The following is a 115,343-nucleotide window of genomic DNA, read 5'->3' as shown; positions in this document are numbered from 1 at the left end:
TCGGCTTCCACCAAAATTGCGTTGTAGACCCCGTGAATGCTGGCTAAGGGATGCGATTGAGGTATGAGAGTGGGGTGAACGCGGACGGAGAGCAGAGGGGCTGAGGGAGCTGAGGAAGCTGAGGGAGCTGAAGGAGTTTCTCTTTGGGCGATCGCGAGTAATTTGATTGTAAAACCGAGTTTGTGGGCGTAAGCAATATCTGTTTGGCTGACTTGACGAATGCCTTCACAGTAAACATCGGGTAGCTTGATCCTGCCACCGTAAGCTAAGGAAGCGAGAATAGCGATTTTATCGCCAGCATCTAAACCGTCTACATCGGCAGTAGGGTCAGCTTCAGCATATCCGAGTTTTTGTGCGTCTGCCAGTACGTCATCAAAACTACTGCCTTCCGCTTGCATCCGCGTCAGAATATAGTTTGTCGTCCCGTTGACAATGCCAGTAATAGCATGAATCCGATTCACACCTAGAGTTTGTTTCAGGGGTTGAATGACTGGAATGCCTCCCCCAACAGCCGCCTCTAGCATGACGTAAACTCCAGCAGCGTTGGCAGCATCAAAAATTTCATTGCCGTAACGGGCGATAACAGCCTTATTCGCCGTGACGACGTGCTTGTGATGAGCGATCGCCTCCATAATCAGCGATCGCGCTGGTTCCAGTCCTCCCAATACCTCAACGACAATCTCTACTTCTGGATCGCTGACAATCGCCTGTAAATCTGTCGTCAATATTCCATCTGGTAGGTTGACCGCACGGGGCTTATCGAGCGATCGGACTCCAACTCGATAAATTTCCAACTCCTGCATTAGAGAATGCCGTCCAGCCCTATCCTGCAATAGCTGAACCGTCCCCGTTCCTACCGTACCTAATCCTAGTAAACCAACCTTAAAAGCCACAACTTTCCCACTTAGTTCGCCAAAAACAATTGTAGGGTGGGCATTGCCCACCCTACTAGCCACTAACCACTAACCACTAACCACTAATAGGTTTCAACGTGCCAGCGTCCGGCTTTCTTCATCTCTTTCTGATAGTCCGACCACTTGATACCAGATTTAGCAGCCTCCGCTGCTAGTGCTTCGTCGATCCCGCCTTCCATACCTTTTAAACCGCAAATGTAAGTGTGGGTATTTTCTTGCTGGATCAGCTTCCACAGTTCTGCTGCTTGTTCGGCTACTCGGTCTTGGATGTACATTTTGCCACCTTGAGCGTTTTTCTGCTCGCGGCTAATGGCATAAGTGAGACGGAAGTTATCGGGATACTGCGCTTGTAACTCTTCTAGTTCCTGTTTGTAAAGGATATTGGGAGTTTGAGGAATACCGAAGATCAACCAAGCAAAACCCTTAAATTGATACTCAGGGTTGGCAGCTTTTTCTTCATCCTTAAACATCCGCCACAGGTAAGCTCTAAATGGAGCAATACCCGTACCCGTTGCCAACATGATAACGTTGGCATTGGGGTCTTCTGGCAGCAACATTTCCTTCCCGACGGGTCCGGTGATCTTCACGTCTGCCCCTGCTTCTAAGTGACAGAGGTAAGTCGAGCAAACACCGTAGACAGTCTCGCCTGTTTCAGGGTGCTTGTACTCCAATTGACGCACGCATAGAGAAACGGTTTTGTCATCCATTTTGTCCCCGTGACGGGTGGAAGCAATGGAGTATAGCCGTAGCTTTTCCGGCTTACCGTTTTTATCTGTCCCGGGTGGGATGATGCCGATACTCTGACCTTCTAGGTAACGAAGATTGCTACCGGAAAGATCGAAAATTAAGTGACGAACAGTACCAATTCCGCCTTCACCAACCAATTCTTCATTGGAAAGACACTTCCCAACAAAAGGAGCATTGGGACGATAGGTATTGACGGGGACATCTGCGTGTTTGGCTTTCTCAGGCTTTGGCTGTGCTTGAGTCATGGGCTTGCCTTTATTTTCTGCTTTTTTCTGCTCTTGTGGTGCAGCTTTTGCTGCTTCTTGTTTTGGAGCCACAGCAGGGGCTTTGCCGTTACCGTTGCCATCAACTGTCAGAAGTTGAATATTGACAATTTTGCCTCCCATACGGGCGATCCGCCGCATTTCTTGGTTCATGCGGTTGTAAGGCACTCTCATATATACGCTGCCACTTTGACGAATCGGGTAGCCCATTTGGTCAGTTGTTTCATTCTGACGTAAGCCCACCACTTCGTATACAAAGACGCGGCTACCAGCTTCGGTGTTGGCGGCTGCATCAGCGGCGTTGGAATTGTACATCGATTAACTCTCTCCGAACCCTACATCACTACTGAAAACTGAAAATTGGTGTTCTAAAACAGCTCTCTTAAGAGAGAGATTTCTGCTTCTGCAAAAAAGAGTCGCAAGAAATACTTCCAAAAAGTAGCTGTGATGAACTTTTATTATTCTCACCCGTAAAGGAGCGCCTGGGATGGCAAATTCCTTGCTTAACTCCTCTACCAGACTACAAATTTAGTCACTTGCAGAATGTTAAGAGCGATCGAGTTTTGTTTTTTTTAATAAAAATGTGCAACAAAACCTTAGCATAAGTACTAAGCCACTAGACGATATAGCCCAAAAGTAGCCTTGTAAGGGCGATCCCCTTCTGGTAGGATCTACTATAACAGTAGGACTAAATACTTAGCAGCTCTCAGGCGATTTCTTCCATCGGGAAGCGCGATCGCAACAGCTGAAGCTTGGAGGCAACCCAAGCAATACAAGTTAAGACTACCAGATTAAGTTCCAGGCTACCAAGTAAGCCAAACAAACAACATACAAAAACAGCCCATCTTGTCAGTTAGAGGAAACCTATGATCAGTAAGCCGGATCGCGTGGTTTTGATTGGCGTAGCCGGAGATTCCGGTTGCGGTAAATCCACGTTTTTGCGCCGTTTAACAGATTTGTTTGGAGAAGAGTTAGTCACCGTTATTTGCTTAGATGACTATCACAGCCTGGATCGCAAACAGCGCAAAGAAACAGGAATCACTGCCCTCAATCCCAAGGCAAATAATTTTGACCTCATGTACGAGCAAATCAAAGCTCTGAAAAACGGTCAATCAATTGAAAAGCCGATTTACAACCACGAAACCGGATGCATTGACCCACCGGAACATATCGAGCCAAATCATATCATTGTAGTTGAGGGCTTGCATCCGCTGTATGACGAACGGGTGCGATCGCTACTTGATTTCAGCGTTTATCTTGACATCAGCAATGAAGTCAAGATCGCTTGGAAAATTCAACGCGACATGGCAGAACGCGGTCATCGCTATGAAGACGTGGTTGCGGCAATTAACTCTCGCAAACCCGATTTTGACGCTTACATCGAGCCGCAAAGAGAATTTGCCGATGTTGTGATTCAGGTGTTGCCAACTAACCTGATCAAAGAAGACAAAGAGCGGAAAGTGTTGCGCGTGCGGATGCTGCAAAAAGAAGACGTACACGGCATGACACCAACCTACCTATTCGACGAAGGCTCTACGATTCAGTGGACACCTTGCGGACGTAAACTGACCTGTTCCTACCCAGGAATGCAAATGTTCTACGGGTCGGACGTTTACTACGGTCAATACGTCTCCGTATTAGAAGTAGACGGACAATTTGACAACCTAGAGGAAGTTGCTTACATCGAAACTCACCTGAGCAACACCTTTACCAAATACCAAGGTGAAATGACTCATTTGTTGCTCCAGCACCGCGAATACCCTGGTTCCAACAACGGCACGGGTTTATTCCAAGTCCTAACAGGCTTGAAGATGCGAGCAGTCTACGAAAGCCTCACTGCCAAAGAAATCAAATTGGCAGTCTCGGCAAAAGCCTAAAAGAGAGCTGAGGGAGCGATCGGGAGCGATCGGGAGCTGAGGGAGAAAAATAACTTTTGAATTCTTCCTTGTCCCCCTTGTCCTCCTTATCTCCCTTGTCCCTCTTCTATTCCCTACCCCCTATTCCCTGCTCCCTACTCCCTTTAAAATAAAGGTTGCTCAAAAATTTGCGGGGACTAACTGGTTCATGTATACAGAAAAGGAGCTACTGAGTGAGGCGTGGACGAGATTAGAAGCATCGGTTTTAAAGTTTGAGAATGAACCAATTGGTACAGTAGCTGCTGCAATTGATAAAAGCACTCAACAATTCAATTACGGGCATTGCTTTATTCGCGATTTTGTGCCTTCAGCCCTAGCATTTTTAACTAGAGGTCAGGGTGAAATTGTCGCCAATTTTTTACGACAAACCCTGAAGTTACAGATTAACGACAAAAATATCGATGAAGTTAGGGCGCATATGGATGGCGTAAGACCAGGTATGGGTCTAATGCCAGCAAGTTTTGAGATAGTCGAAGAAGAAGGAAAACAAGCTGTCAGAGCCGATTTTGGCGAACGGGCAATCGGTAGAGTGACACCTGTAGATTCTTGTTTGTGGTGGCTGATTTTACTACGGATTTATCAAAGAGCTACAGGCGACCAAGAGTTAGTTCAAGAAGCAGGATTTCAGCGGGGAATTAGGTTAATTCTCAATCTCTACATGCTGAAGCAATTCGATATGTACCCGACGCTGTTAGTTCCCGAAGGGGCATTTATGATTGACCGTCGCATGGGAGTGTACGAGCGTCCGCTAGAAATTCAAGCTCTATTTTACGCGGCTTTGCTAGCAGCAGATGAATTGCTGTTACCCAAAAATAAACAGGACATTCATACAGAAATCGAGCAGCGACTGGCAAGATTGAAAACGCACATTCGCGAACATTATTGGCTCGATTTAGAAAAAGTGAATGAAATTCATCGCTACGAAAACGAGCAATTTGGAGAAGAAATTTGCAACAAATTCAATATATATCCAGAGTCTTTGGAAGCCTGGGCGATTGATTGGGTTCCCAAAGAAGGAGGCTATCTCGCTGGGAATCTGGGACCAGGGCGGATGGATTTTCGCTTCTTTGCAATTGGGAATTTGATGTCAGTTATTTGCTCGTTAGCAGATGAAGCGCAATCTCAAAAGATCATGAATCTGATCGGTAAACGATGGATCGATCTAGTTGGAAATATGCCAATGAAGCTTTGTTTTCCTGCTATAGAAGACAAGGAATGGGAATTAATTACAGGTTGCGACCCAAAAAATGTGAGTTGGTCTTATCATAATGGAGGAAGTTGGCCCGTTCTGTTATGGTTTTTAGTCGCGGCAGCTTTAAAAGTGGGGAGAAAAAGTATTGCCGAACGGGGAATTAGAATTGCCGAAAAACGTTGGTGCGAGTATAAAGATAAAGATCGTTGGCCCGAATACTACGATGGCAGAAAAGGCAATTTAGTCGGCAAAAAGGCAATGCGCTATCAAACCTGGACGATCGCCGCTTATATCGTCGCCAAAGACTTAATGGAGAACCCGCAGCATTTAGAATGGATTACATTTCAGTGAACAGCGGACAGTTATCAGTGGTAATTGGTAATCGATCGCTGGTCACTGATAACTGGTCGCTGATTTCAGCCTGTACGAAACTCGCCACCTCCTTGAATCAAATCTTCTGGTCTAATGTTGGAGAGAAACTCTCGAAAAGCTTTCAGCTCAGCTTCATCTGCTTCGCGATCGACGGGAATTGAAGCATCAGCTACCACTTCCTCCATCACCCAGATCGGGCTATTCAGGCGTAGGGCGATCGCGATCGCATCGCTGGGACGAGCATCAATTTCTTTTTTGACCTCACCCTGGCGGGCGCACAAAACTGCGTAAAACGTCCCATCCTGAATTGAATGAATGACGACTTTTTCCAAGGTCATACCCCAGACCTCTAGAATATTTACTATGAGGTCGTGAGTTAGAGGTCTGGGCGGTTTTTGATTTTCCAAAGCGCCAATAATCGCCTTTGCCTGATCTTGATTGATGTAGATGGGTAATGCTCTACGCTCTTTACCGTCTTTCAACAGCACGATTGGACTGCGGTTGACCGCATCTAAAGCAATGCCAGCGACTTTCATTTCGATCATTTGCGTAGCCTCTAAAACTCTCTAGGCAAAGGGTAATTGGTAGATGGGGTTGAAGGTGTTTGATTCTGTATAGCAAAAATAAACATACTTTATAGCCTTACATAACAACTTTTCCGATCTGCTGTCAGCAAAGACAGAGAATTGCCCTTAGTTCTTTGCTGTACGATAGCCTATCCTAAGTATGCCCTGATTGTAAGCTGAATTTATGGATTTAGCGTGAGTAAATTTTGCCAGAATCAGTTGTCTAAATTGCATCCAAGACCGCTCGGATGAGACAAACTAGCTAAACTGGGCAAAATTATCGATTTTTGGGAGAAAAACTGTGTTTACGGGATTAGTACAAGCTTTGGGTCAAATTCGAGCGCTAGACAACTATTATTATCAAATTACTTGCTCTAGCGACCAGAAAAATTTAATTTTGCCAGATCTCGCGCTCGGGGATAGCGTTGCGGTGGATGGAGTTTGCCTCACGGTCATGGAGATTCTACCCCAAGGATTTATCGCTGCAGCCTCGCCGGAAACCCTCCGCCGTACTACCCTGGGACAGCGCGAAGCTGATGCAGGATATGTCAATCTAGAAACCTCTTTGCGTGTCGGTGGTAAAGTGGGAGGTCATTTTGTCATGGGACACGTAGATGGAACGGGGTGCTTGGAAACGGTAGAAGAAACAGCTACCTCATGGGAAATGAGCTTTACTGCAACAGAAGCGATCGCCCGCTACATCGTTCCCAAGGGCAGTATTGCCATCAATGGTGTTAGCCTTACCATTGCCGATCTCGACCCTACCAGAAATTGGTTTAAAGTCGCCGTCATTCCCCATACCTACGATTGCACTAATTTACGCGATCTCCGCCCTGGTAGTCTAGTTAATTTAGAAGCTGATATTTTAGGCAAATATGTCGAAAAACTGCTGAATTACAACTCTCCTCATCAAGCCAGAGAAGAGTTATCGCCAGCATTTTTAGTAGAACACGGGTATCTATGAGGGGCGAGGAGCGAGGGAATAAGAGAGTGATGCCTGGTGCGTGAAATACCTACGTCTTAAAACTTACGGCTTCTCCCTTGTCTTTTCCCTAACCCCTCACTCCTAACTCCTCGCTCTTACTTACAGCGTTGCGATCGCCACGAAGTGCATTAACTAGCTGGACTACGGCAGATTCTAATTCTGCACCAGGATCGCGGGCAACTAAGCTATCCAAATCGACTTGCTTAATTTCAAAGTTGAATTGAGTACTGCTGGCGCTGGCGACGATCGCTTCGCGAACAGTGGCGGGCATCGCCGTTTCGTGACGATCTGGTTGGGAGTTGGCTAAGCGGATAGCTTTATCTAATCGTGCTAGCCCAGTCTTCAAGTATGCTTCAGGGTTGGCAACAATCCAACCGTTGGCAGTTAACTGTCGGGTCTCGAAGTGGAGGTGAGGACCTGTGGAATTACCCGTACTGCCAACCCGCCCGATAACAGTTCCCTGCGGAATTGTTTCTCCTGGGGAGACAAAAATTTCAGATAAATGACCGTAAAGAGTTTGGAGCGTATTTTTGTTGTGGTTGAGAACGACAGTTAAACCGTAGCCACCGACATAATCGGCAACTTCTACCGTACCTGGATAAGCCGCTAACACTGGCGTTCCCAGGGGCGCACCTATATCTGTACCAGAGTGAAAGCTGAAATCACCAAACAGAGGATGGACGCGCCAGCCAAAAACTGAGGTGACGGGAGAGGGAACTGTTAGTGGAAACATGAAATTGCCCTGTCCTTTGGCTTCGGGATCGCGGTATTGATAGCTGAGAACGCTACGCTGGGTTTTCAAGTTGGTCGCCACGCGAAAGCCTTCAGCAGTGATATCGATCGGTCCCAGCTGAATTGGTCTGATGCCGTTGGCAACCGAGTGGCGATCGAGCGGGGCGACGCTTCTACCAAAGTTTCTAGAACGAGCTAGTTGTCTCATCCGCTGTTGGCGGAGGCTGGGACGACAAAGGCTACTCAAACCAGGTCTAGCAACAGCCCGACAACCGGAGATTCTGGATTTTAATACTATTGAGCTTGGTGCTTCGTAGCCAGTGGTAGCACCGAGGCTGTATCCTGTGGGGTCGATGTACGCACCACTAGGATCTGGAGCAGGACGATCGGGCAAGTTAGCCGATCGCCTGACAGGTGAAGTGTCTAGCTGTTGTCTCAGTTTTTGCCATCTCTCCGGTTTTACCGATTTTGAATTGACTTGTAGGCTGGGGCTGGGAGAGGCATCCAATGAATTGTCGATCGCGGCTTCTGACTGAGCTAAGACTAAGTTGCCACCAAGCAAGCTAGAAATACTAATAAAACCGATCAGAAATATATGTTTGGAGTTAGTAGGCATAATAACTGGTAATTAGTAGTTAGTCATTTGTTATTTGTCATTTGTTATTTGTCATTGGTAAGTTGTAAGTTCCTTCTTACTCCCTACTCCCTTGCTCCGCCAATATACTGACAACTGACGATCGCTGCTCCCTGCTCGTCCCTGCTATTTCCTTACGATACAAACGAAATATTTATGCTTTGTCAAACAATTAGCCATCATAACCCAGACTCACAGCACCAGGGGGGAGACAAATTTCTGAATTGGGGCTGAAATTGTATGATTGAGAGTCAAGCCTGACTCGTAGTTCGCCGCGATCGCTAATACCAACTACAACGCCGTTTTGTCCTTCTACGGTGAGGCGCTGTCCCATATTTATAAATAGTTTGTGGTAAGACGGCAGAAGAGTATCGATTCCCCCTGGGGAGCAAAACTTGTAACCTGAAATTGTGCCTTGTAGTGTCACAGCCGCTAATGTTTCTAAGCAGTCAATTGCAGCCAAAGGTTGTTGAGATAAGAAAGATTGCAAACCGATCCCTGTAGCTGGGACAGGGTTAGCCCAGTTAATCCCGACTCCGACTACAGCATGAATAATTTTTTCATGTCGCACTTTTGTTTCTGTCAGAATCCCACCCAGTTTACGTCCTAGCAAAATTAGGTCGTTGTGCCATTTCAATTTTACCGGAACACCGAGATCGCCCAAAGCCGTTGCAATGCCCCAAGCAGTTGCTAAAGTCAACTGATAGCCGCAGTTGACTGGTAAGTTTGGCTCTAGGACTACAGATAAATATAAACCTCCTGCTGGCGAAGCCCACTGTCGTCCCCATTGTCCTCGTCCAGCTGTTTGTCGTTCGGCAATGATGACCGTTCCTGGTTTTGCCCCCTGCGCGATCGCATTCCAGGCTTTCTGGTTGGTCGAGGGTAGACTCTCGTAAACTTCTACAGCAAAATCCGCTTCTGCTACCATTGGAGCAAGAATTGCTAATAGCTTTTGTCGGTCTAGTGTCACGCTGGCAAGTGCAAACTGTGTCAATTAAGTTAGCATTAATTTGCTGAAAATAAACCTGTCATGCTGTGCTTTTACATTAGATGGCAGCTTGGCTAATTTAGTTTCATTTTGTTGGTTAATTGTTTGCTAATTTTTAGATTTAATCCATGCATACTTGGGATTGGCGCGGTTGCGAAGGTTTTCTCTATCTATCCTGTAGCTTGTTAGAAGCATTTCCCCACGGTTTTTTTACGCGACATTTTCATCCTCATGCTCCCCATGACTTGACCTCAGCTTTACACCCAGAAGCCGAGGCTTATCGCGTCAAGCAGGTACATGGGAATGTTGTCGTCACTCCATCTGAAGTGAGGAGCGAGGAGCGAGGAGCGAGGAGCGAGGGGAAGAAGAGAGCTAAGGGGGTTGAGGGAGCCAAGGAAGAATTTTCAATCCAAAATCCAAAATCCAAAATCCAAAATTCTGCCTCACTCCTCGCTCCTCACTCCTCGCTCCTAGTTGAGGCAGATGGATTGCTCACAGAACAGCCGCTACAGGCAGTTTGGGTAGCGAGTGCCGATTGTACGCCTGTATTAATTGCCGATCGCCATACCGGACAAGTTGCAGCCGTTCATGCAGGCTGGCGGGGAACGGCGATGAAAATTGTGCCGCAAGCGATTGCGCGTTTGCAAGCACAAGGTAGCAAAATTCAAGATTTGCGCGTCGCTTTGGGTCCTGCGATCGCGGGTAGTGTCTATCAGGTTTCCCGACAGGTAGCAGCTGAAGTTGGAGCTAGCATTACTGCAACTGATGCCACAACCGAAATTCTCGACTGTTTAGCTGAAATACCCAACTCTCCTCTATTCCCCGATTCTCACCCAGAAAGAGTCCGGTTGGATATCCGGCGGGTTATTACCTTGCAATTAGAGCAATTGGGTATTAGTCCCGAACAAGTGGCGATCGCTCCTCACTGTACCTACCAAGAACCAGAACGTTTCTTTTCCTATCGTCGCGACAAACAGAAAAAAGTTCAATGGTCGGGAATTATTAGTCAATAAACATTGGTAATGGGTAGTTGGTAATTGGTAATGGGTAATTGGTAATGGATGTTAATTGTTGGGTATTAGTTGTTAACTTAGCTACTATAGCAATCCTAGATGAATCGTGAAATTAATTGCTCGTGTAGAGACGTTACATGTAACGTCTCTACACTGGACACGTTTACAAATCAACTTGAATTGCTATATTCACTACTCACTTTAATAAGCTAATCCACGATATTTTAATTGTTGAGTAGGTTGTGGGGCGATCGCTTGTGTGGTTGGACGAGAACCGAAGCTGACACCTCGATATTTTCCTGCTACTTGCTTAGTCACTACTTGAGCTGATTGATTAGATTTGGTGTAAGCTAAACCACGATAAGAAAGCTGCATTTGTTGTTTCTCCTTTAGGTAATATGTGTTTGATGAACGTGTAAATAAAATAAATTTGAACGTGGTAGATTCCTTACTAAAGTTAATTTCCAGAAAGATTCTGAACGCGATATAAATACTGAGGAATTGCAAGACATTCAGTGAAAAGAATTACCGTTGTCTTACTCTTAACTACCTCTCGATAATTCTGAATTTCGGATTTGGAATTCTGAATTTTTGTGACTAGCTGCAAGTTGAAAGCGCCAATTCATTGCCCGTGGCTACACGTACTCTGGGAAAGGTTGCAGCGTGGGTTCAAACTTTTTGTCCAGGAGGATGAAACCGCCAGTTTAGAGCGTGGGGTTTGATCTAGGGTTGGATAGCAGCAGGTGTATAATTGTTGATTTGAGCGCGGTAGATGAGAAACACTCTGTTACCGATTTCTATCTCTTACGCGCAGCTTGATGTTTATCCTCGGGTTTGTCAGCAGATAGCCTGCCTGTATTTCATGCAGTCCGACACGAGAGATCTGCTGAGGAATGTCACGAATTACGCTCCACAAAACCGTTACATTGGTCAATAGCTGCGAATTCTATTTGCCTGCTGCAAGCTCTAGCACTGCATAAGGTGTTACTGGCATTACTGCATTACGTGTCAATGGTGGCACTGCATTATGTGGCAAAATTAAAGACGGTGTTAAGAAAAAACTTTAATAGGTAATCCCGTGACAACTGCTACCGCTGCTCGTCGTGTCGTGTTTCCTTTCACCGCTATTGTGGGTCAGGACGAAATGAAACTCGCCCTTTTACTCAACATTATTGACCCGAAAATTGGCGGAGTAATGATCATGGGCGATCGCGGTACTGGCAAATCCACCACGATCCGCGCTTTAGCTGACTTATTACCAGAGATTGAAGTTGTAGCGGACGATCCGTTCAACAGCCATCCTAGCGATCCCGATCTGATGGGCGATGCAGCACGGCAACTGTTAGAACAAGGTGCAGAAATTCCCATCGCCAAGAAAAAAATTACTATGGTCGATCTGCCCCTGGGAGCCACAGAAGACCGAGTTTGCGGCACGATTGACATTGAAAAAGCCTTATCTGAAGGTGTCAAAGCTTTTGAACCAGGACTGCTGGCAAAGGCAAATCGCGGTATCCTCTACGTCGATGAAGTTAACCTACTTGACGATCACCTTGTAGACGTATTGCTAGACTCCGCCGCCAGTGGTTGGAATACTGTAGAACGGGAAGGCATTTCGATCCGTCACCCCGCCCGTTTCGTTCTCGTTGGTTCTGGCAACCCAGAAGAAGGTGAATTGCGCCCCCAACTGCTCGATCGCTTCGGAATGCACGCAGAAATTCATACTGTAAAAGAACCAGCCTTGCGGGTACAAATTGTGGAACAAAGGTCGGATTTCGACCAAAACCCACTGCAATTTTCTGACAAATATCAGCCACAGCAACAAGCTTTACAACAACAGCTGATTAAGGCTCAAGAGTTGTTACCTTCAGTACAAATGGATTACGATCTGCGGGTAAAAATTTCTGAAGTTTGCTCCGAACTTGATGTTGATGGCTTGCGGGGTGACATTGTAACCAACCGCGCAGCTAAAGCGATCGCGGCGTTTGAAGGTCGTACTGAAGTCACAGTAGATGATATTCGTCGTGTCATTACTCTATGCCTGCGTCACAGACTGCGGAAAGACCCCTTAGAGGCGATCGATTCTGGATACAAAGTAGACAAGGCATTTAGCCGCGTGTTTGGCATTGAACCAGCGACGGATGAAATGTCAGAGAAAACAGCGCAAGCTAATGGTATTGGACAAGCAGGCGGACGCTATCGCTAGCCTTAAATTCCCCACGATCAAATATTTTAATTTGTGTACGGGCGGCTTTATCAAATAGATTAACAGCTTTAGCTGTAATTTTTAGTCAAAATCCGCCCCTACAAGTTTTGACTTTTAACTTTTGACTTTTGACTTGCCTATGAGAATTTGGCTAATTTGGTGGAACACTCTAGTTTTTTCTTGTCAGCACAATCCACCCCAGCTGATCGAAATGCTGATGTTATTGTTGGCAACGATGTTATTGGGGACTTGGCTAATTTCACCCCATTGGTCTTATCAAGCATTAGCCTGGAGTTACTTAATCGGGGTATCGGCTTCCATGTGGATACGAGAGGCGATCGCCCCTACCTACCAAGCGCGTCCCACCCAAGTTATTGCCGTACTGTTATTTATCCTCAGCCTCTACGGTTTTGCTGACTTGTTTCAATATTTGTAGAAGTGAGTAGTCAAGTCTGCCTACACAATCTCTGACTCAGCTGGTACGATTTTCGGCAGGGGCAAGGTAGAAGTTTCTGTTGCGATCGCATCTTTACCCAATTGCCAAGTACCCACCTTTTCTGCACCCGCTTGTTGTAGTGTTTTTAATAAATCGGCGCTAGAAATTATCAATTCATCAACATCAATCCCGCTATAAGCACTAGGATACCTGTCTAGCCGCTTAATGCCTTCTCCTAATAAAATGACTGCCCCATGCCAATTCTTATTACCTAGATGATAAAGCCCCACAGCAACTTGCAAAACTCCCTGATAGAAAGTTTTTTCCGGTTCAGTTGCTTCCATCCATAAGGCTTCTAAGGTATCGTGACAGGCATAGAACTGCCCTTGATTGAACTGTTCTACACCCTGCCAAAACTCCTCTGGTTCCTCTTGATTCAAGATTTTATACCTCACACGCAATTGTTAAATAGGGGCGGGTTTGTCTACTTTTTCTAATGGAAGTAGAGATTTTTGGTGAACCCACCCCTACAATTCCGAATTCCGAATTCCGAATTCCGAATTCTCTATCCCATGCTTTCTCGCACGGTTTTGATGTATTCTAAATCGATGTCCTGTTGTTCTCCAGCAAAGTCGTTGTCTGGAGTTAAGAACAGCATACAATGGCACTCTTTACGTTCGCGCATTGGTACACAAGGGCAATTCCAGAAAGTTGCGTGTACTTCTGCTTCCTTGTCTTCATAATGGCGACAGGGACATAAAGGCGCACCAAGATCGTCTTTGTGTTTGGCAAGCCCTTCTACCACTACAGCTGTCACGGAAGGATCGGCGCAAAAATATGTTCCCGTGCGCTTGGCATAAGTCTGGGAGAACTGCCACATTGCCTCTAGGCTTTTCTCAGTCGATAGAGCGTTGTTTTCTGTTGTGTTCATAACCTTTCTTGACGAATCGTTAAGTTTTGTTTACAAGATTTGAAGCATTGTTTCTAGCATTTTAACAACATAGATGTTGCAAAAGTGAATATAAGTCGTAAGTCGTAAGTTAAGAAGCTGCTAGTCACTAGTCACCAGCCACCAGTCACTATTCACCTGCTGATTACAGTTTTGCTTTGGACAACTCATCGTGTAACGCCCGTAAAGTAGGGTATTGAGAGCGCAGTTGCGTGATGCCCGTCCAATCAGATTGAGTGTTGCACGATTCACAGACAGCCTTGATTCGTTGTAAATGTTGGACGGCTTCTCGATAGGCAGAGCGATTTTTTTGCTCGATCGCCTGCGTAGCTAATTGTTTGTAAAGCGCGATCGCCATTTGGGGATGGGTAGTTTCGATTGCCTTGGCTAGGGCTTGGCGAAATCTAGACTGCTCCCACTCTTTGAGCTGGGGAAATAATTCTAGCACCCGCTCGATATTTTTCTCGTAAAAGGCAATATGTGTCAGCAAGAGCAGCTGTTTGTTCTGCTGGAGTTTTTGTAGTACGTTATCTCGCAGTTGCCGTATAGTGGTTTGAGCGAGTATAATTCGCGACTACACAAACAAAGTCCGCCTGCGCGGACTGAAACATATTCAATCTCTTAATCTGCTTAAGCAGATTTTGTCTATATAGCTGCGAATTTTATTCGCCAAACTTCCTAGAAACAAATTTTACTACAAACTATTTTTTGCTTCTTGAGATACAGCTTCAGCTTCATCTTTTGCTAACTGCTCGATCAGAGTCCGGGCTTGTTCGCCGCCCAATTTAGCTAAAGCTTGCACGACGCGATAGCGAATTTGCCAATCGGGGTTGGTAGCAAAAGGAACTAGTAATTCTATTGCTTGCGGATTGCCTAAATCTCCCAGAGAGCTAATTGCCGCAGTTTTATCTAACTCGCTACCCGATTCCAATGCTTCTTTTAATAAGTCAAAAGAGCGCGGATCGCCCAATTCGCCTAGAGTTGCAATAATACTAAACCGCACTAACCACTCGGGCGTACTGTGATAGACTTGCGCTAAATCTGCAAACGCATCAGTTAACTTCAGCGCTCCCAGACAGTCAGCCGCAGCAGCTTGTACGTCTGGTTCGGGGTCGTTGAGTAGGCGATCGCGCAATACATTTAAACTAGTATTTAAATCTTGTCCTCCCAAAGTGTCCAACTGACTCACTGCCGAGTAGCGCACTCTGGCGTTGGGGTCATCAATTGCCTTGAGCGCCAACTCTAGCGCAACTCCTTTATCTTCCAATTCGCGAACTTGATTCATCGCCCGCAAGCGATCGCCCAAATCCTGCGAATCGAGTAATTGCTTTACCGATTCTGGACTAACAGCCATTTTGAATTTGTTATTTGTATTTGGTAATTTGTATTTACTCTTACCATTTTTTAGGGGCAAGAAGTCAAAGTTAAAAGTCAAAAGTTAAAAGTCAAAAGTCAAAATCTAGAAGACGAGAAGTAATTTTCCCTGCTCCCTGCCCTACTCTCTAATGACTTTCTTCACTGACTACTTTGTAGAAACGTTACATGTAACGTCTCTACGCTGATAAGTGATAACTGATAACTGACTCCTACTCGCTGGCTGCTAAGTCGCGCACGATATCGCCACGAGTCAAAATTCCGATCACCTTACCGCTAGGATCGACGACTGGCAAACGCGGGATCTTGCGATCGTGCATCAGTTGTGCTGCATCTCGCAATGGTTTATCAGGAGCTACGGTAATCAAATCTTGACTCATTACCTCTCCCACCGTCTGCCCCAACGCTTTATGCAAGTCTCGTTCGTATTGAGCCGGATTTTTCAGGAAAATCACGCTATCAAGAAACATGATGTAAGCCGGGGGAGTAACTCCTGTTTCTTGCCACATCAGATCTGTCTCTGAAATTGTACCGATTAACTTGCCTGCATCGTCTACCACGGGTAAACCACTAATACGCTTTTCTGCCAAAAGCTTGATTGCATCATGCAGTGAGGTTTCTGGACGCACCACAATTGGGTCGCGGGTCATGACATCGGCAACAGTCTTAGGCATTTACAGACAGCTCTCTTTTGCAATATCCTCTAAATTTATTTTAAAGGGTGAGGTGCGCTCCGCGCAGGGTGTAGTGAGTGTTGTGTGGCTCGTGGTGCGCTCAGGCGTGGTGCGCTCAGGCGTGAAACACTTGTGAATTATGACTTGTGACTTGCCTTGCTTCCTCAGCTCCTCCGCTCTCTTCTCTCCTGCTCCCAAGTCCCCCTTGTCCTCCTTGTCTCCCTTGTCCCAATTTTGAATGCGCGAATGCGTCAATTTTGCCTCCGACTGACGACTCCCGACTCCCGACTCCCAAATTATTCTGTCCTACTGCCAATTAACCAAACTAATCTTCCTACCAACCAACCAAGAATTGCGTAAGCTGCAATTGCCACGATCGCGTTAATTTCAAACACCTGGGAATTACCAAACTTTGGTGTACCGAATAGGTTAGCAACTGGAGCGTAAAAAGGCTCGGAGAGATTATAGATAAATTGAGCGAATGTATTATCTGGATTCGCCCCAAACAGCCGCAAAATCATTCGTAACAACAGCAGCATCCCCAGCGCTCCGGCGAGGAAGTAAATAATTTGTACCAGCTTGCTGACAGTAGCATTACGGCTAGCCAGCGTCACTCGCCGTTCTGCTTCACGTAGCCGAATTTCTTCATGCCGCTGTCGGTCGTCATCCCTCATTTGCTCCTACCTGTACCTTGCGATCGCGATTTTCTCTGTTAGTTAATTTTAATTTTAAAAAAATTATCCAAGTCTCAAGGGTGAAACAAATCCATATTTTTCAAATCTTCATCGAATTCTTCATTGTACGCATACCTAAATTACTCTTGCTTAAGTCACGATAAAAGCACGACTGTCAAAAATTTAGTTATTTTTTTCTATTCTCAAAGTTAACTGCTAATAGCTAGCTAATCATAGCTATTTCCTGCAATGGTCGATATAAATCAGAGATCTTCTATTTTAATTGTTGACGACAGCCCGCTCAATGTTAAAGGTTTGTTTAAAATCTTACACCACTCTGGGTTTATAGTTTCTGTTGCAAACAGCGGTGAAAATGCTTTATTGGAAATCAAAAATACATTACCAGATCTAATTTTATTAGACGTAGTAATGGTAGGAATGAATGGCTTTGAAACTTGTCGTCATCTCAAAGCCGATCCAGCAACTCAAGATATTCCAGTGATTTTTATTAGTGCTTTAGATGAAGCAACCAATAAAGCCGAATGCTTTGCAGTTGGCGGAGTTGATTACATTACCAAGCCCTTTGCAGCCGAGGAAGTGTTAGCGCGAGTCAGACATCAATTGGCATTACGTGCAGCCAAAATAGAAATCGAACGGCTTAACCAAGAACTAGAAGCAAGAGTTCGCCTGCGAACGCTGCAACTAGAGGCAGTCAACCGACAGTTGCAACAAGAAATTAGCGATCGCCATCAAGTACAAGAGCAATTAGTCTACAGTGCTTTGCACGATGCCTTAACCCATCTCCCTAACCGTACTCTATTGATGGAACGCTTGGAAATGGCGTTACAACGGGTAAAACGATATCCAGACCATTTATTTGCCGTTTTATTTATCGACTTAGACCGTTTCAAAACGATCAACGACAGTTTAGGGCATCAGGTAGGCGATCGATTGCTATTGGCGATCGCCCATCAGCTACAACAACTCGTCCGCTCCACAGATACAGTGGCTCGCTTAGGCGGAGATGAGTTTATCATTCTCCTCGACCCCATTCAAGATATTAATGATGCGATTCGAGTTGCCGAGCGAATTCACACCCAATTGCGATCGCCACTGCAACTGGCAAGCAGAGAAGTATTTATCGGTGCTAGTATCGGTATCGCTGCGAGTGCAACTCACTATCAGCAAGGCTCAGAGCTGCTGAGAGATGCAGATATAGCCATGTACCGTGCTAAGGAGCAAGGTAAAGCGCGGTATGAAATTTTTGACCGAGCTATGTATGCTGAAGCAATCCAAAAGCTGCAAATCGAAAACGATCTGCGTCAAGCAGCAGTCGGACAAGAGTTTCACCTCAATTACCAGCCAATCGTCTCTTTAGATACAGGTAAAATTATCGGTTTTGAAGCGCTACTACGCTGGCTGCATCCCGAACGGGGTTTGATTTCTCCGTCCCAGTTTATCCCGATTGCTGAAGAAACTGGATTAGTTGTTCCGATTGGTGAATGGGTACTTTTCACAGCTTGCAGCCAAATGAAACAATGGCAAACTAAATTTTCTCATCCACCCGCCAAAATCAGCGTTAACCTCTCGCTGAAACAATTGCGAGAACCCGATTTTCTGGAGAAGATAGATCGCATATTAACCGAAACGGAAATTGCCGGCGAGAGTCTCAACCTAGAACTGACCGAAAGTATGCTCATGGACAACGTGGAAGAACTGATCTTCGTTCTCGGACAACTGCGTGCGAGAAATATTCGCCTGAGTATTGACGACTTCGGTACGGGTTATTCTTCTCTCAGCTATTTACATCGTTTTCCAATTGATTATTTAAAAGTAGACCGAGCTTTTATCAGTGAATTGGCTCTGGTGGCAAATCTCGTCAGATTGCAGCCACAATTATTTCCCTAGCTCACCAGTTAGGAATTAAAGCGATCGCTGAAGGCGTGGAAACTCCAACTCATTTACAACACTTACATGCATTAGATTGTGAAGAAGCACAGGGATATTTATTTTCTAAACCCCTAGATTTAGCAGCCGCAGAGTCTTTAATTTTGACCAATCCTCAGTGGTGAGTTAACAGAGTGGCGATCGCTTCACGTCCGATGCACCATTTTTTGCTTGAGTATGTAAAAATCCGATCGCTTTGCTAGCAAGCTTGGGGGTCGAACCTTTAACACGAGCGGATAGCAAGCCAAGACAAATAGGAGTCGGACTACGGTTGAACAGAGTAAAGCCCAACCCGCACCTTGCAATCCCAACCGAGGCACGAGTAATAACAGGAAGGGAACGCTCAGCCCCAAGCCAATTGTTTGCAGAAGTGTCACCGTTCCAGGTCTTCCTAATGCCATAAATGCCTGTGCCAGTATCCAGACGCTACCGTCAACCACAGTCATCACTACCAGAATGCGAAATACAGGGACAGCTCCCATAAACTCAGCACCGTAAAGCAAGTTGAGCAGCATCGGTCCTACTATAAATAAAATCGCAGCTGCCATAGTAGTTAGAGCCGTGCTGATACGCGCTGCCATCCCAGTTACAGCAACAACTTCTGCTATGGGACGAGCTGCTGTTTTAGGTAACAGCACTGTGACGATCGAATGCTGAAACAGATTCAGCATCCGGGATAAGCTCAGAGAAATCACATATTTTCCCATAGCTTCGGGTGCTAACAAATTGATCACTAGCGCTTGATCGACTTGTACTGATAGCGTACCGATTAGATCGATACCGTATGCCCTCAAACCATAACTCACCAGACGTTGGTAAGATTTTCTCAACCCGTCCAAACGGGGACGAAAGCGTTGCCATACGCAACGCGATAGCCAAAAAAATATCGGGAGACTGGGAAATGCATAAGCAATGACAGCAGTAAAAGGAGTGAGGTTGCCTGAAACTGCTAGTCCGGTCAAGATAGCTAACGTTGTTAGCGGTTGCAGATATTGTGCTTGATTGGCAGTTTTGAAATTGTAATCTGCTTCCAGTGCTGCGGTATAAATAGTTGTCAGCATGATTATGGGCGACAGCACCATAAACCATTGAGCGTAGCGGATGACTTCTGGCGAATACTGAGTTAACCACTGCGGGATGAAAAGTATACCTGCGATCGCTGCCACTATACCTAATATCGTACCCAGGACGAGGGTAGCAGAAAAAATCTCTGATTCCTGCTCTGGATTGCGTTTGAGATAATAGCGTAAAGCAATTGGCAGTCCCAAAGTCATAGTAAAGGCTAAAAATTGGGGCCACAGAGCGATCGCTGCTTGTTCGCCTCGCCCATCAGGTCCCAAAATACGTGCTGTAATCGCACCCGTACATGTATTAGCAGCTAAAATCAATATCTTCGTCAGCAGTGTTTGCAAGGTAGCAGCAGTCGCGCCACGTCCCGCTAGTACCCAACGAACACTAGCACCTACAGTTTTCATCCATTCAACTCCAGTCTCATCAAAGCTCGAATTCTGTTTTTCTACTAATTCCTCTCAATATCGGGAATAAATAGTTAAAAAATGTCTGATTTGTGCTACGTCAAGACTAATTCTCCATCCGGCGAAAAATAGCTATTAATGGTTTCTGTTTGTCCATTGATGGCTACTTCAAAACATATTTTCAAAGGGTCTTGCCTCGACAACGGCATTTGTTAACGCTAATGGAGTAAGGGAACATTGTAAATTTAACCATAGATAGATGCAAAGAAATGTAAATGAGGAAAATAGTTTCTTCACAGTTTGGTCAGCACTGATTCTCATGGGTTAATTTATACATGCCTCGATCGCTAGGCTATTCCATTAGCATCTGTTACTGTGAAAAAAATAGTCTCTATTGCTACTTCACTCGCTAACATTATGTAGAGGTATTACATACAATGCCCGAGTCTCTTGTGGGCAGTGAGATTGAAGTATGGAAACAACGATCGAGAGTGATAATAGTCACAAGTTTTCCAACTTCAGACAGAGTGTGACGATAGAAGCAATTATGGCAGGACACAGTAAATGGGCGAACATTAAACGTCAAAAAGCAAGGGTTGATGCCGTCAAGGGGAAAACATTTACGCAATTGTCGCGGGCAATTATTGTGGCGGCGAGAAATGGCGTACCCGATCCGGCAGGAAATTTTCAGTTGCGAACAGCGATAGAGAAAGCCAAAGCAGCAGGCATTCCAAATGAAAATATCGAGCGAGCGATCGCTAAAGGCGCGGGTACGTATGAAGACTCTGCCAATTTAGAAGAAATCCGCTATGAAGGTTACGGTCCTGGTGGCGTGGCGATTTTGATTGAGGCTTTGACTGACAACCGCAACCGTACTGCTGCCGACTTGAGAGCTGCCTTTAGTAAAAATGGGGGAAATTTAGGTGAAACAGGCTGCGTTAGTTGGATGTTCGAGCGCAAAGGAGTCGCGCTGGTTTCTGGCAAAGTAGATGAAGACGAACTTTTAGAAGCATCTCTAGAAGGTGGCGCGCAATCCTATGAAATTAACGAGGATGAGCATGGGCGCTCGGCTGATGTGATGACAGAGATCGGCAATTTGGAAGCTCTAACTCAGAAGCTGAAAGAAAAAAGTTTTGTTGTAGACGAAGTAGAATTGCGTTGGATTCCCAGTAATACAATAGAAATTACTGACCCAGAACAGGCGCGATCGCTTTTGAAGTTAATCGATGCTTTAGAATCTTTGGATGACGTGCAGAACGCTACCGCTAACTTTGACATGAGCGATCGGTTAATTGCCATGAGCTTTGCTTAGTCTATAGCAGGGAGCGTACGAGCAGAGAGCTGAGCTTCTGAGCAGATGAAAAAGTTACACCACGAGCGCGACTTGCAGTCAAGAGACTTGCTGATAAAGAAAATTAATCGGGACGCACGGCTGCGCGTTCCGATTGAGTATGTATTTCACGTGTATCTCATTTAGCTAAAAGAGTCTATCAATCTTTCTGCACCTATACGGTAATGATTAATTAGTCAAGTGCCGCTTTGAGCGATTTTAGTGATAAGTCGTAAATCGTAAAAGCCTTTTTCAGATAAAAATATTGGCGATCGCTCTATCAATAGAGACGAGATCTATTTGGATCTAAAATATTTTCGCTACTTTGACAGATCCAAAGATTATAGTATTATTTTATACGCAAGTTCATTTCTTTCCATTTTAATCGTACGCCTAATGCTCAAGGAGATTGGATATAAGGTTTGGCAATTAAAAACTGAATTCATTTACAGACTAGCGTTAAAAAGATATGCCAAGTCACTGCCCGCACTTTCTCTAGCCGATCGACAAATTGTCGATCGGTTGCAGCAAGAGGGAGTTTACGTGACTTCTTTAGAAAAGTTGGGATTTGCTTCCACTCCACAGATGGTTGATGCTTGCAGCGAAGTTCTGTCTTGTACCGAACCCGAACGCGATCGGAGTGCGGCAAAATCTCCGCTTCAAATCTACACCCTATCAGAATTAACAGATTTCTCTTTATGGGGAAACGAACGGCGACTGCTTGACATCGTTCAAAACTATATCGGTCTACCAATTAAATTTCAAGGTATCCAGTTGCGACGAGAATTCAGTCACCCACAGCAGTTTGGCGCGATGCTATGGCATAAGGATGGAGACGATCGCCGCAGTATCAAAGTCATCATATATTTGAGTGATGTTGACCGAGAGCATGGACCTTTTGAATACATTCCTAAATCCGTCACTGCCGCTGCTTGGCTAAGATTTCGGATCGATTATCAGATTTTCCGCACGGGTTTTTCCGGTCTGAAAAATGAAAAGATGGAGCAATTCGTCCCTAGATCTGCATGGAAATCATGTGTTGGAGCTGCGGGTACAGTGATACTGGTCGATACTCACAGCGTTTTTCATCATGGTAGCCTACGTACAGCAGAGCGCTCGGCTCTGTTTTTTGTTTATACGGCTCGAAACCCAAAACGTCCAGATCTTTGCCGTCGGTATAGCCATCACTCCCATCCCAGACTGAATTTATCGCGCAACTCTCAAAACCTAAAACAACAGTAAGCCCCGAAGTTTAACACTATCAAGCTTGCGTCCTCCGATCGTAGCTAACTGCTGACTTCTAACTGCATCATGACTTGCTTACCCTGCGGATTCGCGGCAAAATGAAGATAAGTAAATATTCTTAATCAACTCGATATACTTTGTTAGACATGGCGTTCGAGCAACTTTCGCAATCAGTTTCACCTCCGCAAGCGATCGCACCCAATAACGGTTTTGACTACGACTTGGCGATCGTCGGTGGTGGAATTGTGGGCTTAACCCTTGCCTGTGCCTTGAAAAATTCGGGGTTGAGGGTGGCACTCATTGAAGCAAAGCCATACTCCGTAGCAGCGATGAAGGGGCAAGCATACGCCGTTCACATGTCTTCGCGACTAATTTTATCGGCAATCGGTGTCTGGGATAAAATTCTGCCTGGAATTGAAACGTTTCACCATGTCAAACTTTCCGATGCCGATCGACCCAACGTGGTAGAGTTCCATCCAAAAGATTTGGGGACAGAGGTTATCGGTTACGTTGCCGAACACCAAGCTTTATTAACGCCGCTACAGGAATTTTTGCACGAATGCTCCAACGTGGAGTATCTATGTCCGGTAGAGGTGGTGCGAACTGAGTTTCAATCGCATGGAGTCGAGCTGACACTCAATGTCTCAGGGAAGTCACGGCAGATCTGCACGCGGTTGTTAGTCGCAGCGGATGGGGCGCGATCGCGGATTCGCCAAAATGCGGGAATTAAAACCTGGGGCTGGCAGTACTGGCAGTCTTGTATTGTCGCTTTTGTCAAGCCTGAAAAACCCCACAACAACACAGCTTATGAAAAATTCTGGTCGAGTGGACCCTTTGCCATTCTACCTCTGCCAGGAAATCGCTGTCGTATTGTTTGGACTGCTCCTCATGCCGAAGCAAAAGCTTTATTGGAATTGGATGACGAGCGGTTTCTCGCCGAACTCACCCGCAGGTATGGCACTCAAATGGGAGAACTGCAACTAGAAGGCGATCGCTTTATGTTTCCGGTGCAGTTGATGCAAAGCGATCGGTATGTGTTGCCGCGTCTGGCACTGGTGGGCGATGCCGCTCACTGCTGTCATCCCGTGGGCGGACAAGGCTTGAATTTAGGAATTCGCGATGCTGCGGCTTTAGCTGAAGTGCTACAAACAGCCACTCGTCAAGGAGAAGATCTCGGCAGCTTGCAGGTACTCAAACGCTACGAACGCTGGCGCAAGCGAGAAAATTCAGTGGTTTTGGGTTTTACCGATTTATTAGATCGGACGTTCTCGAATAATTATTTACCCGTGGCGATCGCTCGTCAATTCGGCTTGTGGGTTTTGCGGCGCGTACCTATTGTCAAGCGATCTGCCTTACAACTCATGACTGGTTTAGGAGGACGTTTGCCTCAAGTAACAGTTATCAGTGACCAGTGAACAGTTATCAATTAGATAACTGAATTTTTACCACTTTTTATATGGTAAAAATTTTCCCGACATGATCACTTTGACGCGATCGCCTTTGGGGTCTTCTTCTTTCTCTACATCTAAAGTAAAGTCAATTGCGCTCATAATGCCATCGCCAAATTTTTCATGAATCACGCTTTTGAGTGGCATTCCATACACTTGCATGATTTCATAGAAGCGATATATGAGCGGATCTGTCGGTACGACTGGACCTAAACCTTTGAGCGGGCATTCTGTTAGTTCTGGTGCTAATGTCGTCGGTAGCCCAATCGCCGATAAAATCTTTTCTGCCTCTGCCTGAGAAGCACTAGCTTGACGGTAAAAGACTGCGGCAATCCAAACTTCATCCCTACCGACTGCTTTTTCTAAATCGACAAAGGACATCCCTTTTTCTTGTTTTGCTGCTAAGAGTTTTTGCGTAATTTCAGGCAGCATTTGTTTACCTCTTAATTGCTCGTTTGATGTAATTGTATCGATTGTTCTATTTGGTTTTTGTGATGAATTTTACTGAAAAATACAGGGATTGTGAAGCAAAAGTCAAAAAGAAAAGAACAGAGTTTTGATAGTTTTGCTCTCGACTACAAGGTAATCGCCCCTCTAAATCTTCCTAAATTGATTTCTGAAGTCATCTCGATCGCGATTCGATTTTCTAGCTGCCGCACTGCTTAATTTATGGTTTTGCACTTCAATTGCGATTTCTATTGCCTTAAATCACAGTGAAAAGTACAGCTAGAATTTACACGCCTTAATTACCGTAAATTACCGGATAGATTGAACTATTGTCTTTACAATATCTTATGATTTGTACCTGGAGCATTGGATTTATTTAAAAAGATCGTAAAGTTATCGGTATAGCTATTATTATTTTTTAGTAGTCTTTTATACTTACAGTGTTAGTCGTTTAACATTACTTATTGCTCATTTAACCCCGATTCTCATTGAGTAGGACGAAATTTCAGCGGCGGGATGTGTAGCCATAAATTAACACCTGACTCCGAATCTCCATCAAGCTAATATTTCCAAACAATTCAGGAATGTCTGGGTTGGCACAACAACCTCATTTTGGTTCAATTTCATTGTGTTATGTTGCGTCACCTCTAAGCTAGATCGTACCGCTCAGAAGTAGTAGCAACAGGCAATCGTATTCTCTTGCCATGCAGTTCTTAGAAGATCGTAGGGAATTCACGAAAATAAATGATTTCACTAATTAATTCTCAAAAACTATGGCTGAAGTTGCAACGAAGGTTTTTACAATACTCGGCAATCTCGCTCAAGCAGCCGCAGTGGTTGCTGATGTTTGCATTTAGCCGCATTCAGATTATTCGTTTTTTGGTGTTGCACTTAACTAAAAAACCTATAAAAATTGATTTTCTTAAAGAAAATTCTGTTTTTACAGATCTCGATCCAGATCGGGCGGTTAAAGCTTTAAACAGCGATGGTTTGCATTTGGGGATTACGATCCCACCACATATACTCAAAGAGATTCTAGATTTTGCCAGAACAGCGACATACTACGGAAATGGAGACTTACAATTTCCGTTCTCGCTGGCGAATCGAAGAGTGCAAGAAATGAAATCTAGCAAAAGTTTTAGGATCGGCTACAATTTTGAGCCTACATCTCAATGTATGGCAATTAGGAAATTAGCAGAAGATCGGAAGCTGTGGGAAATTGCGGCAAAATATTTTGGCAGTCAACCAATGCTTGCCTGCACTCAGCTATGGTGGACTTTTGTGAACGATGCACCCGCTGAGGGTCGCGCTCAAGGTTTTTATCAGTTTCACTACGATCTGGAAGATTACACCTGTGTGAAATTCATGTTCTATCTCACAGATGTCGATTTGTTCGGTGGTCCCCACGTTTGTGTGAAAGGCAGTCATAGAAATAAAAAGCTAAGTCACCAGTTTTCGCTACTGAGAGAAAGAGAAGATAGTGAAATTAAAGAATATTACGGTGACAAAAATATCGCGACAATTTGCGATCGCGCTGGGGTTGGTTTTGCCGAAGACCCCTCCTGCTTCCATAAAGGAATTCTGCCTCAAAAGAGCGATCGCCTGATTCTGGAGTTTAAATTTACTCTCAATAACTACGGCATAATTTTGTAACCGTAGGGTGGGCATTGCCCACCAGATTTTTCAATCGCTCCGGCATAATTGTGTCACAGTAGGGTGGGCATTGCCTACCGTATTTAGGGAGTCTCCAACTTCGATTCAATCTGCTCTAAGTTCAGGTTAAATTTAGTCGCGATCGCCTGAATTATCCGGTCTTCTTCAGGTGTTTTGCGTTCGTCCAAGCGAGCGATGCGGCAGCACTGAGCCAATAAGGGAATCGCAAAGTCGCGGTTGAGCTGCTCTAAAAGCACCTCTAAAGGTTGGGGTGACTGAATATTTCTGGAGATTGCCTCTAAGGAAGAAGGACTGAGATTTAACTGCTTTAACTGTGGTTGGATTTCCGACCAAGTTTTTTCTGGGTGACTGGCGAGAATCATGTGGACTAAGATTCGATCCATTACCGCTTCTTGGGCGATCGCCGTTTCCAGATACTTTTTGCTTTGCTGTTCGAGTTGAGCAATTCCTGTTTTGGAGTTAAGGGTTTCTGGCGACTTCAATTTGGCTTCATAGAAGCGACACGCGGCGTATCCCAAGGAGTAAAGCATAGCAGCGTTAGAACTCGCGCCAATAAACGCTCCAGCAAAAGGGACGTTACGTAATACCCCTAAACCCGCTAGCCTTAGTAACCGACCGCCTCCCAGTCCCAAGCCAAAAATTGTTAATACCTCTCCTTTGCGGCTAGGGTCTCTTAAACTGAGTCCGTAGGCAGCAGCAATTTGATGCACCATTTCCGCTTGCAGTTGGGTGGTTGCAGCTAAATCGACTGCTAAAAGTGCCAGTGCTACCCCTGGCAAGAAACTGGTAGCAAGTCCTATACCCCCAGCACGGGTAGCTTTTTCCACCATAATTCGGTGAGCGATTTGTTCGGGAGACTCTTCGGGATGCTCTTGCTGTAGTTTTTTGACGGCTGCTTCTGCTTTGGCTAAATCTACACTGTCGGTTGCCCCAATCAACCAATTGAGGTTGAGGAAGCGACTAATCCGTCGCACGAACCAGTTATTCCCTACCCACTCGATCGCTTCTCCAGCTTTTGTCGTCGCTGGAGAGAGCCAATCGTGGACTTGTTGTAAAGCTGCTTCTGGCAGTTGGGCGATCGCTCCTACTGCTTGACCTAATGTCTTAGAAAAGGACGACAATTCACCAGCCGCTTTTTCTCTGGAAGCTGAGACTGGCTGCGCCTCCATTGCCTGATTGTTTTGAGAAGGCGTGACTTGCACTTTAACTTCTTCAACTGAGGCTGGCGATCGAGCTGGCTGTCGCGAATTATCGTCCATTGTTCACCACTGTTGAGACGAACTTTACCTGTTGTGGTTGTAACGAAAAAGCGATTGGCTTGCTATCCCCCTCAAGGTGTAAGATTCTATGGACTCTGCTAGGGGATCGATCTTTACCTAGAAATTTTAGATTTTCTTGTCATCTCGCACTTTTGCTACGCTTCCGATCCCGCTTTCGGCATAAAATTTGTTAAAGCGGCTTGACTTTCCCTGGTTCCTTCATTGCGATACCCGTTCACCTAACATTTCTAAATTTCATTATGGCTATTGGCTATGTCGCTCTTGTCCTCCACGCTCACCTACCCTTCGTGCGCCACCCAGAAAGTGACTACGTTCTGGAGGAAGAATGGCTTTATGAAGCGATCGCGGAAACCTACGTCCCTTTACTGCTGGTATTTGAAGGATTAAAACGAGACGGAATCGACTTTAAGATTACGATGAGCATGACACCCCCTTTGGTGTCAATGCTGCGCGATCCTCTACTCCAAGAACGGTTTGACGCTCATTTAGCTAAGCTGGAAGAGTTAGTGGAGCTAGAGGCAGAACGTAACGCTCACAACGGTCACATTCGCTACCTTGCCGAACATTACGTCAGTGAGTTCAATCAAATTCGCCAATACTGGGAACGCTTCAACGGCGATTTAGTCACGGCATTTAAGCAGTTTCAAGACAGTAACAACCTAGAAATCATCACTTGTGGCGCTACTCACGGCTACTTACCGTTGATGAAGATGTATCCCCAGGCAGTCTGGGCGCAGATTCAAGTCGCCTGCGAACACTACGAGCAAACTTTCGGACGACCTCCTAGAGGAATTTGGCTGCCTGAATGTGCATACTATGAGGGGTTAGAGCGAATGTTAGCCGATGCTGGCTTGCGTTACTTCCTCACCGATGGGCATGGAATTCTTTACGCCCGCCCTCGTCCTCGCTTTGGTTCTTACGCGCCCATATTTACCGAGACTGGGGTAGCTGCTTTCGGTCGCGACCACGAATCATCTCAGCAGGTTTGGTCTTCAGAAGTCGGTTATCCTGGCGCATCTGAATATCGCGAATTTTACAAAGATTTAGGTTGGGAAGCCGAGTATGAGTACATCAAGCCCTATATCATGCCCAACGGACAGCGGAAAAATACGGGGATTAAATATCATAAAATCACTGGTCGCGGTCTGGGGTTGAGCGATAAAGCACTCTATGACCCCTACTGGGCGCGGGAAAAGGCAGCAGAACACGCTGGCAACTTCATGTACAACCGCGAACAGCAGGCTCGACATTTACACGGCATTATGCACCGTCCGCCGATTATTGTCTCGCCCTATGATGCGGAGTTATTCGGGCATTGGTGGTATGAAGGTCCTTGGTTTATCGATTACCTATTCCGTAAGTCTTGGTATGACCAGCAGACTTATCAAATGACGCACTTAGCGGATTATTTACAGGAAAACCCGACTCAGCAAGTGTGTCGTCCTTCGCAATCGAGTTGGGGTTACAAGGGATTTCACGAATACTGGTTGAACGAGACCAATGCTTGGATTTATCCGCATCTCCACAAAGCCGCCGAACGAATGATCGAAATTGCCTACCGCGAACCCGTTGATGAGTTGGAATGGAAGGCGTTGAATCAGGCAGCGCGAGAGTTGTTACTAGCGCAGTCTTCCGACTGGGCGTTTATCATGCGAACGGGAACGATGGTTCCTTATGCGGTGAGAAGGACGCGATCGCACTTGATGCGCTTTAATAAGCTCTACGAGGATGTCAAAATCGGCAAAATCGACAGCGGCTGGTTGGAGAAGGTAGAACAAATGGATAATATCTTCCCCGAAATCAACTACCGAGTTTATCGTCCTTTGTAATTTATTTGCAATTTACAGGTAGGGGCGCACAGATGTGCGCCCCTACGGCGTTTAACATTAACCAGGTAAATTATTGCTCGTATAAGCATCCATCCGGTATGCCGGAGTGCGATCGCTGTAATCTATATCAGTACCAGTGATAGATTTGGCTAACTTTTCAAAAGACTTACTACGCCAGTTGCGATCGTGGATCGGTTTTCTTTGCTCTCCTAAAAAATATGCTTGGGTTCCGATGACAGAAGCTGCTACCCAACCGATTACCAATAGTGCAATTAGAATAGTCATCGCTGTTACCTCGCTTTAAGTCGTGTAACTTTATGTAAATAAAAGTAACAATATTTTGCAAAGAGTCTCAATACGTGCAAACCGAACATCAAGTAGGGAATTCCTCCCTATGACAGAGGGGCGTACAGATGTACGCCCCTAATATCCGAATCGCAATTTCGTGTAGAAAAACAAATTAGGAAAACAAACTATATCTCTGTAACTGGTTTTCAATTGTTTTGGGCAAAATTTTATTTAATTCTTTACCGTCTTTAAATTGTAGAGTTTGTAAAGATGGTAAATCGAAGGGTAATTGTCCTTCTAAATCTCGCTGCATGTGTGCGAGTAAAATTTGCTCGGAACGTTTTGTTTGGATGGCGTAGCCAATTTCTACACAAACATTAGGGCTAGGAATTAACTGATTGCTGTCCTCTTGAGAAATACTCGTAATTGGCGTACTATCGGCAATAAATAGTAAACTTTTACGAATGTTGAGCAGCATTTGGCGATTGAGTCGGAGCGGATTCTCTTTAGAACGATAAGATTCTACTAAGGATATAGGTAAGCGCGATCGCTTATTTAATGTTTCTAGGGCTTGTTGCAATCCTTCCCGCAAAACTTCGCTAGCTGCGCTATATTCTATTTGGTAAGATAAAAAAATTGTCGGGTCTTGTAGAGCAGATACCGCTTGCTTAGTAAAGTAAATTTCGTGACTGATTAAGTCAATATTCGAGATAACGTAACCACCGCTACCCTCAATATAAAACTCGACAGCCTCTCCTTCTAAATAGCGCTGAAACCATGCCGATTTTTTAACTTCCTCGCTGTCGTTTAAAAAATCAGCTCTCAATCCCGATTTCAACAGACTATTCTTACTCAATCGCAAATCGTGAGTGCGTTTTTCTAATTCTTTAACTGGCTCGTATTTTTCTAGAAACCAAGCTTTGAGCGCAATGATTGCCATTCTCGATTTAACCGTAAAACAATAACACCCAAGCTAGCACTAGCTGAGGAATTTCCTCTGTCTTTCAAGCTTAGGTAGGGATATTCTGAACTCTACCTTACTAATACTAGTAAATTAATACTAGTATAGCAAGCTCGGATATATTGCCCCCTATTTGCGCGTATTTGAGGAAATATCAACCTGTGAGTTGGGTGTTATTTTTATTCGATCGGACAGAAGAGAAATCAGCAGTTCTTGTTTACCTCTTAACTCAATAGAAGTTGGCTTTTCAATCTGCCAATTGAAGCTCTTTTGCTTCAATTACTAAATTATCACTATGAATTTTAAAGATAATATGTTAGAAAATAATCTTTACCTTTTCGGTAAAAGTTAAGTTTTGAAAAGTGAATTGGGGAATAGATAATAAGTTATTGGTAGTCGTGCAGCGCCCGATCGCCGATCTGAGCTATTTCTCGAATTTCCTGACGCACGCTCATCAAGATCTTCCCCAGATAGTTCTGACCCGTGCGATCGCAACCGCAGCCCCAATAGTAATCAGTCGGCGAGTTTTCTACCAGTAATTCGTCTCCAGTTGCAATCAAAATCGATTGAATATCGGGATAGGTCAGAAACTTCTGGCGCACGGCGACGTGCATGACCTGGGTTTTGACTTGTTCCCAATCGGAACGAACTTGAAGGGTGCGATCGCGTCCTAGTGCGGCAGCTTGCTCTGGTGTTGCCGCAGCATGAATGATAGGAATAAGGGCTTCATTAGCACTACCGACAAATTTTTGTGCTTGATAATAATGCTCTACTGTTGACCAGTAAGTACCCTGGATGTCGATCGAGTGGGGTGAAAAGTTAGAAAAACACCCGTAGGGTTCGCATACCTTGTAAAAGTAGATTGCCATTCGATTAAATCGTTTTTATTTTTAAATACTTTCTTTAATCGATTATTACAGTTTCTTTGCAGACACCAAATCTATTCAGCCCATTTCAGAGGGCGGATATAGCGTTCCCATTGAAATGCGATACGTTTGTAGGGACGCAATATTTGTAGTAGGGGCGCACAGCTGTGCGCCCCTACCGATCTGCAATCAAAAACTGCTTTGAGATCGGCGTGATGACACCAATACCAATAAAAAGGAAATGAGAGATGCGATCGCCAGCGTCTCTACAGCGTTCCTTTTGTTTGTTCTACAATTTGCTGGGCAGCATTTAACAAATACTCAAAATAAGTACGGGCGACGACAGACATTTGCTTGCCAGCAGGATAAACCATATACCAGTTGCGCTCAATGGGGAAATATTCCACATCCAGCACGGTTAATTCTGGATTAGCGGATTCTGGGATGATGGTGTGGCGCGAGAGGACGGAAAGACCCAAACCCCCTGCGATCGCCTGCTTGATTGCCTCGTTACTGCCTAATTCGAGCTTAACTTTCAGTTTAATCCCCTGCTCGTCAAAGAGCTTCTGTACCGCCGTGCGCGTTCCCGAACCTGGTTCGCGCAGGATAAACGGTTCTTCGCTTAATTGTTGCAAGGAAATATTTTTTTCCCCTGCCAGCGGATGATTGGCTGGCGCAAGCACGACTAAGGGGTTTTCTAAAAATGGCTGGAAACCGATATCGAGATGTTCTGGTAGCTGACTCATGATATACAAGTCGTCCAGATTCTCCTTCAGGCGATCGACAATCCCTGAATGATTCGTTACCTGTAAGGCGATATCAATCCCTGGGTAAAGCTGGCAAAATGGTCCTAACAGGCGCGGTACGAAGTATTTGGCAGTAGTAATGACCGCAAGTCGCAATCTCCCCTGCTTCAAACCTTTCAAATCTGCTACCGTCATCTCAAATTGAGCGAGTTTCTCAAAAATTTCCCGACAGGTAGCAAATAGTTCTCGTCCTGCCTCCGTGAGGTAGAGACGCTTACCCACTTGCTCGAATAGAGGTAGACCGACCGCCTTGGTTAGCTGCTTCACCTGCATGGAAACAGTCGGTTGGGTTAAAAATAACTCTTCTGCGGCACGGGTAAAGCTACCATTGCGCGCCGCAGCTTCAAACACCTTTAATTGGTGAAGCGTTGCTTGCTTCACTGCTATTCTCCTAGCAGATTGAATTATAGATATGTACCTATAATACCTATTAAAAACTATGGCTTTTATTTATAGTGAATATGAGTTACCATTCTTTACAACTGAAAGAGCGTAAGATGACTTCCAAGCAGCGTTGCACGTCGCTATGGGGTGTAGGGAATTGATTTACTCTTCTCCTGTGAATGGTCTAGCCCACCAGCCGCAGAATTTCACCGACATTTCATCAGCGCGTGCGATGCTTTTCCTTAGTTCTTATGACGAGCTGTCAATAGCAGCAATTACAGATCGCGAGGGATGATTTCTTCTTCTTTAAGTGGCACGGGCAAATTAGCTAAATCTGGTAATTGTACGAGTTCTTTTTCCTTTTCCTTCTCCTTGATGGCGAGTGGTAGTTGTAAAGGTTGCTGTTGCTCGATCCAGCAGCTTGCCAGTGGTAAGGTCTGTTCTAAATCGTCCAAGGGTCTAGGAATCACCATCACGGCGTTGAGTTCGCCAATCCGTTCTGCCTCGTACATTCCTGCTTCTACAGCGACGGCAACATTAGATACGCTACCGCGAATGATGACGGTACACAACCCAGCTCCAATGCGTTCGTAGGAAGCAAGTTGCACGTCGGCAGCTTTGAGCATGGCATCGGCTGCACCTACCATTGCAGGAAATCCCCGTGTTTCTAGCAGTCCGACAGCTTGATGACTGAGGCGGCTGTAACCTCTTGCGGTCAATTGTTGCAAGCGCAGACCAATTGGTAATACAGCTTCTAGATTCGGCAAAGGGCGAGGTATGACTAATGAGGAAACTAATTCGCCAAAGCTTTCAGCCGTTGCCGCACCTTCCCTCACGGCGAGGCGAACATCGGCAGTACGACCGCGCACGATCGCCGTACAGTGCCCGCCGCCAATCTTCTCGTATCCTACTAGGGTGACTTCAGCAGTCTTGAGCATCATGTCTGCCGTCCCGACAATCGCGGGAAAGCTGCGGGTAGATACCAAGCCTAAAGCCATTTCCTGAAAGTTTTGTACCCGATGTTCTTGCCCAGAAGTGGCGAACCCTTGATTCTGTGTCTGCATGGTAGATCTAACCGATTTTAGATTCTAGATTTTAGATTTTAAATGAGGATTTGTCGGTGCGTACCGCGACAACGCAAGTCAGAATAATTCTAAAATCGTCAGTCTGGGCATTTTCCGGCTTCATCCTATTTACAGATAAAGTTAATCCCATCCAAATTCCAAATCTAAAATTGCCTTGACTTAGGTTCCTTGAGATGGAGGAGTATCTGGTGGTGGTTGGTTCAATGATTGACTATGGGGAAACAACGTTGCCATCAACCGCGTGATGGAAGCTTTACCATAAACAATGCGATCGCCACTCGGTTGAGTTGGTTCTAGTTGGCTTTGTGCCGATCCAGCCATCTGACCGTTAGACTCAGGTGTTGCTCCAAGTGTTGCCGATGTTGGTGGCGATGGCTGAGTTGCATCAGTTGGCGGTGTCGGTGCTGCTTCAACCTCAACAGTAGAATCTACCGTTAAGTGACGGCTGGTATCTCCTAGCAAAGAACCTGGAGGAATCACTTGTTTGGGAGCGACAGAACAATTAAAAACTGTCGTTGCCGCACCGACGCAAGCATTTGCTCCGATTGTAGCTTTACCTACCACTAAAACCCCAGCTCCGAGATTAACTCCCGTCTCGATCTCTACATTTCCGTCATGGGCGTGCAGCACGACTCCCATGCCAATACATACTCCTGCTGCAATAATAATTTTACTGTTTGGGTCGGCATGGAAAACTACCCCAGGAGCGATCGCTGCCGTGCGATCGATTATCACCTCGCCACTGATATGCGAATTAAAGTTACCAATTGGGTGTAGTGGCGATAAAGACATTTAGATTAAATCCTTTGAACGGGAGTCGGGAGTCGGGAAGCGGGTGGAGGGCGAGGTTTCCTCGCCATCGGAACCGCGTAGTCGGGAGTCGGAGAAGAGGAGGAAGACAAGGTGATGGAGATAGTGAGGGAATGAGTTATGTTGTTATTTCCCCTTGTCCTCTTGTCCTCTTGCCCTCTTGCCCTTCCTTAGCCCCTAGCCCCCCTTCTTTTTCCCTACTCCCTACTCCCTACTCCCTCATCTTATGGACGTTGGATAATCGTTTCCAGCACCCGTCGTTTTTGTTTAGAGTCAATCCCGACCAACCGGACGTATTCACCAGGGTGGTTAGCCAGACAAGTTTCCAGCGCGTTCACTACCTCTGACTCATTTCTGGTAGTAATCGGACTACAACTCTGCCAAGAACCAGTGCGGAAACGGCGTTGGTCTACGTGTTCCGAGCCAATTGTATGCCCAGCTGCCAATAGGTGGCGTACTTGGTCTACAATATCGCCCCCCAGCTTAGAACTCGTTACCCTACCCGAATTGGAACTACTGCCATTACCATATGAAGGAGCAGAGGCGTAGTTAGAATGACCTGCTGAATGACCTGCTGACTGAGAAATCACTGGTCCGTCGGGACGCTGAATAATGGTTTCTAGTACCCGCTGTCTCCGTCTGGGGTCAACGCCGATCAAGCGCACGTACTCCCCTGAAAACTCAGCGAGGCTGGCTTCCACGGCTGAAATAACCTGAGATACCTGGTTAGAGTTAATTGTGCCGCAGCTAGCCCAAGAACCGGTACGGAAGCGGCGTTGGTCTACGTGTTCTGTCCCAACTTGATAGCCTTGTGCCAGCAAACCACGAATTTGCTCTACGGTCTCGGAATCGAGTTTGGAGCTGCCTGTCGAGCCTCCGCCATAGCTGCCACTGCTAGCCGCACTACTGCGGTAGCTGCTACTAGCTGGTGGTACGGTAACTCTCGCCGCGCCGTTACTTTGGATTAAGGCGTGTCCGTTAGGTCTTTGAATAATTGTTTCTAATACTCGTTGCCTGCGTCTGGGGTCAATCCCAAACAACCGGACGTATTCGCCTTCATGTTCTGCCAAACAAGATTCTAAAGCTGCGATCGCCTCTGACTCCGAGCGAGGTTCGAGTGGCGTGCAACTCTTCCACGTCCCAGTGCGGAAACGGCGCTGGTCTACGTGTTCTGTCCCGATTTTGTATCCTTGCGACAATAGGTGTCGCACTTGCTCCACTGCTTCTGTATTCAATCTTCTACCCATGATTCCACTAGCACTCCCATTAACGCCTTTATCCCCATCCGCTTGAGGTTGTGACAACTCGTCGCGAATGGGGGTGATGCAAGCCTTATCGTCAGCACAAAGATAACCCGATCGCAGCGCGTTATTGACCCCAATGACGTGACGCGCAAACTCTCGATCTACTTGTTGCACGTCGGGTAAGCGATCGGCTTGCTGTTGGTTGGTAATCGTCGCTCCCGAAGGTACGTACTTCCCAGCCGGGATTTCTACATCTTGGATCAGAACGTGCATCATGACAATGCAACCATTACCAATTCTGGCGTTGAATACGGTGGAACGAAAGCCGATGAAGCAATCGTCTCCTACGTATGCCGGTCCGTGAATCAACGCCATATGAGTAATGGAAGTATTTTTCCCGACCCATACCGAATATTGTTTGCCATCGTCCCCGATCACGCGACCTTGTTCCAGTCCGTGAATCACTACCCCATCCTGCACGTTCGTGCCTGCACCGATATGAAAAGGAGTGCCTTCATCGGCGCGAATTGAAGTTCCTGGCGCGATTAGGACGTTAGAACTGATATGGACGTTCCCAATCACGTTGGAAAAGGAATGTACGTATGCAGTTTCGTCAATCTGTGGCTCTGCCAAATTTTTTGACCAGGGGGTAGGCGGGGCAGCATAGCTGCGGGCTACCATACGTTAAAATCCTCTGAAATATCCTGTTGCTATGAATTGATTTTGCCGCGATCGCCTAAGGAAAGCTCGATCGGTCTTGCTCTCTTTTGCTGTACAGGTTGCGATTGTCTACGCTGACAGTATCGATAATTCCTACTACCAATGCATCTAGGGGACGCGATTGATTGCCGTCGATCTGACGGGCAGCACTGCCGCGACTAACTAAAACCCACTCATCTACACCAGCACCTATCCAATCGGCTGCTACCTCATATTTAGGTAGCAGGCGACCGTCAGCATCGATAAATTGCAACAACAGTAGCTTGGCTCCTCGCAAACTTGGTTCTTTGTGGGTACTGACAACCGTACCCCGAACTTGAGCGATTTGCATTCAGGGTTACGGTCTGTTGTAAGGACGGATACCGCTGACGCTCTCGCGGAACTGTTCTACAGCTTCTGTATAACGAATCGGCAGCACGTATTCTAGGTTTTCGTGAGGACGAGCGATGATGTGGGTAGACAAGACCTGTCCGCCATTCACGCGCTTGACGGAATCTATACCAGCGGATACCGAAGCTTGCACTTCCGAAACATCGCCTCGTACGATCACCGTGACTCGACCGCTACCGATCTTTTCATAGCCCACCAGAGTGACGCGAGCTGCTTTTACCATCGCGTCTGCTGCTTCCACAACTGCGGGGAAGCCCAACGTTTCAATCATTCCTACTGCGATTGCCATTTTGTTTTACTCCGTAACTGAAAGTAGCGTAAGGTTATCAAACTGAAAAACTGAAAGCTGAGGATTTATCGCGGCTAAGTGCGGAACTGTTCTACAGCCTCGGTATAGCGAATTGGCAGTACGTATTCGAGGTTTTCGTGGGGACGGGCAATGATGTGCGTGGAGAGAACTTCACCACCATTGACTCGTTTAGCTGCTTCAATGCCAGCGGAAACCGAAGCTTGTACTTCTGAAACGTCGCCCCGCACGATCACCGTGACGCGAGCGCTACCAATCTTCTCGTAACCCACTAGAGTGACACGGGCAGCTTTTACCATCGCATCTGCTGCTTCAACAACTGCGGGAAAGCCCTTGGTCTCAATCATTCCAACCGCGATCGGCATTTTTACTCTTCTCCTTGATGGCGCGTAAGTAAACCTAGTGGATTTAGTTTGACAGTAAATTTTTGACGAGAATACCCATTCTTAATTAGAAAAAAGTCTTCCTGAAATAAGCATAGGGAAGCTTTGCTCCCCTGACAATATAAATCATTATGATAATTTTGAATGAGAATGTTTAAAAAAACTTAACGGTGTATTTTCCGCTCGATCTGACATCTAAACCGCCCCTGTTTATCGCTATTCTACTTTTGTTTTATAATTTTTTAATTACATTTAGATAAAGCAAACTTATAACTCGGCAACTTCAGCCTCTAGAGCGATTGCCGAAGGTCACGTCTGATGGGTTTAGGAGTTTTTACTGACCGATCGCCACTGACCGACGAAATCTCGCCTGCTTGGGTGCTATAATTGCCTACACTCAAGCTAAATCAGTTTTGCACGAGTAATACAAAGAGTGAAATTTGGCAAGAGTGCAAATCATTTGAGAAAATACTTACCCGGCTACATTTTGTAAGGAAAAACTATTAATAACAAAAACATTCAGAGAACAAAAATAGTCCGAACGAGATTGACAAACAGAAATTAAAAAACTTCAAACGTCTCTACTGAGAAAACTAGAATTGCTCCCAAATAAAATTTTTTTAGTTGCAAATAAGTAGGAAAATTGCAAATGACGCAGTTTTTATTCATAAATAGTTGGTGGGTTCCCTTCTACGGCTTGATTGGTGCAGTCCTCACCTTACCTTGGGCAATGGGGATAGTGCGTCGCACTGGACCAAGACCTGCCGCTTATCTAAACTTATTAATGACGGTGGTAGCTTTTATCCACAGCGTTATCCTCTTGAGGGATATGTGGAATCAAGAGCCACAGAGCTTTCTCTTTACCTGGTTCAAAGCTGCCGACTTAGATTTATCTTTTGCGTTGGACGTGTCGCCAGTCACCCTTGGTGCAGCAGTTTTAATTACTGGTTTGAGTCTGCTAGCACAAGTTTATGCCTTGGGGTACATGGAGAAAGATTATGCCATAGCACGGTTTTTTGCTTTGTTCGGATTTTTTGAGGCAGCGCTATCGGGCTTAGCCTTGAGCGATTCATTGATCCTCAGTTACGCTCTATTGGAAATGCTGACGCTTTCTACCTACTTACTGGTAGGCTTTTGGTATGCTCAGCCATTGGTAGTGACGGCAGCAAGGGATGCCTTCTTAACCAAAAGAGTAGGGGACATACTGCTGCTAATGGGTGTTGTTACCCTTGCCTCCTTTGCAGGCAGCCTCAACTTCTCCGATTTATACGAGTGGGCGCAGACAGCTCAACTATCGCCTTTAACATCAACACTACTAGGCATAGCTTTAATTGCCGCCCCAGCAGGAAAGTGCGCTCAATTTCCTTTGCATTTGTGGTTAGACGAAGCAATGGAAGGTCCTAACCCCGCTTCCGTGCTGCGAAACTCGATGGTGGTATCAGGTGGTGCGTATGTTTTGTATAAATTGCAGCCCATATTAGCGCTGTCACCTGTGGCATCTCAAGCTTTGGTCATTCTCGGCACGATGACGGCAGTAGGAGCATCGTTAGTTTCGATCGCCCAAATTGATATTAAGCGGGCGCTGTCCCATTCCACTAGCGCCTACATGGGACTGGTCTTTTTATCGGTAGGTTTGCAACAGGGTGGCGTAGCGCTGATGTTGCTATTTACCCACGCGATCGCCAAGGCATTACTATTTATGAGTGCAGGCTCGATCATTGCCACCACGCACACCCAAGATTTAACGGAAATGGGAGGTTTGTGGTCGCGGATGCCTGCCACCACAACGGCTTTTGTCGTCGGCGCAGCCGGACTAGTGACGCTCATCCCTTTGGGTAGCTTCTGGGCAATGGTGCAATGGACAAACGGCTTTTGGATAGTTAGCCCTTGGGTTGTCGGCGTATTGCTCGTAGTTAATGGTTTAACGACACTCAATCTCACTCGCGTCTTCCGACTCGTCTTCTGGGGCGACCCGCAGCCAAAAACTCGTCGCGCTCCAGAGGTCATGTGGCATATGGCTTTACCTATGGTGTCGCTGACAATAGTAACTCTGCTAGTTCCGTTGATGTTACAGCAGTGGGGATTGTTACCGAGTTGGGAAAACATCAACTGGCAAGCAGTTACTCTCTTAATGGCATCAAGTGGATTAGGGCTGGCAATCGGCTCGACAATATACCTGCATAAAGCTTGGTCGCGACCCGTGCAATTGCAGTGGCGATTTTTGCAAGACTTGTTGGGCTACGATTTCTATGTAGATGAGGTTTACAAAGTCACCGTTGTTTTGGCAGTGAATTCGATCTCAAAAATTTCCGCCTGGATCGATCGCTACATCTTAGATGGCTTAGTAAATCTAGTTGGCATTGTCACCATCTTTAGCGGTCAAAGCTTGAAGTACACTATCTCCGGTCAATCGCAAGCCTATATGCTAACCATTCTCCTCGGAGTCGGTCTGCTCGGCTTAATTATCAGTTGGTCTTTAGGATACATTTTTCAGTAGATGGTGATTGGTAATTGGTAATTGGTGGTTGGCAATTGTGTATTGTCAATCGCGTCTTGCTATCAACTATTAACCGTTAACTATCAACTCTTACCCATTACCCATTACCCATTACCCATTACCCATTACCCAATTCCAATGCTCAGTGCTTTCATTTGCTTACCAGTCTTAGGTGCGGTGCTAATCTGGGTTTTGCCTCCAGGTGAGACCCGATCGCGCTATATTGCTCTAGCAGTTACTGCTGCTACATTTATTTGGAGTATTGTTCTCGGGTTTCGATTCGATCCGGCGGATGGTGCTTTTCAGTTTCAAGAAGCACTACCTTGGATAGATGCTTTGGGTTTGAGCTATCGCTTAGGCGTAGATGGATTATCTTTCCCATTATTGGTGTTGAATGGCTTACTCACTTGCGTTGCACTTTACAGCACCAATAACCAAGTGGCGCGATCGCGATTCTACTATTCTCTCATTCTGCTACTCAATACCGGTGTTGCTGGAGCTTTCCTATCTCAGGATCTCTTGCTATTCTTTCTGTTCTACGAACTGGAACTGATTCCCCTATATTTGTTAATTGCGATTTGGGGTGGCGCAAGGCGCGGCTATGCAGCGACGAAGTTTCTAATTTATACGGCAATTTCAGGCATTCTGATTTTAGCTGCCTTTTTGGGTTTGGTTTTATTAAGCGGTACGGGTTCTTTTGCTTACGAACCCTTACGCACGGCGGCGCTGGGTTTACCGTTGACAGCACAATTGATTTTACTAGGGGCAATTGTTGTCGGCTTCGGGATTAAAATTCCTTTGGTTCCTTTCCATACTTGGCTACCAGATGCTCACGTCGAGGCTTCTACACCCGTTTCCGTGCTGCTGGCAGGGGTATTATTGAAATTGGGAACTTATGGTTTGTTGCGCTTTGGCATGGACTTGTTACCGGAGGCTTGGACAGCATTTGCCCCTTGGCTGGCAACTTGGGCAGTGGTCAGCGTGCTGTATGGGGCTTCCTGCGCGATCGCCCAAACTGATATGAAAAAGATGGTAGCCTATAGCTCTATCGGTCACATGGGATACGTGTTACTGGCAGCAGCGGCAGCGACACCTTTGAGTATTTTGGCGACAGTATTGCAAATGCTCAGTCATGGTTTAATTTCAGCACTCCTGTTTCTGCTGGTGGGAGTCGTTTACGAAAAAGCGGGTAGTCGCGATACTCAAGTGTTAAGAGGACTACTCAACCCCGAACGAGGTTTACCTGTCATTGGCAGCTTGATGATTTTAGGCGTAATGGCAAGCGCTGGAATTCCTGGTATGGTAGGATTTGTGGCAGAGTTTCTCGTGTTTCGCGGCAGTTTTCCCGTCTTCCCTACCCAAACTCTCCTCAGTATGGTGGGGACTGGTTTGACTGCGGTATATTTCTTACTCTTGGTAAACCGCGCCTTTTTCGGACGGCTATCGCCCCAGGTTGAGAATTTACCTAAAGTTTACTGGTCAGATCGCATCCCCGCGATCGCGTTAGCAATACTGATCGTCGTGTTGGGAATTCAACCGAGTTGGATGGCACGGTGGAGCGAACGGACAACTACAGCTATGGTAAATAATGTAGAGGCGATCGCTCATCTCGCAGTCAAGAATCCGCAATTGTAAATTGGTTTGAATAAAATCTGTCCCTACTATTGAGATTCACACCTGTAGGGGCAGATTTTGCTAACCAATGTGTGAAACAATAAAAAATAAAGTCTTGTTTTATCAAAAAAACACTTACCAAGCTCTTTGTACAGACGTTGCATTTCATGTCTGATAACTGATAACTGATTAACTAATACCTGATATGGTCAGCATCACTAACAAGCCTACCAGCCATCCTTTAGCAGAATACATTCAAAGGTTGCAAACAGGAGAAGCTCTACTTGCAGATACTCCTGAAAATGTTTTAGAAGTTGTAGGAATTCTCAAAAGCTACGGTGTGGTTTTAGATGCCTACTGGCGGAATTTAACATATATATCAGAAAATCAGTTTTTAGTCTTTTTCCCCTTCTTCAAGTATTTTAACGGTGAATTTTCTATTAGGAAATTGCTCCGTCATTGGTGGCACGATCGCATCAATTTTGAATACGCTGAATACTGCATGAAAGCTATGTTCTGGCATGGTGGCGGCGGTTTGGATGCTTATTTAGATACGCTGGAATTTAAAGAACGAGCAGCAGCAGCGATTCAGGCAAAGTTTAAAAATAATCCTTTGGTTTTGGGCTTGAACCAACTTTTCCCAGAATTTCTTCCAGAATTGGTACGTCAGCAAGCTTATTACAGTGGGTTGGGGCAATTTTGGCACATCATGAGCGATATGTTTTTGAAGCTGAGCGATCGCTACGATCGCGGTGAAATCAAAACTATTCCGCAGGTAGTCGAGCATATCTTAAATGGTTTGGTTGCCGATGCCAATACACCAATTACTTACACGGTGAAAATTAAAGGCAAACAGTACGAAATTATTCCCAAAAGTGCGGGTTTAACTTTCCTTCCCGATACAGCCGTACCCTACGTAGAGGCAGTTTTCTTCCGAGGCACGCCGTTTCAAGGGATAATTTCTTACAACGCTCAAGCACATCAAATTCCCCCCGATCAAGCGCGATTTGCTTATGGTGCGTTATATGCAGATCCGTTACCAATTGGTGGTGCTGGCATTCCTCCGACGCTGTTAATGCAGGATATGCGGCATTACTTACCCGAATATCTGCATGAAGTCTATCGGCGCACCAAGCGTGGAGAAGATGACTTGCGGGTACAAATTTGTATGACTTTCCAAAAGTCAATGTTCTGCGTCACCACAGCCGCAATTTTAGGGTTGATGCCTTATCCGGCAAATACTGAAGATCCGTCAGAACAGCGGTCAAATATAGCTTATCTCGAAAATTGGATGGATCGGTTTATGACTTCGCGCTTGTTGGAGGTAAATAGATAGAGGGTAAAAGGCGATCGCATGGCTTTAAGTTAGAGGAGGGGTGCGATCGCAATTTATTGTATTTCTGAGTATGACACAAGAATCTTTATCTGAAGAACAGCAAGCTAAACTAGCTGAAATTACTGAACTTGCCAAAATTGCAGAACAAAAAGCTAGAGAAATGAGCGAATTTGCTACAGCGATCGCTCAAAAATACCAACAACACTTATCCCTCTTCTAAGAAACCAGATTTTCTGAGGGCTGAGGAATAAGCTCAAAACCAAAAGCCTGGGCTTTTTTGTGAAGGTTGTTGACCATTCGCTCGCGATAACGCAGCTCATAATAATCCATGCCAGGATCAGTGTAATCTGCTCCGGTTGTCCAAAGTTGGTAAAAAATCCGCGCAATTTTGTGAGCAGTAGCAGTAATAGCTTTAGGAGAGCCAAGTCGAGAACGTAAACGCCGATAAAACGCACCTAAAAACGTTTTGAATACTCAGTTATACGTATTAATTACTTGTCGATGGTGCGACATACCACGAGGGGAGCAATGGGCATCAAAGAGTTCTGCCCACCGATGGCAAAGCGCGATGGTATGAAGACGGAACACTGGAAAAACTAAAAAGACGGATTTTGGCAGTGGCAGAGGAAAAGGGAATGATCGACTGGAAGTACGGAGCCGAGGCGCGGCTCTTTTTCCCCCGCTTAATGGTGGAGGTGACGGTGTAGGTTATGGCTACAAAGGCAAAGGTGTCCTTATCCACAGTATTTCCTTATCCACAGTATTACAGATGCCAACGGTATGCCCCTTATAGCAATTACTACCGCTGCTAATGGAGACGAAAGGCAGCAAGTCCTACCGATGCTAGCTCAAATCCAATTAACGACAGGCAAACGAGGTAATCCTAAGCGTCGCCCTAAAACTCTTGCCGCGGACAAAGGATACGATGCTAGATGGTTGCGTAAGAGACTTCGGACTAAAGGCATCCGACCACAAATCAAAAAACGGCATCTGGGAGGGAAAAAGCCCAAGGGCAGACCAATCAAGGAAGTTGTACCGCGCTATCAACAGGAGCGCTCTTTCTCCTGGTTTCAACGCAAGTATAGAAGACTCGTTGTTCGAGCTTGAACGCCTGAAAGTGTGTTTTGATGCTTTCTTTCTCCTCGCCACATCCTACATCTGGTTTCCCAAGTTAGTGGGATAGGTTCTTGCAAGTTTTTCCGATTCCAGAACTTAAACGTGGCTTCTTCAAACTGATGGCTTATATGAATGACTTCCATACTGCCCCAATTACTTATGTTCAGCTAAATTCCGCTTAACTTCTACTTTTATTCTGCTAGTGTGACAGAAGAAAGATAACTAAAAATTGGTTTTCCTGTAGAGACGTTACATGTAACGTCTCTACAGGAAAAAATTTGTAAAGCAAATAGAACTGACAGGGTTTCTTGCCTCTTTTATAAGAGAGATTAGAGAGGATACTCCAGCTCTTTGCCTCACAAACCGAGATATATTAGTTTTCTCTCTCCTTGCAATCATACTTCTTCGTCAGCCGTTCCTGCTTCTTTTTCAATCCAAATAAATATTAGGGCAAATACTGGAAACGGCAAAATATAAAATATTAAAGGAATCATAATCCAAGGCAACCACGAAGCAGCATAAGACCCTGTTAATTGTGTCATATCTACCATGATGCTATTCTCCAGTTTTTATTGGCAATTGGTAATTGATAAGGTGTGTAGGATGGGCAATGCCTACCTCCGCACTAATTAACATTAACCCCACCCCGCAAAATTGAGTCTAGAGCATCGAAGTTTTCTAGTAGTAAATAAGCAAATACAGCTCCTCCCATTGCTCCTAGAAAAATTCCACCATTTAATTGATACCATTCATCGCGATTGCGTAACGGTCTGAGTGAATCTTTAGAAGTAGAGCCATAAGCACCTCTAGGATCGCCTTGGAAGGTCGTGATTGCAAAAATAGAAATTCCCAAACAAGCTGATACAGCTATATATATTGCTGTAATCAATCCACTTAAATTAGCACCATGAGCTGTCTCTCGTAATGGTCCAACCACAACCTCTGGTCCCACTAGAAAATAGCCGTGAGCCATGCCAATTTCTAAACCACGCATAAAAGGAGTGAGTCCTTTGCGATAGGCAGGAAGATTGTTAATAAAAGCTCTAGCTAAGGGAGAATCGGTAATAGCTGTAGAGAAATTACTGTTAAACGGATCTCCTTTATAGGGTTGAACGGGATCGGTATCGAGCCTATAGTTCAATTTTGATTCTACAGATGGATTTGCAGTATTAGTCATTTTTGATTTTCTCCTAATTAAAGTTGTCGATCCTCCGATCTTGCTTCTTATGTGCGACTTCTCAAATAAGCATTTTTTTATGAGTTGTAACGCAGATAAACGCGAATATAGAAAGCATTAACTCATGGTTTTCAAAGAACTCTCCTGGTACGTCCACCGGGAGAGGAGAGTCTAAATTCGCAACTGATAAAGCCAATTTCTAGGGCAGAAACAACAAATGTATTTCTTGTAGAATCTGCCCTAAAATTTTTGCTCTAGGCTAGCCAAATTTTCCAGCCGTTGACGCAATCAAGAAAGCACCATAGGTAGCAATATAGCCAACGGTGAAGTGAGTCAAGCCAACTAGACGAGCTTGAACGATAGATAATGCTACAGGCTTATCTCTCCAATATCCGAAAGATAATGGTGTTTTTTCGTGCGCCCAGACCAGAGTTTCAATCAATTCTTGCCAATAACCCCGCCAAGTAATTAAGAACATGAAACTCACAGCCCAAGCCAGGTGACCCCAGAGAAACATCCACGACCAAATAGCTAGACTATTCGTACCGTATGGATTGTAACCATTAATCAACTGAGCAGAATGCAACCAGAGGTAATCTCGGAACCAACCCATGAGATAGGTGGAAGACTCATTAAATTGAGCTATATTCCCTTCCCAAATTGCTAAATGTTTCCAGTGCCAATAGAAAGTGACCCAACCCAAAGTATTGAGCATCCAGAACACGGCTAAATAAGAAGCGTCCCATGCAGAGATATCGCAAGTACCACCGCGACCGGGACCATCGCAGGGGAAGGCATAGCCGAAGTCTTTTTTGTCGGGCATCAGCTTGGAACCGCGAGCATCTAAGGCACCTTTGACCAGAACTAAAGTGGTGACGTGCAAACCAAGGGCGATCGCGTGGTGAACGTAGAAGTCTCCAGGTCCAATCGTCAAAAACAAGGAGTTCGTCGTGTTATTGACCGCATCTAACCATCCCGGTAGCCAAACATTAGCATGGTTGGGCCAAGCTGTAGAAGCAATACTATCTGGGTTTGATAACAGCGTATTAAACCCGTATAACGCCTTACCATGAGCTGCTTGGATAAACTGAGCGAACACTGGTTCGATCAGCACTTGCTTTTCTGCCGCACCAAAGGCAACTTCTACATCGTTGTGGACGTATAAGCCTAGAGTGTGGAAACCCAGGAAAAGAGACACCCAAGACAAGTGGGAAATAATCGCTTCTTTGTGACGCAGCATCCGATCTAGGACATTACCCTTGTTTTGTTCTGGATCGTAGTCTCTGATCCAAAAGATACCAGCATGGGAAAATGCCCCTACCATCAAAAACCCAGCAATGTACTGATGATGGGTATACAGTGCTGCTTGAGTCGTGAAGTCCTGCCCGATGAAAGCGTAGGGTGGCATCGAATACATATGCTGTGCTGTCAAAGAACTTGCTACACCCAAAGCAGCTAAAGCAAAAGACAGTTGGAAGTGAAGCGAATTATTGATCGTGTCGTACAATCCTTGGTGCGGTAAGTTGAAAGGACCTTCAACCTTTGCCCCAAAGAAAGATTTGGAGTTCAGCATCTCTTTGATGCTGTGACCGATCCCCCAGTTGGTACGGTACATGTGTCCGGCAATTATGAACAAGACGGCGATCGCCACGTGGTGATGCGCCATATCCGTCAACCATAAAGATTGAGTTTGAGGATGAAAACCGCCCAAAAACGTCAGAATTGCCGTTCCTGCACCTTGAGAACTGTTAAACACATGTTGAGCCGTATCGGGATTCTGGGCGTAAGCGCTCCAATTTCCTGTAAAGAACGCACCCAAACCCGCTGGATGCGGCGGGGTAAACAAGAAGTTATCCCAACCCACATGTTGCCCGCGAGATTCGGGAATTGCAACGTGAATTAAGTGAGCCGCCCAAGCTAGGGAACTGACACCGAACAAACCAGCTAGGTGATGATTCAAACGTGGTTCGGCACTTTTGAACCAACCGAGAGTAGGACGATATCGAGGTTGGAGGTGCAACCAACCAGCAAACAAGAACAAAGCTGCGAGTAAAAGTAAGAAGATCGCACCAACATAAAGTTCGTTGTTCGTCCGCATCCCGATCGTGTACCACCAGTGATAAACACCGGAATAGCAGATATCGACTGGGTTAGTTGCTCCGGCTCTCGTTAAAGCCTCGATCGCGGGTGGACCAAATTGAGCATCCCAAATCGCATGGGCGATCGGACGCACATTTAAAGGGTCTTTAATCCACTGCTCGAAATTGCCTTGCCAAGCGACGTGAAACAAAACCCCCGATGCCCACAGAAAGATAATCGCCAAATGACCGAAGTGAGAAGCAAAAATCTTTTGATAAAGATTCTCCTCCGTCATGCCATCGTGGAGTTCAAAATCGTGAGCAGTCGCCATCGCATACCAAATACGACGGGTCGTAGGGTCTTGAGCAAGGTCTTGGCTAAATTTTGGAAATTTTGTAGCCATATTCTTTGTTTCGGTTCAAATTTATTTGATTGGTAATTGGTAATTGGTAATTGGTAGTTGGTAGTTGTTTGATTTCGACTTTTGATTTTTGTACGGGCGGGTGCGCGCAAATAGGTTGACAACCTTAAGTGAAAATTTTTGGTCAAAACCCGCCCCTACGTCTTCTCATTACCCATTACCCATTACCACTAACCAATTGCCGACATGCGAGCGAGGAAGAATGCCCAGGTTGTCACAATTCCTCCTAAGAGGTAGTGAGCGACACCAACAGCTCGACCGTGGACGATGCTCAAAGCACGCGGCTGAATTGCTGGGGCAACTTTTAATTTGTTGTGCGCCCAAACGATCGATTCGATCAGTTCTTGCCAGTAGCCCCGACCGCTGAACAGGAACATGAGGCTAAAGCCAAAAATGAAGTGTCCGGCTAGGAACATCAGACCGTAGGCAGACAGGGATGAGTTGTAAGACTGAATCACCTGTGCCGATTGCGCCCAGAGGAAATCGCGCAGCCACCCGTTATTGGTAATCGACGAGGTAGCAAAGTTACCTCCGGTCAAGTGCGTGACAATGCCATCTGAATCGACCGTTCCCCAAACATCTGATTGCATCTTCCAACTAAAGTGGAAAACTACCATTGACAGCGAGTTGTACATCCAGAATAGACCCAGGAAGACGTGATCCCAAGCCGATACCTGACACGTACCACCGCGTCCTGGACCATCACAAGGGAAGCGGAAGCCCAAGTTTGCTTTATCTGGAACCAAACGCGAACCACGGGCAAATAGTACGCCCTTAAATAGTACGAGTACCGTGACGTGAATTGTAAAAGCGTGGATGTGGTGGATCAAGAAGTCTGCCGTACCCAGTGCGATCGGCATCATGGCGACTTTACCACCAACTGCAACCATACCACCACCCCAAGCGTAGCTGACGGGTGCGCCGATGCCTGGAGCTGTCGTACCGAGTCCTGAGAGTTCGATTCCCCGCACGCCACCAAAGACATCACCCAAGGGTTGAGCCACCTGCGCCGCTCCCACGGCTGCGGTGTGGATGTGCTGAATCCACTGGGCAAAAATTGGTTGTAGCTGAATTCCCGTATCTGAGAACATATCTTGGGGACGACCGAAAGCTCGCATGGTGTCGTTGTGGCAGTACATAGCAAAGCTATGAAAGCCTAAAAACTGACAAACCCAAGCGAGGTGAGAAATAATGACATCGCGGTGACGGAGGGTTCGATCTAATATGTTGTTGACGTGATGGGCTGGATCGTAGTCCCGTACCATGAAAATAGCTGCGTGGGCTGCGCCACCGACGATACAGAATCCGGCAATCCAGACGTGGTGAGTAAATAGAGACAGGGCAGTAGCGTAATCTGTTGCTAGGTAGGGATAGGGAGGCATAGCATACATGTGGTGCGCCACCAGTAGGCTAGCCGTTCCAAACTGTACTAAGTGGATAGATAGATTAGCGTGCCAAGAAGTCTCGAAGATTTTATCGAGTCCCTCATGACCCACGGGACCGATAAAGTTTAAAAATGGCAGCATGTTGGGAGATTTGGCATCATCCAACATTTCTTTGAAACTGTGACCGATACCCCAGTTAGTGCGGTAGAAGTGTCCGGCAACGATGAACAGCACCGCAAGCGCTAAATGATGGTGAGCGGTATCTGACAACCACAGACCACCCGTGACCGGATTCAGACCACCTTTAAAGGTAAGGAAATCGGCATATTGTCCCCATTGCAGGGTAAAGAAGGGTACTAAACCTTTGGCAAAGCTGGGATATAACTCTGCCATTAAGCTTGTATTCAAAATGAATTCGTGAGGCAGGGGAATATCTTTAATAGCGACCCCAGCATCCAATAGTTTGTTAACGGGCAAAGCAACGTGAATTTGATGCCCTGCCCAACCCAGGCAACCCAAGCCTAGCAATCCTGCTAAGTGGTGGTTCATCATCGCTTCCCAATTTTGAAACCATTCCAATTTGGGAGCGCGTTTGTGATAGTGGAACCAGCCAGCAAAGAGCATTATCGCTGCCATTACCAAACCACCGATCGCGGTACAGTAAAGCTGAAAAGTATTAGTAATGCCAGCAGCCCGCCAGAGTTGAAATAGTCCTGACGTGATTTGAATTCCGTGGAAGCCACCACCAACATCGGCATTTAAAATATCTTGACCGACAAGCGACCAAACTACCTGGGCGCTGGGTTTAACACCAGTTGGATTTGCCATCCAAGCTTCAAAGTTGGAGAATTTCGCGCCGTGAAAGTACATGCCACTCAGCCAGATAAATATAACAGCTAAGTGACCGAAATGGGCAGCGAAAATCTTGCGGGAAATATCTTCTAAATCGCTGGTATGAGTGTCGAAATCGTGAGCATTAGCATGGAGGTTCCAGATCCAAGTAGTCGTTTTGGGACCTCTAGCAAGAGTGCGATCGAAGTGTCCTGGTTTTGCCCATAACTCAGGTGAGGTAGGAACCGGATCGTTATCGACCACAACCCTTACTTTTTGCTCTCGCTCTGGAGTAATTGTCATCAAATTTCTCCTTGGTTATACGAGAAACATAATTTGTCATTGGTCATTGGTCATTGGTCATTCGCGAGAGATAGTTTTGACTTTTGACTTTTGACTTTTGACTTTTCAATCGCTAGTTAATAGAGAAAAAAGCCAGAGTTCGATCGCAAGTTACACCGGATAGCGTGATAACTTACTTTGTTTCTGGCAATGAAAGACTCCGAGGAGTTTAGTTTGTTTGGCTGTTGTCTTAATCTGAGTATTCAAACTCAAGCACTAGCATCTTTATCTTTTTGGAGAATAGGAAAAAAAAATGAAGAACTAATGAAGAAAGGTAGTAGCTTAATAAAAGCTTACATTTTTGCTGTATAGTTTCTGACTATAGGAATCCGGTTTGATTGTTGAAAAAATCTCAGTAACGCACCAAAAACTGAGAGTGATGCGTTACGCTGAAGTTTTTTTGTATACTACTACTCCCTGCTCTCTGCTCCCTTATCCCTATTCGCTCAAAAGTCAAAAAAACTGATGCTATATGATGATGTAAAGATGTGCAAGCACTCTTGAGTCAAAGATCCGCAACGGCGAAAAGAAAATGAGCAAGGCATCCCGAGCGGCTGGAAGTCTTCAACTTTGGTGTTCGGCAACTTTTGCTTTCAGCCAGTTAGCTACGAGTTCTGGTTGTTTTTTCTGGGCAAAAGTTCGTTCTGCATGGTAGCAGACTTTTTCCCGCAGTCGGTAAACTTGTCGCACGTCCAAATTTAATTGATTGGCGATCGCCTGCTGCGATTTACCTTGGAGATAAAGCTGCAACCACTGTACTGCTTCCATCCCTAGTTTTACCTGCAAATAATCGGACAATTCTTGTTTGACAGCATCGTGCATCGCTTTTTGTTCTGCCTCGGTTTCAGCCTCTTGATATGCAACTAAGGCATGGTTATCCAGCCAGCTGAAAGAATTGTCGCTTTCCTCCGTGAAAAATTCGTCTGACACGAGTTGTAATTGCTCGCTGTTAGGTGAGTAAGTGATTCCTCCCCGTGCCGTACGCTGTAAATAGTCAATCGTCCGATAGACTAACAGAGGTCGATCGCGGATCGGACGCATGGAATATTCTTCTATACTGGCGAATAGTAAAGCACTACGGAGTTGGAAATTGTTTGTACACTGGGCAATCCAGGCTACTTGTTGTTGAATGTAGCGATCGCGCAGCAATAATTCCTGCAAGACTTCTTGAATGACATCTACCACAGTGCGGTGGCGATCGCGACTGAGGGCAACTAAAGCGCGAACTTTGTGCCGCAGTACCAATAAACTACTCAAACGACTGATGAGGCGGCGATAAGCTCGTTCTGGTGGTATGCCTAAATAACGCTTTTGCAGAATTCGATAGCGAAATGACAATGCTTGTTGAGTCACGTGTAGTTGAGCTGAAGTCAGGTTGTCAAATCGTTCTAAGTCGTCGCCAAGCAACCACCGAACAATACTGTCTCTATTGGCTACACTGGCTTGCGGGTAGTCTTCAGCTAACTGCGATCGCCATGTCTGTGTTAGTTGTGCCATTGTAATTTTGGACATCATCCGACTACCTCCTATGCTTGCTCCTTGTCATACTGTCGCAATGGTTCTAATTTACGAGCAGCAAAGGTGCGATCGCATCGAATAAATGTCATTTTTCTACCATTACATTTGTCATGGCAAGAGAGTGGCTAGTGGTTAGTGGCTAGTGGCTGGACTCAATTCTCGTCACTAGCCACCAGCCACTAGTCACTGATAACTGTCCCTACTCTTTCAACCAGGAGAGAAATGCATTGGCAATAATTGCGGCTTGGGTGCGATCGCGTAAATCCAAGCGTGTCAAAATTCGAGAAATATGATTTCTGACTGTCCCTTCAGAAAGAAAAAGCGTCTGAGCGATTTCTCGATTGCTAGCACCTGCGGCGATTTGGCGTAACACCTGTCGTTCGCGTTGCGTTAGTTCTGTAAATCCTGGTGGCGGTTCTTCTGGGGATGGAGTTGGTGCTGGAGAGGGTGTAGTGGGAGCAATTTTTTCGATAATGCCAGGACCAAATTGAGTATATCCTTTATGAACGCTGCGGATGGCTTCTGCTAGTTCCTCCGCAGGAGTGTCTTTCAATAAATATCCCTTTGCACCAAAGCGTAGAGCTTCCGATACATAATTGGCATCGTCAAATGTAGTTAGAACTAAAACTTTAATATTGGTAAATTCCTGGCACATTTGTTGAGTTGCCGTCACGCCATCCATAACTGGCATCCGAATATCCATGAGGACAATATCTGGTGGATCGGATTGGGCGTATAGCGATCTGACTGCGTCAATCGCTTGCTGTCCGTTACTAGCTTCTCCCACTACTTGCAAGTCAGGTTTAATTTCCAGCAAGGTTTTCAAGCCGCGTCGGACGATTTCTTGATCTTCAACTAGTAGCACCCGGATCATTTTAATTGGTAATTGGTAATTGGTAATTGGTAGTTGGTAATTGGTATTTATACTATTCACCACGCACCAGACACTACTCTCGATCTCTACTCCCGACTCCGGTACGGGCGGGTTTATCCGCAGAACTCTTTGTTTTACTAAAAGTATGCTCTAAAAACCCGCCTCTACACGACTCCCTCATTTCTAGGAAATCTGGCTGTAATTCTACATCCTTTGCCAGGTGCGCTGGTAATTTCTAACTGTCCTCCAACCGCTAGCACTCGTTCGCGCATTCCCTGCAATCCAAAGCCATTCTGGTTTTCATCTGTACAAAAGCCGCCACCATTATCTTGTAGCTTCAGTGATAGCTCGGTGGGCGTGGTTTGAATTTGTAACTGAACAGATGTAGCTCTTGCATGTTTGCAGATATTTGTCAATCCTTCTTGCACAATTCGATATACCACAGTATTTACTGAGTTAGAAAAGGGAAGGGAGAGATCGAGCTGACACTCAGGGGCAATGCCTGTTGTGTGATGAAATTCTGCGATTAAGGCAGCGATCGCCCGATCTAATAATTGACCTTGCAGCGGATCTGACCGAATATCTGTTACCGAACGGCGCACGGCATTTAATGCCTCAGTGCCTAGTTTTTTTGCTTCGCCCAGAAACTCAAAAGCGCGATCGGGTGCTGTTTGCCAAAGCGTTAGCGCGGTTTCCATTTGAATGTTGAGTCCGACTAAAATATGTCCCAGAGAGTCGTGAATGTCACGGGCGATGCGATGGCGTTCTTCTATTGCAGTCATTGCTTCGATCCGCTGGTTTAACATCCGTTCCTGTTCCAAGGCGCGGCGGAGATCGGCTTCTGCTTGCTGCAAGCGATCGTTTTGGGTTTGTAATGCTACTTGCATCCGACGTAAAGATAGCTGCGTTTCAATGCGGGCGAAGACTTCCTCTTCTTGAAATGGTTTGGTGATGTAATCGACTCCACCAAATGTAAAGGCTTTGACTTTATCCAAAACTTCGTTTAACGCACTGATAAAAATGATGGGAATATTTTGAGTCAGATGATTTGCTTTGAGGCGCTGACAAACTTCATACCCGTTCATTTCAGGCATATTAATATCTAATAAGATCAAGTCTGGGGGCTGTGCCTGCGCTCCCATTAAAGCCGCCGATCCGCTCATCACTGCGCGTATTTCATAACCGCGATCGCTCAACATGGCAGATAATAACCGTAGGTTATCCGGCTTGTCATCGACGATCAGAATATCTCCATTTTTCTTATTCTGCATAAAAATAATCGACTCGTCTGATAATTATATAGCGGGTCTAAACAGCGAAGTAAAATTTCTATCAGGACTGTCAATGGTTAACGATCGATGGTCAGCCACTATTAACTATTAATAGCCTTGACAAAATGTTCGCAAATCAAATAGAAACGCTATATAGCAGTTCTAAATGATTTGTAAAGCGGGCTTCTAGCCTGCGGCAAGCTAGAAGCCCGCCCCACGTTCATGAATCAAATAGAAACGCTATATAACAAAAACCTCTTATTAATGACTAAGCAAGTTCTTCGCAGGATATATCTCGTTGCATTGGTATTTTTGGCAACATTGGTAGCCATTTGGTGGCAACGCATCCAAACGCCCCAACCAATGAGAGAAGCTGTGTTTGAACGCATAGAAACCGTACAAGTCGATGAACCGATTCAACCAATTCCACTCCAGATTTCCTTGGATCGAGGTAAGGTGGCGTTGGGCGAGCAACTGTTTCACGAGCCGCGACTCTCCTCAGATAATAAAATTTCTTGCCTCAGTTGTCACGCTCTCAATCGCGGGGGGGCAGATAACAAGGCTTTTTCAATTGGCGTGAATGGTAAAGTAGGTAACATTAATGCTCCAACTGTATATAATTCAGCATTTAATGCTTACTTGAATTGGAATGGTAAATTTGCCACGTTGGAAGACTTCACCACAGCCGTGATTCAAAATCCAACAGCAATGGGAATTGAATGGCAAGTTTTGCTGCCAAAGTTGCAACGGGTTCCAGACTATGTACGGGCGTTTAACCAAAATTATCCTGATGGTTTGACAGCCACAAATGTTGTAGATGCGATCGCCACTTATTTGCGATCGCTATACACTCCCAATTCGCGCTTCGATCGCTACTTACGCGGCGATAAATCTGCGATTAATGCTACAGAAAAAGAAGGCTATCGACTATTCCAAGCTTACGGTTGCGTTAGTTGCCATCAAGGAATGAATGTGGGAGGCAATTTGTTTCAAAAGTTTGGCATTATGGGCGACTATTTTCGCGATCGCGGTAAGATTACGAAAGTAGATTTAGGGCGCTATAACGTCACTCAAAATGAGGCGGATATGTTTGTCTTTCGCGTCCCTAGCCTCCGCAATGTTGCCTTAACAGCACCCTATTTTCACGATGGTTCCGCTCGGACGTTAGAACAAGCAATTAATATCATGGCAAAGTATCAACTAGGGCGATCGCTTTCTGCTAAAGATACCCAGTTAATCGTTCAGTTCCTCCGCACTCTCACGGGAGAGCATTCTGAATTAAAATCTGGCGATCGGTAATTGGTAATTGATATGCGTCCACTGCGTTTGAAAAAATTCACTTCTGCCCTGAGTGACTATTTGCTGCCAACGGGTGCAGTCATCTTATTTTTACTGCTGTGGATGAAGTCACAAGCGATCGAGCCCAATCGACACAATCGCTACATTAGCAATTTACTACGAATTCAAGAACTCGATGCGCGGATAAATCAAAATGTCTTGCAAGCACGGTTGGGATTGCTGCCGTACTACGATCCAATCGTACATGAATTGGCAAAACTAAAACGAATTCAAGCAGATCTACAACAAATTCCGGCGTTTATTGATGCAGGCGAACGACAGTCAATCGATCGCGCTATTGAACTACATATTCAACTCTATCAGGACAAGGAAAGCCAGATCGAACAGTTTAAGTCTCAAATAGCTATTTTGCGTAATTCCGAATCATATTTTCCTGTTTCTGTCAATAGTTTGCTCCAGAATCAGACGATCGATCCAACTTTAGCAGATCTTCTGAATAAATTATTGCAGGACGTACTATTATTCAACCTCACCACCAGCCAAGAATTAAAACCAGAGATTGAAGATACAATTTCTCAAATTCTTGCTGTATCTCGCCCTACGGCTCAACGTGCGGATGTAAAACGAGCGATCGCCCATGCCCGAATCATCTTAGCGCGCCGTCCCCAAGGAGATCGCTTAGTAAATAACATATTGTCGCTACCGACTGGCGATCGCGGTGAAGACATTGCCCAAACTTACTACAACGCCTATCAACAAGCACTCGATACGGCAAGTCTGAATCGACTGGCACTTTATCTACTCTCTACATTACTAGTCATTGGAATTGCCACTTCAATTATTTGGAAACTCCGCACCTCTGCGATCGCCGTACAACAAAGCGAAGTAAAATTACGGGCAATTTTTGAGAACTCCCTGTTCGGCATTTTTCGCGTGCGGCTGGAAGATGGCTTAATTTTAGCCGCTAACCAGAGATTTGCGAACATGTTAGGACATAAATCGGCAGCAGAGATCGTCGGACATAAGCGCACTATCGATTTTTACGTCGATCCTAGCCAACGTCAGCAAATGCTCGAAATCGTGCAACAGCAAGGCGAAATTAATAACTTCGAGCAGCAATTTCGCTGCCAAGACGGGACGACATTCTGGGGGTTATTTTCGGCACGGTTAAACGTTGCAGAAGGATGTTTGGAAGGTGCGATCGCCGATATTAGCGATCGCAAAGCTGCTGAAGCCGCCCTAGCGCAGGCAAAAGAAGCCGCAGAAGTCGCAAATCATGCCAAAACTAAGTTTCTTTCTCACATGAGTCACGAATTACGCACTCCCTTAAGCGTAATTTTAGGCTTTACGCAACTCCTGACTCGCAGCAACCAACTCGATCCCAAACAACAGGAATATCTCGATACAATTAGCCGCAGTGGGGAACACCTCCTCGCCTTAATTAACGACGTATTGGAAATGTCCAAAATTGAAGCAGACAGAATTACGCTCAACGAGCAAGATTTCAACCTGCATCATTTACTGGATGGACTGCAACAAATGTTTCAATTGAGAGCCACATCCAAAGGGTTAGAATTTATCGTCGAGCGATCGCCCGATCTACCCGAATGCATTCGCACCGACGAAAGTAAACTGCGTCAGGTTTTAGTCAATCTAATTGGCAATGCGATTAAATTTACTCAGGCTGGAAGTGTAACTCTGCGCGTTAGTTTGGGAAGTCGGGAGTCGGGAGTCGGGAGCAGGGAAGAAGGACAAGGGGGACAAGGGGGACAAGGGGGACAAGGGGGACCCCACGACCGAAGGGAGTGGAGATTAGGGGGCGAAGGGGGACAAGGGGGACAAGGGGGACAAGGAAGCAATTCTAGTCACCAGCCACTAGCCACTAGCCACTCATTCTCACTACTCACTTTTTCAGTCACAGACACTGGAGTCGGAATCGCTCCAGCAGAAGTCGATCGCCTTTTCGATCCGTTCGTGCAAGCGGAAGCGGGTATTAGTTCTCAGGAGGGAACGGGGTTGGGATTGCCGATTAGTCGCAAATTCGTGCAATTGATGGGTGGAAATATTACGGTGGAAAGCCGTTTGGGTGAGGGAAGTTGCTTTGAGTTTTATATTCAAGCAGAGAATACCGCAGCCGATGTCATTCCATCACCAACAACCTCCAGACAAGTTATCGGGTTAGCTGCGGGACAGCCTGCATATCGAATTTTGATTGTGGAGGATAAGCCCAGCAATCGACAGTTGTTGTTAGAACTACTCCAACCTGTAGGGTTTGACGTGCGAGAAGCAGAGAATGGACGAGAGGCGATCGCAATTTGGCAAAGTTGGCAACCGCACCTAATCTGGATGGATCTGCGAATGCCTGTCATGGATGGATACGCAGCCACCAAACAAATTAAATCAGCCCCAGATGCTCCCATTATCATTGTCTTAACTGGTAGTGCTTTTGAGGAAGAACGCCAAATTGCCGTTGCTACTGGCTGCGATGACTTTATCCGCAAGCCTTTCCGTGCCGAAGTCCTATTTGAGAAAATGACTGAATATCTTGGCGTGCAGTATATTTACAAGGAGGAAGAAGGGAGAAAAGCGATCGATTCAACCCGCAATCTTCATGCTTCATCCTTACAAGTCATGCCTGTTGAATGGATCGAACAATTGCGCCAAGCGGCGATTTGCGTTAATGCTAAGTTATTACATCAATTAATCGCCCAAATTCCTCCATCACACGCATCTTTAGCCCAGTCGATCGCGCATTTAGTCGATAATTTCCAGTTTGAAGAAATTGTAAATTTGACGAGTGCTTTCTGTCACTAGTTCCAGTTCAGCGCGATCGCGACTTGGTTAGCCAAAGCTAATAAATCGAATGGCTTGGCGATCGCCACAATTACACCTAAATCAAGCGATTGTGGTAACTGATAAGAGTGTATGGTATTGGTTAATAAAATCACGGGAATATGCTGAGTCACGGGATTTTGCTGTAATTGTTGTAAGATTGTTGACCAGTCGCGATCGGGTGTGAGATCTGCTGCAACTTCTACTGAGCGATCGCTATACTTGGTAGTGCAGGCATCTAAGTCTAATAAAATCGCATCGACTTGTCTTGTCTGGGCTAAGACAATAATTTCGCAACGTGAATCAGCAACCAAAACTTCCCAGCCAGCAGCGATTTCTAAACAAATCTGAGCTAGTTCTCGAATCGCATTCTCATTCTCAATCAGTAAAACACGGCGAGATGCACGATTAACCACAATTATCAGTTATCAGTTATCAGTTACCGTAGGGGCGGGTATGAAGCGAAGATTTAATTGCTGTAGGCAGAGATCTTTTGCTAAACCCGTGCGTACAAAAGTCAGCGATTGGGGAACAGGAAACGGAAAGTCAAAAGTTATGATTTCCGACTTCCAACTTCTAACTGCCAACCTCTGCTATATCTTGTAGCGTAGGTAAAAAATATGAATAATTCATGAAGGATGTAAACAGTCAATAATATACACGCAAAAAGATATAGTTATAAGACTCTATAAACTACGTAATTCAACTCATGGAAAACAATATGAATAATTATTTATTTAAGTACCAAATTGTTTCATGACTTAGCAGCAATCAAAACTTGCTCGATTTGATTAGCCAAGGTAAAAGGATCGTAAGGCTTAGTAATTACCGCCGCTACCTGAATTTGTGTAAACTGTCTCTGTTCCGCAGGTTGAGCTTTAGCGGTGAGTAAAATGACAGGAATATTTTGCGTCAAAGGATGAGCTTGCAACTTTTGGAATGTAGTTAATCCATCCATATCCGGCATCATCACATCTAACAGAATCGCGTCAGGCTGTTCGGATGCAGCTGTCACCAATCCCTCTGCACCAGAGCTAGCTGTCAGCACTTCCCATTCCCCTGATATCTCCAGACAAATTTGAGTCGCTTCCCGAATATCCTGCTCGTCATCAATAATTAAAATGCGTTTCATGGTCATTAGTCATTGGTTATTTATTATTAGTTGATGGTTGATGGTCGCGATTTCCGACTTTGGTACGGGCGGGTTTGACCGCAGAATTGTTTGTTTTAGTAAAAGTTGGCTCAAAAAACCCGCCCGTACAATAACTGACAACTGATAACTGTTCACTGGTCACTGGTCACCGGTCACTGTTTTCTGCTAAGGGTAGGGTGAAGGAAAAAGTACTGCCTGTCCCTAAAACACTTTCGACCCAGATTTGTCCTCCGTGTTGCTGTACGATGCTGCGGCAAATTGCTAGTCCTAAGCCAGTCCCGCCTTGATGACCGGAGTTAGAAGCATCGACTTGCTGAAAGCGTTCAAAAATTGATTCGAGTTTATCAGATGGAATACCGCGTCCGGTGTCTTTAACTTGGAATGTGATGTTGGTTGACAATTGGTAATTGGTAATTGGTAGTTGGTAGTTGGTAGTTGGTAGTTGATGGTTGGTTATTGCTGCTAGTCTCCTAGTCTCCTCTGCTCCTCTGCCCCTCTGCTCCTCTGCTTCCTTGTCCCCCTTGTCTCCCTTGTCCTCCTTGTCCCCTTCTCTTTCTTCCCGACTCCCGACTCCCGACTCCCGACTCCCCAGTTCGGCACTCAGCCACACTGTAGATCCTGGGGAGGAAAATTTAATCGCATTGCTGAGTAGGTTAGTTAGTGTTTGTACGATTCGGTCTGGATCTACCCACAACTTTGCTGATACTGGTGTGACGCACAGATTAATTTCTGCTTTCTCAGCCATTGCTTGCATAACCTCTGCCGATTGGACGATCAACTCAGCTGCATCGCAAAGCTGTTTGTGCATGATAACTTTGCCAGAATTGATCCGTTCGATGTCAAGGATGTCGCTAATGAGCCGGACTAAACGGTTGGTATTGTCAAACGCAATTTCTAACATCCGCTGCCGTTTGGCTGGTTGAGTCTCCAGAAAACCCCGCGCTAGCAAACCCAAAGCAGTACGAATTGAAGTGAGAGGAGTTCGGAGTTCGTGGCTGACAACTGAGACAAACTCATCTTTCATCCGCTCGACAATTTGGCGCTCGGTAATGTCTTTAAATATGACAACTGCACCGACAATCTTTCCCTGTTCTCGAATTGGAGTGCTAACGTATTCAACTGGAAATTTTGACCCGTCGCGACGATAAAAAATATCGTTGGTTATGTATTGTACTGCTCCAGTTTGGAGGGTAGCGTAAATCGGGCTGTCTTCCCAAGTGTAAGGCGTGCCGTCCGGTTGGGAGTGGTTGAGGATGGCATGGATAAATTTAGCATTGGAGCGATCGCGCGTTTCTGGTAAAAAGTAGCTGGCATGAATTTCTAAATCGCGATCGCAATTAGATCCAATTAGCTCTCTAACTCGGTATCCCAACATTCTCGCGGCAGCGGGATTAACAAAGGTAATTTTGCCTTGAGCGTTTAAACCGTAAATTCCTTCGCCTGCCGAGTTGAGAATTAATTCATTTTGGCGGCTGAGGCGTTCTAAGGAAGCTTGCGCCTGTTCGCGCACGCTAATTTCTCTGAGTAAATCGATATTAGCCCGTTGTAGTTCTGCGGTTCGCTCCTCGACTCGTTGCTCTAATTGGGCATTTAAAGCACAAATTTTAATCTCTGCTTGCCTGCGCTCTTGAATGTCGCGAGATAAATCGGCGTTGAGGGCATGAACTTGCAAATACAGTTCGTATTGTTGAATTGCCAGAGCGAAATGGCTACCTAGAGCTTGCACTAGTTCTATTTCCGCACTCGTCCAGGCTTGCGCTTGCCCTTGTTTTAATTCTCGCCAAGTTTCAAAAGATTGAATCGGGCGTAAGTGGCGCGGATCGTCCCGGTCGGGTCGTCGCGCCCATAGGGTTTCAATCTCAATTTCTCGCCGAAATACGCTCAAATAACCTAAAATTTGCTGTCGGTACTGCAAGCGCACGATTAACAAACCGCGAATTCGCACCGGAAACCATGCCAGCGCCAATTCTGGAGGAATTTCTAGACCGTGCCAATCGGCGATCGCCCAAGTACAGCGATCGTCATCCACAGTTGTTTGTGCGTCTAGCCACGATCGCCAACTCGAATATTCTTCCAGATACAACTGGCACCCCGCTTCAGATCGCCAAATCGGTTGTTCGCCACAAGTCAACAACTGCGCTGCGGTTCCTGGTCTTTGGGGACTAATATAAACTCTGCCACCCGTTCCCCCCAGCGCCGAGACAGTTAGCTCTAACGCTTGCTGTAACTGCATCTCGGTCATGGAATGCAATAATTTAGCCACGCGGTTAATCGTGGCTTCTTGTTGGGCTTGGATGCGAGTTTGTTCGAGCAAGGTACTTTGGGCGATCGCAATTGATAATTGATCTGCTACCAACTGCACCACCTGCAACTCTCGGTCTGTAACTTGTCGCGGTAAACTGTGATGGGATACTAACAACCCCCACAGGCGATCGCGATGTAAGATCGGCACGACTAGAGAAGACTGCACCCCCATCGAAGTGAGATACTCCACATGGCAAGGATCGACAGGGCGAAATCGAATGTCAATTTCTGGAAGCGATACTCCGGTAACCGGACAATCCAATGAACTTGAGCCAATTTCCTGTGCTGCCACATCAACAATCGAACGCTGACGCGCCTTCAAAAACAACTCTCGCGCCAGGGGCGGAATATCTTCGGCAGGAAAGTGTTGTCCCAGTAAAGATGGTAAACGTTCTTCCTGCACCGATTCTGCTACGACTTCGCCACTACCATCTAAATCGAACCGATAAACCATCACGCGATCGGTTCCCAAAAAGGCACGCACTTCGGCAACAGTTCCTGAAAGAATCGCAGGCAACTCCAAAGATTGACGAATGCGATTCATCATCCGATGTAGCAACACTTCCAGCGAAGCGATCTGTTCTTCGCTCGCTCCACAAGTAGAATTTGACAGGGAACGATTTGTTTGCATTTGACTACTGTTATCAGTTATTAGTGGAACCAGTGACTGGTGGCTAGTGGCTAGATAAAATAGCTTCCTTGTCCTCCTTGTCCTCCTTGTCTCCTTGTCCCCGACTCCCGACTCCCGACTCCCTACTGAATACTCTGCATCAATCGCATTTGCCCCAAGCGATTAAAGATTTGAGTTACGAGTTCCGTACCTAAAACCGACTTGCTCAAACAATCGTTTGCACCTGCGGTAAAGACTTGTTGTATGGTGCGATCGTCAGTGTGAGCTGTAAGAAAGAGGACGGGTAGTTTATGCCAACGTGGTTCGTTACGCACGATTTGACACAGATCGATGCCGTTAAACTGAGGCATTTCTACATCAAGCACAAGCATATCGGGGGCAAATTCTTCTAAAATTGCCCAAAAACGCGATGGTTCTTCCAACGTGTTGAGCTGAATGCCCCAAGGTTCTAATAACGCTTGCATTAGCGTCAGAATCTCTGGATCGTCATCCACAACTAGAATTTTGGTGGGATGAGAGCGAGTTTGTTGCAATCTCGTAACTGCTGCTAGCACCTCCTCTGGGTTGAAGGGTTGTCGTAAAAAAGCGTGAACGCCCAAACGAGACAGCTCGATTCGATCGCTTAATCGATCGCCTCTGGTACACAGTAAGACTGGAATTGGTGGAGTACGGTTTGTCAGTTCGGCAAGAATGGCTAAATCTGCGGCGGTGGTATTGGCAAGGGAAAGATTGAGTATGACTACATCGGCTGGAGATAGGCGATTGAACTTTTCTAAATGGGCGATTGCTGCTTTTGCTGCCGAGATATTCGGCGCAATTTTTACTCCAATCCCTGCGGTTGCAGCCAACTTGACGATTTGCTCTGCTAGTCCGGCATCACCATCAATTGCTAGCATGACGATCGATTGCTGGCGCGGTAAGGGGCGATCGAGTTGGCTCAGGCTAGGTCGTTGAATTTCTCGTTTCAATGCCATCACCATTTCATATAAGTGCAGTGCCTCACTACGGTCTAAAATTACGTCTGCTTGCCAGATATCCTCGATATGTTTTGCCAACCGCGAACCTTTGGCAAACCCAAAAATACCCAACGCTCCTACTAACTTGTGTGCTGCTTGTCGCGCTTTTTCGCGCAATTCTTCTGTGAGTTTGTTGTCTAGTAAGGATATGGTTGCTTGCTCTAACACGGCAACGCGATCGCTACTTTGATATTTGATTTTTTCCCAGACTTCTGCCAAGGCTGCTTTTGTCTGCTGCTGGATCGAGTCCTGACTTTGAGGTAAAGACGCGCCGCGCAGTTTTGTTTTTTTAGTTGTCGGTGCGGGTTGTTTCAGGCGATAACCCAGACCGTATACTGTTTCTATTAAATCGGCAGGTGCGCCGACTTGTTTCAATTTCTGTCGCAAACCCTTAATATGAGCCGTCACCGTGTCTTCTTTAGGGGCTTCTGGAACTGCCCAAACTCGATCTAAAATCTCACCACGGCTTAAGACGAGCTGAGGATGGCGCAGGAAAAGCTCTAGCAGACGATATTCGTTCGGTGTCAAATGCAAGACGCGATCGCCATATGTTACTTCACACGTCCCGCATTGCAGCCGCAAGTCTCCCCACTCTAAAGCTTGTAGGATTGGTTTACTTTGTCGTCGCAAAAGTACGCGAATTCGAGCCAGTAATTCTGGCATATCGAAAGGTTTGACGAGATAATCATCTGCGCCTGCATCTAATCCCATCACTTTGCGATCGCTAGAGTCTTGCGCCGTAATTAATAGCACGGGGGTTTGATATTTGCGATCGCGCAATCGTTGGCAAAGTTTAATACCATCAAGCTTAGGCAGGATCACATCTAGCAAAATTAAGTCATAGGTGAAGGTTTGAATGAGATCCCACCCAGTCTGACCATCAGTTGCAGTATCGACGACATAGTTTTGCTGCTGAAGCACATTTTTTAAAGCCTTAGCAACACATTCATCGTCTTCTATGAGTAAAATTCTCATTTTGTATCACCTATTAAATAAGTGAGTTGGTAATTGGTAATTGGTAGTTGGTAATTGGTAGTTGGTCAGTGAGAGATGCGTGTTACGACTTACGACTTCTGCCTCTTCCCTATCTTCACAAGTAAGTCGATCGATCAAACCGGATTCCTATAGCTAGCCAAGAATTACTAGCAGTCAATACTTCTTACGAAATATCCAAATTTCTCAGCCAGCAGTTGCAAAGCGAGAGGTATGTTGCTTTTATTACATTTTAATCTGCTATCAGGTCTCGAATTACTAGAAAGCTTCTAGCTAGAATGGTTGCTCAAGCTATATCCTAGAATCTTGGCTATTAAGATGCTAAGTGCGAATGCCTCCGTGTCAATACATTTTTTGAGTAGTTTTTTTTACCAGTGGATATAAGTAGACGATGTTTCTTATTTGACAAATATTATTCACAAATCTCTAATTTTAGTCTGCTTATAGCAAGTAAAATTAATTTTTCTTAATCTATTTTCAACTTTTAGTGAGCCAATGCTCATCGAGGAACAAAAGACTTTTTGGGAGTTGCTGCTAACAAGCACATTGAGCTGCAAGCATCTGATAGTAAGGGCGATCGCAACTTCAAGGCAAGCGATCGCGCAAGCGTTTTCTCGGTAAAATTATTACTTTTTGTAAACAAATTTCATTTCTTCATTGGTTCTTCAGGTTTTTTCCCTATTCTCAAACACAATCAACGTCCAACAAGTTTTGTTGCTCCTACTTTGATTGCTTTGATTCGACTATCAAAAGTCAACCCATCGCATCAGGATTAAAACACTGTTGCGGTGGGGAATTTCTCGCCCTTTATTAAACATCTATTCTCATGGTGTCAAAGACAGACAGTGCGATCGCGACTCCAACTCGTGGCGATCCTACTGAACAGATCCCAGTCACTAATGAATTAAAAAAACGCCAAAGCACTAGTATTTGGGATCGCTTTTGTAATTGGGTGACTAGTACTGAAAATCGGCTATATATCGGCTGGTTTGGAGTACTAATGATTCCCTGTATGCTGACAGCAGCCAGCGTGTTTATCGTTGCCATTATTGCCGCACCAGCAGTAGATATGGACGGTATGAGTTCGCCGATTACTGGCTCTCTACTAGACGGCAATAACATTATTACGGCTGCTGTCGTACCAACATCAGCGGCGATCGGACTGCATTTTTATCCACTTTGGGAAGCAGCCTCTTTAGATGAGTGGCTCTACAACGGTGGACCTTATCAACTGATCGTGCTGCATTTCTTGATCGGCATTATTTGCTATCAAGATCGCGAATGGGAATTGAGCTATCGCTTGGGAATGCGACCTTGGATTTCTTTAGCATTTACTGCACCCGTTGCGGCTTCAATTTCGGTCTTTTTAGTCTATCCAGTCGGACAAGGTAGCTTCTCAGCAGGAATGCCACTGGGAATTTCTGGAACTTTCAACTTCATGTTGCGGTTTCAAGCAGACCATAACATTCTCATGAGTCCTTTTCACGTCTTGGGAGTCATCGGAGTTTTGGGTGGTGCTTTCTTATGCGCTATGCACGGTTCCCTAGTGACTTCTACCTTGATCCGTATGGATGGCGATCGCAGCGACGAATTGAGCGAATCGACCAATGCCGGATACAAGCTCGGTCAAAAGCGCCCGACCTACAGTTTTAGGGCAGCTCAACTGTACTTGTGGCGGTTAATTTGGCGGGGAACTAGCTTTCCCAACTCGCGCCGATTGCATTTTTTCCTAGCAGCTTTTCCAGTAGCAGGAATCTGGTCTGCGGCTTTGGGGGTTGACATTGCAGCATTCAACTTTGAAAAGTTGAACTTCGAGCCAACCCACATTGAGAGCCAAGGCAGAACAGTAAATACATGGGCAGACGCGATCGACTGGGCAAATCTAGGCATAGATATGGCACGCGATCGCCAGTTACACCAATTCCCCAGTGACTTGATGGCAGTGAGTAATGAGTAGTGAGTGGCTAGTGACTCGTGACTGGTGACTAGAAAAGACTCTAGCTACTAGCTGTAATGACACACAAGATGAGTTCAAGATTATGCTTGCCAAATAGCTTTTAGGCAGGAAATGATTTTCGGCTAACGCCTTGTGCCAGTACAACTAGCCACCAGCCACTAGCCACCAGCCACTGGTTCCACTGATAACTGACAACTAATAACTGACATATGACTACAGTTTTACAGCGTCAATTAAACCGCGTCCCTGCGTGGGAAAGGTTCTGTAATTGGGTGACTAGCACAGAAAATCGGTTATATATCGGCTGGTTTGGCGTGCTGATGATTCCCCTTTTAGGAGTCTCCATTTGCGTCTTTACCATTGCTTTTATCGCAGCACCACCTGTAGATATTGATGGTATCCGCGAACCCGTATCAGGTTCCTTACTCTACGGCAATAACATCATTACTGGAGCCGTAGTGCCGATGTCTAATGCCATTGGCTTGCACTTTTACCCTATTTGGGAAGCAGCATCGATGGATGAGTGGCTTTACAACGGTGGACCCTATCAGATGATAGGTTTTCACTACATCCCAGCTCTGTGTTGTTATGCAGGGCGCGAGTGGGAGTTGTCCTATCGTTTGGGGATGCGTCCTTGGATTGCAGTTGCCTATACCGCTCCCGTTGCTGCCACCTCATCAGTGTTCTTGGTTTATCCCATCGGACAAGGTAGCTTCTCTGATGGTCTGCCAATGGGCATCAGCGGTACTTTCAATTTCATGTTTGTCTTCCAAGCCGAACACAATATTCTGATGCATCCCTTCCATATGTTGGGAGTTGCAGGAGTGCTGGGAGGTTCGTTGTTCTGCGCCATGCATGGATCGTTGGTGACATCCAGCTTAATTCGCGAAACCAGCGACAACGAATCGCAGAACTACGGCTACAAATTCGGACAAGAATCAGAGACATACAACATTGTCGCCGCCCACGGTTATTTCGGTCGTCTGATTTTCCAGTATGCCAGCTTCAACAATAGTCGTTCGTTGCACTTCTTTTTAGCAGCTTGGCCCGTGGTCTGTATTTGGGCTACGGCGCTGGGTATCAGTACGATGGCATTTAATCTTAACGGGTTTAATTTCAATAACTCAGTTCTCGACTCGCAAGGTCGCGTGTTACCAACTTGGGCTGATGTATTAAATCGGGCAAATCTAGGATTTGAAGTCATGCACGAACGCAATGCTCATAACTTCCCCTTAGATCTTGCTTGTGGCGATGCCGTTCCAGTAGCGTTCAAAGCGCCAGCAATCGCTGAAGTTACACCACAGGCGATCGCCAGTTAAGCACTCATTTAGCTATCCTCTGGCTATTTATTGGCAAGTCTTTTGACTTTCCGATTGGCTTGCCAATTTTACTCAAACCAACTTGACAAAATGACTTAGCAATTTTTAGGAGAAAACAATGAGCATTGTTACCGAATTAATTCTGAATGCCGATAGTGAATCTCGCTATCCCGCACCAAAAGAAATTCAGGTCTATCAAAATTTTGTTAAAACAGGCGAACAGAGAATTCGGATCGCCAAAATATTAGCAGAAAACGAGCAAAGAATCGTTCAAAATGGTAGCGCGAGATTTTGGGAGCGGGTTCCCAATACTCCTAGCAATAGCGGCAACGAACGTAAAACCGCTTCTTGCCAGCGCGATCAAGGTTGGTATATTCGTCTGATCGCCTATTCCGTATTAGCAGGTAGCGAAAAGCCTCTAGAAGAAATCGGCACGATTGGCATCAAAGAGATGTATAACAACCTCGAAATTCCGCTCAGAAACATAGTTGAATGTATGCGCTGTTTGAAAGAAGAAGCACTATCGCTTATGAGCGAAGAAGATGCTTTAGAAGTATCAGCATATTTTGACTACGTGATGCGATCGCTTTCTTAAAGTGATTAGTGTCTTGTGGCTAGTGGCTAGTGAAAAAAATTGAATCTAGCTACTAGCCACTAATGACCAGCCACTTACTAATTACCAATAACCAAATTTAGGAGATAAACCAATGCAAGACGCAATTACTGCTTTAATTAATTCCTCTGACGTTCAAGGCAGATATCTAGATCCGAGTTCTTTGGATAAGTTGCAAAACTACTTTCAAAGTGGCGATATGCGGGCAAAAACTGCGATCGCAGTCAGTGCAAATGCTAAAAACATTGTCACCAAAACAGTAGCAAAATCTTTGCTTTATACAGATATCACTGCTCCTGGTGGCAATATGTATACTTGTCGTCGCTATGCTGCTTGCGTGCGCGATTTAGATTACTTTTTGCGCTACGCTACCTACGCAATGTTAGCAGGAGATACTTCAATTTTAGACGAGCGCATTCTTAACGGTTTAAGAGAAACTTATAACTCTTTAGGCGTGCCAATTGGGGCAACAATTCGCTCCGTACAAGCCATGAAAGAAGTTGTCACTAGTTTAGTTGGTGCTGATGCAGGCAGAGAAATGGGTGTTTATTTCGATCATATTGCTGCTGGTTTGAGTTAATTAGTGATTAGTGACTAGTGGCTAGTGAATAGAAAAGATTTCAGCCACTAGTCACCAGCCACTTATCAATTACCAATTACCCATTACCCATTACCCATTACCAATGAGTATCATCACCAAAGCAATTGCTAGCGCCGATCGCGAAGCTCGTTATTTAAGTCCTGGGGAGTTGCGAACAATTCGCGACTTCTATAATGGCGGGGAAAACCGTTTGCGAATCGCTACAACTCTAATTGAAAACAGAAAAGAAATTGTTGAAAGAGGTAGTTTGAAGTTTTGGGAATGCTGTCCCGACACGCCAAGTAATAGCGGTAATAGAACTTATCGGGCATCTTGTTTGCGCGATCAAGATTGGTATATCCGCCTAATTGCTTATACAGTTATTGTGGGAGATGTTGAACCTCTAAAAGACATTGGAATTGTAGGTGTAAAAGAAATGTACGAATCCCTAGAAATTCCTTTAAGAAATTGGGTGGAATGCATTCGTTGTCTAAAAGAAGTGACTTTAGACCTTTTAAGTCGGGAAGATGCTGCTGAAGTCACACCGTATTTTGATTGTTTAATTCAGGGAATGACTCCATAATTCGGAATTCGGAATTCGGAATTCGGAATTGATTAAGATAACCACCAATTACCAATTACCAATTTCCTTTTTAACAATGAGTGTAAAAGCAAGTGGTGGAAGTCCGGTAACTCAACCGCAACGATATCATACTGTCCCAGTTGCAGTGATTTCTCATGCGGTACAACAAGACCGTTGTTTAAAAAATACCGAACTACAAGAACTCGCTGATTTTTTCAGTTCGGGCGTGAAATTGTTAGAAATTGCCAACACGCTGACTCAACATGCTGATGAAATTGTCTTAACTGGGGCTAACCGAATTTTTGTTGGCGGTTCGCCGATGGCTTATTTAGAAAAGCCCAAAGAAAAGATTGGATTGCCTGGTTCTGGTTACTACGTCGGTGAAGATTTTCTCACGGCTGCTAGAAGAAAAGCTGGTGCTGTGATGGTCAAAGAGGCTTTAAAAATCCAAGAAGTTGCCTACTACAGCAATCCTTTGAGTGGTTGGTTGCAGCGTTTTCGCGACCTATTTAATAATCAAGATCCTTTGCCTGGTGGTTTTCGCTTCATCAACGTGTCTCGCTATGGTGCAGTCAGGATGAAGCGATCGATGCGGGATTTGGCGTGGTTTTTACGCTATATCACCTATGCAATTGTGGCGGGTGATGGCAGTATTTTAAGTGCCAACGTCCGAGGCTTGCGCGGCGTAATTCCTGAAGATGTTACAGAAGCTACTATTGTGGCACTGCGGGCAATGCGGCGACAGTCGCTCGACTATTTCTTAGAGGATGCGGAGGCAACCCAATTAGTTAAGGGTTACTTTGACTTACTGATTGCCGAATATCTGACCGATAAACCCTCAAATCAAGTCAGAATAAGTGTTTCCAACGACCAACAAGGATTGCAACTGCCGCAAAGTTACTCGATGTCAGCAGAAGTGCGACCGAAATTCGTCTTCAAGCAGGCAGCAACGCTAACGCAGAAACAAGAGGCGATCGCAGCTATCTATCGTCACGTATTCGAGCGCGATGTAACCGATACGTATGGGTTTACCCAAAAAGCTGAATTAGAATCTCAGCTCATTGGTGGAAATATCTCCGTGAAGGAGTTCGTGCGCCGTTTGGGTAAATCTCGTCTCTACCGCAGATTATTCTATGAACCTTTTACCATTAGTCGGGCGATCGAACTGGCGGCGCGACACTTCTTGGGACGTGGATTGAGCAGTCGCGAGGAATTTCAGACATACTTTGATGTCATGACTAAAGGGGGTTTGCCTGCCTTGGTCGATGCGTTTGTCGATTCTGCGGAGTACAGCGATTATTTTGGTGAAGAGACAGTCCCGTATTTACGGGGATTGGGTCAAGAAGCGCAAGAATGTCGCAACTGGGGACCGCAACTAGACTTATTTAAATACAGCGCTCCAGTGCGGAAAGTCCCTCAGTTTATTACTCTATTCGGTAGTTACCAGAAACCCCTACCCGAACAGCATCCTTACGGTTGCGGTAATGACCCGCTAGAAATTCAATTTGGGGCAATCTTTCCCCAGGAAACTCGCAATCCTCATCCTCAACCTGCATTTTTTAACAAGGATACGCGCCGCATTCTGATCGGTTCTGGTGCAGGTAGTCCCGACAAGCTCAACGGTAATGCTTTGGGTAAAGTTCCTGGCTCCTTGGGTACTAGGGTACTGAAGCTAGAACCCTTGCATCATGGCAACGGTACGTCAAACGGCGTCAGTCAGCCAGGGCATCAGAGTCCTAGCATCAATCTTTTACACCACTCATCCCCAGCATTTATTGAAGGAGCCTATCGGCAGGTATTCGGGCGCTCTTTATATGAAGGTCAGCGGCAACCGCTATCCAGTACCGAATCGAAGCTGCTAGGGGGCGAAATTAGCGTGCGGGAGTTCGTGCGGCAGTTAGCCAAGTCGAAAGTATTCCGTAGCTTATATTGGGATTCGCTTTACGTGACGAAGGCAATTGAATACATCCATCGACGGTTGATGGGTCGTCCCACCTACGGACGACAAGAAATGAATCGCTACTATGACATCTGCGCCACGAGAGGCTTCTACGCGCTGATCGATGCCATTATCGACAGTCCCGAATACTTAGAGTGTTTTGGAGAAAATACAGTGCCTTACGAACGCTACGTTACGGCAAGGGGTTACTTAATGCGATCGCCGCGTCATGAAAATCAGTTAAGACGCGAACAAGCAGCAGAAACCGTTCCCGATAAATACAATCCTAGAAAAGCGAATTGGGCAGCACTAACTGAGTTTGTCGAACAACCGATTCTGAATCAAATTACCAGCGATGGGCGATCGAATAGAGCAACCGAGATGAGACATGCGGAAATAGTAGGCGATCGCAGTAATTCACCGGAAGAGAGCTTAGAGGAGAACTATGAGTATAGTCAAGCAAATGATTCTGAACGCTGATGAAGAGGTACGCTACCTGACTCCTGGTGAAATTCACGCCCTGCAAAATTTCTATAGATCGGGAACAGAGCGTATCCGTCTGGCGAAAGTTCTAGCACAGAACGAAAAAAAGATTGTCGAACGAGCGACGCAAAAATTTTGGAAGATCTGCCCCAGAACTCCCAGTAATAGCGGTAACGCCCGTAAAACTGAGGCAGCCATGCGGGATATCGGGTGGTACATCCGTCTGGTGAGTTATTGCCTGCTAGCCGGAAATGAGAAACCGTTAGAGGAAATTGGCTTAATTGGAATGAAAGAACTTTACAACAGCGTCGGCATCCCCTTAGAAAATGTGCGCCAATATATGCTTTGCGTCAAAGCAGAAGTTAGCGCCATGTTAACACCAGAAGATGCAGCCGAAGTCATTCCTTACTTCGACCTCATTTTGCAAGTCATTTCCTCTCCTGGCGCACCCTATTTTCAAAATAACGGTCGAACAGATTGGCAACGGTAAAGTCAAAAGTTAAAAGTCAAAAGTCAAAAATTAGGAGTTAGGAGTGAAAAGTCAAAATTCACTAATAACAAATGACAAATGACAAATGACAAATGACAAATGACAAATAACAGGAACTTAACATATGACTATAGCAATTCGATCTACCCCGATTGGGTGGGGATGGTTCGGTGTACTCGATGACTGGCTGAAGCGCGATCGCTTTGTGTTTATCGGCTGGTCTGGTTTGTTGCTCTTTCCCTGCTCTTATATGGCAATTGGCGGATGGTTCACTGGCACTACCTTTGTTACCTCCTGGTATACCCACGGCGTTGTTAGTTCTTATTTAGAAGGTTGCAATTTTCTCACCACTGCTGTCTCCACTCCAGCTGATAGTATGGGTCATTCTCTACTATTTTTATGGGGACCAGAAGCTAATTGGGATTTCACCCGTTGGTGTCAAATCGGTGGCTTGTGGAGTTTTGTCACTCTACACGGCGTTTTCGGTTTAATTGGTTTTTGTCTGCGGCAGATGGAAATTGCCAGAGTTGTAGGTATCCGTCCCTACAATGCCTTAGCATTCACTGCTCCAATTTCTGTGTTTGTGAGCGTCTTTTTAATTTATCCTTTGGGACAATCTAGCTGGTTTTTTGCGCCTTCCTACGGAGTCGCCGGCATTTTCCGTTTCTTACTATTTTTCCAAGCTTTTCACAACTATACCCTCAACCCATTTCACATGATGGGGGTAGCTGGTGTTTTGGGTGGAGCTTTGTTGTGTGCGATTCACGGGGCTACAGTAGAAAACACTCTATTTAGAGATACCAAAGGCTTTAATACCTTCCGAGGTTTTTCTACTACCCAAGCAGAAGAAACTTACTCTTTTGTCACAGCTAATCGCTACTGGTCGCAGATTTTTGGGATTGCCTTCTCTAACAAACGTTGGCTGCACTTTTTCATGTTATTTGTTCCCGTTACGGGTTTGTGGATGAGTTCAATTGGCATGGTAGGTTTAGCGTTTAACGTGCGGGCATACGACTTTGTTTCTCAAGAATTGCGTGCCGCAGAAGATCCAGAATTTGAAACTTTCTACACCAAGAATATTCTCCTCAACGAGGGAGCCAGAGCTTGGTTAGCACCCCAAGACCAACCTCACGAAAAATTCCAATTCCCCGAAGAAGTCTTACCGCGCGGAAATGCCCTGTAAGAGTGGTGCGTGAAAATCAATTAACGCGATGTGGTAGTTTCTCTTGTTCCTCCCTTTCCAAGGGGGGATCTTCGAGGAGGTAACTTAATTTTTCGATCCCCCAACCCCCTTAAAAAGGGGGCAATAGATAAGTCGCGTAAATACCAATTACCAATTACCAATTACCAATTACCAATTCAAAAATGGAAACACCTTTCGATCGCTCGATTACAACCACAACTAATGTCGATACGCCTAGAGAAGGACGGGATGAAGCGTCTACTGGATATGCTTGGTGGGCTGGAAATGCACGGTTTATCAACTTGTCCGGTCGGTTTTTAGGCGCTCACGTTGCCCATGCTGGATTAGTGGCTTTCTGGGCAGGCGCAATGCTGATGTTTGAAGTTGCCCACTACGTACCGGAAAAACCGATGTACGAGCAGGGTTTAATTTTGATGCCCCACATTGCTACTTTGGGTTTCGGTGTCGGTGCTGGTGGTCAAGTCGTCGATATTTTCCCATTTTTTGCGATCGCCGCCATACATTTGATCGGCTCGGCTATTCTCGGTTTTGGTGGTGTCTATCACTCGCTTAAAGGACCGGAAAGGCTGGCAGGTTTTTACGATTTTGACTGGACTGATAAAGATAAGGTTACGAGCATTTTGGGATATCATCTGATTGCCCTGGGCTTGGGAGCGCTCTTGTTAGTCGCTAGAGCGATGTATCTAGGTGGCTTGTACGATACTTGGGCACCAGGCGGCGGCGATGTGCGTGTCGTGACCAATCCCACTCTCGACCCCAGAATCATTTTTGGCTATCTGTTCAAAGGGTTTACTGGTGGTGCGGGTAATATTGCCAGTGTCAATAATTTGGAAGATATCGTTGGCGGTCACATTTGGATGGGATCGATCTTGATTGCTGGTGGTATTTGGCACGTTCTCACTAAGCCCTTTAAGTGGGCAGAGCGCGTTTTTATCTGGTCAGGTGAAGCGTATCTGTCTCAAAGTCTGGGAAATGTAGCCGGACAAGCTTTAATTGCTGCCTGTTTTATTTGGTTTAATAACACTGCCTATCCCAGCGAGTTTTATGGTCCTACCGCGCCAGAAGCATCGCAAGCGCAAGCATTAAACTTCTTGGTACGCGACCAGCAGTTGGGGGCAAATGTGGTTTCTGCTCAAGGTCCGACGGGGTTGGGTAAATATCTGATGCGATCGCCGACTGGAGAAATTATCTTTGGTGGTGAAACGATGCGATTTTGGGACTTCAAAGGTCCCTGGTTAGAGCCACTACGCGGTCCCAACGGACTCGACCTGGAGAAAATCAGATATGACATTCAACCTTGGCAAATTCGGCGTGCTTCTGAGTACATGACTCATGCACCTCTGGGTTCTCTCAACTCTGTGGGCGGTGTAGCAACGGAGATTAACTCCTTTAACTATGTATCTCCTCGCGCTTGGCTAGCTTCAGCTCACTTTGTTTTCGCTTTTCTATTTCTAGTCGGTCACTTATGGCACGCCGGACGCGCTAGAGCTGCGGCTGCTGGTTTTGAAAGAGGCATCGATCGCGAAGACGAACCAGTTTTATCTATGCCCCCGCTTGACTAGACAAGTTTGGAGCGCAGCGGGAAGAAGATTGTTCTGGCTTCTTCCCCTTTTCTTCAACATGCTGTCATTGGTCATTGGTCATTGGTCATTTGTACTTTCAATTTACATAGCGATCGATGGCTAATGACAAAACCCGCAATTGTTTCATCACTTGAATAGGGTTCATAGCCTAGATTCCAGCATGTAAAACATTGTCAAAATTTAAAAAACTACTTTTCATTCATTGTTTTTAGTCAAATGCCATGCAAAAAACAGTTCAGAAGAAAATTCTCGATCCCATAATTGATTGGATTTTACTATTTGTTCTCGTCTTGTTTTTAATTGGAATAAAATACTTTTTTCCCAATTTTATATCGAGAACCTACCTACAACTTTTTGTTTGATGGGACAGTAAGTAGTGAGTAGTAAAGAGTAGCGATTGACTAGCGATCGTAGACCAACTACCAATTACTAATTACCAATTACCAATTACCAAAAGGAGCATAATTAATGGGATTACCTTGGTATCGAGTACATACATCGGTCATAAATGACCCAGGAAGATTAATTGCCGTACACCTAATGCATAATGCTCTGTGTGCGGGTTTTGCTGGTTCTATGCTGTTATTTGAATTAGCATTATACGACTCTAGCGATCCAGTTTTAAACCCAATGTGGCGACAAGGATGTTTTTTAATGCCCTTTGTGGCTCGTTTGGGAGTAACTAATTCTTGGCAAGGTTGGAGTATTACAGGTGAATCGGTTGCCGATCCTGGTTTTTGGACGTTTGAAACTGTGGCGATCGCCCATATTATTTTCTCAGGATTAGAATTTCTTGCCGCTTGTTGGCACTGGGTTTATTGGGATCTGGCGACATTTTTCGACCCCAAAACAAACGAACCAGTGTTAGATCTTCCCAGAATTTTTGGCATTCATTTATTGTTAGCAGGGTTATTCTGTTTTGGTTTTGGTGCTTTCCATTTAACGGGAATTTTTGGACCTGGGATGTGGGTCAGCGACCCGTATGGATTAACTGGTCACGTCCAAGGCGTTGCGCCTGTCTGGGGAGCAGAAGGCTTTAATCCTTACAATCCTGGTGGTGTGGTGGCGCACCACATTGCGGCGGGAATTGTCGGTATTATTGGCGGATTGTTCCATATTGTGACGCGACCGCCAGAGGTACTGTACAAAGCCTTGAGAATGGGAAATATTGAAGGCGCACTTGCTAGCGGGTTGGCAGTATTCTTCTTCGCTGGTTTTGTTGCTTGCGGTTCGATGTGGTACGGCACTGCTACCACTCCGATTGAATTATGGGGTCCTACTCGGTTTCAATGGGATCAAAATTACTTCAAAAAAGAGATCGATCGCCGCGTTCAATCCAATTTAGCTGAAGGTAAAAGCCTCTCGGAAGCTTGGTCGGCAATTCCTGAAAAGCTAGCGTTTTACGATTACGTTGGCAACAGTCCGGCAAAAGGCGGTTTGTTCCGAGTCGGTCGGATGGTGGATGGAGATGGAGTCGCCAAAGCTTGGCTCGGTCATGCCATTTTCAAAGACGGCGAAGGACGGGAATTAAACGTGCGCAGAATGCCGAATTTCTTTGAAACCTTCCCAGTCGTTTTGACAGATAAAGATGATGTCGTCCGCGCCGATATTCCTTTCCGTAGAGCAGAAGCCAAGTATAGCTTCGAGCAAAAAGGCGTTACGGTTAGCTTTGTGGGTGGCACATTAGACGGTCAAACATATACAGAACCAAGCACGGTGAAGAAATTTGCCCGTCAAGCTCAACTCGGTGAAGTCTTTGATTTCGATCGCGAAACCTATAACTCTGACGGCGTATTCCGCACCAGCAATCGCGGATTCTTTGCCTTTTTCCATTGTTGCTTTGCTTTAGTGTGGTTCTTCGGGCATATTTGGCACGGTTCCCGCGCTATCTTCCGAGATGTCTTTGCTGGTATCGATCCTGGTTTGGACGAACAGGTGGAGTTTGGTGTCTTCCAGAAGGTAGGAGACCTTACTACACGTAAGAAAATACCTGTCGCAGCTATGGCTGGCACTAGAGAACCTGCTGCATAACTGGGGAGTCGGGAGTCGGGAGTCGATAAATTCCCCCTTGTCTCCCTTGTCTCCCTTCGCCCCCTTCGCCCCCTAATCCCCACTCCCTTCGGTCGTGGGGAAGAGCGAGTTCCCCCTTGTCTTCCTTGTCTCCCTTATCTCCCTCACCCCTCATTTATGCAACAACCAAAATATCAACCTAAAAAAACTGCCCCCGTGCAGTACTTTTTCAGAAATTTCAATTCGGAAGCTGGTAAGGTTGCCCCTGGTTGGGGTACAACACCGTTAATGGTAGGTTTAATGCTGTTGTTTTTCTTGTTTTTATTAATCATTTTGGAGCTTGCCAATGCCTCACTCATGGTTCGAGGTATTCATGTAGGTTGGTAGAAACTCGGATAGATCGCCTTGCTGCGATCGCATCAAAATTTTTGAGTTTGAGGTAGTTTCATGCATCACATCTATTATTTTGCCTACGGTGAAGGGCAATTTGCTTCAACTGCAACTGGAGTTTTATTCGGTTTATTAGCAGCTTTTTTATTGTGCGTTCTCTTAATTGTGTACGCATCGAGTACGTATCCCGCAGATCGCCGTTAGCATCGGTGCGATCGCCTAGTTCAGACAAAAAACCTGACTTGACAATAAACGCGGGACTAGGTGACTGGCGTTTGGTCGTGGCTTCAGGATGCGAGGAGTCAAAATAACGCAATTTCAAAACAACGCAGGTTCAAAACCCTTAATTTTCCCTGAGTCCGCACCAGCGGACTTTGTTTGCTTATTCGTATCAACCTATACCCGACAAAGTACAATTAAGGCAGACTTTGAAATAGTAGAGTATGCCAATGTCTGATGCGATTAAAGCTTACAACTCCATGTCTGAGTTTTATGCATCAATGGGTGGAACCCTAAAACAAGACGTTGATTTTACGATTCATCAGCTTGAGCTAGTTCATAGCAATGTGCCGATCGAGTCTCCCCTATTTCGCGCTAACTATTACTCGATCTTGCTCATTCGTAAAGGACGGGGTCGCTACATTCTTGACGGTCAATCTTACGAAACAAAGGACAGGACGATTTACTTTACTAATCCCGGTCACGTCAAAGGATTTAAGATTCACGAACTATCGCATGGCTACGTGATTACGTTTTCAGAAACATTTCTGAAGCAATACGTCCATGAAAATATTTTTGATGATTTTCCGTTTTTAATTGCCGAGATTGTGCCACCGCACTATCCCGATCGCGAAGTTTTTCAAATTTTTGACGACTTGGGAACGCAACTTTTACAAGAATACCAATCGGATTCTGCCTACAAATTCAAAATTATTGGCAGTTTGACAGTTGTACTGCTATTCAAAATTAAAGAGCAGTTTTGGAATACCTATAATCCTTTGGCTGAATCGCAAACGGGTTCAGAGATTGTCATGACATTCAAGCGCAACCTGGAAGCTCATTTTCGCGATCTTGCAATGGGTAAACTCGATCGCCCATATCGAGTGCAGGACTTTGCCCAAGCGCAGCATCTTCACCCTGGTTATTTCAGTACGGTGATTAAGAGCAAAACGGGTAAATCTGTCAACGCCTGGATGATTGAAAAAACTCTATCCGAAGCCCAAGCAATGCTGTCAAGATCGACTGAATCCGTGCAGGAGATTGCCTTTCGACTTGGCTTTAACGATGCAGCATACTTTTCTCGCTTCTTTAAAAAACATACTGCGACCACTCCTTCTAGTTTTCGCCAGAGTCTAAAAGCTTGAAGATCCAGAATTCCACACCAAGAGACTAGCTGCTTTGTTTTGCCTGAAAATCGCGCTAGTTTGAGATAAATCCCATGCGATCGAGGGGGAAGAAACGGAATACGGCGCGACCGATAATATTCTGTTGAGGTAAAAAGCCCCAAACGTGGGAGTCGTTACTATCGTTGCGGTTGTCTCCCATGACGAAGTAAGATTCTGCTGGAACTTGGACTGAGTTGAGTTGATAGGCAGGTGGTTCGGCAATATAATCTTCCGAGAGCGATCGCCCGTTAAGATAAACTCGACCGTTCTTCACGCTGACGGTATCCCCAGGTTGACCGATAACTCGTTTGATAAAAACTTGGTTTTTGTGATAACCCATACTTTGCAACTGTGCAGGTGGTTCAAACACTACAATGTCGCCTGTTTCAGCTGGGTGAAACCAATACGAGACTTTTTCGACTACCAAGCGATCGCCTGTATGTAAGGTGGGTATCATCGAATCTGAGGGAATATAGCGCGGTTCCGCCACAAAAATGCGGATTATCAGCGCCATAACTAGAGCGATCGCAACTAGGCGAATATTTTCCTCCTGCGATCGCCATAGTCGCAACCATCCAGATGCTTCTGATGTTTTTGTTTCTTGAGTTGTCGTTGCTGGATCTGGCGAATTAGTTTTCTGAGATGTCATAAACCATACAGTGAATTGTGAGTCGTGAGTTGCGGGTAGTTATTAGCTCTTTTTATAAATAACCATAATACCTTTATTTAGTTGGCTAGTTATTACTTATGTAACTTTGTCTGCGAGCAAGGCTCAAGTAATTTTTTATACAAAAAATGTATGTTCGTTGCAGTTGAAAGATAGACTTCGATCGTAAAAAGTAATTTTTATGACAGAAATATTTGTATCGACTACGTCGGTAGCCAAAAATACCAAATCTACATTATGGTACAGGTGGCAATAAACTCAGAAATGCCAAGCTGAGCTATGAATTTCTAGATTTCTAGCACGACAGCTAAAGCAAAGGAGACAGTAAAATATGCTCAAACAGTTTTTGACAGGTGGTTCTGTTCTCGCCCTATTGCTCGTAGGCGGTTTCTCAGCTCAAGCAAAGCCACAATCCTCAGTCCTATTACAAGCTCAAACCCAGGAAGTACCTACGACTCCTGATAGTCAAACAACTCCACCCGCAGGGATTGAGCCTGGTACAAGCCCAGAAGGAACGACTACACCGGATACGACTGTACCCGATGCAACTACACCCGATGCAACTACACCCGATGCAACTACACCCGATGCAACTACACCGGATACGACTGTACCCGATGCAACTAGCCCCGCGCCAGGTACGAGTCCAGAGGGAACGACTACGCCTGACGTAACTCCTGATGCAGGTACGCCCGAAACCACGAGTCCTGATGCTACGACTAGCCCCGATGCTAGCGATACGTCTACCCCTGAATCGCAAACCTCAACTTCCGGCTCTAACACCGATAGAGCTGGAATATTTTGCGAGTCCAATCAAATTCCAGAACCAACTGGAGGAGGTTCGAGAGAATTTCGTGAATGCCAGCAATAGTAGCGTGCGGTAAGGCTTGCGTCTAGATATGCAATTGTAAAGGGCAGGAGACAGAAGAAATCTTTTTCAGATTCTGCCTCTTGCTCTCTTTAGCGCTGCAACCAACGCCAGCAAGGAATAAGGATGTAGTGGCTAATCCCCAGACAGCAACTAGAGATCGCGGCGATCGCGCCAAAAAAGGTAGCATACAACTGAAGCTCAAACCAACTTGGTTGCGGGCTAAGATGAAAAATTAGGGCTGGGAAAAGATTGAGTCGAACGAGAATAGTAAACACGATCGCCGTACTAACAGCAGCAACGGTAGCATGAAAAAAGCGATGACGGCGCAAACCCAAGCCAGAGACGAGAAAGGCGATCGCCACGCAAACAGTTGCAGGCAAGCTCCAAATTCCCATGTAAGGCGTAATTAAAGTCCAACACAACCAGCCCAAAACATAACCACTAGCACCTAGCAAAGCAGAGATGAAATAGCGCCGTCGTTGGTCAAAAACTCCTAGTGCGGTCAATCCCAACGCTGTAAATAACCCCGCAGAGGCAAACACGATCGATTCTGCTTCTGTGGCAATTTGAGAGTCTGTCATCAGTTGGGGTAGGTATTCTACTAGGAAGCTATTGACTGCGATTCCCAGGGGAGAAAAATAACCAAAGATAAAGCCGATACTAGTTCCAACAACAGCCGCGATCGCGCTCCACACAATTGCTCGGATAGTATCTATTCCAGCGTGTCCTACTTGGGTAGTCAATTGCCATAGAGAACGAGCGATATTCGCTAGGCTTCTACCGATCTTGGTAACAAATGGTATAGACGCAAAGCGGCTTGTCGATAGTCTGCGCTGGGTTACTTGTCGTAGAGTATGCGATCCCTGGGGGGCAGTATTGTGAGTTTGAAAGGTTGATGGCGGCGATTGCTTCCTAATTGTTTCTGCGAACAAATTCGTCGTTCGCGCAGCAATCTGATGCATTTGATTCACAAGTTGGGGCGATCGCTGTTTGCTAATTTGCGCTAAGCGGTGAGTTAAGTAGGTAGCTATGAGTTGCGATCGCTTCCAGCCATTCAAACTCAGTTGATGAATCGCTTGATATACAGATGGTTGCGTTTCGGTCGGCGGACTTTGTAATAACCTTTGTTCGATCGCCGTAGCACTAGTTGGACGCAGGCGGGCATCTTCCTGCACTAATTCATCCAGGAGATCGGCAAATGATGAGCTAACTTGGACTAAATGTCGCCAACTCAGCTCTTTGGTTACGGGATCTTCCAACTCAGAGGGAGGCTGACCAGTGAGTAATTCAATTGTCGTTCTACCCAAAGCATAGAAATCGGCGGCTGGTTCCACATCCCGACCCGAAGATTGTTCTGGAGGGCTGTAGCCAGGGGAATAGAGACGAGTTGAGCTTTCTGCGGCGGACACGGAATGCTGACGCGATCGCCTTTTTTTGGCTCCACCAAAATCGATCAATACTAGTCGATTTGTTGCTTGACGTAGCATTAAATTTGAGGGTTTCAGGTCGCGGTGGATGATCTGCCTGCTATGCAATACCTGTAAAATTTCTAAAGCTTGTCCGAACCAATCTCGAACCATTTCTTCTGGACAACCTCGGTCGTACTTGTCGAGGATAGCCTCTAAAGTCTGACCATCGATTTTTTCCATGACCAGACAAAATAGATCCCGCTTGGAATTGCTGGCGGGTATGTGAAAATAGCCGTCTGGCTCGACTCTAGGAACCCCAGGATGGTTGAGGCTGGTTAAAATTGCCGCTTCCTGCTGAAATAATTGTCTTGCTTTAGCGCCATTTTCTAGCAAAATCTTCAACACTCGTTCGGTCTGAGTTTGCAGATCCCAAATGCTGTAAATTACAGAAAATCCACCCGTTCCTAATTTTTTGAGTGGAATATAACGCTCTCGCAACGCGATCGCCGCGCCGCAAGTCGTACAAAACTTGTTTCCCCCTGCTTGGACGTGTGGATGCTGGGGGTCACTAGGATTGATACAGAGAGTAACGCTAGGCTGATAAGGCACAATCAGCTGTGGATGCAGGCTTTATAGATTTTACATTAGTCAGTTATCAGTTTTACGAGTTTTACAGGCAGCGATCGCATCATTTCCCAATTCTTCCCTAATTTAGATTTGACTGTAGAACGAATTATGGGTTTTGGCGCGGGAATTTAAAACTGTGTGTTTTGTTCATGCCAAAAGAGTTACCTCGATAGTCACCAGAAGATCGTCTTCCTTTTTGCAGACATTATAATTGCGACATTAAAAATATTTTTAACGTTATCTCTAAATTCCGAATTCCGAATTCCGAATTTTCCCATCCCTATCTTTGGATAGAGTGCGATCGCAGTTATATAAGTTGAATTAGAGAATATAGGGGTTGACCTTTTCAATAACAAGAATTTGTACTTAGTGACGGGAGGAATAGCGAGTATGGATGCCATGAAAATGGACAAAATGAACATGGCAGAGCGTTATTGCGCTCTAGTTCTTGGAATTACTTTTTTAATTCTCGGTATTGCTGGCTTTATTCCAGCTTTCGTTCACCTACCTGGAACCAACGCCTCATACGTTCCACCAGATGTTGCAACAGGAGCTTATTCTGCCGGATTTGGCTATTTATTTGGGGCATTTCCTACCAATTTCTTACACAATTTAGTCCATTGTGCTGTAGGAATTTTTGGGATTGCTTCCTATACCAGTGCAAGTAGTGCGCGGGTATTTAACCGCTTTTTTGCCGTTTCCTACATCTTAATTGCTCTTTTAGGAGTCATTCCTGCGACCAACACAGTATTTGGGTTGATGCCAATTTTTGGTGGCAACGTTTTGCTGAACGGTTTAACAGCAGTTGCTGCTTTATATTACGGCATTATTTTACCTGCAAAAGTCAATGATGTTGGAGTAGCACGAAATATTTAGTAGAGACACAAAATTTTGTATTTCTACAATTGCGATTCAAAAAAGAGAACAATTTTAGCTAACGCCCTTTGCCATAAAGGGCGTTTTTTCCATTCCCTGAAACTGACTTGTTTGGATTTAGCAAATCCTTGTAAAAATATTTTTTCAACGTGCTTGACTAAGCAAATATCAGAAGTAGAAATATCTAACTCGTCATTATGAAAAAAACTACGCGGGTCGAAATTAGCACTGCCAGTACTGAGCCAACAACTATCTAATAACAATGCCTTAGCGTGCATCATACTGGGTTGATATTCATAAATTTCTATGCCCGCAGCGAGTAGGTCGCGATATTGTTCGCAGGAAGCAAAATAGACAAATCTTTTGTCTGAGCGAATTCCATTCGTGAATATTTTGACATCAACCCCCCGTTTTTTGGCATCAACTAGCGCAATGCGGATATTTTTATCGGCAAGAAAATAGGGGCTGGCAATCCAAACCTGCTGTCTGGCAGCATGAATGCTAACTTGAAATAAAGCTTTAACTGATGCAGAACGATAGGAAGGATCGTCGCCTGCGGTAACGAGAATTGTCGGGTTGCTCGACGTTCCCAGATGGGAAACTGTAGTCGATAAGTCAGCAGTACCATGTACGTAAGTCCAGTGTTGCATGAACATACCTTCTAACACGGCGACAACTTCGCCTTCTAGCCGCGTTTCAAAGTCGTACCAAGGATGAGTTCCTCGAATATTATCTCTGCCATCCCAATAGTCGGAGACACCTGCACCACCAATTAAGGCAAATTCGCCATCAATAATTAATAGCTTGCGGTGACTGCGGGCAAAATAATCAATGGGCGATCGCCAGTTAAAATCATTGAAGAACCTGACTTCGACTCCAGCAGCTTTCAGTCGTCTCCAGTAACGCTGCGGTAAAGTTTTGACCCCATACTTATCGACAATGACTTGTACATTAACACCTGCCTGCGCTTTTTCGGCGATCGCGGCGGCGAAATCGTTTGCCCTGTACCCGGGAGTCATGAAAAATGTCTCGAAGTGAATCGTATGTTTGGCGCTACGGACGGCTTCTAGTCGTGCAGCATTGATTTCTTCTGCTTCCAGCCAAAAATCTGTCGAGCGCCCGCTGGTAATGACAGAGTTAGATAAGCTAGCTAGGGCGAGGGAAAAGCGTGCATCTTGAGGCGCGGGAACATTTTGAACTTTGTACTCAATGCGATCGCGAAATGTGCCTCGAAAATATAGAATTACGAAGACACCGATAATGGCGGTTAAACAGCCACCACCAATCCACCATAATAGCGGGAAAAGTTGGGTCATTGGTCATTGGTCATTTGTTGTGGATAAACGCAATCCTAATCGAGTATAAAAAAATGCTATCAGACTTAGCCTGGTAGCAATGAAGATTATCTAGCTGTATGTGATTTGAGCGATCGCTTATTCCGCATTCTTGGGCGGTTCTGTGATGTTGGAACTCAACTCTTCCATACCTTTGACTACGAAATTAGCCATTTGCTCTTGTCCCATAGATTTGAGGGAATTGAAGACTTGCATTGCTTCCGCTGAAGGGCTGTAATCGCTGGGAATGGCAACGATTCCATTTCCTAGTTTTTGTGCAAAAAGATACCAAACTGCCAACTTAGATTCAGGATTTAGCTTGCCATATTCCCCCGTAGGAACTTCTGATTTACCTTGGAGCAATTCCGGCAGTGCCTTAGCAGGATTAGGATCGAGCATAGTTTCGTCTTGATCTGTTTTGTTGGCTGGCAACAAATCGCGTAGAGCATTTATCTGCTCTTCAGAGGACATTTTTTGTACGCTTCCGACGATGCTTTGAACATCACTAGAGCTTGTTGGTAAACTATCAGATGGAATCGAACTAGCAATTTCTATGTAGATTAAAGCCATTACTCCTAGCTGGTCATCGATATCTAGGCTCGTAAATTGTTTTGCTAGTGGCTTCAGATCGTTAACGTTTGTAAATGCCATATTTGCCTCTTTACTGTTAATTTTGGTTTGTAATTTCGTTCCAGAATCTTTCGAGGCGCGAAATTTCGCGCCCTTGCATCTCTATACTTCCGCGCCTTGCTTGGGTTCAGCGCCCATCGGCGATACATAGTCGCGGAATAGAGTAATTTGTTGCTCGAAATCTATCCCTTCGAGCTGGTTTAATATCTCTTTTGATTCACTGGAAAGCTCGTAGTTTGGAGGCATAGGACTGATAACGTTGCTGTCCATTCCTTGAGCTAGACGATACCAAAATAGTAGTTTAGTAGTATCGCTCATCGAACCATACATCCGCGTGTACTCGTTATCAGCCTTATTAATTAAGTCCCGTTGAAATTGTAGTTGTTCTTCGTGAGACTTTTCTTTAATTTGGTTAAATAAACCTTCAGCTACATCCGCAGATGCAGTACTAGCTCCTGGTGCGGCTGGGGTAACAGAATCACCCATTTTCTTGTAAATGAAGTAGAACAAAGCTAATTGATCGTCTACATTTAATTTCTGAATTGAAGCAACAAATTGACTAAGATTCTGGTCGTTGCTTTGAGTAAATGTCATATTAACTCCTTCTAAACTTCTTCGGCTAAACTTATCTTTGTCGTCAGCAGATTATGACTAACCTTTTGCACAGTAACAAAGATTATTAACTTGCTTAAACCTACTGAAGATAGAAGTAGAAAACCTGACTACAGGCAGAGGAAAAATCAAATCTAGCGAGAGTTAGGCAGTCGATCTCTTCCCAACTCCTTTTTAAAGGCAGGATGATTTTATACAAGAGAGGACAAAACCCAATACTTCTCGGTTAGATTACATAGCCCTTGGAGATCCCCCCTAGCCCCCCTTAATAGGGGGGGTTGGGGGGATCGAATTTTAACCGAGAAGTGTTGGAACAAAACCCCCTTTTTAAGCGGGCTGGGAGATCGGTAAGATCTTGTCATTCCTAACCGAGATCTATTTGGATTTGCCCTACTACACGGAAGCATCCAACTGCTGTTGAGATACCCAAGTTCCGTGAAAGCCATAAGGTACGCGCTGAGGAATTAATACCCGCGCCACAGGATCGCTACTCAAATCTTGGGCATTTAGCACCAATAATTCAGAAGTATCTGCATCAGTATCGTAGACAAAGGTAACTAACCACCCATCATCCTCTACAGTTGCATCAGGACGAGGAACGAATACAGCCTCACCACCATAGCGTCCCTTACCATACTCGTAGGTTTGAGCATAACCTGCTTGAAGGTCGTATTTGATCGAACCGTCAAACAAAGGTAGAGGTGTAGGAGCCATTTTTCCTACATAACCATAGCGAGTTTTGCGTCCTAACAAATTTTCGTTAACGCGGGGAAACTCTATAGGTACGTCATCTAGCATTTCCTCTCGCACTGTTCCGGTGCTAAGATTGAACCGCCAACTATGCAAACGGGGAATATCACCATCAGGATCGCGCTGTTCTGGCTGCGTCACAAAGACATTAGTAGAACTCATGCGACAGGCAATTAGCACTACTTCGTCTCCCTCCTCGTAAGCATTGAGGGTATGGAAGACATAGCAGGAAGAAGATTCAAACCAACGAATACTGTCACTGTCGCCGTGACGGGGGAGAATACCAAAACGGCTGGGGCGATCGCGTTCAAACATTAACCCAGGTTCGCCACGCTGCATCCGTGCGGGGTTAAAAGTCATCGGCAGATCCATAAATATCGTGTAATTGGCAGTGATGGCAAAGTCGTGCATCATCACCCCCATTGGCAATTCTATCGGTATCGTGCGCAATAACTCGCCTTGTGGAGAAACAATACTGTATTTGACAAATGGCGGAGCAAACGAGTAACCAAAAAACATCATCTCGCCCGTCACTGGATCGACTTTAGGATGGGCAGTAAAAGCAGAAGCTAACTTACCGTTATAGGTATACTCGCCCTTCGTCTCTAACTGGGAAACCTCGATCGCGTGGGGCGCACCTCCTTCCCAAGTGGCTAGAAGTTGCCCTGCGTGCCATACCAAGGCAGTATTCGCAGCGTTTTTGTAGCCGTCGCTATCTGGCTGAGGTGGTTCTAATATGCCACTCCAAACCGCTTTACCCGCTTTTTGCTCAATTTCAAAGCCTCGCGTTCTGACGTAGCGGTTGCGATAGCTAGCTTTGCCATGACGAATTTCGACTCCGTGCAACATCCCATCTCCATCAAACCAGTGATACTGTCCGATGGGTGTCCACTGAGGATTGGGACCATTGCGCACGAACATCCCTGATAAATCGGTAGGGAGTTCGCCAATCACCTTAAGCGGATCGGAAGTCATCTCTTCACGCACGGGCGCAAAGTTACCCTCAAGAAAGGGATTAACTGCTGTTGTTGTTTCCATTCTGTCTGTTCTATCTGGCGATCGCACTTTTTTCAATATAGGCGCGATCGCGGCGATCGGCTATGCGAGCAATTACTTCAAGTCTAATAATCCCTGTTCTTTGAGCTTAGGATTAAACCGTAATTGCATTTGCAAACCGCGAGTTTGTAATTGGGATGAAATTTCTGCTTCAACTCGTCTTGCCGCAGTTTTTAAAATTTTTATTTGAGCCAATTCATCACCATCTGCTAAACTTTTTTGTTCTTCAGGTGTCAGCGATAATTTAGCATCAATTGGTTGAGTCCATATAGTTTCATCAGCACCATTTCCAGGGGGAACCGATCCATTTTCCTCAATCCACTCCTGGCGAATATTTTCCAAGACTGACCGACTGGGACGGTCGATGGTTTGTATTTTCAGCCAATAACACTTTTGCGGTTGGCGGACGAAATGCTGTTGCAAACTGAGATAAACATCGCGAGAATACCCGATATATTGCAGTACCTTGTCCGAGTCAAAAATTGCATAGACTCCTACTTTACCTTGGTACTGTGCTGGTAATTGACCGTCTGTATCAATATATGGAATTGCTTCTAAATCTGTGAGAGGGGTCATTGATAATTGGTAATTGGTAATTGGTAATTGGTAATAGCTCCCCTGCCCCTCTACCCCTCTACTGAAGTACCTCCACCTAGAATTACTATCTCATATTTTTACCTAGTGTTACTATGCTTTTTAAGACTGCATTAAAAAGAAGCTAGTGCGCTGGCGGGGTTTCCCCGCTTATAGCATCTGGCGTTGCATACGCCACATCCCACGGCTGGCAGAGCGATCGTCTATTTGCGTCGATCGTCTTTTAACCTCAAGTAACCCAAACTTAAAAAATAGTACTAGCGTCCTAGTAGACTGAACCTATAGAACGCTTTTGTGAGCTGGACTCCTTAAGGCGACACCCGGATTTGAACCGGGGGATAAAGGTTTTGCAGACCTCTGCCTTACCACTTGGCTATGTCGCCGACATCTTCACAGGCAATATATTATATCACTTTTTAGAACTTTGGATCTACTGGTGGTTTGGTATTGTGCCAGAAAGTGACGAGATCTCAGTCGGGCAAGCAAGAGCCGCCGCATCAACCTCGTCTACCTTACCGTAAGGATCGAGCCTTACGCAACTTTTGACGCAATTTTGAATTCAGGAAATTTTTACCTCATCAGCATAGCTGTGCCAGCGAACAAAGTAAAATGGTCCCGCCACTGAACCCCATACGTGTTCGTCAGTTTCGGGGTCGCGTCCGCGATCGCGACTGATAAATTTATCGCCATCAATTTCAAATTCGCTGTCGAGATAGGTAGTTTTACCTTTACGCACGACCATACAGCACTTACCTGGTTCAACTGTACCTTTGAAGCCATTGTCTACCCATTGGACGATCATGTTACATCCGGGTAGCTTTTCCAGGCGATCGCTTGATAATGCTTGCAGACGTTTGAGATCGCGGGATGCACCGTGAAATTCTTCTTCTTGCTTAATGGTGTAATTTTCAATTTCAATGCGATCGCCTGCCTGCAATAACTTTAAGACTCTTACCCGATATGGGTTGCCGAGCATGTAATCATAGGCTTGTTCTACGTAAAAGCTAACCCCAGATAATAGATTCAGGGGAAGGGGACGCATACAAACGCGAATATGGGCAAAAAAAGGAGGGTTTTCAAAAGCTTGCGCTTGATTGCTAAAATCAGCTGCCATCCAGCGAGCTAGTGTCTCAATATCCGTAGAATGGGTCATTAGTAGAAATTACTCGAAAGCCAACGACTTACTATTGCCAGTATTTTAAAACTTCCTATGTCTCAAAAGTTAAAAGTCAGAAGTCAAAAGTCAAAACAGGAGCCAGAAAAGAGAGTGGTGCGTGGTGCGTGGTGCGTGAAAAGAGGCAAGAGGCAAGAGGCAAGAGGCGAGAGGTTTCTCCCTCAGCCTCCTCAGATCCCTCAGCTCTGTTCACCCCTGCCCCTCTGCTCCCCTGCTCCCTTGTCCCCCTTGTCTTCCTTGTCTCCCTCAGCTCTCTTTCTTTCCCTACTCCCTGCTCCCTACTTCCTACTCCCTATTCTTTGCATTCTCTGGTTGTGCGGTAGTGTCCCTAGTTTGGCGCAGAATCGTCAACCAGAACCAGAGCAACAAGAGCAAGAATTCTATAATCCTCTAGAGATTACGACTCCAGATCCGCTACTACCTCAACTTATCCGTCCCCTATCGACTTCAGAAAAGCTGAGACTCAGAGCTGCATTGGATAAATTAAACCAGCAAGCAACTGCTAGCTTCACCGCAGGAAATACGGAAAAAGCATTTGCGATTTGGAGTCGAGAGCTAAGGCTGAGAAGATTTTTGGGGATTACGGAAGAAATTCCAGCTTTGGGGAGAGTAGGAGAGATTGCTTGGCAAGAAAACCGCCGTTTAGAGTTGAATGCAATTACGCGGAGATTGCAGGAAATTGGGCAGCAAATTCAAGTTTTACCACCAGATAAACAGAAAAAGGAAGATCGGCAACAATCTCAAGTTTTCATTTCACCTAACTTAGAAGTATTGAATAGTTTAGGGATAGCGTTCCAACAGGTGCGCGAACCAAAAAGCGCGATCGCGGTTTATGAGAGGATTTTGGCTATTCATCGTCAACAGAAAGATGCCGTTGCAGTAGAAACTACTCTAAGAACGATCGCCGAATTACATCTGAGCTGGTTTAACTACCCTCCAGCCGCAGCTGCATACGAACAACTATTACAAAATGCCACCCAGCGGGGCGATCGCCTAGAGGTGATTAATTACTTACAACAGTTGAATTATATCTACGAACAAGCCAGACAATACCAGCAAGCACTAGCAGTTCAAAAAAGGTTAGGAGCAATCTACCAGGAACAACAACAAAACGATTTATTACCTGCTTTACAGTTAGATATTGGTGCAAACTATGAAGCAATTGGGCAGTTGAAACAAGCTTTTACTACTTATCAACAAGCTTATACTACTGCCTGGGAATTGCAACAATATGCCCAAGCTAGCGATGCACTACGTCAAATGGTTCGACTTTATCGCTCTCAACAACAAGTTGATGCTGCTTTGCAAACTAGTCAGATTCTTTTGGAAAGCGATCGCCTTGCCGCTAATTTTTATGGCATGATGAATACTTACGACCAAATTGGGCAAATTAATCTCGCTCGCGGTAATTACGATCGAGCTTTAACTGCATTTCAACAAGGTTTAGAACTGGCACAACAGTTGAAATATCAACAAGATTACTTTACCCAACAGATTCAACAAATTAATCGACAACGGACTAATTAAAGTTTTACAAAGTAGGATTTTGGATCGCGCAAAGACGAGCCAGTGCGTTGCGGGGGTTTTCCCCGTTGTAGCAACTGGCGTGCAAAGACGCAAAGCGGCTTCTGGAAGAGTAGGCGCAAAGAAGATCGCGCTGGAGATATTCTGTCTGCGATCGCAACTTGGTGTGATGATATTGTCATGGCTAAGACTTAATACTTGAATGAACTTTATTTCTGAAACAAACCTATTTTTTTGCCAATGATTCTATCCAGCCATCGAGCGGGTAAAGCGGTAGGAATTATCCAATCTAGTAAAAGATTAGGGACGATCGCATATTTAGTTTTCGGTTTGGGAGTTTCAAAAACTTTGCGAATAAATTTACCAAAAACCTCTGGAGGATAACCTTTTTTACCTTGTTGGACGAAATGCTTTTGAAAAGTCGTTACTGATTCCGCATAATCAGTGGTCAGATATTTGCTAACATCTTGGGCTGATTCTTTATCCCAAATTGCCGTGCTAACTGCTCCAGGCGCAATAATAATTACGTCTATACCATATAATTGTAATTCTCGGCGTAAGCTATGGGAAATTCCTTCAAAGGCGTGTTTGCTACCAACATAAGCACCAAGAAAAGGAACGGCTAATTTTCCCAACACAGAACTGATATTAATAATTCTACCAGATTGGTGTTTATAACCGTTATTTTCTCTTGCTCTCAACAAAGGTAAAAAAGCTTGAGTTACGGCAATTTGACTGACAACATTAACTTCAAGCTGCAACCGAATTTCTTCGAGTGGTTGATGCATTAAAGTACCACTCGTAGCCATTCCTGCATTATTAATTAATCCACTCAAATTGCGATCGCCAAGAATTTTTTCTACTTGGCAAGCCGCAGATCGTACAGCGTCTATATCAGTAATATCAAAAATCAGCGGCGTGAAATTATCTCCTAAGTCAGCTTGTAGCCTGGTAGCATCGGCTTCTCGTCGCACGCTACCAAATACGTGATAGCCATGAGTCACAAATTCTTTTGCTGCACCAAACCCAATCCCTGTAGAAACTCCTGTAATGACGATAGATTTCATTTATGCTTCCGAATCAGCAGGCGATCGCTTCCAGCATATAGCAATCCACATTGATTTGTGAATGTTTCCCGTGTAGAGACGTTACATGTAACGTCTCTACACGGTCTCATAATAGTCTCCCAACCTTCCTTTTTAAGGGAGGAAACTATTGCCCCCTTTTTAAGGGGGTTGGGGGATCTTCTTCGCAGTCAAAAAGTAAATTAGCATCAGCGATCGACTACAAAATTGTCGGAATTTCCTTCAAATACACTCGGCTAAATGGTTCATCTACACCCAAAGTATATTGTTCGAGTAATCCCTGACGGCGAATTGAAACACGATCTCCCTGCTTGATGATTATAGTAGAGTTCTCAAAAACATCTCGCGCCAACATCATTTCAATTTCTGTGGGATTATCCAAAACAACCATATTACTGCCGTAATAAAACATTCCTTGAGTTGCTAAAACATCTTCCTCATACTCAACTATTAATAGATCGAGTTTGGGATTGCGCAACAAATTTTGAACGTTTGTATTGTAATCTCGATGCAAAATCTTTTCGGCACGATTGATATAAACGCCATCTCGACACGCAGCACCAATCACCCAATCGGGGTGGTGAGATAAAATTTGGTCGATAGTTGCTTGTAGTTCCGCTACCTTAATTCGGTTAAAGGTAACTATCGGTATCCTCGCTTCAGTTCCTCCGTCAAAAAAGGTTTCTAAAATCTTTTCAGGTACGTCAACACTCTCGCCTACGGCGGGGTTAAGGTGCATAAAAATCCCAGGCGCAGCATTAATTTCGAGAATGCTAAAGCTGCTATCTTTCCAAGATTTTGCCAAATCTTCAGAAATGACATCGATTCCCAAACAAGTGAGGCGAAAATGCTGGGCGACATCTTGCGCCAGAATCATATTATCAGGATGAACTGTAGGTGTGGCATCAATACTTACACCACCAGAGGAAAGGTTGGCAACTTTACGCAAATACACTCTCCGTCCCTCTTTAATAACGCTGTCAAGAGATAAGCCTTGCTCCTCCAAATACATATCCATTGCTTCATCAAGCTGGATTTTACTCATGGCAGAAGTTGGCGTGTCTCTACGTGCATCAGAACGGTTTTCGCGATCGATCAGTTCTGAAATTGTTGAATATCCATCCCCAACTACTGAAGCGGGACGGCGTTCTGTTGCCGCGACAAATCGACCGTTGACGCACAGCAAGCGGAAATCAGCACCAGAAATACTTTTTTCGACAATGATCCGAATTGGCTGTTCTTCTGGAACTGCTTTGACAGCGCGATTAAAAGCAGCTCTTAGCTCCTCAGAGTCTCTGACATCGGCGGTTACGCCAATCCCTTTATGACCGACAACAGGCTTGATGGCGACGGGATAACCAATATCCTCGGCTGCATCTAAAGCTCCCTCGCGACTAGTGACGATTTCTCCGCCTGGAACTGGAAAGCCAAGGGTGGCTAGAAAAGCTTTACAGTCATCTTTACGGGTGGTAAAGTCCGAGTCTATATGGCTGTCGCCGTCAAATGTGGTTGCTATGCCACGCACTTGCTTGCGACCGTATCCGTATTGCATCAGTCCTTCATCCCACAAATAAAAAGCAGGAATACCTTTTTCGTTAGCTTTGCGCAAGAGCGAGTAAACGGTAGGACCACCATAAACAGACCGACGAAAGATATTTTGTAGATTACGCATCTGTTCGTCAAAGGCAATTTCTTCGTCTAATGTCATAGCTTCAAACCAGTCCCAGACAAAGTAAATGACCGATCGCGTCGTTCGAGTATGGAGCGACTGAACGCTAATTCTTGCCCCTCGTTCTAACGGTTTTACGTTCCAACAGTGGAAGTGCAAACCCATATCTAGTTTGCTAACTTCTGATAATGTTCGTGCAAACAAATGAGCGTGAGATTCGTATTTTTCCTCGCGCAAGTGGGGATAGCGATCGCTAATTTTTTCTACGTAATTTTCTATTGATAGCGGCTCTTGATATCCCGTCAAAGCAAAGTCAAAAGTACATGCTGCCGTATTTAGCTCGGGATTAGAACCAATGTAATGTTTGAAGTTGAATAGATCGAAAATATCGGTCTTTCTAGCATTAACGCGCACGACATCAGTACTTGTATCTATTACCATTTTTATCCTCCTTTTTTCAGTTATCAGTGAAGCAAGAGAGCAGCGAGCAGGGAAGCAACTACCAACTACCAACTACCAGCTACCAACTACTAACTACCAACTACCAACTACCAATTACCAATCACCAATCACCAATGACAAATAACCACAGTATCATCCGATTGGTATATTCCCACTTGCCATTTATAGCAGATAATACGGTAGCGAAAAATACAACTTTGGAAAGGTGTGAGGGCAAGCAGAAATTTTATATAACTAAAAGAATAAATAAATTGTTTGGAATCGTTGACATATGAAAGGTACAGTAACCGATCTAAGAAACGAAGTCCGATATCTGGCGGAGGAAGCTTTTCACCGCAAATTGATTTCCGGCTACGGTGACGGTGCGAATGAAAAAGAGTACCAAATTGTCTTTAATGGTAAGCCTCGACATCTTTCTCTGGCACAAGCACGCTCTTTTCTCAGCGATTTAGTCGCTCGGTGCGATCGCAATTAAAACTAAGAATTACATTACATTACTGGACGTAGACCCTTTACGAGGGGTCTTTTTTTGTCCGTGACGATCGCGACCAAATATGCCTACTATGTTAATTTTTATAATTCTGTATCGGAATCTACCAGAAGACGGTTTTAACCAGAATATTTGTTATGTTTTCTTGAGAATACTCACTTAAAGTATGGTATGGATACGAATATGAGTAACAATCGGGGGGCGCTAGTCATTATTGGCGGTGCAGAAGATAAAGAAGGTGAATGTCAAGTTTTGCGGGAATTCGTGCGCCGTGCTGGGGGAACAAAAGCACGAATTGTGATTATGACGGCAGCCACGGAATTACCGAGAGATGTAGGAGAAAACTATATCAGAGTATTTGAGCGTCTGGGCGCGGAAGATGCTCGTATAGTTGACACCGAAACCCGCGAAGATGCTAGATCCTCTACTGCCCTAGAAGCGATCGAAAAAGCCACGGGAATCTTTTTTACTGGCGGCGACCAAGCCCGGATCACCGATATTCTCAAAGATACAGACATAGATGCACTCATTCACAAGCGTTTTGGCGAAGGAGTCGTTGTAGGAGGTACGAGCGCGGGTGCAGCGGTGATGCCAGATGTGATGATTGTTGAAGGAGACGGAGAAACTCATCCCCGCATGGATACGGTGGAATTGGGACCAGGAATGGCATTTTTACCAGGAGTGGTGATAGACCAGCATTTTTCTCAACGGGGACGGTTAGGGCGCTTAATTTCTGCCTTAGCGCAACAACCAGCCGTTCTGGGATTTGGGATTGACGAAAATACGGCTATGGTAGTGACCGATAGTCAATTTGAAGTGATTGGCGAAGGTTCTGTCACTATAGTTGATGAATCAGAAGCAACTTACACTAACGTAAGCGAGATCTTAAAAGATGAACCGCTGGCAATATGTGGCTCAAGACTTCACATTTTGCCCCACGGTTACAAATTCGATCTGAAAACTCGTAAGCCAATTCTGGAAAATTTAACCTCGAATAACTCAACTTTGGAAAGTTCGACCTCGAATAACGGGGCGACTAATGGCAATGTAGCAACTAGTCAGGCAACTGTCTAAAATCCCTAAAGGCGACTATAAGTCGCCCAAAAGGGTTGCTGGTAGGGACGTACAGAGAAACCACTATGAATTCTATTCGCTTAGAAGCGGAAAATAGCTGCTGCTGGGGCAGAGGTAGGTAAATCCTCTGGTGCAAGAGCATAAACCGTACCACCATTCAAGAGAGTGTAGACGGCAGCAAAATCGAGCAGATCTTCATCGTCTGGTTCCGGTTCTGAGTGTAAATTCACTGCCATTGTCTCTGTATTGAAATCACCCCAAAGCTGGCGATCGCTAGCGACAAAGAGAGAATCTACTCGTTGGTAATAAGCGGCGGGAACGATTTCTGTTAAGTCGTCAGAAGCCTTGCCCGTACTAGCTCCTGCTAATTCTTGATATCGCTCCATTGCCTGCTGCTGTGCTTGGAGAAACTGCGGTTCTACCAACGACCAAGCGCGATCGCGAAGTTCTTCTGGCTTAACAATATCTACATTGACATTAATGCCTTCTTCTACCAAGTGTTGGTAGCTATTAGCTTGGCGATAAATGGCAAACAGGTATTCTACACCTGCTAGAACTAGAGGCGCTGATGCAGTTTTGAGTTTTGGGTGTAAAGCGCGATCGATTAAATGGAAGAATTGTAAAATATCCTTCTGGTGTTCGTCGCGATCGGGGCTTCCTTGACCGTGAAATTCGCCAGGTTGTGATGCTGGATTAGTTCCTCTGCCTGTAGCATTTCGCTGTTGTCCTTCTCCAGCAGTCTCGTCATATTGAAGTGCTTCTTCCATATTTTTTGGTAGATTTTCCACCTCAATTTCTTTGATGCTGTAGCGCGTCCCCTGAAAAAATCTAACGTTATCTTGACTCAGCGCCAGCACGTAAAATCGCCCATTATTTTGAATCAAGGGTAGTAGCGGTTTGAGGTGAAATTGACCATCGACTACTACAATTTCTGGAACTTCGTCAGGCAGTAGATAGTAACGGAAGACATCTGGGGAGACAAAGATAACTAGTCCCCGCTCTTGATGTTCTTCCCAAAATTCAGGTGTATCTAGTTCGTGGGCAGCTTTGAGGAAGTCTACTGCTTCTGTATTGCGGATTCCTATTGCATCTAAGCGTTCCTCAGCTTGACGAATGAGATTCTTGAACCGAATTGGATTTTGTCTAACCTCTGTACTTCCTTTTTGCATTGGCATATACAAGGAGACACAGGGAGGTTTAGCTTTTGCAACTAAATTTTTGAGTTCATCAACAGTTAATAAAAGCATATGCAAAAATTGTCATCGATCGTTAGTGAGTGGCTAGTGACTAGTGACTGGTGGCTAGTTTTATCTCCAGTTAAATGAGTGCCTGGTGACTAGTGACTGGTGGCTAGTTTTATCTCTAGTCGCTAGTCACCAATCTTCGATCGCTTGCGGTTAGGAATCACAAATGACCCTTGAAATGGCGATCGCAATTCCAGTACTGGTTGTTATAGTTCTATTTCACTTCGAGACTCGTCAGCCTTCATCACTCTCTAGTGTGGAGATCTGCTTTTGCATCTTCCTTTCTTTTGAAGGAGGCTAGTACAGAAGATTGGAAATTCCGAATACCCTTACGGGAAAGCAAGCTACGGCATTCGGAATTAATCGTTCGCGCACCACTTACCACGCATCACTACCAATTTGCAATTCGCTCTTTCGCAATTAAGAAAGTCAGATGCTATGGCGCTCACTTGCTAATGACAAATGACAAATGACAAATTAAACTTTCTCAAATAAATCGAGCCGATATTGTTCTTCTCTTTGTGCTTTGAGATGGCGTAGTTGAGTAGGGACTAATTCTAAAAATGCTTCGTGGACTTCATCGCCGCTGAGTGGATAGTCTTTGGCGTAGAGAGTCCAGTGAACTAAGAGTAAATGTCCGCCTGGTTCTAGGTGAGAAAGAATCAGTTGTTGTGCTTTTCTCAAGTCTTCCCAGCACCAGTAATATCCGACTTCGGAAACTAGAGTTAGATCGAAGGTTTCATCGGGGTATTCTTGCGGTACTCCCATGAGTTGCAAGCGGACGTGTGGGAGAGATTCGCAACGTTTTATAGCACGGTTTAAGGCTGGTTCCGATAAGTCTACAGATAATAGGCGATCGCAACGATTGGCTAATTTTGCGGTTAAGACTCCAATCGAACAGCCAATTTCAAATGCAGAATGATAGCGCGATCTGGGTAAAGCGGCGATCGTGGCAGCGTATTTATTTGCTTCGTATTCGCTGGTTTCAAATTTCCACGGGTCGGGATCGGCGGTGTAAAGATTGTCAAAGTAACTGGCTGGTAAAGATTGTTTCATATCTCACTCCAAATATTCTTGCTCTATTCGATCCCCCAACCCCCTTAAAAAGGGGGCATTTGTCCCCTCTTTCTTCCTAGATTCGATCCCCCAACCCCCTTAAAAAGGGGGCTTTGTTATTCCCCCCTTGAAAAGGGGGGTAAGGGGGGATCTTCTTCTATATACACTTCCCAATTACGAGTAAAGTTTGCTAACATCTCTGGCGTGAGACGAAAGCCTTCTGGATCGTCGTCAATTAGATTCGTTGTCTGAGAACGATACGCCGCGATCGCCTGTTTTTTCACTTCGACAACATCGCTAATATCTAACCGCCATGCTGTAATGCGATCGCCTGTTGCTAGATCGCTTCTTTGCGTTTCATCCCAATCCCAAATCGGATATTCAATGAATCGAGGCGAATTTTGGGGATGTAGGGGCGCACAGCCGTGCGCCCCCACGATGGCATAATGAACGATCTGCCAAGTAGCGCGATGATCGGGGTGAGGATCGTAGCGCCAGGGAAGAAACACTATATCGGGTTTTATGGCTGTGATCCGATCGCGACACATTTCAACTGCGACTGAAAAATCTGGCATTTCTGGAGTAGGTACTGCTCCATCCGGTAATCTAAGAAAATCTACCGCAGATGCCTCGATCCCTAAAGTCGCTGTAGCAGTGCGGGTTTCGCCTTCGCGCAGCGATCGCAATTTGGCTGCGGGATACTGGCGCGATCGCGGGTGAGACATCGTACCATCGCTGATAACTAATACGTTTACCCGACACTCTAGAGATTGTAATAGGGCGATCGCACCCCCACAACCTAAAGTTTCATCATCGGGATGTGGTGCAACTACCAGTACAGATTTAGCGATCGTCCCCTGTGCCTTGGTAGGGGCGCACGGCTGTGCGTCCCTATACCCAGATTTGCTGGCAATTTCAGCCACGCTACGCCAAGGTAATGTAGCCGGATCGCTAAACAGCGACTTGTTAGTTATCGGACTCATAAGACCAGAGAGAGTGTGCAGATGAGGATTCAGATAGGGCATACTGTCCGACATTAGCGATCGCCGCATCAAATGCAGGTTGACGCAGATATAATGTCAGATCTCGAATAATCCGTTCCATTGGAATTGGTGGTAGTAAACCCCGCGTCCCCACACAGCGTTCGCACAGTTGAATTACATCCATGCAGGTTTGCTCGATCGCCGTGCGTACCATATTGGCATAGGCAACTAACTTGTCTGCTTGTTCGTTGGAGGTATTGGCATCACCAGCAAAAGTAGGGGCGTATGCTTTGACTAAATCTGCTGCGCCACGCAACCACAGATTACCGCTTTCAATGGCGATCGCCATTTGCCCCACCCGCGTCTGTTGATACGGATCGAGAGTTCTGCCTAATTTGTCGAGATACTTGCGGGTTTCGTTAAATAATGACTCTGCCCCACCTAGCTGTACGGCAGCAAACCGAATCACTCCTGTGGTCAGCCAAGGTTGTCTGTAGTAGTCTCCTGGTTTACCAATCAGCGCCCCAGCATCCAGTTCTACCCCACTGAAATCTACCTTAAAGCTTGCTGTTGCCCGCATTCCTGAAGGTTGCCACCAAGCCGGATCGCTGACTGTAGCGACTTCTTCCATCGGGACGATACACATTTGCCAGCTGCCATCTGGTAAAGCACCGCTAGCAAAAGGACGTTCTACGTAGCCAGAACCAGAAGCAAAGGTTTTCGATCCTTGCAACTGAAATTTGCCATCTCCCATTGGGAAGATTTTCACGCCATCGCTCGCTTCGGCATTCCATACGCCAAATATTTTATGGCGATCGCGGGCATCGCTGGCATATGCTTCGATTTGTGCTTTCGTCCCAAATGTTTGAATTAATTGTAAGGCGTTAACATGTCCCTCATAGATTCGCCCTACGGCAAGATTCCCGCGTCCGATCTGTTTGAGCAATTGCAACGTTTCCCAGGTGCGGCTAGAGTCAATTCCTAACCCCAGTCCACCTAATTCTGGCGGTAAAGGTGCTGCTAGTAAACCAGCTTGGGCGATCGACTCAAATTCTTTGACTGGAAAGGCTCCATTGACATCAATTGCCGCAGCGTTACTCGCACAGAAATCGGCAATTTCCTCAGCTTTGACTAATACTTCAACCAGAGATAACTTTTGTTGACCGATCTCATTGGTTGATAGTGGCGCGATCGTATCTACTTTCCTCACTGGTTTTATCTGCAAACATCTATAAATGATGATGTATCCAGATTAACTAGAAGACATCTATCTTCTGACTCGATCTACCCGCTACTAAAGAAATATTGCTTAACGGTTAGCACTACTAAAAACTCGTAGAACCCGCTCTATAGGTACAGTTCAGGTACATCATACCTTTGTCATAATAGATATATCACATCAGACAGCTTTAGATCCACTACATGAAAATACAGTCATCGGTGCTAGTACACCTCGGCTATGGCAAGTACGTCCGTTCCGACCAAGTGACATCGATTGTACCGATTGAGGAAGATCGGGGACCAGGACGGCGGACATTCGTACACCTTGAAGGGCAAGTCGATCCGGTTGTGGCTTCGCGTGCAGAAGACTCGATTGTACGGGATTTAGTCCAAGAGCCACGCGACATTACCCAGTCTCGCCAGCAACAAGAGATTTTGCAGGATTTACTCATCGATCTGCAAAATATTAACCCGACTATTCGCCGGATTGTCCGCGATGAAGGTGAGTTAGATCTCGATCGCTTAGAACGACGGATTAAGGGAGCGATCGAAGAATAGACACATTCAACCTCGTGTAGAGACGTTACATGTAACGTCTCTATACGATGACATGCAACGTCTCTACAAGATGCAAACTATATCGTGATTTTTCTCGCATGACGATCGCACAAGACAAATTCAATCAACCGTCTTCGCAAATGCAAGTCCGTTCGGCGCGATTGTGGATGCCAGAACGAGTCATATTTACTCCCGCAGCTTTAGCGGAACCCTACGCTCAGCAGATTTTAGCACGGGTACAGGCGCTCAACCTACCAGTAGAAGAGTTACCGCGCAACCGTTTGACAGGTTTAAGGGGAGAGAGCGATCGCGAAACCTATGATATTGCCAAGCGCACCCTCGCTGTTGTCACCGCACCACCAAGTGCTTTGAAACTGAGTCCTATTCCTCCCTCGGCTGACTGGCAGTTTCATCTGGCTGAAGGCTGTCCGGCACATTGTCAATATTGTTATTTAGCTGGAAGCTTGCAAGGTCCACCAGTCATTCGTGTTTTTGCCAATTTACCGCAGATTTTAGCCAATACTACCTCATACGAACAGCCTGGTAGAGCGACTAGTTTTGAGGTGAGTTGCTACACCGATCCTTTAGGGATAGAGCATCTTACGGGTAGTTTGGCTGAGTGCATCCGCCACTTTGGGACGCGCCAAGATGGATATCTGCGTTGGGTATCGAAATTTGATAACGTAGATAGCCTATTAGAGCTGCCTCACAACGGTCATACGCGCTGTCGCGTCAGCGTTAACGCCGCACCTATATCGGGACGATTTGAAGGTGGTACGGCTTCTGTAGGCGCGAGATTGCAGGCGTTAAGAAAGCTAGCATTACCGCGATCGCAAGGTGGTGGCGGTTATCCTGTGGGGTTAGTCATTGCACCCATTATGGATATGGAAGACTGGGAATCGCATTACACCCAGTTATTTGACGCGATTAGCGAAGCATTAGATTTCGATTGCGATTTGACTTTTGAGTTGATTTCTCACCGTTTTACTCCAGGTTCCAAAGAAGTTTTGCTTTCTTGGTATCCTCAGACTAAGTTAGACATGGACGAGTCAAAGCGCAGCGTCAAGCGCAATAAGTTTGGTGGTACGAAATACGTATACGATTCTGACACGATGAGAGAGTTACGCAGATTTTTCGAGCGCCAGATTCAACAGCGTTTTCCTCAAGCAAAAGTTTTGTATTGGACTTAATTAGTCATTAGTCATTAGTTGTTTGTCATTAGTGAGTGGTGCGCGAAATCCCTTTAACTCCTGGATCCTCAGTTTTGACTTTTGACTTTTGACTTTTGACTTCCTTTCATAAATTTTCTTTAGCCTTTTCATAGGCTATTTTTTGTTCTGGAGTTGCTGAGTTGAGGCATTCTGCATGAATGCGTTCTAAATTGTCGAGATATTCTGTTTTTTGGCTCAATACTGAATTGTCGCGAGTTGAGTTAATTAGAGCTAGTTGCGCTCTTAATGGCAATTTACGAAAGGCTGCTAAACGGTTTTCCATACTCATTTTTCAAATCATCTCATGAGGTCAATATTTACTGATAATCGCTGACCGTCGCTTAGTTTGACAATAATTATTTTTCTGGTTTTGCTGATTCTACTGGAGAACTCATAGGACGATCGTATATGCGTGACATCCAAGCACGAACTAAGAGTAGTAAACCCAACACGGTTAAGAAACTACAAATTCCTATCATTTGACTACTAGGAATATCTAATACACCTCGTAGAATTATTTCTCTCAATGCAGAAACGATTGATACTTCAACTGCTACACCAACCGAAATTTGCTGCTGCTGTAAATAGATAATTAATAAGCGGAACAATTCTACTAAAATTAAAATGAATAGAATGTCAGAAGTGACGCGCTGAAATTCTAAAGGATGTAGCAGAGAGATAAACATATCTCCTAGCCGAATTATCATGACACAGAATAAACCAAAACATAAAGATACTACAATAAAATTCTGAATTACTTCTAAATTACGAATAATTTTTTCTATTTGAAACCAGTTGCCAAGCTGCATTTTGAATCGATGCTCCATCTCTCCTAAGTTGCAGAATCTAGAAACTACGATAGCAAAAGAGCAAATAAACCACACAAGGCAATTCCGTCAAACACGCCAGCACCACCAATACTAAGAACTCCTGGTGTCATGCGCTGAATTTCTTTTAAGTGTAAAATATCCGCACCGATTAAAGTTCCCAACACGCCGCCAGCAAAAGCGACGGGTGCGGCGTGGATTCCTCTAGTGATGAAAGCAGACGCGATCGCGGCGGTTATTGGAGCCAGCAACGGATTCATCTGAATTCCGATTCCTGGTACGACACGAGCAGCGTAGTAGCTTACAATTGTCACAATTGCCGTGACTAAAACAATTGCTAGTGGATTAGCATGGCGAAATTGGTATAAAGCTACAAGAACGGGAATTAAACCACCACCGACATTTAAAGCAACAATTGTTTTTTGACGAATGCGCGGTAGGGGAATACCGAAAAATTGTCGTACCCACAGATTGCTGTAATCATCGATGATTTCAACTTGAGATTCTACCTTGTATAAAGGAATATTAATTGTGCTGCCAAAAATTATTGCTGCCAATAAAAATAGAGCAGCATTGGCAGAAAACCCTAATTTTGCTACTGCTATCTGGACAACATCCAGTGTCAGCGCGAACCAAATAAAAGGAAATACTAACAAAAGTAAAATAAACAGCAATATGGAAACAGGGAGGTAGAACATATCAGTTATCAGTGGAACCAGTGGCTAGTGGCTGGTGACTAGAGGCAAGAAGCTGGTTCCATCAGTCATGCACCACTTCTATCGCGCACTAGTCAATATTCATCACTGCTCGCTACTCACTTCTTCTGCTAGAAGTGTATTGTAATCGGAGTAAATTGTGTATGAGGTGCGATCGCCTTAGATTAGCTAACCGCTACAGCTATAAGAGCATTAGAATAAAACAGTGATTGGTGACTGATGGCTAGAACAGCTTCTTTGTCCGCCTTGTCTTCCTTGTCCCCCCTAACCCCTAACCCCTAACCCCTAGTATGCGATTACCTGATGGTCCCAGTGGTCCGCCTTGGCTGCGGAGACTGAGATTTATTAATTGGATCTTACGCCCATTTGAGGTGATGGAGGCACGGGCGAAAAAGTATGGAGATATCTTTGCGATCGCCAAGAATGCCTCACCGTCGATGGTATATTTGAGCAATCCAGCCGCGATCGAGCAAGTTTTAGGAGCAAATCCAGAGTTTTTTGATACTAATAGCGGCAATGATGTTTTACTACCGTTATTAGGAGCTAATTCGCTGATTTTACTCGGCGGGATGAAACATCAGCGTCAGCGTAAGTTATTAATGCCACCCTTTCACGGCGATCGCTTGCGAACTTACGGACAAACTATTTGGGATATTACTACACAAGTTACCAGTCAGTGGCGATCGGGACAATCGATAACCGTTCGTGCTGCGACACAAGAAATCTCGATGCGCGTCATCCTCAGCGCTGTTTTTGGTTTGGATGGTGGAGAACGTTACGATCGCCTACGAAAACTGCTAACCTCTCTGTTAGAAACTGTCAGTTCCCCTGTAAGTTCGATGGTACTATTCTTCCCTTCCCTACAAAAAGATTGGGGAAAGTGGAGTCCTTGGGGACTGTTTTTGCAAATGAAACAGCAAATTGACGATCTGTTAGTTGCAGAAATTCAACAAAGACGTGCAGAGATGTTACAACGTGTAGAGACGTTACATGTAACGTCTCCACCGCGCGATGATATTCTTTCTTTACTACTAGCAGCGCGAGACGAAGCAGGTCAACCCATGACCGATGAAGAATTGCGCGACGAACTGCTAACTTTATTATTTGCCGGACACGAAACGACTGCTTCAGCACTTGCCTGGGCATTATATTGGCTCGATCGCCTGCCGGAAGTTAAAGAAAAGTTACAAGCAGAAATTGACTCGCTAGGAGACAATCCCGACCCGAGTGCGATCGCTAAACTACCATACTTGAATGCTGTTTGTTGCGAAACTCTCCGCATCTATCCAATTGCAATTAGTCCCTTTCCGCGCATTCTGAAAGTCCCAATGGAAATTGGCGGTTATCAGTTGGAGTCAGGTGCGATCGTGGTGATTTCTATTTATCTCACCCACCAGCGCGAGGATCTCTATCCTCAACCTAAACAATTCATTCCAGAACGCTTTTTAGAACGGCAATTTTCTCCTTACGAGTATCTACCCTTTGGTGGTAGCAATCGCCGCTGTATCGGTGCAGCTTTTGCCTTATTTGAAATGAAATTAGTATTAGCAAATATGCTTTCAAATTACGATCTCAAATTAGCAAGTAACCGTCCTGTCAAACCAACTCGTCGCGGTTTAACAGTTGCTCCTCCAGCTAATATGAAAATGGTCGTGCAGCAAAAGTCAAAAGTGGAAAGTCAAAATTCAAAAGTATTGCTGACGAGCGATCGCTAAGTGACTTAAGATGAGACTCAAAAACTTAAATAATGCATTAACTGAGAAATAATCTGACCTGGAAGGGACAATCGTTTTTGAAAATCAACTAAATTTCGATAAGCACCAGCCATCTGACGATTTTCTACAACTGCTTGCGCTAATGCCAAATCCATAGTGGGAATTTGGATTAAATCTTCTACTGTCGCTGTATTGGGATTGAGGCGAATCAGAGGAGAAGTCTCTGCATCGTAGTAACAGAATTTGAGGATTGGTGTCAAGGGTGCGAGGCGTTGTACGGGAACGCTCAAAGCAGCGGCAATATCTTCAATACAATAAAACTGTACCCCAGCATGGCTGAGTTGAACGAGCGATCGCGCTTGATGTATGGAAAGTCCCGGTAGCCTCAACCAGTCATCTACCGTTGCCTGGTTGACATCAATCTGAATTCCTAAAGACACCGCCACAGCAATTTCTTCTAATGATTGCAACCGATAATAGGGATCGTTTAGCAATCTATTGCGGATCGTTTGAATTTGCAGCCAGCTTAACATTTGGCAGTCAGTTATCAGTGGTTAGTGGCTGGTGGTTAGTGGCTAGATGTTCTTTACTTAAGACTTCCGACTTATTTCAAATACTATCTAATAACTGGCGGCGTTTTTGCTCGAATTCGTATTCCGAGATTAACCCCTCTTGGCGGAGATTGTCTAATTCTCTCATGGCATCTGCGATCGCGCTCACTCGGGCTGGCATGACTGTAGTTGAGGGGCGTTTAGATAAAATGGAAAAATTGGCAAGATTAGTTACGCTCGTTCCAGACATACCTAATTCACCGAATTCAGAATTAAAGTTGAGGTCAAACTCCTCACTGTCTTGTACTAAATACCAAAACCCTTCAATGGCGCTAGCTACGCGGGGTATAGGTGTCCATGAGAGCAGTAGATAAAGCAGTCCCCACAAAGGCTGTCCCAAGTAAAACTTGTGCAATCCAGCGATTGGCATCGGCAACACCGTACAAGCAAAAGCCAGAGTAGCAGCAACTTTACGATTTTTTTGTTGGCTGACGATGCTCATGAGGACAACTCCAAAGGAAAAGGGGGGATTAAAGGTATTTTGTCAAGCCAGCGATCGCTTTTTGAACTACCTTACCTTCTATATTATTCATTCCCTTATCAGTTATCAGGGAGCAGGGAGCGCACGAGCAGTGACCAATGACCAATGACCAATGACCAATGACCAATGACTGCTGTATTAAATTGTCGTCTAAACTAGAATGATATTAGACGTACCTATAAAAACTCTGAGTGCCTCACTCAAATAATTACAAGCGCTATGGGATTTTTTGATTCTGATATAGTTCAACAGGAAGCCAAACAGCTGTTTGAGGATTATCAAGCGCTGATCAAGCTGGGGAATAGCTACGGCAAATTTGACCGCGAAGGAAAAAAGCTATATATCGATCAAATGGAAGCCATGATGGAGCGCTATCGGATTTTTATGAAGCGCTTTGAACTTTCAGAAGACTTTATGGCACAAATGACGGTAGAACAACTTAGAACTCAGCTCAATCAGTTTGGGATCACGCCGCAGCAAATGTTTGAGCAAATGCATAATACTTTGGAGCGGATGAAAGCAGAGCTAGAGAGTCAGTCCTAATGAGGAGTAAGTTGTAGGGGGCGGGTTCACAAAAGAAATCTGACTCTGACAAATATTTCAGGTAAACCCGCCCGTACAGTCGTAAGTGTTTTCTACTTATGGCTTTTGACAACTGAGAACTAATCACCGATTGCTGGTCGCTGTTCTAGCCTCTTTGTGGTACTTTTAAGCACGGAGACGAAATGGAGTTAGACGTGCAACCAAAAGTCATTATTCATGGTGGTGCAGGCAGTTCGCTACACGGCAAAGGTGGAGTGGAAGCAGTGAGGCGATCGCTCTACCCGGTTATTGAAGATGTTTATGCTTTACTGCGAGAAGGAAAGAGTGCTTGCGAGGCAGTGGTACGTGGTTGCCAAATGTTAGAAGACGATCCCTTGTTTAATGCTGGAACGGGATCGGTGCTGCAATCGGACGGACAAATTCGCATGAGTGCGGCGCTGATGGATGGTATTGCTCAAAGATTTAGCGGTACGATCAATGTCTCGCGAGTCCAGCATCCAATCGAACTAGCATTATATTTACAAAACTCCCCCGATCGCGTGTTGTCAGACTTTGGGGCAGCAGAACTATTGCGAGAACTGCAACTGCCTAGTTACGATCCGATTACAGAGCGTCGTCTCAACGAATGGCTGCAAGAAAGGCAGGAAAATTTCACAAAGACGATGGCGGCGGTAGTGGCAGAAGTCGGGGTAGGAGATGATGCAGACACCGCAGTTGTCGATACAAGTGCTAGACGGGGGACAATTGGCGTAGTCGTGCTAGACAGCCAAGGAAAGCTAGCATCTGGTACATCTACAGGTGGTAAAGGGTTTGAACGCATCGGACGTGTCAGCGATTCTGCCATGCCTGCGGGAAATTATGCTACAGCACACGCTGCCGTAAGCTGTACGGGAATCGGCGAAGACATCATCGATGAGTGTTTGGCAGCGCGGATCGTCGTCCGCGTCACGGATGGTATGTCTTTGTTAGATGCGATGCAACGATCGTTTACTGAAGCCAGCGATCGCCAGCGAGACTTAGGGGCGATCGCCCTTGATGCTTCTGGGGCGATCGCTTGGGGTAAAACTAGCGACGTGATCTTGGCTGCTTTCCACAATGGCGATCGCATTGGCGATACTTTGGAATTGCCCGTAGGGACGCAGGTTGGTTGTATTTGAGTGGCTGGTGGCTAGTGACTAAGTGGCTAGGGAAGGGGACAAGGGGGAGTAGGAGGACAAGGGGGACAAGGGAGACTAATTCTAGTCACCAGCTACTAGTCACTAATCACTCCTTCGACTTCAGCCTCCAGCCAGGTTTGACGACCTGACGCGATCTGGCAATAACCAAACAATCGTCGGGTACGTCTTCGGTAATAGTCGAGCCTGCGGCAATGTTGACATCCTGTCCGATCGCGATTGGAGCGACGAGGACGCTATCAGCACCCGTTTTACTGCGATCGCCAATTTTAGTAGGATGCTTTTTTACACCATCATAGTTAGCTGTAATCGTACCGCAACCAATATTGACTTGTTCCCCAATGGTGGCATCGCCTAAATACGATAAATGGGCAGCTTTGGTTTCTGCTCCTAATTTCGTATTTTTCAATTCCACAAAATTGCCAATCCGACAAGCCGCGCCAACTTCAACCTGACCTCGTAGGTGAGCGTAGGGACCGATTTGAGTTTCAGCACCAACAATGCTGTTGCTGACAACAGAATACATCGCGGTGACGTTTTCGCCAATCTGACTATTTTCAATTAAACTACCCGGTCCAATCCGACAGCCAGAGGCGATCGCGGTTTGACCCCGTAGGTGGGTTTGTGGCTCAATGACAACATCTGGTTGAATCTTTACCGTGTCATCAATTGTGACACTAGCTGGATCGATCAGCGTCACTCCTGCTGACATCCAATAGGACTTGATGCGTCTTTGTAAAATCTCGTAGGCTGTTGCTAACTGTTCGCGATCGTTGACTCCCAAAATTTCTTGTTCGTCTTCGATATCAACCGCCATCGCAGGTTGGAGCAAATTTACAGCATCTGTCAAATAGTATTCTTTTTGGTCGTTGTTTGCTTGTAGTTGCGGTAGTACGTTCGCTAAATCTTGCCAGCGAAAACAGTATACCCCAGCATTAACGCGACGATTTTGCTTTTGAGCCGCGCTACAGTCGCGGTCTTCAATAATTTGCTGGACGATGTTTTGACCGTTACAAAATACCCGTCCGTAACCTTGAGGATCGGAAAGTTGAGCCGTGAGAATGGTAGCAGCATGTTGGTGCTGTTTGTGGGTTTGAATCAGCCGTTGTAGAGTTTGGGGTCGTAACAGGGGAACGTCACCATTCAACACCAATAAATCCCCTTGAAAGCCTTCTAAATGTGGCAGGACTTGCTGAATTGCGTGACCCGTACCTAACTGCTCGGTTTGTTCGACAAACTCCAACTTTGGCAAGGAATTAGAGACAAGCGAGCGGTTGGGATCTAAAAGAGCTGTCTTCACTTGCTCGGCTTGATATCCCACAATCACCAAAACTCGATTGGGAGAGATTTCCAGACTACCCAGGATCGCTCGTTCGATCAGCGATCGCCCTCCGATTTGATGTAAAACTTTGGGCAACGTCGATTTCATTCGCGTACCGCGCCCAGCTGCCAAAATTGCTACCGCTACCATATGTTTAGACTTGGCTATCTGCTATTCGCCTATTCAAGGATAAAGGAATCGGTGACTAGTGACTAGTTATCAGTGACCAGTGACCAGTGACCAGTGACCAGTGACCAATGACTTGACATTGACATTGATGTCAAGGTTTAGGGTGAGAGGGTGTATGTGCGGTTGCTATGACTTACTTCGCGATTACCCGTTTCAAAACCTTATCGAAAACTTTATTTCGAGTTTTCAGTCGAGAACATCTAGATGCGATCGCTGCTTTTGTTTGTGCTGTATTGGTACTTTTGGGCTGGATAGCGCTCCAAATAGGTTGGCTCGGGCTGGGATTATTGTTACTACCAGCAGCATACGTTATCGGCGGGTATGAGAGCGCGAAGGAGGGGCTGACAACTCTGTGGCAAGAAAAAGAGTTGGATGTAGACTTATTGATGATTGTCGCTGCTTTGGGGGCGGCGGGATTAGGTGTGTGGCGGCGGGAATATTACCTAATTGTCGATGGCGCAGTTCTAATTTTAATTTTTGCTATCAGTGGGGCGCTGGAAGGCTATGCAATGCAGCGTACGGAACGAGATATTCGCAGTTTGATGAGTCTGAGTAGCGATACAGCTAGGGTAGTGGATCGCGGACAGGAAAAGTTGGTTGATGTCGAGCGGTTACAAGTTGGCGATCGCATTTTGGTTAAACCTGGGGAACTCATTCCCACCGATGGCATCATTCAAGAAGGTTACAGCACCCTCAACGAAGCAGCAATTACGGGGGAGTCTTTGCCAGTAGAAAAGACTGTAGGGCATGAAGTTTTTGCAGGAACTTTGAACGGTAACGGTGCTTTAATTCTGCAAGTGCATCAGCCGCCGGAAAGCAGTCTAATTCAGCGCATCATTCAATTAGTCAAACAAGCCCAAACAGAAGCGCCTCCCTCGCAAATGTTTATCGAACGTTTTGAGCGCGGCTATGCCAAAGTTATCGTTCTTGCTGGGATTTTATTGGCAATTTTACCCCCATTTATTTGGGGTTGGAGTTGGGAAACAACAATTTATCGCGCTTTAATTTTTCTCGTTGTTGCCTCTCCTTGCGCGTTAATGGCAGCAATTATGCCGACATTGCTATCGGGAATTGCTAACGGTGCAAGACAGGGAATTTTATTTAAAAGTGGGGCGCAGTTAGAGATGATGGGAAAAGTGCGAGCGATCGCATTTGATAAAACTGGAACTCTCACCACGGGCAAATTAGCAGTCACAGAAGTTATCCCTACCACTGGGCATTCAGTCGATGAAGTTTTACAAATTGCTGCTGCTTTAGAAGCCTATTCCGAACATCCTATCGGACAAGCGATCGTCACCGCTACCCAACAAAAACAAATCGAATTCGTTCCTGCTGTTGGTGTATATTCTCACCCAGGACAAGGAATTATTGGGGAGGTTTATAGCCAGCAAGTCCTAGTAGGAAAAGCTGATTTTTTAATTCAAAATTCAAAATTCAAAATTCAAAATTTGGAATTAACTAATAACTTCCCTGTAAGGGCGCACAGCAGTGCGCCCCTACCGACTCCCGATTCCTCTGTACGGGCGAGTTTAGCAGATAGCTTGACAATTCCATCTGGCGATTTTTGGTCAAAACCCGCTCCTACAACTCCCGAACTATCCCAACACCTCGAAGCCGAAGGTAAAACCGTCATCTGGGTAGCACGAGAAAGTGAAATCATTGGGATTGTGGCAGTAGCCGACACCCTACGTCCCAAGGCTGTGGAAGTCATCAAGCGGCTAAAACAATTAGGAATTGAGGAAACGATCGTATTAACAGGCGACAATCAGCGTACAGCCGATCGCATTGCCCAATCTGTGGGGATCGATCGCGTTCATGCTGAATTATTACCTGAAGATAAAGTCAAAATTATTCGTCAGCTTCAGAGCCAATATCAAACTGTAGCTATGGTAGGAGATGGCATCAACGACGCACCAGCCTTAGCTCAAGCATCGGTAGGTATTGCTATGGGTGTGACTGGTAGCGATGTTGCTTTAGAAACTGCCGATCTTGTTTTGATGGCAGATCGTTTAGAAAAATTAGTAGTAGCAATTCATTTAGGTCGTCGATCGCAAAGAATTATCAAACAAAATATTACCTTTGCTCTCAGCTTTATTGTGTTACTACTCATTGCTAATTTTACTGGCAACATGAATATGCCAATTGGTGTAATTGGTCATGAAGGATCGACTGTCATTGTGACTTTGAGTGGTTTAAGATTGCTAAGAAATTGGTAATTTGTGAGTGGATGGTGACTAGTGACTGGTGACTAGAAATTGAGAAACTAGCCACTAACTACTAGCCACTAGTCACTGATATCTAATAGAAATTTCTAAATTAACGAGAAAACTAGAATCCAAATTAGAAATATCAAACATGCAATAATTAATCTTGGTTCAGAGAACATAATTAGCGCGATTAAACCCAGACATCCTAAAATAGCTCCGTAGACAAGACCCATTTCAAACAGATGTTTATCTTCATCTTCGCTGTTTCTGGTCATGGCTAAGCTATTAGTAGAAATATTGAGTTGTATAAATATCGAACTTTAGACGCGATCGCACCTGATTTTGATAAATTAATTAATTCAAATGCTTTATTTATACTATGTATTTGCTACTGAGTCTAGTCAGTTTATCAAGCTCATCACACATATCATTGACTACTTAACCTTAATAGATAACATCCGCTCTAGCAGTGCAACTTTTTGCAAACGGGCAAATGCTCTATTTCTCTGCTGCTGACGATGATAGTGTCGGCGTAACTTTCTAGTCACGAGTATTGATACGAGCATAAATATAGGTAATACTACAATTGCCGATGGAATCAGCAAATCGTTGTGACTGGTTTGCGCGTCTGCGTTAAATTTGCTACAAGTCTCCTGCCAAGTTTTAGTATTTGCCCAAGCGTTAGGTGTTTGGCAGATATTAGTAGCGTTTAAATTATCCACTTTTGATTCTCCTGGGTAGTGACTCCATATATATCTACTCACCCAAGACAGCTGAATTCGGATTATTGGCTAAATAACCATCTTCCATGTAAACAATGCGATCGGCGATGTCGAGAATGCGGTTATCGTGGGTGACAAGCAGGATGGTGCAACCCTGTTCTTTTGCCAAACGCTGCATAATCTCTACCACATCACGTCCAGATTGTTTGTCAAGTGCGGCTGTTGGTTCGTCTGCTAGAACAATTTTAGGATGACTGACTAACGCACGGGCGATCGCGACTCGTTGTTTTTGTCCTCCTGAGAGGTTTTCTGGATAATAATCGACTCGATTTCCCAAGCCAACGCTTTCTAGCATGGCTGTGGCTTTAGCATTTAAATCTTCAGCAAGATAGCGATCGTGTAATTCTAAAGACATTCTTACATTTTGTTTTGCAGTTAAGAATGACATCAAGTTATGTGCTTGAAAGATATATCCAATTTGGCAGCGCAACCGAGTTAATAGTTGTTTGTTTGCCCCGCGAATTTCTTGTCCTAAAATTTTTAAGCTACCCTCTTGAGCCGATCGCAACCCTCCCATTAAGGTTAATAATGTTGTTTTCCCAGAGCCAGAAGGACCAGTCATAATAATAATTTCTCCAGGCATAATCTCCAAATTAATATCAAATAAAACTTGTTTTTTTAGTTCCCCTTGTCCGAAGTAATGATTGAGGTTTTGAATAGAAATGACAGGTTGCATGGTAATGGGTAATGGGTAATTGGTAATGGGTAATTGGTAATTGTAAGCTATCCATTTTCCAAAGATTTTAGATAGCGTTCAATCTAGGAATTAATTCGTCAATTATTGGTTTAAGTTTAGCTGATTGTTCGGTATTAAGAAGGTTTCGAGTATATGCTAAGCGTAACCAACTAATGGTTTCATACAAAGATCCTTTAGCTATCTTTATAAACCTCTGATTATCTTTGAAATTATGACGACCGCGCCCTTCTGCAATATTGACACAAATACTATCCGCAGCGCGGACAATTTGTTTTCCCATCGTATCTTTAGTAAAACCATCCCATTGCTGAACAATCTGCCAAATTGTATTCGCTAAGCGTTCAGCCAACTTATACACTTCCAAACTCTCATAGTCAGGTCTAGCCACTCAACAACTCTCATCTTATACTCCATGTCTTATATTTCCCCTTGCTAACCAACAATTACCCATTACCCATTACCAATCAAAAAACATCAGCAGGATCGGCAGAACGCAATTTTTGCATGGCGATCGCCCCAGAAATACTACACATAATAAACGTAATTGCTAATATAAAGATTGCTCGTTCTACTTTCATTCCAATTGGCATTAAAATTGCTGCTGCTGCAACTTGATATAGTCCTAAAGAAATCAGAAAACCAGGAATATACCCCAAAATTGCTAATATTATTGATTCTTGAATCAAAACGCTTAATAAATAGCGATCGCTATATCCCATTGCCTTAAGCGTGGCGTATTCTGGTAAGTGATTGGCAACATCGGTGTAGAGAATTTGGTAAACAATGACAATGCCTACAATAATTCCTACAACCACACCAAGCCCAAAGATAAATCCAATTGCACCTTGGCTTTCCCAGTAGTATTTTTCTACTTCTGCAAATTCTTGTGGTGTCATGACTCTGACATCATTCGGCAAATTTGCTGTTAATTGTGCTTTGACAGTTTCTGAGTTTGTTCCTGGCTTGAGTTGAATTAATCCAATTTCAATTTGATTCGATTTGCGATCGGCTAGTAATTTGAGAAAAGTTGAATTGCTAACTATTACATTCCCATCAGCCGCAAAAGATGCACCAATTCTAAATAATCCAATTGTCCGAATATTTTGCTGATTTAACTGTATTTCCACGCTACCTTGCTTTTCCACTGTTTCTGCGATCGCCCCATATTCTGGACGTGAAGCGCGATCGAATAAAGCAGTATTTAAAAGTTGCAATCGCTTCGCATTTTGTTGAATTTCTGGTACGGCAAAGCTAGGTGCATTTGGATCGATACCCCAAATTAAAATCGTTCTGTCAATCCTCGTTGTAGGATTTTTCCATTCTCCTCTCCCAATATAAATTGAACTGACAGAAGACACGCCATTGTATGCCAATGTTTGATACAATCTTTCCCTTGAAAAACTTTGCAGCGTAGACAGCGATTCAAATTGCCGATTAATCATCACCAAATCTGCTTGTAGCAAACTTTGTGTCTGTGTCGCACTGTCGTAAAGAGAATCGTTGAATCCCAGTTGAATAAAGATCAGCATATCAGCAAAACTAATTCCCGCGATCGCCACTAGCAACCGCGTCTTTTCTTTCATTAATTGATGCCATGCGAGGGGAATTTTTTTCAGCCATTTCATAATGGTAATTGGGAATGGGTAATTGGTAATTGATGGCGTACATCCATTACTTGTAGGGACGGGTTTATCAATATGCTTAGTTCAAAACAGATTTTCTTGGTAAACCCGTCCTTACCTTTGTCGTAGTCAATTAAACTTATTCCGATAATTTATTGGGAATTCTGAATGAGATATCTTTGACGCATGAGAAGAAATAACGGTAAACCTGTAGAAATACCAATTAAACTACTAGCAAAATAAACCCATAAATATTTCATACCTAGCCGCGAACCTTCCCATAAAATAAATACCCACAAAACTAATTCTGCAACAATGACATCCCAACCAAATAAGGTTGAAATTTTGTTAGTAAATAGCTGTTGTACAAAGATTTGAGGGTTGAATCCTTGCTCGAATAGAAAAGGTAAAATTTCAGAGAAGGCTAAGAGGCTATTCATAAAGTAAATCTTAAACGAGGCAAAAAGGAGAAAAATCAACTGTAGGATGCTCTATTAAGGATTC

General features: G+C 45.1%; 109 protein-coding genes, 1 tRNA gene and 2 pseudogenes (1 of these 112 running past the window's edge). 44 read left to right on the top strand and 68 right to left on the bottom strand.

Translation table 11 applies throughout. From position 1 onward, the window contains the following. Both DSM107010_RS06120 and petH read right to left on the bottom strand, forming a co-directional pair. Window positions 1-944: the 5' portion of a homoserine dehydrogenase gene (locus tag DSM107010_RS06120; protein ID WP_127022606.1), read on the bottom strand. The gene continues 457 nt to the left of window position 1, outside the view; 944 of the gene's 1,401 nt are visible here — the first part of the coding sequence; its start codon is at window positions 942-944; the stop codon falls past the left edge of the window. A 32-nt stretch (window positions 945-976) separates the two neighbouring features. After that, window positions 977-2,239 (bottom strand): ferredoxin--NADP reductase, encoded by a 1,263-nt coding sequence (petH, locus tag DSM107010_RS06115; protein WP_015153058.1) that lies wholly within the window; start codon window positions 2,237-2,239, stop codon window positions 977-979. A 551-nt stretch (window positions 2,240-2,790) separates the two neighbouring features. Between petH and DSM107010_RS06110 the strand changes: the two genes are divergently transcribed. Then, window positions 2,791-3,801: a phosphoribulokinase gene (locus tag DSM107010_RS06110; protein WP_106168871.1), complete on the top strand. Its 1,011-nt coding sequence runs from the start codon at window positions 2,791-2,793 to the stop codon at window positions 3,799-3,801. Window positions 3,802-3,988: 187 nt separating this feature from the next. Continuing rightward, window positions 3,989-5,383 (top strand): glycoside hydrolase 100 family protein, encoded by a 1,395-nt coding sequence (locus DSM107010_RS06105; RefSeq protein WP_015153060.1) that lies wholly within the window; start codon window positions 3,989-3,991, stop codon window positions 5,381-5,383. Window positions 5,384-5,448: 65 nt separating this feature from the next. Here DSM107010_RS06105 and DSM107010_RS06100 read toward each other — a convergent pair whose 3' ends face one another. Then, window positions 5,449-5,949 (bottom strand): bifunctional nuclease family protein, encoded by a 501-nt coding sequence (locus DSM107010_RS06100; protein ID WP_015153061.1) that lies wholly within the window; start codon window positions 5,947-5,949, stop codon window positions 5,449-5,451. Window positions 5,950-6,271: 322 nt separating this feature from the next. On the opposite strand from DSM107010_RS06100, the gene DSM107010_RS06095 reads away from it, so the two are divergent. Then, the gene (locus DSM107010_RS06095; RefSeq protein ID WP_106168868.1) at window positions 6,272-6,934 is read left to right on the top strand and encodes a riboflavin synthase; all 663 of its coding nucleotides are present in this window, start codon (window positions 6,272-6,274) and stop codon (window positions 6,932-6,934) included. A gap of 88 nt (window positions 6,935-7,022) precedes the next feature. Here the strand turns inward: DSM107010_RS06095 and DSM107010_RS06090 are convergent, their stop codons facing one another. Both DSM107010_RS06090 and DSM107010_RS06085 read right to left on the bottom strand, forming a co-directional pair. Further along, window positions 7,023-8,303: a M23 family metallopeptidase gene (locus tag DSM107010_RS06090; protein WP_127022576.1), complete on the bottom strand. Its 1,281-nt coding sequence runs from the start codon at window positions 8,301-8,303 to the stop codon at window positions 7,023-7,025. Between the two features lie 190 nt (window positions 8,304-8,493). Next, window positions 8,494-9,315: a biotin--[acetyl-CoA-carboxylase] ligase gene (locus DSM107010_RS06085; RefSeq protein ID WP_241994140.1), complete on the bottom strand. Its 822-nt coding sequence runs from the start codon at window positions 9,313-9,315 to the stop codon at window positions 8,494-8,496. A gap of 122 nt (window positions 9,316-9,437) precedes the next feature. On the opposite strand from DSM107010_RS06085, the gene pgeF reads away from it, so the two are divergent. After that, on the top strand, window positions 9,438-10,322 hold the full coding sequence (gene pgeF / locus DSM107010_RS06080) for a peptidoglycan editing factor PgeF (protein ID WP_015153065.1): 885 nt from the start codon (window positions 9,438-9,440) through the stop codon (window positions 10,320-10,322). Window positions 10,323-10,523: 201 nt separating this feature from the next. Here pgeF and DSM107010_RS06075 read toward each other — a convergent pair whose 3' ends face one another. Continuing rightward, the gene (locus tag DSM107010_RS06075; protein WP_106169139.1) at window positions 10,524-10,697 is read right to left on the bottom strand and encodes a DUF4278 domain-containing protein; all 174 of its coding nucleotides are present in this window, start codon (window positions 10,695-10,697) and stop codon (window positions 10,524-10,526) included. Window positions 10,698-11,400: 703 nt separating this feature from the next. On the opposite strand from DSM107010_RS06075, the gene bchI reads away from it, so the two are divergent. Next, a complete protein-coding gene (gene bchI, locus DSM107010_RS06070) occupies window positions 11,401-12,525 on the top strand; it encodes a magnesium chelatase ATPase subunit I (protein WP_015153067.1) in 1,125 nt (374 codons plus the stop codon). A 139-nt stretch (window positions 12,526-12,664) separates the two neighbouring features. Continuing rightward, the gene (locus tag DSM107010_RS06065; protein WP_015153068.1) at window positions 12,665-12,961 is read left to right on the top strand and encodes a hypothetical protein; all 297 of its coding nucleotides are present in this window, start codon (window positions 12,665-12,667) and stop codon (window positions 12,959-12,961) included. A 20-nt stretch (window positions 12,962-12,981) separates the two neighbouring features. On the opposite strand, the gene DSM107010_RS06060 is transcribed toward DSM107010_RS06065, so the two are convergent. From DSM107010_RS06060 to DSM107010_RS06030, 7 genes are all read right to left on the bottom strand, one after another. Then, window positions 12,982-13,401 carry a DUF309 domain-containing protein gene (locus tag DSM107010_RS06060; protein WP_041462358.1) on the bottom strand — a complete coding sequence of 140 codons (420 nt, stop codon included), beginning with the start codon at window positions 13,399-13,401 and terminating at the stop codon, window positions 12,982-12,984. 125 nt (window positions 13,402-13,526) lie between these two features. Further along, complete coding sequence (locus tag DSM107010_RS06055) at window positions 13,527-13,892, bottom strand: ferredoxin thioredoxin reductase catalytic beta subunit (RefSeq protein ID WP_015153070.1); 366 nt, start codon at window positions 13,890-13,892, stop codon at window positions 13,527-13,529. Between the two features lie 163 nt (window positions 13,893-14,055). Beyond that, window positions 14,056-14,400 (bottom strand): hypothetical protein, encoded by a 345-nt coding sequence (locus DSM107010_RS06050; protein WP_127022573.1) that lies wholly within the window; start codon window positions 14,398-14,400, stop codon window positions 14,056-14,058. A gap of 204 nt (window positions 14,401-14,604) precedes the next feature. Beyond that, on the bottom strand, window positions 14,605-15,264 hold the full coding sequence (gene nblB, locus DSM107010_RS06045; protein ID WP_106169293.1) for a phycobilisome degradation protein NblB: 660 nt from the start codon (window positions 15,262-15,264) through the stop codon (window positions 14,605-14,607). A 232-nt stretch (window positions 15,265-15,496) separates the two neighbouring features. Continuing rightward, entirely contained in the window at window positions 15,497-15,958 is a 462-nt protein-coding gene (locus tag DSM107010_RS06040) for a CBS domain-containing protein (protein WP_106169292.1), read from the bottom strand. After that, entirely contained in the window at window positions 15,959-16,213 is a 255-nt protein-coding gene (locus tag DSM107010_RS06035) for a hypothetical protein (RefSeq protein WP_106169291.1), read from the bottom strand. A 41-nt stretch (window positions 16,214-16,254) separates the two neighbouring features. Further along, window positions 16,255-16,632 (bottom strand): YggT family protein, encoded by a 378-nt coding sequence (locus tag DSM107010_RS06030; RefSeq protein WP_015153073.1) that lies wholly within the window; start codon window positions 16,630-16,632, stop codon window positions 16,255-16,257. 249 nt (window positions 16,633-16,881) lie between these two features. On the opposite strand from DSM107010_RS06030, the pseudogene DSM107010_RS06025 reads away from it, so the two are divergent. Continuing rightward, a pseudogene (locus DSM107010_RS06025) lies at window positions 16,882-18,704 on the top strand (two-component system response regulator). 21 nt (window positions 18,705-18,725) lie between these two features. Here the strand turns inward: DSM107010_RS06025 and DSM107010_RS06020 are convergent. Continuing rightward, window positions 18,726-20,054, bottom strand: a complete 1,329-nt coding sequence (locus DSM107010_RS06020) for a lipopolysaccharide biosynthesis protein (RefSeq protein WP_015153075.1) — start codon at window positions 20,052-20,054, stop codon at window positions 18,726-18,728. A gap of 547 nt (window positions 20,055-20,601) precedes the next feature. Between DSM107010_RS06020 and DSM107010_RS06015 the strand changes: the two genes are divergently transcribed. The 3 genes from DSM107010_RS06015 to DSM107010_RS06005 all read left to right on the top strand — a co-directional run bounded on the left by DSM107010_RS06015 (window position 20,602) and on the right by DSM107010_RS06005 (window position 24,044). Then, on the top strand, window positions 20,602-21,366 hold the full coding sequence (locus DSM107010_RS06015; protein WP_041462361.1) for a YebC/PmpR family DNA-binding transcriptional regulator: 765 nt from the start codon (window positions 20,602-20,604) through the stop codon (window positions 21,364-21,366). Between the two features lie 414 nt (window positions 21,367-21,780). Then, window positions 21,781-22,626, top strand: a complete 846-nt coding sequence (locus DSM107010_RS06010; RefSeq protein ID WP_015153077.1) for a phytanoyl-CoA dioxygenase family protein — start codon at window positions 21,781-21,783, stop codon at window positions 22,624-22,626. 149 nt (window positions 22,627-22,775) lie between these two features. Further along, on the top strand, window positions 22,776-24,044 hold the full coding sequence (locus DSM107010_RS06005; protein WP_015153078.1) for an FAD-dependent hydroxylase: 1,269 nt from the start codon (window positions 22,776-22,778) through the stop codon (window positions 24,042-24,044). A 27-nt stretch (window positions 24,045-24,071) separates the two neighbouring features. Here the strand turns inward: DSM107010_RS06005 and cynS are convergent, their stop codons facing one another. Then, a complete protein-coding gene (gene cynS / locus DSM107010_RS06000) occupies window positions 24,072-24,509 on the bottom strand; it encodes a cyanase (RefSeq protein WP_015153079.1) in 438 nt (145 codons plus the stop codon). Between the two features lie 759 nt (window positions 24,510-25,268). Here cynS and DSM107010_RS05995 point away from each other — a divergent pair. After that, window positions 25,269-26,177, top strand: a complete 909-nt coding sequence (locus tag DSM107010_RS05995; RefSeq protein ID WP_015153080.1) for a phytanoyl-CoA dioxygenase family protein — start codon at window positions 25,269-25,271, stop codon at window positions 26,175-26,177. Between the two features lie 83 nt (window positions 26,178-26,260). Here the strand turns inward: DSM107010_RS05995 and DSM107010_RS05990 are convergent, their stop codons facing one another. Beyond that, window positions 26,261-27,457 (bottom strand): hypothetical protein, encoded by a 1,197-nt coding sequence (locus DSM107010_RS05990; RefSeq protein WP_106167470.1) that lies wholly within the window; start codon window positions 27,455-27,457, stop codon window positions 26,261-26,263. 260 nt (window positions 27,458-27,717) lie between these two features. Between DSM107010_RS05990 and DSM107010_RS05985 the strand changes: the two genes are divergently transcribed. Then, complete coding sequence (locus DSM107010_RS05985) at window positions 27,718-29,307, top strand: glycoside hydrolase family 57 protein (RefSeq protein ID WP_015153082.1); 1,590 nt, start codon at window positions 27,718-27,720, stop codon at window positions 29,305-29,307. A 57-nt stretch (window positions 29,308-29,364) separates the two neighbouring features. Here the strand turns inward: DSM107010_RS05985 and DSM107010_RS05980 are convergent, their stop codons facing one another. The 10 genes from DSM107010_RS05980 to DSM107010_RS05935 all read right to left on the bottom strand — a co-directional run bounded on the left by DSM107010_RS05980 (window position 29,365) and on the right by DSM107010_RS05935 (window position 37,533). Further along, window positions 29,365-29,592: a photosystem II protein, Psb35-related gene (locus DSM107010_RS05980; protein WP_015153083.1), complete on the bottom strand. Its 228-nt coding sequence runs from the start codon at window positions 29,590-29,592 to the stop codon at window positions 29,365-29,367. Window positions 29,593-29,767: 175 nt separating this feature from the next. Beyond that, window positions 29,768-30,535 carry a hypothetical protein gene (locus DSM107010_RS05975; RefSeq protein WP_015153084.1) on the bottom strand — a complete coding sequence of 256 codons (768 nt, stop codon included), beginning with the start codon at window positions 30,533-30,535 and terminating at the stop codon, window positions 29,768-29,770. Window positions 30,536-30,942: 407 nt separating this feature from the next. Further along, window positions 30,943-31,425 carry an NADAR family protein gene (locus tag DSM107010_RS05970; protein ID WP_106167469.1) on the bottom strand — a complete coding sequence of 161 codons (483 nt, stop codon included), beginning with the start codon at window positions 31,423-31,425 and terminating at the stop codon, window positions 30,943-30,945. A 263-nt stretch (window positions 31,426-31,688) separates the two neighbouring features. Continuing rightward, window positions 31,689-32,609 (bottom strand): LysR family transcriptional regulator, encoded by a 921-nt coding sequence (locus tag DSM107010_RS05965; RefSeq protein ID WP_015153086.1) that lies wholly within the window; start codon window positions 32,607-32,609, stop codon window positions 31,689-31,691. 278 nt (window positions 32,610-32,887) lie between these two features. After that, window positions 32,888-33,676: a beta-carboxysome assembly protein CcmO gene (locus tag DSM107010_RS42845; RefSeq protein WP_015153087.1), complete on the bottom strand. Its 789-nt coding sequence runs from the start codon at window positions 33,674-33,676 to the stop codon at window positions 32,888-32,890. 180 nt (window positions 33,677-33,856) lie between these two features. After that, a complete protein-coding gene (locus DSM107010_RS05955; protein ID WP_015153088.1) occupies window positions 33,857-34,489 on the bottom strand; it encodes a beta-carboxysome scaffolding protein CcmN in 633 nt (210 codons plus the stop codon). 242 nt (window positions 34,490-34,731) lie between these two features. Further along, the gene (locus tag DSM107010_RS05950) at window positions 34,732-36,432 is read right to left on the bottom strand and encodes a beta-carboxysome scaffolding protein CcmM (protein ID WP_127022570.1); all 1,701 of its coding nucleotides are present in this window, start codon (window positions 36,430-36,432) and stop codon (window positions 34,732-34,734) included. Between the two features lie 55 nt (window positions 36,433-36,487). Next, entirely contained in the window at window positions 36,488-36,802 is a 315-nt protein-coding gene (locus DSM107010_RS05945; protein ID WP_015153090.1) for a beta-carboxysome shell vertex protein CcmL, read from the bottom strand. Window positions 36,803-36,808: 6 nt separating this feature from the next. Beyond that, on the bottom strand, window positions 36,809-37,150 hold the full coding sequence (locus DSM107010_RS05940; protein WP_015153091.1) for a carbon dioxide-concentrating mechanism protein CcmK: 342 nt from the start codon (window positions 37,148-37,150) through the stop codon (window positions 36,809-36,811). Window positions 37,151-37,224: 74 nt separating this feature from the next. Further along, window positions 37,225-37,533 (bottom strand): carbon dioxide-concentrating mechanism protein CcmK, encoded by a 309-nt coding sequence (locus DSM107010_RS05935; protein WP_015153092.1) that lies wholly within the window; start codon window positions 37,531-37,533, stop codon window positions 37,225-37,227. Window positions 37,534-38,200: 667 nt separating this feature from the next. Here DSM107010_RS05935 and DSM107010_RS05930 point away from each other — a divergent pair. From DSM107010_RS05930 to DSM107010_RS39430, 4 genes are all read left to right on the top strand, one after another. Further along, entirely contained in the window at window positions 38,201-40,048 is a 1,848-nt protein-coding gene (locus DSM107010_RS05930) for an NAD(P)H-quinone oxidoreductase subunit F (protein ID WP_015153093.1), read from the top strand. Window positions 40,049-40,186: 138 nt separating this feature from the next. Beyond that, entirely contained in the window at window positions 40,187-41,683 is a 1,497-nt protein-coding gene (locus DSM107010_RS05925) for an NADH-quinone oxidoreductase subunit M (RefSeq protein WP_127022567.1), read from the top strand. Window positions 41,684-41,867: 184 nt separating this feature from the next. Beyond that, on the top strand, window positions 41,868-42,998 hold the full coding sequence (locus DSM107010_RS05920) for a CO2 hydration protein (RefSeq protein WP_127022564.1): 1,131 nt from the start codon (window positions 41,868-41,870) through the stop codon (window positions 42,996-42,998). 70 nt (window positions 42,999-43,068) lie between these two features. Continuing rightward, window positions 43,069-43,218, top strand: a complete 150-nt coding sequence (locus DSM107010_RS39430; protein WP_015153096.1) for a hypothetical protein — start codon at window positions 43,069-43,071, stop codon at window positions 43,216-43,218. Here DSM107010_RS39430 and DSM107010_RS43520 read toward each other — a convergent pair. Continuing rightward, window positions 43,215-43,466 (bottom strand): annotated as a pseudogene (locus tag DSM107010_RS43520) (IS110 family transposase); the annotation flags it as partial. The gene DSM107010_RS39430 and the pseudogene DSM107010_RS43520 overlap by 4 nt on opposite strands. A 312-nt stretch (window positions 43,467-43,778) precedes the next feature. Between DSM107010_RS43520 and DSM107010_RS05905 the strand changes: the two are divergent. Continuing rightward, complete coding sequence (locus tag DSM107010_RS05905) at window positions 43,779-44,105, top strand: transposase (RefSeq protein WP_127022558.1); 327 nt, start codon at window positions 43,779-43,781, stop codon at window positions 44,103-44,105. A gap of 404 nt (window positions 44,106-44,509) precedes the next feature. On the opposite strand, the gene psaI is transcribed toward DSM107010_RS05905, so the two are convergent. From psaI to DSM107010_RS05870, 7 genes are all read right to left on the bottom strand, one after another. Continuing rightward, window positions 44,510-44,665, bottom strand: coding sequence for a photosystem I reaction center subunit VIII (psaI, locus tag DSM107010_RS05900; RefSeq protein ID WP_015153097.1), 156 nt, complete (start codon window positions 44,663-44,665; stop codon window positions 44,510-44,512). A 74-nt stretch (window positions 44,666-44,739) separates the two neighbouring features. After that, complete coding sequence (locus DSM107010_RS05895; RefSeq protein WP_015153098.1) at window positions 44,740-45,291, bottom strand: photosystem I reaction center subunit XI; 552 nt, start codon at window positions 45,289-45,291, stop codon at window positions 44,740-44,742. Between the two features lie 259 nt (window positions 45,292-45,550). Beyond that, on the bottom strand, window positions 45,551-47,773 hold the full coding sequence (psaB, locus tag DSM107010_RS05890; RefSeq protein WP_106167242.1) for a photosystem I core protein PsaB: 2,223 nt from the start codon (window positions 47,771-47,773) through the stop codon (window positions 45,551-45,553). A 188-nt stretch (window positions 47,774-47,961) separates the two neighbouring features. Further along, window positions 47,962-50,310: a photosystem I core protein PsaA gene (gene psaA / locus DSM107010_RS05885; protein ID WP_015153100.1), complete on the bottom strand. Its 2,349-nt coding sequence runs from the start codon at window positions 50,308-50,310 to the stop codon at window positions 47,962-47,964. Window positions 50,311-50,913: 603 nt separating this feature from the next. Beyond that, window positions 50,914-51,864 carry a HetZ-related protein 2 gene (locus tag DSM107010_RS05880; protein ID WP_106167244.1) on the bottom strand — a complete coding sequence of 317 codons (951 nt, stop codon included), beginning with the start codon at window positions 51,862-51,864 and terminating at the stop codon, window positions 50,914-50,916. 202 nt (window positions 51,865-52,066) lie between these two features. Beyond that, the gene (locus DSM107010_RS05875; RefSeq protein ID WP_015153103.1) at window positions 52,067-52,741 is read right to left on the bottom strand and encodes a response regulator transcription factor; all 675 of its coding nucleotides are present in this window, start codon (window positions 52,739-52,741) and stop codon (window positions 52,067-52,069) included. A 164-nt stretch (window positions 52,742-52,905) separates the two neighbouring features. After that, window positions 52,906-54,012, bottom strand: a complete 1,107-nt coding sequence (locus DSM107010_RS05870; protein WP_106167245.1) for an ATP-binding response regulator — start codon at window positions 54,010-54,012, stop codon at window positions 52,906-52,908. A gap of 264 nt (window positions 54,013-54,276) precedes the next feature. Here DSM107010_RS05870 and DSM107010_RS05865 point away from each other — a divergent pair, with 264 nt between their 5' ends. Then, window positions 54,277-55,311, top strand: a complete 1,035-nt coding sequence (locus tag DSM107010_RS05865; RefSeq protein WP_041462833.1) for a cytochrome-c peroxidase — start codon at window positions 54,277-54,279, stop codon at window positions 55,309-55,311. Window positions 55,312-55,323: 12 nt separating this feature from the next. Then, window positions 55,324-58,125, top strand: a complete 2,802-nt coding sequence (locus DSM107010_RS05860; RefSeq protein ID WP_127022555.1) for a DAHL domain-containing protein — start codon at window positions 55,324-55,326, stop codon at window positions 58,123-58,125. On the opposite strand, the gene DSM107010_RS05855 is transcribed toward DSM107010_RS05860, so the two are convergent. From DSM107010_RS05855 to DSM107010_RS38180, 6 genes are all read right to left on the bottom strand, one after another. After that, a complete protein-coding gene (locus tag DSM107010_RS05855) occupies window positions 58,122-58,559 on the bottom strand; it encodes a response regulator (protein ID WP_015153107.1) in 438 nt (145 codons plus the stop codon). The genes DSM107010_RS05860 and DSM107010_RS05855 overlap by 4 nt on opposite strands. A gap of 338 nt (window positions 58,560-58,897) precedes the next feature. Continuing rightward, window positions 58,898-59,275, bottom strand: a complete 378-nt coding sequence (locus DSM107010_RS05850; protein WP_015153108.1) for a response regulator — start codon at window positions 59,273-59,275, stop codon at window positions 58,898-58,900. Window positions 59,276-59,291: 16 nt separating this feature from the next. Further along, on the bottom strand, window positions 59,292-59,438 hold the full coding sequence (locus DSM107010_RS38185; protein ID WP_158631741.1) for a hypothetical protein: 147 nt from the start codon (window positions 59,436-59,438) through the stop codon (window positions 59,292-59,294). 3 nt (window positions 59,439-59,441) lie between these two features. Next, complete coding sequence (locus tag DSM107010_RS05845) at window positions 59,442-62,231, bottom strand: ATP-binding protein (protein ID WP_106168735.1); 2,790 nt, start codon at window positions 62,229-62,231, stop codon at window positions 59,442-59,444. Between the two features lie 122 nt (window positions 62,232-62,353). Then, complete coding sequence (locus DSM107010_RS05840) at window positions 62,354-64,222, bottom strand: response regulator (RefSeq protein ID WP_106168734.1); 1,869 nt, start codon at window positions 64,220-64,222, stop codon at window positions 62,354-62,356. Between the two features lie 517 nt (window positions 64,223-64,739). Beyond that, on the bottom strand, window positions 64,740-64,883 hold the full coding sequence (locus DSM107010_RS38180; protein ID WP_158631740.1) for a hypothetical protein: 144 nt from the start codon (window positions 64,881-64,883) through the stop codon (window positions 64,740-64,742). A gap of 183 nt (window positions 64,884-65,066) precedes the next feature. Between DSM107010_RS38180 and DSM107010_RS05835 the strand changes: the two genes are divergently transcribed. The 10 genes from DSM107010_RS05835 (at window position 65,067) to psbB (ending at window position 77,022) form a co-directional block, all read left to right on the top strand. Then, on the top strand, window positions 65,067-66,197 hold the full coding sequence (locus tag DSM107010_RS05835) for a photosynthetic reaction center family protein (RefSeq protein WP_015153111.1): 1,131 nt from the start codon (window positions 65,067-65,069) through the stop codon (window positions 66,195-66,197). Between the two features lie 209 nt (window positions 66,198-66,406). Next, window positions 66,407-67,516, top strand: a complete 1,110-nt coding sequence (gene psbA, locus DSM107010_RS05830) for a photosystem II q(b) protein (RefSeq protein WP_106170799.1) — start codon at window positions 66,407-66,409, stop codon at window positions 67,514-67,516. Between the two features lie 118 nt (window positions 67,517-67,634). Further along, window positions 67,635-68,111, top strand: coding sequence for an allophycocyanin subunit alpha-B (apcD, locus tag DSM107010_RS05825; RefSeq protein WP_015153113.1), 477 nt, complete (start codon window positions 67,635-67,637; stop codon window positions 68,109-68,111). Window positions 68,112-68,223: 112 nt separating this feature from the next. After that, complete coding sequence (locus DSM107010_RS05820) at window positions 68,224-68,709, top strand: globin family protein (protein ID WP_015153114.1); 486 nt, start codon at window positions 68,224-68,226, stop codon at window positions 68,707-68,709. A 103-nt stretch (window positions 68,710-68,812) separates the two neighbouring features. After that, on the top strand, window positions 68,813-69,292 hold the full coding sequence (apcD, locus tag DSM107010_RS05815; RefSeq protein WP_106170801.1) for an allophycocyanin subunit alpha-B: 480 nt from the start codon (window positions 68,813-68,815) through the stop codon (window positions 69,290-69,292). A gap of 76 nt (window positions 69,293-69,368) precedes the next feature. Beyond that, complete coding sequence (locus DSM107010_RS05810; RefSeq protein WP_127022552.1) at window positions 69,369-71,711, top strand: phycobilisome rod-core linker polypeptide; 2,343 nt, start codon at window positions 69,369-69,371, stop codon at window positions 71,709-71,711. Beyond that, window positions 71,677-72,204, top strand: coding sequence for an allophycocyanin subunit alpha-B (apcD, locus tag DSM107010_RS05805; protein WP_015153117.1), 528 nt, complete (start codon window positions 71,677-71,679; stop codon window positions 72,202-72,204). The genes DSM107010_RS05810 and apcD (DSM107010_RS05805) overlap by 35 nt, the downstream gene beginning before the upstream one ends. Window positions 72,205-72,328: 124 nt before the next feature. Beyond that, window positions 72,329-73,387 (top strand): photosystem II D2 protein (photosystem q(a) protein), encoded by a 1,059-nt coding sequence (psbD, locus tag DSM107010_RS05800; protein WP_015153118.1) that lies wholly within the window; start codon window positions 72,329-72,331, stop codon window positions 73,385-73,387. A 182-nt stretch (window positions 73,388-73,569) separates the two neighbouring features. Next, the gene (gene psbC, locus DSM107010_RS05795; protein WP_106171021.1) at window positions 73,570-74,970 is read left to right on the top strand and encodes a photosystem II reaction center protein CP43; all 1,401 of its coding nucleotides are present in this window, start codon (window positions 73,570-73,572) and stop codon (window positions 74,968-74,970) included. A gap of 489 nt (window positions 74,971-75,459) precedes the next feature. Further along, entirely contained in the window at window positions 75,460-77,022 is a 1,563-nt protein-coding gene (gene psbB / locus DSM107010_RS05790) for a photosystem II chlorophyll-binding protein CP47 (RefSeq protein ID WP_127022549.1), read from the top strand. Here psbB and DSM107010_RS39425 read toward each other — a convergent pair. Then, window positions 77,003-77,176, bottom strand: coding sequence for a hypothetical protein (locus DSM107010_RS39425; protein ID WP_015153121.1), 174 nt, complete (start codon window positions 77,174-77,176; stop codon window positions 77,003-77,005). The genes psbB and DSM107010_RS39425 overlap by 20 nt on opposite strands. Before the next feature lie 2 nt (window positions 77,177-77,178). Between DSM107010_RS39425 and psbH the strand changes: the two genes are divergently transcribed. The 3 genes from psbH (at window position 77,179) to DSM107010_RS05780 (ending at window position 78,755) form a co-directional block, all read left to right on the top strand. Further along, on the top strand, window positions 77,179-77,388 hold the full coding sequence (psbH, locus tag DSM107010_RS05785) for a photosystem II reaction center phosphoprotein PsbH (RefSeq protein WP_015153122.1): 210 nt from the start codon (window positions 77,179-77,181) through the stop codon (window positions 77,386-77,388). A 60-nt stretch (window positions 77,389-77,448) separates the two neighbouring features. Further along, window positions 77,449-77,595 carry a hypothetical protein gene (locus DSM107010_RS39420; RefSeq protein ID WP_015153123.1) on the top strand — a complete coding sequence of 49 codons (147 nt, stop codon included), beginning with the start codon at window positions 77,449-77,451 and terminating at the stop codon, window positions 77,593-77,595. Window positions 77,596-77,840: 245 nt separating this feature from the next. Beyond that, the gene (locus DSM107010_RS05780) at window positions 77,841-78,755 is read left to right on the top strand and encodes a helix-turn-helix domain-containing protein (protein ID WP_015153124.1); all 915 of its coding nucleotides are present in this window, start codon (window positions 77,841-77,843) and stop codon (window positions 78,753-78,755) included. A 55-nt stretch (window positions 78,756-78,810) separates the two neighbouring features. Here DSM107010_RS05780 and lepB read toward each other — a convergent pair whose 3' ends face one another. Next, window positions 78,811-79,425, bottom strand: coding sequence for a signal peptidase I (gene lepB, locus DSM107010_RS05775; RefSeq protein WP_106166674.1), 615 nt, complete (start codon window positions 79,423-79,425; stop codon window positions 78,811-78,813). Window positions 79,426-79,774: 349 nt separating this feature from the next. On the opposite strand from lepB, the gene DSM107010_RS05770 reads away from it, so the two are divergent. After that, window positions 79,775-80,314: a hypothetical protein gene (locus tag DSM107010_RS05770; protein ID WP_106166673.1), complete on the top strand. Its 540-nt coding sequence runs from the start codon at window positions 79,775-79,777 to the stop codon at window positions 80,312-80,314. 89 nt (window positions 80,315-80,403) lie between these two features. Here DSM107010_RS05770 and DSM107010_RS05765 read toward each other — a convergent pair whose 3' ends face one another. Beyond that, entirely contained in the window at window positions 80,404-82,332 is a 1,929-nt protein-coding gene (locus DSM107010_RS05765) for a serine/threonine protein kinase (protein WP_106166672.1), read from the bottom strand. A 408-nt stretch (window positions 82,333-82,740) separates the two neighbouring features. Between DSM107010_RS05765 and DSM107010_RS05760 the strand changes: the two genes are divergently transcribed. After that, on the top strand, window positions 82,741-83,226 hold the full coding sequence (locus DSM107010_RS05760) for a DUF4383 domain-containing protein (protein WP_015153128.1): 486 nt from the start codon (window positions 82,741-82,743) through the stop codon (window positions 83,224-83,226). Between the two features lie 23 nt (window positions 83,227-83,249). On the opposite strand, the gene DSM107010_RS05755 is transcribed toward DSM107010_RS05760, so the two are convergent. From DSM107010_RS05755 to DSM107010_RS05725, 7 genes are all read right to left on the bottom strand, one after another. After that, window positions 83,250-84,542 (bottom strand): phospholipase D-like domain-containing protein, encoded by a 1,293-nt coding sequence (locus DSM107010_RS05755; protein WP_106166670.1) that lies wholly within the window; start codon window positions 84,540-84,542, stop codon window positions 83,250-83,252. 117 nt (window positions 84,543-84,659) lie between these two features. Beyond that, window positions 84,660-85,211: an orange carotenoid protein N-terminal domain-containing protein gene (locus tag DSM107010_RS05750; RefSeq protein WP_106166669.1), complete on the bottom strand. Its 552-nt coding sequence runs from the start codon at window positions 85,209-85,211 to the stop codon at window positions 84,660-84,662. A gap of 81 nt (window positions 85,212-85,292) precedes the next feature. Continuing rightward, window positions 85,293-85,784 carry an orange carotenoid protein N-terminal domain-containing protein gene (locus tag DSM107010_RS05745; protein ID WP_039716096.1) on the bottom strand — a complete coding sequence of 164 codons (492 nt, stop codon included), beginning with the start codon at window positions 85,782-85,784 and terminating at the stop codon, window positions 85,293-85,295. A gap of 411 nt (window positions 85,785-86,195) precedes the next feature. Then, window positions 86,196-87,590 (bottom strand): carotenoid oxygenase family protein, encoded by a 1,395-nt coding sequence (locus tag DSM107010_RS05740; RefSeq protein ID WP_106166668.1) that lies wholly within the window; start codon window positions 87,588-87,590, stop codon window positions 86,196-86,198. Between the two features lie 72 nt (window positions 87,591-87,662). After that, window positions 87,663-88,184 carry a GIY-YIG nuclease family protein gene (locus tag DSM107010_RS05735; protein ID WP_106166667.1) on the bottom strand — a complete coding sequence of 174 codons (522 nt, stop codon included), beginning with the start codon at window positions 88,182-88,184 and terminating at the stop codon, window positions 87,663-87,665. A gap of 329 nt (window positions 88,185-88,513) precedes the next feature. After that, a tRNA-Cys gene (locus DSM107010_RS05730) sits at window positions 88,514-88,585 on the bottom strand. A gap of 176 nt (window positions 88,586-88,761) precedes the next feature. Then, a complete protein-coding gene (locus DSM107010_RS05725; RefSeq protein ID WP_015153142.1) occupies window positions 88,762-89,355 on the bottom strand; it encodes a chromophore lyase CpcT/CpeT in 594 nt (197 codons plus the stop codon). Between the two features lie 57 nt (window positions 89,356-89,412). On the opposite strand from DSM107010_RS05725, the gene DSM107010_RS05720 reads away from it, so the two are divergent. Next, window positions 89,413-90,903, top strand: coding sequence for a tetratricopeptide repeat protein (locus DSM107010_RS05720; RefSeq protein WP_106166666.1), 1,491 nt, complete (start codon window positions 89,413-89,415; stop codon window positions 90,901-90,903). On the opposite strand, the gene DSM107010_RS39415 is transcribed toward DSM107010_RS05720, so the two are convergent. The 3 genes from DSM107010_RS39415 to DSM107010_RS05705 all read right to left on the bottom strand — a co-directional run bounded on the left by DSM107010_RS39415 (window position 90,900) and on the right by DSM107010_RS05705 (window position 94,095). Further along, on the bottom strand, window positions 90,900-91,082 hold the full coding sequence (locus DSM107010_RS39415; protein ID WP_181246305.1) for a hypothetical protein: 183 nt from the start codon (window positions 91,080-91,082) through the stop codon (window positions 90,900-90,902). The two genes, DSM107010_RS05720 and DSM107010_RS39415, sit on opposite strands and share 4 nt — an antisense overlap. A 27-nt stretch (window positions 91,083-91,109) precedes the next feature. Beyond that, on the bottom strand, window positions 91,110-91,967 hold the full coding sequence (locus DSM107010_RS05710) for an SDR family oxidoreductase (protein WP_015153144.1): 858 nt from the start codon (window positions 91,965-91,967) through the stop codon (window positions 91,110-91,112). A gap of 217 nt (window positions 91,968-92,184) precedes the next feature. Continuing rightward, window positions 92,185-94,095 (bottom strand): ATP-binding protein, encoded by a 1,911-nt coding sequence (locus DSM107010_RS05705; RefSeq protein ID WP_106166665.1) that lies wholly within the window; start codon window positions 94,093-94,095, stop codon window positions 92,185-92,187. A 26-nt stretch (window positions 94,096-94,121) separates the two neighbouring features. On the opposite strand from DSM107010_RS05705, the gene DSM107010_RS05700 reads away from it, so the two are divergent. From DSM107010_RS05700 to DSM107010_RS05690, 3 genes are all read left to right on the top strand, one after another. Then, window positions 94,122-94,391: a hypothetical protein gene (locus DSM107010_RS05700; RefSeq protein WP_106166664.1), complete on the top strand. Its 270-nt coding sequence runs from the start codon at window positions 94,122-94,124 to the stop codon at window positions 94,389-94,391. After that, the gene (locus DSM107010_RS05695; RefSeq protein ID WP_015153146.1) at window positions 94,388-94,591 is read left to right on the top strand and encodes a hypothetical protein; all 204 of its coding nucleotides are present in this window, start codon (window positions 94,388-94,390) and stop codon (window positions 94,589-94,591) included. Before DSM107010_RS05700 ends, DSM107010_RS05695 begins: the two co-directional genes overlap by 4 nt. Before the next feature lie 198 nt (window positions 94,592-94,789). Next, window positions 94,790-95,680, top strand: a complete 891-nt coding sequence (locus tag DSM107010_RS05690) for a cyanophycinase (protein WP_015153147.1) — start codon at window positions 94,790-94,792, stop codon at window positions 95,678-95,680. 80 nt (window positions 95,681-95,760) lie between these two features. Here DSM107010_RS05690 and DSM107010_RS05685 read toward each other — a convergent pair whose 3' ends face one another. From DSM107010_RS05685 to DSM107010_RS05670, 4 genes are all read right to left on the bottom strand, one after another. Next, window positions 95,761-96,927 (bottom strand): baeRF7 domain-containing protein, encoded by a 1,167-nt coding sequence (locus DSM107010_RS05685; protein WP_106166663.1) that lies wholly within the window; start codon window positions 96,925-96,927, stop codon window positions 95,761-95,763. Between the two features lie 474 nt (window positions 96,928-97,401). Further along, window positions 97,402-97,980, bottom strand: a complete 579-nt coding sequence (locus DSM107010_RS05680) for a class I SAM-dependent DNA methyltransferase (protein ID WP_015153149.1) — start codon at window positions 97,978-97,980, stop codon at window positions 97,402-97,404. 116 nt (window positions 97,981-98,096) lie between these two features. Further along, window positions 98,097-98,963, bottom strand: a complete 867-nt coding sequence (locus tag DSM107010_RS05675) for a PIG-L deacetylase family protein (protein ID WP_106169460.1) — start codon at window positions 98,961-98,963, stop codon at window positions 98,097-98,099. Beyond that, entirely contained in the window at window positions 98,947-100,173 is a 1,227-nt protein-coding gene (locus DSM107010_RS05670) for an acyl-CoA dehydrogenase family protein (protein WP_106169459.1), read from the bottom strand. The genes DSM107010_RS05675 and DSM107010_RS05670 overlap by 17 nt, the downstream gene beginning before the upstream one ends. 212 nt (window positions 100,174-100,385) lie before the next feature. Here DSM107010_RS05670 and DSM107010_RS05665 point away from each other — a divergent pair, with 212 nt between their 5' ends. Further along, a complete protein-coding gene (locus DSM107010_RS05665; protein ID WP_015153152.1) occupies window positions 100,386-100,742 on the top strand; it encodes a hypothetical protein in 357 nt (118 codons plus the stop codon). 98 nt (window positions 100,743-100,840) lie between these two features. After that, the gene (locus DSM107010_RS05660; RefSeq protein ID WP_106169458.1) at window positions 100,841-101,932 is read left to right on the top strand and encodes a spore photoproduct lyase family protein; all 1,092 of its coding nucleotides are present in this window, start codon (window positions 100,841-100,843) and stop codon (window positions 101,930-101,932) included. A 106-nt stretch (window positions 101,933-102,038) separates the two neighbouring features. Here the strand turns inward: DSM107010_RS05660 and DSM107010_RS05655 are convergent, their stop codons facing one another. The 3 genes from DSM107010_RS05655 to DSM107010_RS05645 form a co-directional block, all read right to left on the bottom strand. After that, window positions 102,039-102,236 (bottom strand): hypothetical protein, encoded by a 198-nt coding sequence (locus tag DSM107010_RS05655; RefSeq protein ID WP_199755418.1) that lies wholly within the window; start codon window positions 102,234-102,236, stop codon window positions 102,039-102,041. Window positions 102,237-102,309: 73 nt separating this feature from the next. After that, on the bottom strand, window positions 102,310-102,780 hold the full coding sequence (locus DSM107010_RS05650; protein ID WP_241994137.1) for a phosphate-starvation-inducible PsiE family protein: 471 nt from the start codon (window positions 102,778-102,780) through the stop codon (window positions 102,310-102,312). A 26-nt stretch (window positions 102,781-102,806) separates the two neighbouring features. Beyond that, the gene (locus DSM107010_RS05645) at window positions 102,807-103,478 is read right to left on the bottom strand and encodes a DUF1614 domain-containing protein (protein WP_015153156.1); all 672 of its coding nucleotides are present in this window, start codon (window positions 103,476-103,478) and stop codon (window positions 102,807-102,809) included. 308 nt (window positions 103,479-103,786) lie between these two features. Here DSM107010_RS05645 and DSM107010_RS05640 point away from each other — a divergent pair, with 308 nt between their 5' ends. Beyond that, window positions 103,787-105,211, top strand: a complete 1,425-nt coding sequence (locus tag DSM107010_RS05640; protein WP_015153157.1) for a cytochrome P450 — start codon at window positions 103,787-103,789, stop codon at window positions 105,209-105,211. 17 nt (window positions 105,212-105,228) lie between these two features. Here the strand turns inward: DSM107010_RS05640 and DSM107010_RS05635 are convergent, their stop codons facing one another. Together DSM107010_RS05635 and DSM107010_RS05630 are read right to left on the bottom strand one after the other, a co-directional pair. Next, window positions 105,229-105,744: a ComEA family DNA-binding protein gene (locus DSM107010_RS05635; RefSeq protein ID WP_015153158.1), complete on the bottom strand. Its 516-nt coding sequence runs from the start codon at window positions 105,742-105,744 to the stop codon at window positions 105,229-105,231. Window positions 105,745-105,820: 76 nt separating this feature from the next. Next, on the bottom strand, window positions 105,821-106,264 hold the full coding sequence (locus tag DSM107010_RS05630; protein ID WP_015153159.1) for an NINE protein: 444 nt from the start codon (window positions 106,262-106,264) through the stop codon (window positions 105,821-105,823). A 258-nt stretch (window positions 106,265-106,522) separates the two neighbouring features. Here DSM107010_RS05630 and DSM107010_RS05625 point away from each other — a divergent pair, with 258 nt between their 5' ends. Both DSM107010_RS05625 and DSM107010_RS05620 read left to right on the top strand, forming a co-directional pair. Continuing rightward, window positions 106,523-106,846, top strand: coding sequence for a DUF1825 family protein (locus DSM107010_RS05625; protein ID WP_015153160.1), 324 nt, complete (start codon window positions 106,523-106,525; stop codon window positions 106,844-106,846). A gap of 182 nt (window positions 106,847-107,028) precedes the next feature. Next, a complete protein-coding gene (locus tag DSM107010_RS05620) occupies window positions 107,029-108,003 on the top strand; it encodes an isoaspartyl peptidase/L-asparaginase (RefSeq protein WP_106170016.1) in 975 nt (324 codons plus the stop codon). 106 nt (window positions 108,004-108,109) lie between these two features. On the opposite strand, the gene glmU is transcribed toward DSM107010_RS05620, so the two are convergent. Further along, complete coding sequence (glmU, locus tag DSM107010_RS05615; protein WP_106170018.1) at window positions 108,110-109,492, bottom strand: bifunctional UDP-N-acetylglucosamine diphosphorylase/glucosamine-1-phosphate N-acetyltransferase GlmU; 1,383 nt, start codon at window positions 109,490-109,492, stop codon at window positions 108,110-108,112. Between the two features lie 167 nt (window positions 109,493-109,659). Between glmU and DSM107010_RS05610 the strand changes: the two genes are divergently transcribed. Beyond that, window positions 109,660-111,747 (top strand): heavy metal translocating P-type ATPase, encoded by a 2,088-nt coding sequence (locus DSM107010_RS05610; protein ID WP_199755417.1) that lies wholly within the window; start codon window positions 109,660-109,662, stop codon window positions 111,745-111,747. Between the two features lie 425 nt (window positions 111,748-112,172). On the opposite strand, the gene DSM107010_RS05605 is transcribed toward DSM107010_RS05610, so the two are convergent. The 5 genes from DSM107010_RS05605 to DSM107010_RS05585 form a co-directional block, all read right to left on the bottom strand. After that, window positions 112,173-112,460, bottom strand: a complete 288-nt coding sequence (locus DSM107010_RS05605) for a hypothetical protein (RefSeq protein WP_106169524.1) — start codon at window positions 112,458-112,460, stop codon at window positions 112,173-112,175. A gap of 34 nt (window positions 112,461-112,494) precedes the next feature. Continuing rightward, window positions 112,495-113,196: a DevA family ABC transporter ATP-binding protein gene (locus DSM107010_RS05600; RefSeq protein WP_106169525.1), complete on the bottom strand. Its 702-nt coding sequence runs from the start codon at window positions 113,194-113,196 to the stop codon at window positions 112,495-112,497. A gap of 67 nt (window positions 113,197-113,263) precedes the next feature. Then, a complete protein-coding gene (locus DSM107010_RS05595) occupies window positions 113,264-113,605 on the bottom strand; it encodes a four helix bundle protein (RefSeq protein ID WP_106169526.1) in 342 nt (113 codons plus the stop codon). A gap of 76 nt (window positions 113,606-113,681) precedes the next feature. Further along, window positions 113,682-114,842 (bottom strand): ABC transporter permease DevC, encoded by a 1,161-nt coding sequence (gene devC, locus DSM107010_RS05590; RefSeq protein ID WP_106169527.1) that lies wholly within the window; start codon window positions 114,840-114,842, stop codon window positions 113,682-113,684. Between the two features lie 149 nt (window positions 114,843-114,991). Beyond that, window positions 114,992-115,279 carry a DUF2834 domain-containing protein gene (locus tag DSM107010_RS05585; RefSeq protein ID WP_106169528.1) on the bottom strand — a complete coding sequence of 96 codons (288 nt, stop codon included), beginning with the start codon at window positions 115,277-115,279 and terminating at the stop codon, window positions 114,992-114,994. Between the last annotated feature and the right edge of the window lie 64 nt (window positions 115,280-115,343).

The organism is Chroococcidiopsis cubana SAG 39.79 (genome assembly GCF_003991895.1).
GTDB lineage: Bacteria > Cyanobacteriota > Cyanobacteriia > Cyanobacteriales > Chroococcidiopsidaceae > Chroococcidiopsis > Chroococcidiopsis thermalis.
Note: the sequence above shows the minus strand (reverse complement) of the source record. Positions and strands in the feature narration are given on the sequence as shown.

Excerpts from the sequence above, each read along its gene's own strand:
- petH (WP_015153058.1), bottom strand. The coding sequence starts at position 2,239 with ATGTACAATTCCAACGCCGCTGATGCAGCCGCCAACACCGAAGCTGGT.
- DSM107010_RS06110 (WP_106168871.1), top strand. The coding sequence starts at position 2,791 with ATGATCAGTAAGCCGGATCGCGTGGTTTTGATTGGCGTAGCCGGAGAT.
- DSM107010_RS06105 (WP_015153060.1), top strand. The coding sequence starts at position 3,989 with ATGTATACAGAAAAGGAGCTACTGAGTGAGGCGTGGACGAGATTAGAA.
- DSM107010_RS06100 (WP_015153061.1), bottom strand. The coding sequence starts at position 5,949 with ATGATCGAAATGAAAGTCGCTGGCATTGCTTTAGATGCGGTCAACCGC.
- DSM107010_RS06090 (WP_127022576.1), bottom strand. The coding sequence starts at position 8,303 with ATGCCTACTAACTCCAAACATATATTTCTGATCGGTTTTATTAGTATT.
- pgeF (WP_015153065.1), top strand. The coding sequence starts at position 9,438 with ATGCATACTTGGGATTGGCGCGGTTGCGAAGGTTTTCTCTATCTATCC.
- DSM107010_RS06075 (WP_106169139.1), bottom strand. The coding sequence starts at position 10,697 with ATGCAGCTTTCTTATCGTGGTTTAGCTTACACCAAATCTAATCAATCA.
- DSM107010_RS06065 (WP_015153068.1), top strand. The coding sequence starts at position 12,665 with ATGAGAATTTGGCTAATTTGGTGGAACACTCTAGTTTTTTCTTGTCAG.
- DSM107010_RS06055 (WP_015153070.1), bottom strand. The coding sequence starts at position 13,892 with ATGAACACAACAGAAAACAACGCTCTATCGACTGAGAAAAGCCTAGAG.
- nblB (WP_106169293.1), bottom strand. The coding sequence starts at position 15,264 with ATGGCTGTTAGTCCAGAATCGGTAAAGCAATTACTCGATTCGCAGGAT.
- DSM107010_RS06040 (WP_106169292.1), bottom strand. The coding sequence starts at position 15,958 with ATGCCTAAGACTGTTGCCGATGTCATGACCCGCGACCCAATTGTGGTG.
- DSM107010_RS06030 (WP_015153073.1), bottom strand. The coding sequence starts at position 16,632 with ATGAGGGATGACGACCGACAGCGGCATGAAGAAATTCGGCTACGTGAA.
- DSM107010_RS06020 (WP_015153075.1), bottom strand. The coding sequence starts at position 20,054 with ATGAAAACTGTAGGTGCTAGTGTTCGTTGGGTACTAGCGGGACGTGGC.
- DSM107010_RS06015 (WP_041462361.1), top strand. The coding sequence starts at position 20,602 with ATGGCAGGACACAGTAAATGGGCGAACATTAAACGTCAAAAAGCAAGG.
- DSM107010_RS06010 (WP_015153077.1), top strand. The coding sequence starts at position 21,781 with ATGCTCAAGGAGATTGGATATAAGGTTTGGCAATTAAAAACTGAATTC.
- DSM107010_RS06005 (WP_015153078.1), top strand. The coding sequence starts at position 22,776 with ATGGCGTTCGAGCAACTTTCGCAATCAGTTTCACCTCCGCAAGCGATC.
- cynS (WP_015153079.1), bottom strand. The coding sequence starts at position 24,509 with ATGCTGCCTGAAATTACGCAAAAACTCTTAGCAGCAAAACAAGAAAAA.
- DSM107010_RS05995 (WP_015153080.1), top strand. The coding sequence starts at position 25,269 with ATGATTTCACTAATTAATTCTCAAAAACTATGGCTGAAGTTGCAACGA.
- DSM107010_RS05990 (WP_106167470.1), bottom strand. The coding sequence starts at position 27,457 with ATGGACGATAATTCGCGACAGCCAGCTCGATCGCCAGCCTCAGTTGAA.
- DSM107010_RS05985 (WP_015153082.1), top strand. The coding sequence starts at position 27,718 with ATGGCTATTGGCTATGTCGCTCTTGTCCTCCACGCTCACCTACCCTTC.
- DSM107010_RS05980 (WP_015153083.1), bottom strand. The coding sequence starts at position 29,592 with ATGACTATTCTAATTGCACTATTGGTAATCGGTTGGGTAGCAGCTTCT.
- DSM107010_RS05975 (WP_015153084.1), bottom strand. The coding sequence starts at position 30,535 with ATGGCAATCATTGCGCTCAAAGCTTGGTTTCTAGAAAAATACGAGCCA.
- DSM107010_RS05970 (WP_106167469.1), bottom strand. The coding sequence starts at position 31,425 with ATGGCAATCTACTTTTACAAGGTATGCGAACCCTACGGGTGTTTTTCT.
- DSM107010_RS42845 (WP_015153087.1), bottom strand. The coding sequence starts at position 33,676 with ATGCAGACACAGAATCAAGGGTTCGCCACTTCTGGGCAAGAACATCGG.
- DSM107010_RS05955 (WP_015153088.1), bottom strand. The coding sequence starts at position 34,489 with ATGTCTTTATCGCCACTACACCCAATTGGTAACTTTAATTCGCATATC.
- DSM107010_RS05950 (WP_127022570.1), bottom strand. The coding sequence starts at position 36,432 with ATGGTAGCCCGCAGCTATGCTGCCCCGCCTACCCCCTGGTCAAAAAAT.
- DSM107010_RS05945 (WP_015153090.1), bottom strand. The coding sequence starts at position 36,802 with ATGCAAATCGCTCAAGTTCGGGGTACGGTTGTCAGTACCCACAAAGAA.
- DSM107010_RS05940 (WP_015153091.1), bottom strand. The coding sequence starts at position 37,150 with ATGGCAATCGCAGTAGGAATGATTGAAACGTTGGGCTTCCCCGCAGTT.
- DSM107010_RS05935 (WP_015153092.1), bottom strand. The coding sequence starts at position 37,533 with ATGCCGATCGCGGTTGGAATGATTGAGACCAAGGGCTTTCCCGCAGTT.
- DSM107010_RS05930 (WP_015153093.1), top strand. The coding sequence starts at position 38,201 with ATGACGCAGTTTTTATTCATAAATAGTTGGTGGGTTCCCTTCTACGGC.
- DSM107010_RS05925 (WP_127022567.1), top strand. The coding sequence starts at position 40,187 with ATGCTCAGTGCTTTCATTTGCTTACCAGTCTTAGGTGCGGTGCTAATC.
- DSM107010_RS05920 (WP_127022564.1), top strand. The coding sequence starts at position 41,868 with ATGGTCAGCATCACTAACAAGCCTACCAGCCATCCTTTAGCAGAATAC.
- DSM107010_RS39430 (WP_015153096.1), top strand. The coding sequence starts at position 43,069 with ATGACACAAGAATCTTTATCTGAAGAACAGCAAGCTAAACTAGCTGAA.
- DSM107010_RS05905 (WP_127022558.1), top strand. The coding sequence starts at position 43,779 with ATGCCCCTTATAGCAATTACTACCGCTGCTAATGGAGACGAAAGGCAG.
- psaI (WP_015153097.1), bottom strand. The coding sequence starts at position 44,665 with ATGGTAGATATGACACAATTAACAGGGTCTTATGCTGCTTCGTGGTTG.
- DSM107010_RS05895 (WP_015153098.1), bottom strand. The coding sequence starts at position 45,291 with ATGACTAATACTGCAAATCCATCTGTAGAATCAAAATTGAACTATAGG.
- psaB (WP_106167242.1), bottom strand. The coding sequence starts at position 47,773 with ATGGCTACAAAATTTCCAAAATTTAGCCAAGACCTTGCTCAAGACCCT.
- psaA (WP_015153100.1), bottom strand. The coding sequence starts at position 50,310 with ATGACAATTACTCCAGAGCGAGAGCAAAAAGTAAGGGTTGTGGTCGAT.
- DSM107010_RS05880 (WP_106167244.1), bottom strand. The coding sequence starts at position 51,864 with ATGATGTCCAAAATTACAATGGCACAACTAACACAGACATGGCGATCG.
- DSM107010_RS05875 (WP_015153103.1), bottom strand. The coding sequence starts at position 52,741 with ATGATCCGGGTGCTACTAGTTGAAGATCAAGAAATCGTCCGACGCGGC.
- DSM107010_RS05870 (WP_106167245.1), bottom strand. The coding sequence starts at position 54,012 with ATGCAGAATAAGAAAAATGGAGATATTCTGATCGTCGATGACAAGCCG.
- DSM107010_RS05865 (WP_041462833.1), top strand. The coding sequence starts at position 54,277 with ATGACTAAGCAAGTTCTTCGCAGGATATATCTCGTTGCATTGGTATTT.
- DSM107010_RS05860 (WP_127022555.1), top strand. The coding sequence starts at position 55,324 with ATGCGTCCACTGCGTTTGAAAAAATTCACTTCTGCCCTGAGTGACTAT.
- DSM107010_RS05850 (WP_015153108.1), bottom strand. The coding sequence starts at position 59,275 with ATGAAACGCATTTTAATTATTGATGACGAGCAGGATATTCGGGAAGCG.
- DSM107010_RS05845 (WP_106168735.1), bottom strand. The coding sequence starts at position 62,231 with ATGCAAACAAATCGTTCCCTGTCAAATTCTACTTGTGGAGCGAGCGAA.
- DSM107010_RS05840 (WP_106168734.1), bottom strand. The coding sequence starts at position 64,222 with ATGAGAATTTTACTCATAGAAGACGATGAATGTGTTGCTAAGGCTTTA.
- DSM107010_RS05835 (WP_015153111.1), top strand. The coding sequence starts at position 65,067 with ATGGTGTCAAAGACAGACAGTGCGATCGCGACTCCAACTCGTGGCGAT.
- psbA (WP_106170799.1), top strand. The coding sequence starts at position 66,407 with ATGACTACAGTTTTACAGCGTCAATTAAACCGCGTCCCTGCGTGGGAA.
- apcD (WP_015153113.1), top strand. The coding sequence starts at position 67,635 with ATGAGCATTGTTACCGAATTAATTCTGAATGCCGATAGTGAATCTCGC.
- DSM107010_RS05820 (WP_015153114.1), top strand. The coding sequence starts at position 68,224 with ATGCAAGACGCAATTACTGCTTTAATTAATTCCTCTGACGTTCAAGGC.
- apcD (WP_106170801.1), top strand. The coding sequence starts at position 68,813 with ATGAGTATCATCACCAAAGCAATTGCTAGCGCCGATCGCGAAGCTCGT.
- DSM107010_RS05810 (WP_127022552.1), top strand. The coding sequence starts at position 69,369 with ATGAGTGTAAAAGCAAGTGGTGGAAGTCCGGTAACTCAACCGCAACGA.
- apcD (WP_015153117.1), top strand. The coding sequence starts at position 71,677 with ATGAGTATAGTCAAGCAAATGATTCTGAACGCTGATGAAGAGGTACGC.
- psbD (WP_015153118.1), top strand. The coding sequence starts at position 72,329 with ATGACTATAGCAATTCGATCTACCCCGATTGGGTGGGGATGGTTCGGT.
- psbC (WP_106171021.1), top strand. The coding sequence starts at position 73,570 with ATGGAAACACCTTTCGATCGCTCGATTACAACCACAACTAATGTCGAT.
- psbB (WP_127022549.1), top strand. The coding sequence starts at position 75,460 with ATGGGATTACCTTGGTATCGAGTACATACATCGGTCATAAATGACCCA.
- DSM107010_RS39425 (WP_015153121.1), bottom strand. The coding sequence starts at position 77,176 with ATGAGGGGTGAGGGAGATAAGGGAGACAAGGAAGACAAGGGGGAACTC.
- psbH (WP_015153122.1), top strand. The coding sequence starts at position 77,179 with ATGCAACAACCAAAATATCAACCTAAAAAAACTGCCCCCGTGCAGTAC.
- DSM107010_RS39420 (WP_015153123.1), top strand. The coding sequence starts at position 77,449 with ATGCATCACATCTATTATTTTGCCTACGGTGAAGGGCAATTTGCTTCA.
- DSM107010_RS05780 (WP_015153124.1), top strand. The coding sequence starts at position 77,841 with ATGTCTGATGCGATTAAAGCTTACAACTCCATGTCTGAGTTTTATGCA.
- lepB (WP_106166674.1), bottom strand. The coding sequence starts at position 79,425 with ATGACATCTCAGAAAACTAATTCGCCAGATCCAGCAACGACAACTCAA.
- DSM107010_RS05770 (WP_106166673.1), top strand. The coding sequence starts at position 79,775 with ATGCTCAAACAGTTTTTGACAGGTGGTTCTGTTCTCGCCCTATTGCTC.
- DSM107010_RS05760 (WP_015153128.1), top strand. The coding sequence starts at position 82,741 with ATGGATGCCATGAAAATGGACAAAATGAACATGGCAGAGCGTTATTGC.
- DSM107010_RS05755 (WP_106166670.1), bottom strand. The coding sequence starts at position 84,542 with ATGACCCAACTTTTCCCGCTATTATGGTGGATTGGTGGTGGCTGTTTA.
- DSM107010_RS05750 (WP_106166669.1), bottom strand. The coding sequence starts at position 85,211 with ATGGCATTTACAAACGTTAACGATCTGAAGCCACTAGCAAAACAATTT.
- DSM107010_RS05745 (WP_039716096.1), bottom strand. The coding sequence starts at position 85,784 with ATGACATTTACTCAAAGCAACGACCAGAATCTTAGTCAATTTGTTGCT.
- DSM107010_RS05740 (WP_106166668.1), bottom strand. The coding sequence starts at position 87,590 with ATGGAAACAACAACAGCAGTTAATCCCTTTCTTGAGGGTAACTTTGCG.
- DSM107010_RS05735 (WP_106166667.1), bottom strand. The coding sequence starts at position 88,184 with ATGACCCCTCTCACAGATTTAGAAGCAATTCCATATATTGATACAGAC.
- DSM107010_RS05725 (WP_015153142.1), bottom strand. The coding sequence starts at position 89,355 with ATGACCCATTCTACGGATATTGAGACACTAGCTCGCTGGATGGCAGCT.
- DSM107010_RS05720 (WP_106166666.1), top strand. The coding sequence starts at position 89,413 with ATGTCTCAAAAGTTAAAAGTCAGAAGTCAAAAGTCAAAACAGGAGCCA.
- DSM107010_RS39415 (WP_181246305.1), bottom strand. The coding sequence starts at position 91,082 with ATGACAATATCATCACACCAAGTTGCGATCGCAGACAGAATATCTCCA.
- DSM107010_RS05710 (WP_015153144.1), bottom strand. The coding sequence starts at position 91,967 with ATGAAATCTATCGTCATTACAGGAGTTTCTACAGGGATTGGGTTTGGT.
- DSM107010_RS05705 (WP_106166665.1), bottom strand. The coding sequence starts at position 94,095 with ATGGTAATAGATACAAGTACTGATGTCGTGCGCGTTAATGCTAGAAAG.
- DSM107010_RS05695 (WP_015153146.1), top strand. The coding sequence starts at position 94,388 with ATGAAAGGTACAGTAACCGATCTAAGAAACGAAGTCCGATATCTGGCG.
- DSM107010_RS05690 (WP_015153147.1), top strand. The coding sequence starts at position 94,790 with ATGAGTAACAATCGGGGGGCGCTAGTCATTATTGGCGGTGCAGAAGAT.
- DSM107010_RS05685 (WP_106166663.1), bottom strand. The coding sequence starts at position 96,927 with ATGCTTTTATTAACTGTTGATGAACTCAAAAATTTAGTTGCAAAAGCT.
- DSM107010_RS05680 (WP_015153149.1), bottom strand. The coding sequence starts at position 97,980 with ATGAAACAATCTTTACCAGCCAGTTACTTTGACAATCTTTACACCGCC.
- DSM107010_RS05675 (WP_106169460.1), bottom strand. The coding sequence starts at position 98,963 with ATGAGTCCGATAACTAACAAGTCGCTGTTTAGCGATCCGGCTACATTA.
- DSM107010_RS05665 (WP_015153152.1), top strand. The coding sequence starts at position 100,386 with ATGAAAATACAGTCATCGGTGCTAGTACACCTCGGCTATGGCAAGTAC.
- DSM107010_RS05660 (WP_106169458.1), top strand. The coding sequence starts at position 100,841 with ATGACGATCGCACAAGACAAATTCAATCAACCGTCTTCGCAAATGCAA.
- DSM107010_RS05655 (WP_199755418.1), bottom strand. The coding sequence starts at position 102,236 with ATGGAAAACCGTTTAGCAGCCTTTCGTAAATTGCCATTAAGAGCGCAA.
- DSM107010_RS05650 (WP_241994137.1), bottom strand. The coding sequence starts at position 102,780 with ATGGAGCATCGATTCAAAATGCAGCTTGGCAACTGGTTTCAAATAGAA.
- DSM107010_RS05645 (WP_015153156.1), bottom strand. The coding sequence starts at position 103,478 with ATGTTCTACCTCCCTGTTTCCATATTGCTGTTTATTTTACTTTTGTTA.
- DSM107010_RS05640 (WP_015153157.1), top strand. The coding sequence starts at position 103,787 with ATGCGATTACCTGATGGTCCCAGTGGTCCGCCTTGGCTGCGGAGACTG.
- DSM107010_RS05635 (WP_015153158.1), bottom strand. The coding sequence starts at position 105,744 with ATGTTAAGCTGGCTGCAAATTCAAACGATCCGCAATAGATTGCTAAAC.
- DSM107010_RS05630 (WP_015153159.1), bottom strand. The coding sequence starts at position 106,264 with ATGAGCATCGTCAGCCAACAAAAAAATCGTAAAGTTGCTGCTACTCTG.
- DSM107010_RS05625 (WP_015153160.1), top strand. The coding sequence starts at position 106,523 with ATGGGATTTTTTGATTCTGATATAGTTCAACAGGAAGCCAAACAGCTG.
- DSM107010_RS05620 (WP_106170016.1), top strand. The coding sequence starts at position 107,029 with ATGGAGTTAGACGTGCAACCAAAAGTCATTATTCATGGTGGTGCAGGC.
- glmU (WP_106170018.1), bottom strand. The coding sequence starts at position 109,492 with ATGGTAGCGGTAGCAATTTTGGCAGCTGGGCGCGGTACGCGAATGAAA.
- DSM107010_RS05610 (WP_199755417.1), top strand. The coding sequence starts at position 109,660 with ATGACTTACTTCGCGATTACCCGTTTCAAAACCTTATCGAAAACTTTA.
- DSM107010_RS05600 (WP_106169525.1), bottom strand. The coding sequence starts at position 113,196 with ATGCAACCTGTCATTTCTATTCAAAACCTCAATCATTACTTCGGACAA.
- devC (WP_106169527.1), bottom strand. The coding sequence starts at position 114,842 with ATGAAATGGCTGAAAAAAATTCCCCTCGCATGGCATCAATTAATGAAA.
- DSM107010_RS05585 (WP_106169528.1), bottom strand. The coding sequence starts at position 115,279 with ATGAATAGCCTCTTAGCCTTCTCTGAAATTTTACCTTTTCTATTCGAG.